We start from the raw sequence: 110042 nt of genomic DNA, 5'->3' as shown, positions 1-110042 counted from the left end.
CGAGGTAGCGGAAGAACGAGACGCCGAGCTTGGCGCAGGTCTTCATCAGGCCGAGCATGACGTCGCGGGCGGTGCGGCCGGCCTCGCTCTTCGTTCCGCCGGAGATCTTCCGCTTGATCACGCAAGCGCGGATGTCGTTCTCCGAGCCGTTGGTGTGGAGCGGGATCTCGGGCCGCTCCAGCACGCGCAGCAAGGCGGCCTTGTGCTGGTGCAGGCGGGCGAGCAGCCGGTCGTGTCAGTGGGCGTTGAATACTCCCTGATTGTGGGGACCGAAAATTCCCTGGTTGGTGCCCTGGCCTGAGTGCGCGGCGGGCACCCCGCGTCCCCGGGCTTATCCATCCTCCGCCATCATGCCCGCCGATGCGTATCGGCCGGGAGCGACGAGGATGGTCCTGCTGGGAGAACTCCTCATGATCCTCGACCTGCACCGCCAGGGTCTGTCGATCACCGCCATCGCCCGCCGGACCGGGCGCGATCCAAAGACCGTCCGCAAGTACATCGCGCGCGGCCTCGAACCGCCCGCCTACGGTCCACGCCAAGCCGGACGCCCGAGCAAGCTCGCCCCCTACCTCGTCTATCTGCGCGAGCGCGTCGCCGCCTTTCCTGATCTCAGCGCCGTGCGCCTGACCCGCGAGCTGCGGGAGCGCGGCTATACGGGGGACTACACCGCCGTAAAGCGGTTCGTGGCCGCGATCCGGCCGCCCGAGGCCCAGCCCTACGAGGTTCGCTTCGAGACGCCCGCCGGCCAGCAGGCGCAGGTCGACTTCGCCCGCTTCGAGGTCTCCTTCACGGACACACCGGGCGCGACCTGCATCGTCTGGCTGTTCTCGCTCGTGCTCGGCCATTCCCGGCATATCGAGGCACGCTTTGTCCTGCATCAGGACCTGCAGACCCTGCTGCGCTGTCACATCCAGGCGTTTGCCGCGATGGGCGGCGTGCCGATCGAGATCCTCTACGACCGCATGAAGACCGCGGTCACCGGCGAGGAAGCGGACGGCCACATCGTCTACAACCGATCCCTGCTGGCGCTGGCCAAACACTACGGCTTCCTGCCGCGTGCCTGCCGCCCCTACAGGGCCAAAACCAAGGGTAAGGTCGAGCGGCCGTTCTCCTACATCCGCCAGGACTTCTTCCTGGCCCGCTCATTCCGCAACCTTGACGACCTGAACCTCCAGCTCAAGGTCTGGCTCGACACCGTCGCCAACGTTCGCCTGCACGGCACCACGCAGCGGATCGTCTCGGAGGCCTTCGCCGCCGAGAAGCCCGAGTTGCAGCCGCTGCCGGCCGTGCCCTTCAATGCCCTGCTCAAGCTGGAACGGCGCGTCAGCCATGACGGCCTCGTCTCGATCGGCGGCAACTACTACAGCGTGCCGGACCGGACGCGGCGGGTCGTCGAGGTGCACCAGCTGCCCGACACGATCCGTATCCTCGACGGCGGCCGGCTCGTGGCGAGCCACCCGATCCTGGAGGGCCGGCGACAGTACCGCGTCGATCCCGACCATCGACAAGGCGCGGCCGCTCGGGCCATGCGGCACGGCCATCCCGACAGCCTGACGATCGGTTGCCGGGGCGATCACGTCGCCCGGCGCTCGCTGTCGGTCTACCAGGCCGTCGGCGAGCGGCTCGCCGCCGGGATCGAGGGCCGGTCATGACCCGCGCCGCCCCCTCCCATGCCACCACGACCCTGGACAGCATCAAGCGCAGCTTGGTCGGCCTGCGCATGCCGCGCGCCCTGGAAGTCCTCGACGCCGCGATCCGGCGCATCGAACAGGGTGAGATCGACGGCATCTCTGCCCTCGACGAGATCCTGACCGAAGAACTGACGTTGCGCGAGAACCGCCGGGTGAAGACCGCCCTGCTCGTGGCACGCCTGACCACGATCAAGACGCTGTCGGGCTTCGACTTCGCTTTCCAGCCCTCCCTCGACCGGGAGCGGATCATGGCGCTGGCGGAACTGACCTTCATCGATCGGGCCGAGGTCGTCCATCTCCTCGGCCCGCCCGGCACCGGCAAGAGCCATCTCGCCACGGCGCTTGCCGTCGAGGCGGTAAAGGCCGGGCGCAGCGTCGTGTTCTCGACGCTGGCTGATCTGATCGCTTCGCTGGCCAAAGCTGAGCGCGACGGCGCGTTGCGCGAGCGGATCCGCTACCTCAGTCGGGCCTCCCTCTTGGTGGTGGACGAGATCGGGTACCTTCCCGTCGTTCCGGGTGGGGGCAACCTGTTCTTCCAGCTCGTCAACGCGCGCTACGAGAAGGGCGCGATGATCCTGACCTCGAACCGCGGCTTTGCCGAATGGGGAGAGGTATTTGGCGATCCCGTGGTGGCCACGGCTCTGCTGGACCGCCTGCTTCATCACGCCGTCGTCGTTCAGATCGAAGGAGCGAGCTACCGGCTGCGCCAGCATGGCGAACTTGTGCCCGAGCACGTCCGCTCGAAGGCACTCATCACCCCACCGCCCCCTCCACGCCGCCGTGGCCGGCCACCAAAGAGCGCGACCCTCGATCACAGCGCCGGCTGATCACCGTCGACCACCAAACCCGCCGATCAGGGAATTTTCGATGCCCATAATTGCGGAGACTTCGGTGCCCGTTGACAGGTCGAGCATCACCATGCCGGTCGCGCGTGTGAAGATCCGCTCGAAGCGGGCACGCAGGGCGCGGGCTCGTCTGGGGCAAGGGGCGCGAGCCCAGGCCTTCAGGTCGGCATAGAACCACCAGATCAGGGTGCGGGTGAGCGCGATAGCTTTGCGCTGAGCCGCGGTCGTCGGGATCAGCGTGTGGACGAGGCGCTCGGCATGAACCCAGCATAGCGCGTGCAGGCCGACCCGGAACTGACCGGCCCCGTCGGAGACCACGACCGTGTCGGGCATCAGGCCGTGATGCCGGATCGCCCCCCACAGCGCGCCTTCGGTGGCGATCTGCACGGGGTTGGGCGTGACCGCGCGCGCATCGAAGCCGAGGGCGGTGAGATGCGCCTGCCAGGCCGGGGTATCGGCAAAGACCTTGACCGGGTGGGCGGCGAGCGCCGCCAGGAAGGGACCGGCGAGCGCGCGGGTGTGCATGTAGGCCAGCGCCGCGTCGTTGACGACGAAGTCGCCGTGGCCAGCCCGCAGCAGCGCGAGGACGTTCAGGCGGGACTTGGACGCGGTGGTGCGGAAGGCGGTGAAGCGTGCATCGCCGATCTGCGTGGTCACGCCGTCAGTCCGCGCATGCCGGGCGGCGGTGTCGTCGACGCTGATCCAGGCCGCGCTCGCGAGACCGGCGCGCAGCACCGCCTGCTCCTCGGCGACAAAGGGATCGAGCCGGCCGCTCAGGAGGCGAACCACCTGACGCTTGGAGATCATCAGGCCGAGCCCAGAGAGCATCGCCGTCAAGCGCTCGCTCGTGACCTGCCCCTGGACATGAGCCGCCAGGAGGAAGCGGCGCAGATGCGGCCCGAACCCGCCGACGATCCCGGGCGGCAGCGCGGCCACGACCCTCGCCCCCGACGGCGTGGACCAGCGCTCGCGCCGGTAGCGGATCACGACCGCCTCCAGCACGAGGTCGCGCACCACGACATCCTCAAAGCCCTTGAAGCGCGAGCCCGCCGGAACGGCAGCCTTGAGCACCACCTCGCGCGTGATCACGCGCCGCTCGTGCACGGGCCCACGCCGCCGCTGGCCCGGTTTGGCCTGCGCCCGCTCGCTTGCCTTCTCCATCCCGGACGGGGTTGGCCGCGTCGGCGGGCGCGGTGGCAAGCCCTTCAGCCGCGCGACCTCGTCGCGCAAAGCCCGGTTCTCGTCCGTCAAGGCGCGGACCTGACCGATCAGGGCGTCGACCAGCCCGCGAAGTTCGCTCAGCGAGAGGGCATCCAGGCCATCGGGATCCGGCAGCGCCATGCCGGGTGTTGAATCACGCCACGGCCAAACCGCAAAACGCCACCGCCCGGATATCTGCCCCGGTTACCCTAACATTACAGTTGCGTTTTGGGCGAGGTTCTGACTCTTTGCGTGGCCATGATTCGCGCATCATGGACGTCGGAGAGTTCGGTCGAGGCGACGCTGGAGTTGTGGGCCTCGTCGCTCCGGGAGGTGAAGGGGCGCATGCGGCCTCTGTTCACCCAGGACCGGGTCGCCGCCTCGGCCGGAGCGTTCCTGGATGGACTGCTCGGTGCAGAGCGGCGCAAGACGGGTTGGATGCGGGCGGAAGCCGCGGGCGATCCGGGGCCCTGGCGCCAGCAGGCGGTGCTTGGGCGCGGACGCTGGGACGCCGACGCTCTGCGCGACGTGGTGCGTGACTATGCTCTGGAGACGCTGGCCGACCCGGATGCGGTTCTGGTTCTCGACGAGACCGGCTTTCTGAAGCAGGGCAAGGCCTCGTGCGGCGTGCATCGCCAGTACACCGGCTTGGCCGGCAAGATCACGAACTGTCAGATCGGCGTATTCGCGGCCTATGTCTCACGGCACGGTCATGCCTTCATCGATCGGGCCTTGTACCTGCCCCAGACCTGGACCTCGGATCCAGCCCGGCTGGCCGCCGCCCACGTGCCGAAGGGGACGACCTTCGCAACCAAGCCGGGATTGGCTCTGGCGATGATCGAGCGGGCGATGGCCGCCGGCGTGCCGTTTTCCTGGGTGGCGGCCGACACCGTCTACGGGGTCGGCGACATCGAGATGGCACTGCGGCGGGCGGGCAAGGGTTACGTGCTCGGGGTTAAGAGCGATCACCCGTTCCACTCCTGGGCCGGCAAGCCGCTGGTGGCCGGCACCGCCGAGACGATCGCGGATGGCCTGGCTTCCTCGGCCTGGACGCGCCTGTCGGCGGGCGACGGGACGAAGGGCGCGCGGCTGTACGACTGGGCCTATTGTGAACTGGCCAACCTCGATGGGGCCGCCTACGACCAGACCGGCCTGTGGACGCGGGGGCTCCTGATCCGCCGCAGCCTGAGCGATGGCGAGCGGGCCTACTTCACGACCTGGTGCCCGGCCGGCACGCCGATCCAGACCCTGGTCAGCGTCGAGGGACGGCGTTGGAGCATCGAGGACGCGTTCGAGACGGCCAAGACCGAACTCGGGCTCGCTCACAATGAGACCCGTTCCTGGCACGGTTGGCACCGGCACGTCAGCTTGGTCATGATGGCCTTCGCCCTGCTGGCGGTGATCCGCCATCACGCCAACGCGCCGCCCCCAAAAAGCCGAGCCCGGCCGAGACGGCGCGCCCACTGATCCGCTGGTCGGTGCAGGAGATCCGTCGCATCGCGGTGCGGCTGGCGCAGCGGCGCATTCAGCCCGCTCACGTCATCGCATGGTCGCTCTGGCGACGGGCCCGTCAGGCGGCCGCCCGCCAGGCCCATCTCAAACAACGCGCGTCAGACGCCAAACGGCGGCGGCAGCGCCGGAAGCCAAGCCGGGCCAACCGTCAGCCAACACGCACAAAAACGCAACTGTAATGCTAAGCTACGTCATCGCTGACCATGACCCACCGGGCGTCAGCGCCTGAGAGACTACTGCGCTCCCGCCTGACTAGGACGAGGAGCGCCCCTATGCCAACCAATCCCCTCATCAACGATCTCTTCCCGCCGCAGGCCTGTCGCGTTTTGCATCTGGCAGCTGATGGCCGCGTGTTGATGGCTCTCCCCATAACGGCCGAGAGCGATCTCGAAGCGCTCACGATGACGGAAACCCTGAAGGGGGAATGTGCTGTCGAGCTATGGGACGGCCTTCGCTTCATCGAGCACTTCGCGCCTGCTCCACGAGCTTCAACCCTAGCCTGTCGAGGAGGCGCCGGATTGGAGGGCGCGGGTCATGTCGCTGTTGTGGATTGAGGCGCTCGTCGCCATGAACGAAGATATCATCGCCTGCGAACGGCGCTTGCACTGCCAGTGCATCTTGGCCGCTGAGTTGGCCGAACACGGCCATGTCACGGCTAAGAATGAGATGCTGCTCGCGTCCTATAGGATGAGCCTCGCCCTGGTCCGCACCCAACGGAACATTCTGTTGGCGAATGTCCCATCCGACGCATGAGTATCGCCAACACTCATTTCGAGGCAGCCGTGGAGAGCTTGAGCCGCCGCATCGCGGAGGCTGAGATGCGCTCGACGGCAGCGACTATTGCGCTCGCCGCCCTAAGCAGGACTGAGGCCGCAACCGTGGAGGTGCAGCAGCAGCTCTGGGCGCAGATGGACGCCTTGTGGGTCCTGCGTCGGCAGTTGTGGGACCTCCGGGCGTCGGAAGACGCGTGAGACCCCGTTTCATAACGCTCTCGCGAGCCGCCTGACGAGGATCATGGCCGCAGCGAGCACGAAGAAGGCGAGCGCTGAGGACGGGGTCGCTTCGTGGTCGCGCGCGAGCCAGCGGCAGCGGCTGATCCAACTGAATGTCCGCTCGATCACCCAACGCCTGGGCTGAACGGCAAAGCCCTTCTGCCCGGCTTCCGCCTCGACGATCTCGACCACGATGGCCGTGGCCATGCCGACGCGCTCACCTCTGTAGGCGCGGTCAGCAAAGCAGTGGGGTCAGGAAAGGGAATAGCCCGCGCGAAGCCCGCAAAAGGGCGATGCCGCCGTGGCTGTCGTGCAGGTCAGCGGATGAAACGCCAGCCACGAGTAGGCGGCCGTCTGTGTCGGTCAGCGCGTGGCGTTTGCGCCCGACGACCCGCCGGGCTGGATCGTAACCGCGCTCGCCTGCCACCCCCATGCCGCCCGAGCGCACCGCTTGCGCATCCATGACACAGCCGGTCGGGCTGGCCTCGCGTCCGACCCGCTCCCGATCGGCCATCGTGAGAGCGTGGGCGAGGCGCTCGAACACGCCTGCCTGCGACAGGCGCAAGAACCAGCGATGCACCGTGCTCCAGCTCAGGGCCTGGCTCGACACCGGCGCCAACGTTCGCCTGCACGGCACCCGCAGCTACCATCGCCTTTTGATGTGAGATGTCATTCGCCGGCGTGAACTTGACGGTTGTGTAGTTCGTGAAGCCGCGTGGGACTCGAGCAGTTAGGCTGAAGCAGCGTTGCGAGTAGAATTCAGAATACAGGAAGACAGCACCGTCCCGCGTCCGTGCAGAATCGCGTATAGGTTTTATCCATGCTGCTTTATTTGGTCTGACGAGAGATGCTCCACGTCCCCGCTCGCTGTTCGGCTTCGGCATCGCGCCTAGCCTGAGCCAGGGCGTCTTGCAAATGCGTGTAGCGAAAATCACGATATCGAAAATAATCGGCCGGCACTCGGATTATTCCAAGCCTTGTCATTTCGTGCTCTGCCTCCAAATCGAGCCTCTGACGTTGAACTTCGTTCGCTTCGGTCGTCATCTTGTAAAATTCCCTATTTGTGAGGCGTTCGTCATTCACGCAGGATCAACGTGTCGCTCGGCCTGTAGCTTCAAGCCGCAGTAGAAAGCCTGCTCTGCCGCCCCACCTAAGGCGTCGCAATGAGAAGCGCCCTGCCGCACTGTATGCGAACATGTGAGAGAGCGCAGGTCGTACCAAACAAGATGGTAGGCCTGGTCCGATGAAGGAAATAAGAGGCGCCGGGACCGGCTCAGCCAATGCCGTAGTCGTGCTTCCTCGACGCCAGATCATTGCCCGCAGCTGCGAGTGTAGCTTTCTCCCGCCCAAAGCGGTTTATCAGCATCTTCGCACGATCGCGGGAGATGTGGTGCTCAGCGATCAAGCCGTCGATGATGTTTTTGAGCTCTTCCGTCGCGCATGATTGTTTGCGAATTTCAAATAAGAGGATGTCCGCTCGCCCCATCTCGATGAGATCATGTTTGATTTGGATTGTAGACGGGAGGCGCTGTTTCCGTCCAAAGCGTGTGCGGCCAGCCATGGTCAAGCTCCTTGTTTGTCCTCGGAGAGAAAATTTCAACAAATTCAGCGCTGACCATCGCCGTGGCCGCGTGGTTATCGATCAAGATGCCGCGAGTGGCTTGGTTCCAAAATAAATTGGGAGCCTCTATTTTATAAATTTTACTCGATCTCGCGGAAGGAACTTCAGCATCCCCTTGAGCTGCCGTGAAAGTAGGTTTAAAAATTTCGCACGCTGCTGTCCCGATTCTGCTTTGCGGCCCTAGAACGGGTCGTCTGCCGTCGTCGTGAGGGACATCGAAGGGATTGTGTGCAAGTACTTCGATGCTCGGACGGAGGCTCGCGCGCTGCCGGCTGGGCTGAAAGGATCGAAGGTTATGCTGAAACGCGCTATGGCCCGGCGCAGTGCTTAATCCATGTCAGACCCTCGCCGCCTCGACGTCCTCGCCGAAAATGAAGCGATCATTCGCTTCGCCCCCTCCGACATGCTGACCTCCCTCGGCTTCGAGATGCTGGAGGCCGAGCACGCGAACGGCGCGCTCCAGCACCTGGAGGCGCACGCTGGGGTCGCGCTCCTCTGAACTGACATCAACATGCCCGGCGTAATGGACGGCTGCGACCTCGCGCATGCCGTCGTGGCGCGTTGGCCGGAGACCAAAGTTATTGTCTGCTCGGGCTGCACGCCCGACGAGGCGGCACTGTTGCCGGACACCGCACACTTCATCCCCAAGCCGTGTGCGGAGCGCGTGTTGCGCAAGGCGCTGCAAGCGCTGCAGCTGCACTAAGCGCGTTGTCGGCTGCGCGCCGACCAATCGTTGTGCGCCCTTGGCGGGCACGGAGTCGCCAAGACCGGATGGCGCACCGAGGAGGCCGGTGATGTCATCGGCGGCCCTGCTCGTGATTGTCTGAGCACTGACCAGTGCGCATCCAGTGACGGCCGCGCTGGACGGCATTGCACCGTCCGATGAGGCCAGACCTTAATGCTGGCTTTGAGGTCAGCGGGTCGGAATGATGTGGGTCGAGCTACTGGGGAGGGCCGAACGTTGGCGGCGCTGGTCGTTGGAGGACAGGGGGCGGATCATCCAAGGGTCATGTGTGGCCGGGGTGTCGGTGTGTTCGGTAGCGTGCCGACACGGGATCGCCCAAGGGCTGCTGTTCACCTGCCGACGCCAAGCTCGGGAAGGCCGGCTGGACAGAGATGGACTTGCTCCGCAAAAGTGGAGAGCTCTTTTCCTGAAGGAGGAGGGTTCCGATGGCAGACCGGAAGCAAACCTTTACCCCTGAGTTTCGTGCTGAGGCGGTGCGATTGGCGCAGACGAGCGGGCGGTCCCGCCGCGCGGTCGCCGCCGATCTCGGCGTCGGGCTCTCGACGCTGCGCAACTGGATCGACGGGCAGCGTGATCGCGAGATGGACGCGCCGCCAGCCGACCGTCAGGAGGACATGGCCGCCGAGCTCAAGCGCCTGCGCCGCGAGAACGAGGTACTCCGCCAGGAACGGGAGATCCTGAAGCGGGCCACGGCTTTTTTCGCCAAGGAGGGAAGTCGGTGAGGTTCCGCCTCATCGATGCGGCGAAGAAGGACTTCCCGGTCGCGCGCCTGTGCAAGGTTCTCGACGTCAGTCCGAGCGGCTACTTTGCCTGGAAGAACCGTCCGGCCTCGACGCGGCAGCGCGAAGACCCCGTGCTGCTCGCCCATGTCCGTTCAGCCTTCACGCTCTCGCACGAGACGTATGGCAGCCCCCGCATGACGCACGAACTACGCGAGCAGGGCCTGGCGGCAGGCCGGCGGCGCGTGGCCCGGCTGATGCGGGAGAACGGGCTCAAGGCCCGCCAGCCGCGCCGCTTCCGGCGCACGACGGACAGCGGCCACACCTTCCCGATCGCGCCCAACCACCTCGACCAGGACTTCACGGCGGCCGGGCCGGATCAGAAGTGGGGAAGCGACATCTCCTACATCTGGACGCGGGAGGGTTGGCTGTACCTGGCGGTGGTCCTCGACCTGTACTCCCGACGGGTCGTAGGCTGGGCGACGGGCGACCGGCTTCACAAGGAACTCGCGCTGACCGCACTCCGACGCGCGCTCGTCGTTCGGCAGCCAGGACCAGGTTTACTGCATCATTCCGACCGCGGCAGTCAGTATTGCTCGACTGAGTATCAGGCGGAACTACGAGGAAATGGTATCGTGATCTCGATGTCCGGCAAGGGGAATTGCTATGACAACGCGATGGTCGAGACGTTCTTCAAGACACTGAAGAGCGAGATGATCTGGCGCACCGCGTTCCAGACGCGAGCCGAGGCCATCGTCGCGCTGGCCCGTTACATCGATGGCTTCTACAATCCCCGACGCCGTCACTCGGCGCTCGGCTTCATCAGCCCCACCCAATTCGAGAGGGGCATCGCCCACCAAACAGCTCTCCACTAAACCGAAGCAAGTCCAAGATGAGCAAGTTCCGGTCATCGTGTGTCTGTTGCGATCACGCCCGAGCCGCAGTCGGTCCCGGCTCTGCGGCCTGATGATCCCGGCGCTTCAGCGCAGCCGCGTCGGTCTTGGCGCAAGATCGGCGTCATCAAGATCGATCTTGGCGGTGGTCGGCGACCTCCAGCGGTTGAGCGCCTGCAAGAGTAACACAGGCTGCAGATGTCCCTAAGCAATGGCTGATCATTAGCGGCCGAACTCCCGCCTAAGTGCGTCACTCAGCACGTCGAAGCGCGTGTTGGCGCGGGCGACGTAGATCCCGGTGAGCGCGAAGGCCAATACAATCACGAACACGCCCAGAAACAGCCCGAGCGAGGCGGTACCGCCGAGCTTTACCGCCAGAAGCTGCTTGTCGAAGGCGATCAGACCGATGAAACCGAAGTAGACCACCAGCATCACACCTGTGAGGATCCAGCCGAAGCGCGTGCGCTCAGCAATCAGCTGCTGGAACCGTGAGCTTCGGACGATCCGGCCGATCTGCAGATCGGCTCCTGCCGCGACCTCAAGGTTGATCCGCTCGGCCTGGCGAGAGAGATCTGAAACGGTCGCCATAGCGCATCCTCAGTACGAAACTGCACGGATGCAGGTACCCGGTTATGGACCTCTCCCGTCCTCCCTACAAGTCTCTGCTGAGCGTGCGTCTTTGCGCCTCGCGTTAGAAATTCGAAAATAAAGTGCGTCTGCCATGGTCCGCCTCACGCTTTGGCTCGTTGTCTAAGAAAGGATTCGTGTTGGGGAGCGGCTGCTGAAAACCTCAGGTGCTTACCACGCCAATTCTCGGATGCCCGGGCTGGCCGTCAGTCATCAATGCGAACACGCGAGAGCACGTCCCTTTTGCAATGTCCGACGGTCTCAGCCTCATCCCTGTCGCATGTCGATCCGCACTCTGTGCGACTGCTTCGGCGAGGAAAATTCCTAGCCGGTGGATCTGTGTGACAGCGGCAAAAGCGACATCGAGGTCGCGGCCAATAGAAAGTACGCCGGCGCCGACGTCTGTAACGGACTTTGCGAACTGGACGAAAAGGAGTTTTGCTGAGTTATTAATCCTTTCGGATCGAGGAATTAAAAATGTACTCTCTTTTCAAATTCTCTGCCGCAGCTGCCGTGATCGTAAGCACGCCAGCTCTCGCGCAAATTGTCGCGGTTCCTGCTGTTGGCGCGGACGACGGAATGTCGAACATGCCGAAAACCAGTGAGACAGTCCCAGACCGAGTTAGAACACTCGATCTGAATGCCCCGGGCGGTATGCGCGTACGCAGTGATCTGGCGGATAAACCGGGGCCACGCCATCCCACCTTTATGTTGAAGGAGCGTTTCTGAGACACGCCGGCAGCTCCGTGGAGCAAGGATCCTGGCACGAGCGCCACTATCGCGATCGAGCCAGTAGAGCTGTACGGCAGCATTTATCCGACGGTTTATCAATCCATGCAGGTATTTGACACGTCGCTGATTTTTATAGCCATCCTCGCTGGAGGTTGCTTGCTTCACTTCGCCACGCGTCTTAAGCAGCTGCGGACTGAGAAAAGCGCGCCGTCAACCGTAACGGCCGGCGCGCGCTTACTAATGACGCAGGAGATGCGCAGGTGAGGTTCTGCGCCCGGCGTGTGGCGGGCGGGTACGCTCATGCGATAACCCCGATCGTGTGTTCGCACGGTACCATCTGCGCTAATCCCGAGGTGGACGATCTTCGAGGCAGGAAAGCTGCAAATTCTCTGACGCTTCTCGGGTATGAGCGAAGTGATTTAACCTGTTCTGGCGGCGGAGTAGGGGTTTTATCGCGCCGCGCACCGCAACGAATTCTAACGCAAAGACTTTTCATCATGAGAGGTCGCGCCCGCCTCTACGAAGAGGAGCGCTGGTCCCATTTGGGGAGTGATGCCGATGCCTCGCCCCGGAGCACCAGATGTCCCGCCCTGGGTGCCCTCCCCGCTTCATGTCCGAGCCGAGTTCGGCTTTGTCGCAAGAACGCCCAGCAGCGACAATCCGATGCTTGACGGCCTATCCTGCTGGGCAGCACTCTTTATCGAGCCCTGGCTTGAGGGCATTGAAGGGGCCGAGCTAGGTTCGGCACATTGGTTGTGTGAGACAGCCAACGCCATGAGTGAGTGCTTACACGACTGGCTGGTGCCAACACCATCGCTCGACCATGCGATTGATGCGGCCCTGGATGCATCACGTGCTCTATCGGTCTCGTTATTGGTTGAAGGGAAGGTCAACGTTGAAGCTGCCAGGAAGCAAGCTTGTTCTACTATCATTAAGCTCATAGATATCCTTCGTACTGCAACCCCGCGAGAGGCAAAGTTCAGCGCCCATTCTGTGGGCTGAAGGCGAAGAGCAATGCCGCAAGGATACTTGTGCTGATATTTCGCGAAGCTTTGCGTTAAATATCGGAAGAGGACATTTCTGCATCCGCTCACTCGCGTCAGCAGTAACATTGGATCGCTGGTACGGCGCGCCCGTAGATTCGCACGGCGCGAACCTCGTTGCTCGACGGAAGGCGACCGATCTCAGCTTAGGTCCGGTCTTCTGCGCGTTCTGCGGATGTTCCTCCGGCAGTACGAGCGCAGCCCGAGGTACGGCGGGCTCATCCCTCAGTGGACACCCTCGTCCGTCAGCGTGTGCATTCCTTGGCGGCAATTTCCCTGAATGACGCAGATCGTCATGCCGCTCGGTCGCAGGGAGGGCGCGGAGAGCCACTCGACTCCGCGCCACGTCTCATAGCCCTGCCCGCCGTTGCGCGTTCTTGATGCCGAAAAGGTCAGCCGCATGCCTCGGCACGAGCTTCATTGCGACATCTCCCCTGCCCCCGTCGAGGACACGGCCGCGAGTCGGACGCCGATTCAAATCTCGGCGCGCCGGGTGTTACGCCCCGCTATCTGGGTCCGGCTGCTTCCATGGCCGAAAGAAGGGTGCTGGGGATTCCGCTCCGCTCGATGCTCGATCTGCCGCCCCGTTTGACTTCGCCAGCAGGGCTGTGATCCGATGCAGTTCTTCCTTCGCAAGTGGGATCGCATCTTCAAGGGATTGGCTGCGAACCCGCAACGCGATCTCACAATACGCGCCGAGGCTCTCCCACCAGAGGCCAAATCGGATTTTCGCGCCGACGTCTGGCGCCCGTATTTCGACCATCGCAGCGGAGAGCATGCTGATGATCGGCGTAGCTTCGTCGGACGTGTCTCAAGCCCCATCGGTCGGTTCGCGCCTCCAATGATGAGGTCACCGCGAATGACGTTGTCCACGGACGTTCCAGCCCTCGTCCGCCCTATCCGGATGCATCGAAAGGATGATCGGCGCAGCAGCGAAAACACCGTGTCGTTATTCTGCCCGTCGCCCTCCGTGGCCGACGGCAACTACACCAACCGTCTAAGACAATGCTGGTGCTTCCTCTGTCACCACGTGAAACCCAATGAGATTATTCGGCCCAAAAGTAAGCGTCAGCGGCACGTCAGCAGCATCGCGGCCATAGGCAATGAGAATCCGGCCGATGCGTGAGCTGTTGTTACGCGGATCGAAGGTGTGCCAGCGGCCCCCAAGATAAACTTCCATCCAAGCAGCGAAATCGCCGGGCGCATGTGGTAGAGGCAGGCCGATGTCGCTGATATATCCGTTGCAGTAGCGTGACGGGATGTTAAGACAGCGGCAGAACGCAATCGCCAGATGCGCGTAGTCACGGCAGACGCCCTGCTGCTCTTCGAAAACGTCGAAGGCAGTCCGCGTCGCGCGAGCATGTTCGTATCCGAAGGTGATCCGATCGTGAACGTAGTCGCAGATCGCCTGCACGCGCCTCCAGCCTGGCGGTACGTGCCCGAACAGATCCCAAGCGGTCGATGAGAGTCGGTCGGTCTCGCAATAACGGCTGCCAAGGAGGAAGAGCACGGTGTCCGACGGCAGTTTCTCGACTGCGATCTCTGGAGCGTCGGGCTCCTGGGTATCGCCGCTGCCGTGGTCCCGCACGATCGTATCGGTCTTCAGCGTGAACCGACCGGCTGGCGCAACCATACGGCTGCACCAATTCCCGAGGCTGTCACGGTAGCCATCCAGAGGAACCGAGGGGGCCGTGATCAGGTAGTCGGGACGCTCGAGATCGGAGAAGCGCGAGGCGTGGACGTTGAGCGTCGCGATGACAGGGGTGGGCTGCGGGAACTCGTAGGTCATCTCGCAGCCGACAAGAATGCGCATGGGCTCTGTCCTGAGGAACTTCATCGGGATCTGCATCGGTCCCCTCGACGCCGCATGCCTCAGGCCGCATCACGATGCGAGCCAGCGGCCTTGATCATGATGACAACGCGCGGATCGTGGGCCCGCCGGTGTGGTCACGGCACTCGCGGAGTGGTGCGTGACCTGTTCAACACATTCCGGCCAGCGTTACTCAGAAATGCTCTCCGACGAACCGACATATGGCTCGTCAGAAAGCACTCGGAGTACTTTCGGCAGGTCAGTAGTCCATGCCGCCCATCCCGCCCATGCCGCCGCCGGCGGGCATGGCGGGAGCCTCCTTGCGCGGAGCCTCAGAGATCATCGCCTCGGTGGTCACCAGCAGGCCGGCGACCGAAGCGGCTCCCTGAAGCGCCGCGCGGACGACCTTGGCCGGGTCGACGATGCCGGCCTGGAGCATGTCGACGTACTCTTCGGTCTGGGCGTTGAAGCCGTAGGTCTCCGAAGAGGTGTTGTCGGTGATCTTGCCGACCACGATCGAGCCTTCGACGCCTGAGTTCTGGGCGATCTGGCGCAGTGGAGCCTCAAGCGCCTTCAGCACGATCTTGATGCCGGCCTGGACGTCCGGATTGTCGTTCGAGAGACCCTGAACGGCCGCCATGGCGCGCAGCAGCGCGGTGCCGCCGCCCGGGACGATGCCTTCCTCGACCGCCGCGCGGGTGGCATGCAGGGCATCCTCCACGCGGTCCTTCTTCTCCTTCACCTCGACCTCGGTCGAACCGCCGACGCGGATCACCGCGACGCCGCCCGCGAGCTTGGCCAGACGCTCCTGCAGCTTCTCCCGGTCGTAGTCCGAGGTGGTCTCCTCGATCTGCGCCTTGATCTGCGCGATGCGGCCCTCGATGTCGGACTTCTCGCCGGCGCCGTCGATGATCGTGGTGTTCTCCTTCTCGATGCGCACGCGCTTGGCGCGGCCGAGCATGGGGAGCGTCACGTTCTCGAGCTTGATGCCCAGATCCTCGGCGATCATCTGGCCCTTGGTCAGGATCGCGATGTCCTCGAGCATCGCCTTGCGGCGGTCACCGAAGCCCGGCGCCTTGACGGCCGCGACCTTCAGGCCGCCGCGCAGCTTGTTGACCACGAGCGTGGCCAGCGCCTCACCCTCGATGTCCTCGGCGATGATCAGCAGCGGCTTGCCGGTCTGGACCACGGCCTCGAGCACCGGCAGCATGGCCTGGAGCGAGGAGAGCTTCTTCTCGTGGATGAGGATGTAGGGGTCCTCGAGCTCGGCGACCATCTTCTCCGCATTCGTGATGAAGTACGGGGAGAGGTAGCCGCGGTCGAACTGCATGCCCTCGACGACGTCGAGCTCGGTCTCGGCGGTCTTCGCCTCCTCGACCGTGATCACGCCCTCGTTGCCCACCTTCTGCATGGCGTGGGCGATCATCTCGCCGATCTCCTTGTCGCCGTTGGCGGAGATCGTGCCGACCTGGGCGATTTCGTCGGACGAGGAGACCTTGCGGGAGCGCTCGCCGATATCTCTCACGACCGCAGCCACCGCCAGATCGATGCCGCGCTTGAGGTCCATCGGGTTCATCCCGGCGGCGACATACTTCACGCCCTCGCGCACGATGGAGGCGGCCAGCACGGTCGCGGTGGTGGTGCCGTCACCGGCGGTGTCGCTCGATTTCGAGGCCACCTCGCGCACCATCTGGGCGCCCATGTTCTCGAACTTGTCGGCGAGCTCGATCTCCTTGGCGACCGTCACACCATCCTTGGTGATGCGCGGGGCGCCGAAGCTCTTCTCGATCACGACGTTGCGGCCCTTCGGGCCGAGCGTCACCTTCACCGCGTTGGCGAGCAGCTCGACACCGCGCAGCATCTTATCGCGGGCGTCGGCGGAGAAACGAACGTCTTTCGCTGCCATGGTTTGCCTCTTGTCTGGTTGGGTTCTGCCCCAAGGCCTCAGGCGGCCTCAAAGGGCGGGACGGGTGATCCGATCAGGCGGCGACGACGCCCATGATGTCGGATTCCTTCATGATCAGGAGATCCTGACCGTCGATCTTGACCTCGGTGCCGGACCACTTGCCAAACAGCACGCGGTCGCCGGCCTTGACGTCGAGCGGGTTGACGCGGCCCTGCTCGTCGCGGGCGCCGGGACCGACGGCGACGACTTCGCCCTCCTGCGGCTTCTCCTTGGCGGTGTCCGGGATGATGATGCCGCCCTTGGTCTTCTCCTCGCTCTCGATGCGACGGAGCACCACGCGGTCGTGCAGCGGACGGAATTTCATCGTGAGATCCTGATCGCTCCCAAGCGAGATCCAACCGAGGTGGTTGGCGCGATCGCGGGAGAGTAGCGGCGCAGCAAAGCATCGCGGCCCGATCTGTCCGACCTTAGCACTCGCCACGCGAAAGTGCTAATCCTACGACAGCCAAGGTCACGCTTTCACTGGCCGGTATACCTCGGAGAGGCTGGCGCGTCAGTTCGGACCCGGCGGCTTCACACCGCCTGCTCGAGTCCGCTGATCCAGTCATGGTGCGGAACATTCCCACGCAGCTACACGGCCCGCCAGCCGCGTCGGGTTACGGGTTCAAGCCATCGCCATTGGCGGCCTAGAAGCTACCGCTCTGCTGCGCCACGAAGTCGAACACGTCGGCAGTGAGCATGCTGGGCGTGTACGGCTTGGCCATGAAGCGCGCGCCTTCCGGCAGGTCGCCAGCTTTGGGCCAGCTCTGGCCGGACACGATCAGCAACCCGATCTCAGGCCATCGTGCCGAGACCGCCTTCGCCAGCTGATAGCCGTTCAGGTCGCCGCGACACATATCGACGTCGGTGATCATCACGCGCACGTCGGTGCGAGTCCCGAGTACGCCAAGCGCCTCGCCAGCGCTGCATGCTTCGAACACGGCCATGCCGGCATCGGCCAGCGTCTGGGCCATGTCCATCAGCTGCACTGCATCGTCGTCGACGATCAAGACACCGAGCTGGTGCGAGGCCAACGTAGCCCGTTGGTTGAGTGTAGCGACGGCCGTCATGATCCGGACGGCCTGCGAAGGTGACTTGAGAGGGTGGTAATTCGGGAGCCGACCATCCTCACCGCCTTGCGCAGCTGCGCGTCTGTCACGCCGAAGCGCTCGGACCAGGCGGCCCGCACGACGTGATCATAGATGTCGATATGGGTGGCGGCGCGGATTTGAACGGCTGTCGAACCGAACGTCATATGCGAATGCTTCGCGACTTCTCACGAAGACCGCGCCTCAGGTAATCTGTTGAATGGATGAACACCAACGTGGTACAACGAGCAAGGTTGCATTGCTCCCGGGCCGGATATCGCCGCCCCTTTGCGGACTGTTGGCGGCCCTCAATCACGGCTTTAATACCGGTGAGTGGCCGTCGTACGTCTCTACAGATCGGGGCCAGCGTCCGCATTACGCGATGCAAGATACAATGTGACGGGAAGCCACTCGCCGAAGCGCAGATGATGCCTGTCCCACAAGCGGAACAGGTGCGGGCCTCACCCGTTCATTTCTGTTGCATCGCACCATGATTTGTGACGCTCCTTGCTCCCGGTCTGCGCTGCTCCTTTCCGGAGATCCCGATCATGGCAAAGCGCACAAGCCTGCCCGCGCGTCCCTACCTCGCCGCTTCCCTCATCGTCGGCGCTTCCGCGGCCACTGCCCTCACGGTTCGCGCCCGTGCCCGCGCCGCTGAGGTCGCTGCCCCGCCGATCGGCCGCTTCGTCGAGGTCGACGGTGTGCGACTCCACTATGTCGAGTGCGGCCGGGGCGAGCCGCTCGTGCTGCTGCACGGCAACGGCATGATGATCCAGGACTTCCTGTCGAGCGGCTTCCTCGCGCTCGCGGCAAAGCACTACCGGGTGATCATGTCTGACCGCCCGGGCTACGGCTACAGCTACCGGCCGCGCACCACCATCTGGACGCCGGTAGCGCAGGCAGACCTGTTGCACGCAGCTCTCGCGCGGATCGGGGTCACCGCTACCTCGCGCTCGGCCACTCCTGGGGAGCGTCGGTGGCGATTGCGCTCGGCCTGAAATACCCCGAAGCCGTGCGCGGGCTGATCCTGGAAGGTGGCTACAACTATCAGTCCGTACGCGCCGACGCCGTGATGATGTCTGGACCGGTGGTGCCCCTGTTCGGCGACGTGCTGCGCTACACGCTGTCCCCGCTGATCGCTCGTCTGATGTGGCCTGCGATGGTGCGCAAGAAGTTCGCTCCCGCAGCTGTGGCAGAGTCGTTCTACAGCTTCCCGTCCGAGATGGCTGTGCGCCCCTTCCAGCTCCGGGCCAGCTCGGCTGAAGCGGTTCTGATGGTTCCGGACGCCTTTGCTGCCCAGGACCATTATGGTGAGCTCGCGATGCCGGTCGCAATCGTAGCCGGATCCGGCGACGAAGTCGTCGATATCGAAGATCAGGCGCGCCGTTTCCATCGCGAGAACCCGCGCAGCCGCCTGCACGTCGTGGAGGGCTGCGGGCACCTGGTTCACCATACCGCGCCGACCCGCGTCATGTCCGCAGTCGACGAAGTGGCCCAAGCAGCATGACAGCGCCAGGCCAGCCGCGGGCGATAGCGATGGGGCACCGAGGATTGTCCGGGTATACCGCGGGAAGTTTGGACGCGTCCGTGCTCGGCTTGCCGTAAGGCAATCTGCTCATCGACGTTTTGGAACGCTTCTTCGCTCGTACTAAAATCTTTCAAAATAAAATTTGCTGTTTATGGCTCCAATGGCGGTTTCGGTTCGTTGATTAGAAAGAGATTGCTCCGGGGGAAGGGCTACTGAAAACCGCAGGGGCTTGCCATGGCAATCGTCGGTTATCCCGGTTGGCCGCCGGTCATCGATGCGAACACGCGAGAGCACGTCCGTTTTGCAATGTCGGATGGGCGCAGGCTCATCCCCTGTCGCATATCGATCGATGCCCTGCGCGACTGCTTCGGCGATGAGAATTCCGAGCCAATCGATTTGTTCGAAAGTTGCCAGACCGCAATTGAGGACGCTGCCGGCAAAAAGCACGAAGCCGTCGGCACCATCGATGGGATTGTTGAGCTTAACGAGCGTGATTTTGATTGATTTCGTCCGAGTGCATAGGGAATGAGCTATGTCTAGTCCACGACTTACCGGCCTTGAGTTCAGCTGGTTCACCAAGTGCCAGATGCTGGCCTCGGACTACGAACAGCATTGGGGCATGCAGCTGGAGCCCGGAATCGTGAGGCTGGTGGCTTGCGTCGCCGCCGATGCGCGAACGAGCTTCACTGGGCCACAATCGCTGCGACGTGTCGCGGAACGGCTTGTTTTAGCTGCAGACGCGTTCACGTTGACAATGGTCGACCAATCTATAGGCCCGAATAGGCGGCTGGAGATAGACCGCTGTGTCGTAGCCTTACACACCATTGCAGAAAGGCTAGTCAGCGTCGCGGCTGTTGTAGAGACATGGAAGCATTCTTCAGGGCGTTCCCCGGAGGCGCATTCCGCTCAGCCAGCGTTCCCAATTGCGCTTTGATGACGAGCGCGGCCGCCGAGGCGACGGCCACCCATGGCAAAATTGAAGCACACATAGTGCGAGGGCTCTCCGCTATGAATCTGCGTGCGCCGCCCTACATACGTCCGATGATTATCTTCAAGCCGAACCCGCACAAGCTGCGCGTTGTGCCATCCTTGACCGAGCCTGGGCGGTTCGCTTGGTCGATCACGCGAGATGACGTGGTGGTGCGCCAGTCGGCTCGGTCATTTGGCTCTCATGGCGCCTCTGAGGCGGATGGCGACACGGCATTCCGCGAGGTCACGGTGCAGTGGCAGAACGCTCGTTAGGGGCTGCCTACGCAATCAGGCAGCGCGCCCGGACCGATATAGTCATAGGGCTCGCGCGTGGCCAGGAAGCAGGTTGATCGCCTGTGCCGTAGCCTGGGAGAGGCGGACTTCGGTGAGCGTGACCTCTGCCGCTTCCTTGACGGCATCCTTCACGATTTGAACTCCGCTTTCAGGATCATCGGCGATGACCGCATAGGACAGCGTGAGCAGGCGCTCCGGCGCATTCTCGTCCGGAAGGCTGACCGTCACGATAAAGGCGGTCTGATTGGGCTCTATCATCGACAGAGCCTACACCCAGCGCCGGCTGGAACGAAGGCGTATCTGGACCGGTCCGGCTGACGTTAGTCCCATCGTGTCGGCGGCGAGGTGTACACGGTAACTGGCATAGACCTTTTCAGGCAGCCCGGCCGGTGCCGGGAAAGGTTTGTCGGCTCTCAGCAGTCGGACGCTGGTGTATGCTGAGGACCAAATAAGAGCTCGTTATTGAGCTATGGAAATTTAATAGGGCCACTCGTCGTGTTGACACTACGCGGGACAAGATTGAGGCTAGCCTGCCCTCGGATAATGCTCCTTGGGAGCCCATTGGATCAATTCAGATCAGTGCTGAGGACGGGCCGCGTGTCGGCGCATCATCGAAGGAAATACTCGACGATATGGCCAAGATTAGGTGCTCGATCTGGCCGCGCGACGATTAGAGATTCTGATCGAGCCTAGGCGCCGGCGCCTCCCGCGATCCCGCTTGGCGGCGGCCCGTTCCATTCTGGTAACCGATCGGCCGTACCGAGGCCATCATCTCAGAGCTCCCGAGCGCGGCCGCCTCCGAGCGCGCTGGGTTCGACGCAAAGCCGCCTGAATTTTCGTTTGATCGCCACACTATACCAATCGATTCTATTGTAATCTAGATCGTCAGGCCCTGAATTTCTGCAGCCCGGCCTCATTTTGAGAGATGCCTCCGCGCGATCGAGCGCCTTGGGCTGTTTGGCGGAGGGTAGTATGTCTCGTGCTTTGATCACCGGCAAAGCGCAGCCTGTTTCAGCGGAAGATTTTAACGCGCGCGTCAAGGCGCTTTTGATTGGCCGAACTGATGTAGAGAAGGGCGCAACATTCCAGAGGCAGCCCGGATTTGGCACCAATCGGCCATCACAGAAGTAGGCAGGAGCGCCACCACCGATCGCATGAGCGGGAACCCGTGAGCCTCAGGTTTGAGGCGAGCCCCGCACGTCGCTGATGATCGGCGGTGGCCTGCTTATGGGGCCGAGACATAGAAGATCCAGTTCGAGCCTTTACCTGGCGGAATCAGTAACATCTGGACAGAAGGTCCTGATCTGGTAGTTGGCGACGAAGGGTTGGCATCTAAGTCAGAACTCGATTCGGTCGGTGTCGATCGCCTTGCTCACGGCCCCACGCGCCTTCGCCCGCTCCACCATCCATTCGCCGAGCTGCATGGCTTGGTCTGGAGTGAGGTTGACGTAGCGATCCGGTTGAAGGCTGTTCGCCCGGATCGCGATGCCGATGTGCCAAGCGCTCGCGGTGAGCGCGTCGAGGCGCAGATCGTCGGTGTCCGCGTGCCTATGCATCACTCATCCTCGCGCCAGCGGCGGCTTGTCCTACGCCCTCCGAGCTTGCGCCCGTCCAAAGGCCTGTGCCAGCGCCGCGATCACCACGCCCAAGTCGCGACCTTACCACTGAGCGGCCGCTCACCCTTAGCAGGGCGTTGAGAAAGTCCAGACAGGTGGAATTTGGATCTGAATCTAGTATAGCCATATGTAAACCGCACCTGCCAGCGGTATGTCGCCTCGATCTTCTGAGGCGCTTTTCGACTTTTTCAACAACCTGTTAGGCTCATGGCGGGTAGCACCGCAAACCGGTACCTTCCTCGCGGGCTCGCTGCCCATCATTGAGTCCGGCGCATTCACGTTTCAGATCGGCACCGCTGAAGGCATCACGCTGCCTGCTTCGGGCATATCGGTCTTGGCCGCCGCGTCAGTCCGGAATTTCGCCAAATCGCCGTTTCGTCGATCCAGCCGCCCAGTTCAAGGCAGCGGCGCTGCCCGGTGCCGCTCGTGACGCCAGAGCGCGACCGCCACCCGACGGGCCTCGTAGGTCCGTCGCAGCGATGTCCCGAGGCCACCTTGGCCTTCCGGTGAGTAGCCGTAGCGTAATACTGCGTCCGTGCCGAAGTTTCGATGCATCTCGGCCCGCCAGAGGTCATCGGCTGCCGCGAGGGCAGACTCCGTAAGGGCGAGGCGGGCACGGTCCGGTGCAGGCGAGAGCTGAGCGTTCATCTCACTCAACGCACCGGCCACACCGAAGGTCCGCCGAAATCGAGTTGCGGTCGAGTACGGCGGCGAGTCGACAATGTAGACGGAGCGACACCGGAACCGAATTTACCTGGCGGCAGCCCTGTGCCCGTCGCCGCAAGTGAAGCGTGCGGTATCATGTCCTACATGCCTCTTATGGACGTCGCTGACCTTGAGCTCTGCGCCCTTCTCAGTCGCGCGTCTGGTCCGTCTCTGCCGGTGACCATCGCGTGGTGAAAGGGCCGTTCCATCATACCAATCGCCCTGCTCGGTCTTGTGTGCGTGCCAAGCGCGCTGATTCTGGCGTTTCGGCTGAAGCGACAATTGCAGATCTAATGTCAAATTTACAGCGCTCACCTGAACTATAACGACCGCGATGATGTGTGGTCTCCGGTAGATCGTATGGATCCGCTCGGAGGAACAAATATGCCGATGAAAATGCTGACACTGGCCGCCGTGGTCACGCTCGCACTCTCAGGTGCCCCGATGGCTCGGACCGCCGGATGCGGCAGCGCCGAAGGCAACATGAACAACCCGGGCTCCGTGGAGAGGAATGCTGAGAAGGGCATGAGCACCGGATCCAGCTCAATGAGCGCGGGCACTGGGCCCGGCACCACAGGCGGCCGGCCCGTAAGCACGCCTGGTGCGCCCGCCGGTAATCGGACCGGCAACAGCGCGCCTGGCAGCGGCGCAGCGCCGAGCGGCAAGTAATCACCCCCTGCCCCGCGGCTCCGAAGTCCCGGGGCCACCGCCGAGGACGTGGATTACGCTGACAACCATAGTGCCGCAGGGGTGGACCTATTGAGGGCAGAGCCTGTTGCTTAATCGGATCCGCATCTGTGGATCAGCGAGGTCTCCAGGTGGCTGAACGGCGTTCCAATCAAAACGGGCAGCACGGTGGTCCAGGATTGCCGATGGTTTATGGTGTAATCGGCAGCACTGGGCTTATGTTGGCAGCTCTGACTATGCTGATGGCGGCGCAGATGTTGAATTCGCACCTCGCGATCGGTCATGCGGTGGACGCTTCAGCACTTCCCGATAGCGCAATGGGCGCACGCAAGATCTCGTCTTCTTTGCAGCCTGCGGTGCGCAGCACCAATACTTAGGATAATGCCACGGCTGATGTGTTGTCTGATCCGATCCAGCTTCGGGTCGACAATGGTCCGTTCAGCGTCAGCGTCGAAGGGCTCGTCCATGCTGCCGAGATGCAGCGCGTGAGATCCGTTAGGTCGATCGCAGCTCTGATCTCCGCTTCCTAGCACGATCAGAGACGGCCTCGCTGTACAGGACGTGCGTAAATTTGAGGATCTTTACTCCCTGTCGATGTTGCGAATTTGTTTTGAGGTCTCCTTGATCGTACGAGCTGCAGAATTTGCCTTGTCTCCTCCTCTGACTCATTCGAGAGATGGGATAGGTAGAGTAGCGCATTGCTAGCGCAGCACCCTTGCCTCCCTTGCCCTATCAATGACTTAGCCGTGCTCGCGTTCAGATCTCCGCCCAGGCATGCGTAGCCCCCGCATCGGCGGAGCCGAGCAGCGTTCGCGACGACTCGCGAAGGTAGCCGGACACGATCCTGGCCCCGAAGCCGAGGCTGCGCACCGCCTCAACGAGGAGCGTCGCCAGGCCCCGGTATGATCCCATCCCGCGGGTTATGGTCTCGCTCGGCGACTGCGTGCCCTCGTCTGCCCTGACTTGGTAGGCGACGGTACCGCCGATCCCAGCGTTCAGGTCCTTGAGGAGCGACAGGGTGTCGGTCCGGCGGGACGCCACGAACCCCTGCGCCAAAGCCCGCAGGCTCTGCTCTTCCTTCGGAAATTGCGGGGCCGTCAGGCCGCCGAGGTCCGTCCACTCGTCGTCGGTGTACTGGAACGGGAACGCAATGGCGGAAGCGGCGATGGCAAAGATGGGATAAGCCTCTGCCGAGAGTTCGACCGGAGATACACTCTCCACGTCGAGGCGATCGGTCGGGGCCGCGAATGTGGCCATCGACACTGTACCGCCCGCGGATTGTGAGACACCGATCTGAAGCCTATGCGGCCAAGGCCGCGGGTGGAAGCTGCGCGGTGCGAATGGCGGCTGGTGGTCGGAACCCGTGCCGCTCGATCAGCCACGTCTTATTGTAGAGGTCGCGAAACGCCAGCAGCGCGCGGCGCAGGTCCTCGACCGTGTCGAAGTGCTTCACCCACAGCAGGTTCTCCTTGAGCGTGCGGATGAAGCGCTCGGCGCAGCCATTTCCTTCCGGCGCTCGCACGAAGGCGGGCGAACTTGCGATACCCAGGAACGCCAGCTCCGCCTGGAAATCGTCCGACATGTACTGGCTGCCGTGATCGTGCCGGACACTCAGGCCGGAGGCGATCTCGGCCGTAAAGCCGCCGAAGCGCTGCCGCACACCCTGGCGGATCGGCTCCAGCGCCTCAAAGCGCGTGGCCCGGCGCGCCGCATGGAGGCCCACGCATTCGGCCGAGCAGTGGTCGACGGCCACGAACACCGCGACCTGCCCCTCAGCCGTCCAGGTGGTGGTCAGATCAGTGCCCCACATCGTGTCCACCCTCTCCGGGACGATGGTGCCGTCGTGGTTGCGCGGGCCGCGCGGTGTGCCGACGCGAGAGGGGGCGAGCAGATCATGGGCGCGCATCAGGCGCAGCACGCGGCGTTTGGAGGTGCGCACGCCCTTGTGGCGCAGCCGCGCCCAGACCTTGCGGTGACCCTCGCCGTGAAAGGGGCTGTCCGTGAGGGTGGCGCGGATCTGCGTGAGTAGCGCCGCATCCGGCATCGGCCCGACCGGGCCGGGACGGCGCGACGGCTCGGGCCGGGCGGGTGAGAGGTGCCGGTGGACGGTGGCGCGCGACACGCGCCAGATCCGGCACACCCGGGCCAGTCCGTAAGCTTTGCCGCTGGCAGGCGAGACGGCCCGGCTCATAGCCGCGACCTCCTGCGGGCCAAAGGGCCGGGGCCGCGCGCCTCCAGGGCAGCGATCTTGGCCTCCAGCAACTCGCGCTCGATCAGCATCTCGCCGAGCTTGGCCTTCAGTCGCCCGCTCTCCAGCGCGTCCGCATCAAGGGACCGGGTGGAGAGACTGGCCTCGCCCGCCGTCAGGAAGGCGTCGCGCCAGCCCGACAAGGTCGCGGCCGTCACGCCTAAGCTGCGCGAGACGCTCTCCAGGTCCTCGCCGCGCAGCAGCCGCAGCACCGCATCCCGCTTGCGCTGCCGGGACATGCGCCCGCCGCGACCAGGACCGACTGCGCCTGCATCTGCCTTCGTATCCGAGCTCATCGTCCTCACCCCTGTCGCGGAGACCGTCCGCTAACGGGGTGTCTCAAGCAACCGGGAGGCGGAGGAACACGGCGTTGCCGACGGCATCCTGGGCCCGGGTGACGGTGGCGTCGGGCGACAGAGTGACGTGACTCAACAGCAGGCGCAGGTCGCGACTCTCCCGCGGCGTCATCATCAGCCGGTGTGGTCCGACACTGACCGGCTGGCGATGGCGGTACGTCGTCTAGTGGCGAATACGCAGGCCGATGAAGGAAGCGCCGTTCGATCCGTCACGGCCGCGTGGGGCACGCGCGTCATCCCGACGCAGCCTAGCATGTATCCGACTACGTTTTGGCTCCGAGGATCGGACCATCAGCCGGGACCACAAATCTGTCGGGAGGCAACCTTCCTCTCTCAATTGCGCTTTGAACTGTGTGACTCATAACCCCCAGGGCGATGCGCCCCACGCCCTCGTCGTCGATGACGACGCTCTGATCCTGATGGAAGCGACCGGTATCCTGGAGGATGCGGGGTTCCGGGTGCTGGAGGCGATAAACGTCGTCCAGGCTCTGAGGATATTAAATCAGCATCACGACGCGATTGAACTGCTCTTCACCGACGTGCACATGCCGGGGAACGCTGATGGCTTCGACTTGGCGAGGCAGACAACGGAGCGATGGCCGCACATCGGGGTCGTGGTCGCCTCCGGCCAAGCCGAGCCTGGGCCCGGGGACCTGCCGGACGGAGCGACGTTCATTGGCAAACCGTTCAGCGCGGAGATCGTTCGGCATCATGTTCGCAAAACACTGCCTGATGCTAGGCACCCGAAGCAGTTGAGGACTTAGGACGCTAATCCTGGCATTTAGTATCTGATGCGAAAGGCTTTTGCGACCGAAAGCAGCCCCTGGAACCGTCCGCCTACGGGTTGCCTGATCGAGTGGGTTGATCGCCTGAAGTTGGCCATTAGCCACTGGTCCGCACTGGAAAAAATGGGACGGGAAAGCACAGACGTTGCCTTTAAAGCAGCCGCCTTGTCTTAGGAAATTTCTTTTGTTCTGTGAAGCCGGCCTAAAAGTATGCTGGCAACTTCCTGTTGCCGTTGCTGCTGCAGCTTCGTGAGGAATTTCGGTAATTAGTCAGGCCACCACCTTTATGTACGTTATCTCAGGCTCCGACACTCGCTTTCACGGAGCGTGAAGCGACCGCAATGGCAACGCCGAGATCCCTATTGCCGAGGTCAATGAGTTAACAGCGGAAAGCCTAAGGCGAGAAATAACTTGCCGCGGTCACCTCCTTCGTAGCGATGCCGCCTATCGAGAGGCTGAGTATCGGGATAAAGGCTGCATCATAACGATGGGAAAAACCTGATGAGAATGGACGGCGCCGAGGTCCTAAACAGGACGCTCACGGAAGACGAGGCCGCCATCCTCGAAGCCTGGAACATATCTCTCCGGGAAGGTACCTCCCTGCAGAGCGGTCGTATCCGCGAGGCCGAGCTCCAGACCCAGGCCAAGGCCGTATTCGGCCAGCTTCGGGACGGACTTTCGTCCGGTGGGGTCGATGCGGACGTGGAAAGCTATGCCCCCCTGCGCGAGAACCTCGCCGACATCTCGCGCTCGCGGGCGATCCAGGGGTTCACGCCGACCGACACTGCCAACTTCGTCTTTTCGCTCAAAGAGCCGATCTTCGAGGCGCTGCGGCGCAAGTCGGCCGCGGACACCTCGGCACTGGCCGCAGGCGTATGGGCGGCGGGGAAGGTTCTCGACAGGCTCGGGCTGCTCACGATGGAGGTGTTCCTGGCCAGCCGCGAGGAAGTCATCGGGCGCCAGGGGCAGGAGATCGCCGAACTCTCCACGCCAGTGGTCCGGCTCTGGGACGGCATCCTGGCGCTGCCGCTCATCGGCACCCTCGACAGCGCCCGGACCGGCGTCGTCATGGAGAACCTGCTCCAGGCCATCGTCGAGGAGGAGGCCGAGATCGCCATCATCGACATCACCGGCGTACCGACCGTCGACACCCTGGTGGCCCAGCATCTCCTCAAAACCGTGGCGGCGGCCCGCCTGATGGGCGCCGACTGTATCGTCTCCGGCATCCGGCCGCAGATCGCGCAGACCATGGTCCATCTCGGCGTCGAGCTGAACGTCGTCTCGAAGGCGACGCTGGCTGACGCCTTCGCGCTCGCCCTGAGGCGGACCGGCCGCAAAGTGGTGCGCCAGCAGGCGACGGTTACCGAGGAGCGCGGTTGAGGCCATGGACCGCATCCCGATCCTCAAGCTCGGCGGCATGCTGATTGTCACCATCCAGGTCGACATGCACGACCGCCTCGCGCTGGCCCTGGAGGAGGACCTGACAGCCATGATCGCGCGCACCGGCGCGCGCGGCGTGCTGATCGAGATCTCCGCGCTAGAAATCGTCGACTCTTTCATCGGGCGCATGTTGGTGAGCATCGCCGCCGTCTCGCGCGTGCTCGACGCCGAAACGGTCCTGGCTGGTATGCGGCCCGCGGTCGCCATCACGTTGGTCGAGCTCGGCCTGGAGCTCACCGGCATCAGGACGGCCCTTAACGTCGAGCGCGGCATGGCCTTGTTGAAGGCGCGTTTGGCCGAGGACGGCGAGGGTTATGGGAGCGACCGTGACGGTCTCGAAGACTGAGACCATCCCCGTCCGGTCCGGTGACGACGTCGTCCGCGTGAGGCAGCGCGTGCGCGCACTCGCCATCGAAATCGGCCTCGGGCTCGTCGATCAGACGAAGATCATCACCGCCGCGAGCGAGCTCGCGCGCAACACCCTCGATTATGGCGGGGGCGGTGAGGTCCGCGCGGAGATCGTCCAGGCCGGGACGCGCAAGGGCCTGCGCCTGAGCTTCAAGGACCAGGGCCCCGGCATCGCCGACATCGAGCAGGCGATGACTGATCACTACACCTCCGGCAAAGGCCTCGGCCTCGGCCTGGGCGGGGCCAAGCGCCTCTCGAACGAGTTCCACATCGAGTCGACGCCCGGCGTCGGCACGCGCGTCATGATCGCCCGGTGGAAATGAACATGGACCGGGTTACCGTCACGGAAGCGAGCCAAGTGGCCGAGGCCCGACGGCGAGCGGTGGCCGTCGCTCAGTCCATCGGGTTCGACGAGACCGCGGCCGGCCGCATTGCCCTCGTGGTGACCGAGCTCGCCACCAACGTCGTAAAGTACGGCGTGCCGGGCGAGGTCTTGGTCGGCACCTACGAGGACGGGACCGGCTCGGGCGTCGAGATCCTCGCGCTCGACAAGGGCGAAGGATTCTCAAATCTCGGCTTGGCCTTGAGGGACGGACACTCAACTGGCGGCAGCGCCGGCGAGGGCCTTGGCGCGGTGCGCCGTCTGTCTGACGCCTTCGACATCGTTTCCCGCCCCGGGCTTGGCACGGCGGTGTTGGCGCGCTTGTCAATCAATAGGAAGTCCGTGTCGGACGCCGTGCCCTGGTTCGGGGCGGTGGCGGTGCCCCTGAAGGGTGAGATCGCCAACGGCGACGCCTACGCCGTACGCGAGCGAGCCGACGGCTGGACCGCCGTAGTGTCGGATGGTCTCGGCCACGGACCGGAGGCCGCCAAGGCTTCCGAGGAGGCGCTGAGGCTGTTTCGAAGACACCAGGACAAGCCGCCCGCCGCGATTCTGTCCGCCATCCATGCAGGCCTGTCGCACACACGAGGCGGTGCGATCTCCGTAGCGCGGTATGAGCGGGACCGGGACATCCTCGCGTTTGCGGGCATCGGCAACGTGTTGGGCGCGGTCGTCTCCGGCACCTTGACCAAGCGAACGGTCAGCCTCGCCGGGACCGCGGGGCACTCGGCTCGGCGTATCCAGGAGTTCGAGTACCCGATGCGCCCGGACGATCTATTCGTGCTGTGCTCGGACGGGATCACCACGGCTTGGTCGCTCGACGCCCACCCCGGCCTCACGGCCGCCCATCCGACGCTCGTGGCAGGGGTGATCTATCGCGACTTCGCCAGGGCCCGGGACGATGCCACCGTGCTCGTCGTGCGGGAGCGGGCGCGATGAGGTGGCCGCTCCTCACCAGTTCCATCCAGCACGAGGACGACATCGTAAAGGTGCGGCAGCGCGTGCGCCGGCTGGCCGAGCGCCTGGGCTTCGAGATCCAGGACCAGACCCGCATCGCCACGGCAGTGTCCGAGATCGCGCGCAACGCCTACGGCTACGCCGGTGGCGGTCGCATCGAGTACGGCCTCGATCAGCTCGATCCGGACAAAGGCGAGCAGTTCCTGGTCATCAGGGTGAGCGACAAGGGACCAGGCATCGCCGAACTCGACGCCATCCTTGAAGGTCGCTTCCGCTCGACGACGGGCCTCGGCATTGGAATCACCGGCTCACGGCGGCTGATGGACCGCTTCGAGGTCGACACGATGGCCGGCAACGGCACTGTCGTGACGTTCGGGAAGCGGCTCCCATCCGCGGCGGAAAATTTCACGGGACCGAGGCTCGCGACCCTGGCCGAGGATGTCGCCCGGGCCAGGATTGAGGAACCGCTGGTCGCCTTGCGTGAGCAGAACCGGGAGCTTCTGCGCAGCCTCGCCGCGCTTGCCGAGCGCGAGGAGGAAACCCAGCGCCTGAACCAGGAACTCTCCGAGACGAACCGGGGCGTCGTTGCGCTCCACGCCGAGTTGGAGGCGCAAGCCGTGCTCCTGCGCGAGGCGGGCGTTCTCCTGGAAAGCCAAGTGGCGGCCCGCACTGCCGAGCTTGCGGAGGCAAACGCCCGGCTCCTGGCCGAGGCGGTCGAGCGCGAGCGGATGGAGCAGGACCTGCGGCAATCGCAGAAGCTCGAAGCGGTCGGGCAATTGACCGGCGGCGTTGCGCACGACTTCAACAACCTGCTGACCATCATCCGCTCGTCCGTCGACTTCCTCCGCCGCCCAGATCTGCCGGAGGATCGGCGCAAGCGGTACATGGACGCCGTCTCCGACACGGTCGACCGCGCCGCCAAGCTTACTGGACAGCTCCTGGCCTTCGCACGTCGCCAATCCCTGAAGCCCGAGGTATTCGAGGTCGGCGAACGCTTGCGCGGCGTGGCCGAGATGCTCGACACCATCACCGGCGCGCGCATCCAAGTCAGGGTCGAGATGCCGGACAGACCCGCCCTGGTGCGCGCCGACCTCAACCAGTTCGAGACGGCCCTGGTGAACATCGCCGTAAACGCCCGCGATGCCATGGACGGCAGCGGGACGCTGACGATGCGGGTAGTGGCCGGGCAGGTCATGCCAATGATCCGGGGGCATGCCGGCTCGTGTGGGCCGTTTGTGGCGGTCTCGCTCGCCGACACCGGCTCAGGCATCTCCGTGGAGGTGCTGGCGCGCATCTTCGAGCCGTTCTTCACGACCAAGGACGTCGGGAGCGGTACGGGTCTCGGGCTCTCTCAGGTGTTTGGGTTTGCCAAACAGTCCGGCGGTAACGTCGGCGTGACAAGCGAGAGCGAAAAGGGGACAATTTTCACTCTCTACCTGCCCGAAGTCTCGTCCGAGGCCGCCGAAGCCCCTGTCTCCGATCCCGACGCCGATCTGTCCCCGGCTGGGCTCGGTCAGCGCATCCTGCTCGTGGAAGATAACCTGGAGGTCGGAGGCTTCTGCACGCAGATCTTGGAGGATCTCGGATACGCGCCCGAGTGGGTCGTCAACGCGGAAGAGGCGCTCGAACGTCTCGGAACGGACGGGGCGGGCTTCAGAGCCGTATTCTCCGACGTCGTCATGCCAGGTATGGGCGGCATCGAGCTCGCCAAGGCGTTGCGTATCCGCATCCCGACCCTGCCGGTGATCCTGGCCTCAGGCTACAGCCATGTCCTCGCCCGCGAGGACAGCCACGGCTTCGAGTTGCTCCACAAGCCCTACTCGGCCGCGCAGGTCGGCCGAGTCTTACGCCGCGTTATCGGCGCCTCGGTCCCAACCGATGATTCTCAGTCACAGGTGATGCCCCACCCGGAATGAGCCGTGGTCAACTTCCCTCCGATGGTCCCAAATAGCTTGCGCGCAATCACGCGGCATCCGAATTCGCGACGCCTCGGCGGTTGAGGAAGCAACGGCTTCTCGAATGTGCTGGAGTGGCACTGTAGGGCGGCAATGGGCGCGAAGACGTAGGTCTGCTTTTCGACCGCAAAGATTAAGCACCTTGTCTTTTCCTTCCCCCGGCTTGTGGTGCGTGGAACAGCAGCTAGCGCAGTGCCAGCGCAGCAACCTTGCATCCCCTGCCCTATCAATGACTTAGCCGTGCTCGCGCTCAAATTACAACCGCGTTATAGTCGGTCGCGAACTGGATCGTCGGCCGCCGCCTCAGCATTCCTAAGTGTCTGTCCGGCGACATATTGAACGACGTGAGGGGTTTGTAATTCAAGGCTGCCTGTTTGGAGGTTGCCGATGTGGACGAGCGAGAACCGAGCCCGCTACGATCGAAGCGAGCTTCGTTATCCGAGCGATCTGACGGATTACGAGTGGGCGCTGATCAAGCCCCTGATCCCTCCAGCCAAGCGCGGCGGCGGCAAGCGCAGCGTCGACATGCGGGCGGTGGTGAACGGCCTACTGTACGTGGCTCCGCACCGGCTGCCAATGGCGGGCGATCCCGAAGGATCTGGCGGCGCGCTCGACGGTGCACGATTACTTTGACCTCTGGGACTATGACGGCACGCTGGAGCGGATCCATCACACGCTCTACGTCGCCTGCCGGGAGCGGGCGGGTCGGGAGGCCAGCCCGACGGCGGCCATCATCGACAGCCAGAGCGTGAAGGGCGCGGAAAAGGGGGGCGCTCGATCGACCCGCCCGGCTACGATGCGGGCAAGACGATCAGGGGCAAGAAGCGCCACATCTTGGTCGACACCCAGGGCCTGCTGATGCACGCGCTCGTCCATCCCGCCGACATTCAGGATCGGGACGGCGGCGTGCTGGTGATGGCCACGCTGTTTGGCCTCTACCCGTTCCTGCTCAAGCTCTTCGCCGACGGCGGCTATCAGGGACCGGCCTTCCAAGATGGTCTGCGCAAGGTCTGCCGCACCCTCACGGTCGAGATCGTCAGGCGCTCCGATCAGGCTAAAGGCTTCGCCGTGTTGCCCAAGCGTTGGATCGTCGAGCGAACGATCGGCTGGCTCAACCACTGCCGCCGTCTCGCAAGGGATTGGGAATGCAAAAGCCGGAAAGGACGAGCGTTCGTCCTCTTGGCCTCCATCCGCCTCATGACCCGAAAGCTCTGTCAGAAAACATCATGATGCCGGACAGACTCTAAGACCGGGTCGCCCGCCGCTGCCCGTCGAGCACGGCTTTCGCCACGTAGGGTTATTGCCTCTTGAGGACGATCCACCAACGTTGACGGCGGACACTCCGGAGTGAGCCGCAGCAGCGATTACAGGGTTGAGCCCTTCCGTGCCTTTTCCAGTTGTATAAGCTCTCTTAGAAGCGTTTGCGCGAGTGCTGTATGTTGCGACTTTTCTACTGGCGCGATCTTCTTGCCGTAACTTGTGGTAACTGTCATGAGATTTCGGTCAACCTTGAAGGTGCCCGAGTAGGTTCTACCGTCTAGCTTGACGTGAATTGAATGACTCGACATGCGGAAGCCCTCCCGACTGCGTGGCGAACATCTCAGCAGTACATTTATCTGTGATATCTTTTTTCGTGACTCACATTATCATAGAAAAACGGAGGTGGCGCGCCTGGGAGGGCTCGATGTTTCGCCTCGAGAACGGAGCACACAGCGCTCGAGATTTGGCCAGCGAGGCGATTAGATTGAATGTAGTAGCCTCATCGAGCTCTACGGCAACGATGCGTTCAGAGTGGCTTGCGAGAGAGCCCAGCGAGCACGTGCAAGAGGAGATCGAGCAGAAAAACTGATATGGACGCAGGTGGCTCTCTAAGTACGCCATAGGGCCTTCGGTAACGCTTCAAAGTTGCTCGATCAGGCTGAACCGGCACAACGCGCGAAGGTGCGCAAGCCTCGTCTTGCGACGCGTTCTAAGCCATGAGGCCCTGTATATCGCCGCCAGCGCCAAAAGTCGCCGGGTTCTCCGGCCAGCCCTGCTCGCTGACCAGCGGCACGAACGATACGGGCTCGAGACTCTCCCTCACGTAATTGGTCTCGCCCCGGCGCGTGATCTTCAGAAGCGTCTGGCCCCCCGCGCTCTCGTCGACGGGGATGACCAGCCGGCCACCACAGACCAGTTGCGTCATGAGCGCGGGGGGCACCGCGGGACTGCCAGCCGACACCAGAATGGCATCAAAGGGGGCGGCCTCGGGCCAACCGCGCGTGCCGTCACCCACGCGCAAGGTGATGTTGCCGTAACCCAGCTTTCTCCAACGATCCCGTGCCGCTTCCGCGAGCGAGCGGTGGCGCTCAACGGCGTAAACCTGTTCGGCAATTCGGCTCAGAAGCGCGGCGGCGTAGCCTGATCCTGCCCCGACCTCGAGTACCCGCTCGCCCGGCTTGATCTCGGCGGCTTCGATCATCCGAGCGACGATGTAAGGCTGCGAGATGGTCTGATCCTCGCCGATGGGCAGCGGCCGGTCCTCGTAGGCGAACTCCTCGGATCCAGGCTCGACGAATGCCTCGCGCGGGACGCTCCGCATGGCTTTCAGCACGGCCTTATCCCGCACGCCGCGACGAGCGATCTGCACGTCGACCATGCGGGTCCGGGCACGGGAGTAATCCGGCGGGACGGCCGGTTGGGGCTGCGAGTGGTCCTGCATAATCATCAACGCGCATCATTGGTCGACGGCTGCGCAGAAGAGCGGTCGACAACGACCACGTGCGCGACGACCTGCGCAACATGCCCGCCCGGCTGATCGAGCCGCATGGCCGGTTGCGGACCTAGCGCGACATGCCGTTCAGCCATGCCGAAAACGCCTCGGTCGCGTGGCTTCTCTGCCTGTGCTAAAGTCAATCTCAGCCCGCCCTCCTGTCGAGCTGACGGAGGGTGCCTTGATGCGGTTCGATCGCAAGACGGGCGGCAATTGGAGGCTGGACCCAAGCGAGCTTGCAGCCAAGCTCGGCATCACACTTCGGCTGTTGCAAGATGAGACGAGCCTTGGCCTCGTTCGCACGCAGGTTGAGACGGGGCATGGCCGGAACGAAGGTCGGGTTCGCGTTACGGTTCAATGCCGTGAGGCCGCATGGCGGGGCATCTTCGACGCACAGGGGCGCCTGATCAACGAATGCCGTCTTTCGTCAGATCAACCGCCAGATGGCGTGATCTGGTAGGCCCAATTTCTGAGGAGCGTGCTCATGACGGTGGAAGTCAGCCGCACAAAGCTCGCCCAGACCGCTCTCGACGCTTACATCTCTGCCGAGGGTGCAGACCGGCGCCTAGACGATGGTGTACCCTCCTGCGCAATCGTTGATCTCATCACCGATCTGCTCCTGCTGGCGCATCAGCGAAGCCACGATCCACTCTCCATCGTTCGTAAGGCCGAGGGGCACCTGCTGGCCGAGGTTGCAGCGCGAGAGTGAACTCAGCCCGTACCTGCCTCCAGTCCAGTGGACCAACAAGGCATGCACTTTAAGCAGGGCACGCACGACGACAAGGTTGCCGATCCGGAGCCGCTATATCCTGTCGCTCTTAAACGACATGGAGCGGAGCGGACTTACCGATACGGAGGCCTTCGCTGCGCTCGACGCCTACCGACCTGGACCGATTGAGGCAGCTCCTGAGCGGGACAAGGTGCCGGCCGCACCGCAACCCTAGGACACCAGTCTCTATCTTCCCCCCGCGGCGACCTGTGCGGGCGCGGTCGCGAGAACCTCAACAAGGGCAGCGTCGAGCATAGCTAACTCCTTGCGCGTTGGAAGCGGGAGGAGGAGGAACGATCCAACGGCGAGGTAGCGCAGTGCTAGCGCAGCGCCCCGGCATTCCCTGCCCTATCAATGACTTAGCCGTGCTCGCGTTCAGATCATAATCCTTGTGTCGGGGGTTCAAATCCCTCCCTCGCTACCAAATTTATGCAACCCCGCTAAGCACTTAGCGGGGTTTTTGTGTAACCGGGGCAGATATCCGGGCGGTGGCGTTTTGCGGTTTGGCCGTGGCGTGATTCAACACCCGGCATGGCGCTGCCGGATCCCGATGGCCTGGATGCCCTCTCGCTGAGCGAACTTCGCGGGCTGGTCGACGCCCTGATCGGTCAGGTCCGCGCCTTGACGGACGAGAACCGGGCTTTGCGCGACGAGGTCGCGCGGCTGAAGGGCTTGCCACCGCGCCCGCCGACGCGGCCAACCCCGTCCGGGATGGAGAAGGCAAGCGAGCGGGCGCAGGCCAAACCGGGCCAGCGGCGGCGTGGGCCCGTGCACGAGCGGCGCGTGATCACGCGCGAGGTGGTGCTCAAGGCTGCCGTTCCGGCGGGCTCGCGCTTCAAGGGCTTTGAGGATGTCGTGGTGCGCGACCTCGTGCTGGAGGCGGTCGTGATCCGCTACCGGCGCGAGCGCTGGTCCACGCCGTCGGGGGCGAGGGTCGTGGCCGCGCTGCCGCCCGGGATCGTCGGCGGGTTCGGGCCGCATCTGCGCCGCTTCCTCCTGGCGGCTCATGTCCAGGGGCAGGTCACGAGCGAGCGCTTGACGGCGATGCTCTCTGGGCTCGGCCTGATGATCTCCAAGCGTCAGGTGGTTCGCCTCCTGAGCGGCCGGCTCGATCCCTTTGTCGCCGAGGAGCAGGCGGTGCTGCGCGCCGGTCTCGCGAGCGCGGCCTGGATCAGCGTCGACGACACCGCCGCCCGGCATGCGCGGACTGACGGCGTGACCACGCAGATCGGCGATGCACGCTTCACCGCCTTCCGCACCACCGCGTCCAAGTCCCGCCTGAACGTCCTCGCGCTGCTGCGGGCTGGCCACGGCGACTTCGTCGTCAACGACGCGGCGCTGGCCTACATGCACACCCGCGCGCTCGCCGGTCCCTTCCTGGCGGCGCTCGCCGCCCACCCGGTCAAGGTCTTTGCCGATACCCCGGCCTGGCAGGCGCATCTCACCGCCCTCGGCTTCGATGCGCGCGCGGTCACGCCCAACCCCGTGCAGATCGCCACCGAAGGCGCGCTGTGGGGGGCGATCCGGCATCACGGCCTGATGCCCGACACGGTCGTGGTCTCCGACGGGGCCGGTCAGTTCCGGGTCGGCCTGCACGCGCTATGCTGGGTTCATGCCGAGCGCCTCGTCCACACGCTGATCCCGACGACCGCGGCTCAGCGCAAAGCTATCGCGCTCACCCGCACCCTGATCTGGTGGTTCTATGCCGACCTGAAGGCCTGGGCTCGCGCCCCTTGCCCCAGACGAGCCCGCGCCCTGCGTGCCCGCTTCGAGCGGATCTTCACACGCGCGACCGGCATGGTGATGCTCGACCGGCTGCTCGCCCGCCTGCACCAGCACAAGGCCGCCTTGCTGCGCGTGCTGGAGCGGCCCGAGATCCCGCTCCACACCAACGGCTCGGAGAACGACATCCGCGCTTGCGTGATCAAGCGGAAGATCTCCGGCGGAACGAAGAGCGAGGCCGGCCGCACCGCCCGCGACGTCATGCTCGGCCTGATGAAGACCTGCGCCAAGCTCGGCGTCTCGTTCTTCCGCTACCTCGGCGACCGCCTCGGGATCCCGGACGGTGACCCGATCCCGCACCTACCGGACCTCGTCAGAAACGCCGCAACAGGCTGACCGCCCGAGAATCTGCCCCGGCTACACCGTTCGCGAACCCTACTCATCGGCTTCTGATCTGACGGCAGCCCCTGCTTGCGATCCTGGCCAGCAAGGCCGCCAACCAGCCTGACATGGCCGTGCGCTTCGCCCAGTTTTCTAGATCTAAGACGGAAGCTTAGCGTATTGTGCAGTAGTGCTGTAATTGCTGGCACAATGAATCGGCGGCCGTCGGTCCCCGGGGGGCAAAAGCGCTGAACAACCGAACGATATCTGCGCAGTGAGCCGGCAGCTAGTTCTGCCTCCGCACCGTACAAGCGCCGGAGAATCCGAAGCCTTCGCGCAGCCATATCATCGCCGCGAAGCCCTGGAGCGTGCACCTGGCCGTGGCGAACGAGCGGAGCCCGCCACCTCGCGGCATCAGCCGCTTCACGCGGAAGTGGTCGCTCTCGCTTCCCTGCTGCACCTGCTTGGTCACGCGGTGGGTCGGCGTGCGCGACAGCAGGCCCATCTTCCTGCCTCGGCGGTCGCTGACAGGTACAGGCAGCACCATCGATGCGGATGCGGTCGGGCGCGAGCGGAAGCTCCTCCTGCGACATCTCGCGGAAGAACCGCTTGGTGGCCGCCTTGACAAATAGGTCTTCGAGGGGGAGTTCGAGCCAGCCCGGTAAGGAGCGGGTGTTGAAGCAACGTAAAGCTGAAGCACCTGAATGAGGTAGCTGTTCAGGTCAGCTGGCGAGCCTTCGCGGAGAGCGAGTGCAAAGACGCATCGGAAACGTACACGCCGAAGGAAAAATCGTGCCGTAATTACAGGCGCTTAGCGGAGGCGCCCTCCATCGTCCGTCCGCGTTTGTGCACTAGATCAACGAGGCCGGCGGTCGGTTGGCTTGCCGCCACGCAGTCGGCGTCACGCCCGTCCAGCGTCGGAAGGCATGCGTGAAGGCGGCCGGCTCGGAGAAGTTCAGGGCGGTCGAGATCTGCGTCAGGCTCAAGGCCGTATCGGCCAGGAGCTGCTTGGCCACCCGGAACCGGGCTTCGGTGGCAAGCTGTCTGAACGTCGTGCCCTCGGCTTTGAGGCGCCGGCTCAAGGTGCGGCGAGTCACTCGGCACTGGCGCGCCACGCGCTCGGCCTTGCAGCGCTGTCGGGTCACCATGATGCGGAGCTGGTGGCGGAGATCATCCGCCAGAGAGGAAGGCTCCTTGGCCTCAAGCTGACGAATGCGATCTTCTACGTGCTGGCGCACAGCTGGATCCGCGCCCACGATGCGTTCCTCCAGAAGTTGCGCCTCGACGACCAGAGCGGCCCCTTCCTGATCGAACCGGACGGGTGCTCTGAAGAAGCCACGGTATGGAGCTGTGTCGCGCGGTGCTGAGCGTGGCAGCAGCACCTCCAGCGGCGCCCAATCGGGCGAGCACAGCGCCCGAATCAGATTGGCCGCCTCGGCAAGCCCCCATTCCGATTGCTGGGGAGCCCCCTCGACCTCAGGCTCGTGCAGGACGTAACTGAGGACGGCAATATCGTGGTGGACGTGGAGGACGATCTCCGCGCCCCGGTTCCGCACGCACAGATGGGCCTCAAGCGCCCGTAAGGCGTCGCCCAACGTGTTGGAGTTGCGCAGCAGCAAGCCGAGCGGCCCGAGCGAGGTCAGCGTCGTGTGTTGCCCGATCAGCAGTCCGAGATGAGGGCAGCGCGTGTGGTCGGCCGCGAGAGCCATCAGGCGGCTGAGTGCGGTGAACGGGACGAGCCGGCTGCTATCGTCGAAGAGCCGGGGATCGAGACCCGCTTCGGCAGCGAGGGCGTCGAGATCGGCCCCGAGTTCGACGGAGACAGTATCGAGATGGATGAAGCCGACGGGAGGCACTGCCTCAGCCGCATTGGAACCCTTGTCTGCGACAGCTCCGCTCGGCCTGCTATCGATGTCCGGCCTAGCATATGCAAGCATAGCGGCACCCCTCTGCCGCCAGTTGATCGGTGCAATGGTAGGTTGCTTGATCGAATGGGACAAATCAACTGTATGTACGCGATCTGACGATAATGGGCTGCGGCGGTAGTATCCCGTGCTCAGTGCTTCGCGTCTGGCCGGCTGCCGTCGACGCTGGCGAAGTCTGCGCCTACCGCAGCTGGCGCCTTTCCGTTGAAGATGGTCTTGATGACTTGGGCTACGCTGGCACCCACCTCCGGCGGTTGGATCGACCGAGCCCGCCGAATGGCCTCTGCCATCACGGCCTTGCGGTCCGCGAGGCCAGCACGCTCCAGCGTGTGCATCAGGAGGGCGTTCATCACCAATCCCGCGATGGCTTGATGTGCCGTCGTCGTCAGTGCCTTTTCGAGCTGCGCTGTATTCTCCGCCTGCATCAGAGCCAGTTCGGTAAGCTGTTCGTTGGTGAAGGGGGCGTCGATGTCGCTCATGCTGCGTACGCCACGGGACATTTGAGTCCCGCGTCCCCGAGGTGCCGACTGACAGCGGATCAGCGATCAGCCGGCTTGGTTGATGAACCCCTCACACTACTGCTGTTCCACGTGCCTGGCTTGATCGGCCGTACCCCTTGACCTGACCGGTAGTTTGGACCGGGCCGATTGAGAGGCTACTACAGGGTGGTCACCACGGGTAGTCGGAAGGCCAAATCCGGGAACATGACGGGCGCGGGCGGCCGATAGCCCAAGGACTAATGCGGCCGGGCTCGGTTGTAGGTGGTTAGCCAAAGAGCAATTACGGTCTGGGCTTCCTTGAGCGAGTAGGAGATCTCCTGCCTCAGGCACTCGTCACGATAGCTCTGCTCGGAGATCTCCGCTTCCTTGCAGGCTAGCGCCAAGCTCTTGCCCTGCGTCGTCTACAGCTTGATCTGGCGCAGCTTGGAAACAACCTGCTCCGCGCTCGTCTTCTGACCCCGCTTCATCCTCGGTTCCTCTGGTCCTAGCTGATCCTCTCAATCAGCCCGTCCGAAGCCAGCCGGTCAGGTCAAGTCGGAATCTGGCACCTCAACCTCAGGGCATCGGCTGCACAATACGATCGCGCGGTGGCCTTATTTATCTATTCGGACAAGTTTTCGCCGCAGAATGGTTGTCCGATAGCGAAGCCATGACTGCGGTTCCTGTCTTCGAAATCCGGATCACGACGAAGGAGACTGGCAGCATCTTTCGTGCGCCGTCTGAGCGCGAGATCGCCACGAAGGCGGAAACCCTGATCCGCAGGGTCCATGCGCGTGGCGAGCTGATTGGCTTCAGCATCGCAGGGCCAAGCGCTGCCGGTATCGGCCGGCTTAAGGCTTACCTGGACGATGTCATGATCGAGGTTGGGCGACTGGGCATTTAAGCTCGTCCGCCCGTTGATGCGGCTCGGGGTTTGCGACGAGTTCAGCCAGGGCGTGCGAGACTGGATTCAACGGACATCTTTCCCCGCCGGCGTCAGTCGCCACGAGGCTGTCGCCGACTTAATTGCGCAGGCTTTCCTGCACGAGACCGATCACGCTCTCTTCCACAGTAGTAGGCGTAGCAGGCAGGCCTGTTAAGGCGAGAGCATTGAGGATTATGGGCCGGCCTTGACGAGAAGGCGGCAAGCTCGGCCCGCATATGTGCCCGACAGTGAGCGTCACCGGGTTCGCACTCGCGACAGGCTCGTAGGCAGCGAACCCGGTGTTCATGCAGTGGCGTTAGTAGCCGCAGGTGCAGCCACCGTACCCTTGCGCGGGGTAGCTGTAGCCGTAGGCGGCCGGGGCGTAGCCGCCATAATAGGAATCGCCGTAGCCGTAGCCGCCGTAATAGTTGCTGGCCGCAGCCCCGACCGCCGTGCCGACCGCGAGGCCGGCTAGACCCGCACCGACGCCGTAGCCGTACCCGCGGTACCCGTAGCCCCGGTAGCCGTAACCACGACCACCGTAGAAACCGCCGCGGTAGCCGTAACCGCGGCCACCGTAGAAGCCGCCGCGGTAGCCACCAGCCACGCCACGATATCCACCAACGCCGCCGCGCCAGCCGCCAGCGCCGAAGCCACCACCCCGGAATCCGCCGCCACCAAAGCCGGCGCCGCGGAAACCACCACCTCCGAAGCCGCCACCGCCGCCTCGGAAGCCGCCGCCACCGAAGCGAGCGTCCGCGGCCGCGCTGGTGAAGATCAGGGCGGCACAGGCTGTGCAAGCCATCAGCAGAGTTTTCATGCGGTTGTCTCCCTGCCTCAAGTAGGTAAGCCGAGGCGAACTATCGCCGGCGGGGGAAGGCATGCCTCCCCCTTCATCGCTCGGACGTTATGTTCAGGCTAGGGATCTCACTTGATCGGTCGGGACAGTCGGACGGGTTACAGCACGTCGGCAAGGTGTCTTGACCATGCCCTTCTGTCATCGTGGAGCGGCTCGGTCCGGCCCCGATCCAGGCGGGCGCAGTCAATGATACTTAAGCGCAGGTCTGCCCGCATTTGGGACATGCCTAATCGCTTCCCGCGCGGTGGTTCTTCGTCGGGTTTGCTGGATCACGCTGCGACTAGGAAACGGCGGCGCAGGAGGTCGAGTTTGGCCCAGCCGTATATTCTATCGGCCACCGTGCTGAGGCTTCGGCACGTCGGGCAGAGGATGTGACCGTTCCGTGCTTCGGCCACGGCAGTGAGGGCGGCGGGGCCGTCCCGCACGACACGAACGAGGCGACAGGCGACAGCCGGGCACAGGGCAGAGCAAAGTCATGCCCCGTTCTGTGAGGCCGAGCCGACCACGCCAAGACCCCTGCCGTCACGCTCTTCGTTCCACGAAGCTCGGCGATGAACCACCGCGCGGAGGCCGATCAGCTTCGAGCTCCACGTGGCATGACGCACCATCTATTTGGCCGAGAATAGCAAGACGGCTCTCGTGTACCGCCCGCGGATTGTGAGACACCGATCTGAAGCCTATGCGGCCAAGGCCGCGGGTGGAAGCTGCGCGGTGCGAATGGCGGCTGGTGGTCGGAACCCGTGCCGCTCGATCAGCCACGTCTTATTGTAGAGGTCGCGAAACGCCAGCAGCGCGCGGCGCAGGTCCTCGACCGTGTCGAAGTGCTTCACCCACAGCAGGTTCTCCTTGAGCGTGCGGATGAAGCGCTCGGCGCAGCCATTTCCTTCCGGCGCTCGCACGAAGGCGGGCGAACTTGCGATACCCAGGAACGCCAGCTCCGCCTGGAAATCGTCCGACATGTACTGGCTGCCGTGATCGTGCCGGACACTCAGGCCGGAGGCGATCTCGGCCGTAAAGCCGCCGAAGCGCTGCCGCACACCCTGGCGGATCGGCTCCAGCGCCTCAAAGCGCGTGGCCCGGCGCGCCGCATGGAGGCCCACGCATTCGGCCGAGCAGTGGTCGACGGCCACGAACACCGCGACCTGCCCCTCAGCCGTCCAGGTGGTGGTCAGATCAGTGCCCCACATCGTGTCCACCCTCTCCGGGACGATGGTGCCGTCGTGGTTGCGCGGGCCGCGCGGTGTGCCGACGCGAGAGGGGGCGAGCAGATCATGGGCGCGCATCAGGCGCAGCACGCGGCGTTTGGAGGTGCGCACGCCCTTGTGGCGCAGCCGCGCCCAGACCTTGCGGTGACCCTCGCCGTGAAAGGGGCTGTCCGTGAGGGTGGCGCGGATCTGCGTGAGTAGCGCCGCATCCGGCATCGGCCCGACCGGGCCGGGACGGCGCGACGGCTCGGGCCGGGCGGGTGAGAGGTGCCGGTGGACGGTGGCGCGCGACACGCGCCAGATCCGGCACACCCGGGCCAGTCCGTAAGCTTTGCCGCTGGCAGGCGAGACGGCCCGGCTCATAGCCGCGACCTCCTGCGGGCCAAAGGGCCGGGGCCGCGCGCCTCCAGGGCAGCGATCTTGGCCTCCAGCAACTCGCGCTCGATCAGCATCTCGCCGAGCTTGGCCTTCAGTCGCCCGCTCTCCAGCGCGTCCGCATCAAGGGACCGGGTGGAGAGACTGGCCTCGCCCGCCGTCAGGAAGGCGTCGCGCCAGCCCGACAAGGTCGCGGCCGTCACGCCTAAGCTGCGCGAGACGCTCTCCAGGTCCTCGCCGCGCAGCAGCCGCAGCACCGCATCCCGCTTGCGCTGCCGGGACATGCGCCCGCCGCGACCAGGACCGACTGCGCCTGCATCTGCCTTCGTATCCGAGCTCATCGTCCTCACCCCTGTCGCGGAGACCGTCCGCTAACGGGGTGTCTCAAGCAACCGGGAGGCGGAGGACTCGGCTGTTCCAGTACGCACGTAGGCGTGCCGACCACCGCAGAAGCTTGCCGTGAGCAGCGGTAAGCATCGCTAAAATCACTTCAGCCAACTCCGATCAGCGCATGCCTTGAGCTCGGCCGGTCGCCGCGTCGATAGAGGATTTTCCGCGGAGTGGATACCGATTTTCCGCGGGAGAATGCGCGACAACAGCGGAACTTAATCCCTCCAAAAAGGAGGGATGTTAGAGCGCGGAAGCGCTCTTTTGCTCCCACGGCTGGGTCTTAGCGCATAGGAATTGGAATCAACTTGCTCGTTGAACTCGCTCGTGGAATAATTATGATTGTCGACGTCAGTTTCATGGCAGTCCAGGCGGTGACAATGTCCGCTTCCGAGGAAGCTCACCTGGTTTTCGCCAATCAACAGCTCGCCGCCGTCCTGCTGCCAGCCCAGGAAGGCTTGTACCTACGGGTGGGCTTCGGGCTTTGCGACCGTGAAGGTCTCATTTTCGACACTCTGGACAGCGCCGCAGATTGGGTCCGCGAGTGTTTCCGTGCAGGCCTGCCAGCCACGCTTCCTTGCCACACGTAAGCGCACGAAACCCGCCACGTTCGTTTCTCGGGGGGGACGCTAAAGGCGTACGGTTCGAAGGGCCGCAATGGGGCCGCGCTTCGGGAGAAGGCTGGCGCATTGTCGAGACCGTCACTTGAGGCCGAAGACCTGCACGAGGAGCTCCTTCACGGTCTGAAGAGCGCTGGCTCGGGCCGTAGCATCCGACCCAATATGCGGTCCGCGCTCCACACATGGATCTCCGTAAGTGAAGGCCGCGCCAGTGGCGGTGTTGATCAGACGCCCGCCCGCCTCTTCGCTGATCGCGCAGTTCCTAACCGTCTGACCACCCTCAACCGTTGTGGGGGTTTCAGGACCGATAGGGTTGTCGAAGACGTGTTGTGCATTCGCATAGATCGTGATCGTCGCGTCGCGGCCGGCCGCCTTCAGGCGTTCGACATAGGCCGCGCAGGAAGCGGGTGGATCATAGTCGTCGCTGCCGCCAGCGAGGATGCGGATCGGACGCTCCATTACGTCGGTGTCGGAGATGAACGCGATGGAGCAGTCGGGATAGACCGGCAGGTAGGCGGCCGGAACGATGCTGGACTTGTTCCACTGGGCGTCGAAACGCTTCAGGCTTGCGTACAGTGCAGCTTGCCCGCCGCGAGAGAATCCCATGATCGCCACACGCTGCGGATCGACCCGCGGGTGCTTCGCCAAGACGTCGAGCGCCCGGTAGATGTCGAGGATCAGGTTGGTCCGGGCCAGCAGGGCTTGGTTGGCGTTGACGTTCGTGAGCCCCCGGCCGGTGAGGCCATCTATGGTAAACGTGGAGATGCCGAGGGCGTTTAGCTCGCGCTGCCAGAACTCCACATTGGCGCTGATGCCGCCTGAGCCGTGCATGAGGATGACCACCGGCAGACGGTCTTTGCCTCCACGAGCGATACGTAGGCTGCCAGCAATCGGCACGGGTTCGGCCTTATCGGCGCGGCCTTTCAGGAACTGCTCATCGGTGAGAGTGAGGGTCAGGAAGGGGTGTAGTTCGACACGAGCTGCGTAATGGACGCTGTCGCTATCCTGTGTCTCGGCCGCAGCCGGCGCGATGAGTGCCCACCCGGTAAGCGCCAGCGTAAGCCTCAGCCGCCTCATTGCCACCTCCCTACATCGACCAGCAGCATGCCGGATGATATCCGGTGCCGACTGCAGCCTACATCTATGCCGTTCCGGTACAGCCCGGGTTTCCGCTTGTAACAAGTCCGAACGGACATGCGGGTCCTGGAACGCCTCCAAGCATGGCTCGAGGACCGGCCATGCCGACCTGACCGTTGTTTGCTCGGGCCGAGTGAGAGACCGCCGCATGGCCGCTGCCATCAGTAGCCGAAAGGTTGGATCCGGGAACGTGACGGGCGCGGGTGGCCGGCAGCGAAGCGACGAGTGTGACCTCATGCGATTGCAGGTGTTCTGCCACAGACCGATCACAGTTGAGCGCTCGCGGCAAGCTTACGCGATGAAGTGCGAGTTGTCGGTTGACCAGCAGACTGGGCGGCGCGAAGCAGGGATGCGAACTGTGGGAGCTCAGCGTGCCGCTGGAGAGCTACGAGGCGTCCGCCGCGGCAATCGACTTTGAGACCGAAGCGCATGTCCGCTTCGGCATGCGGGACGACGGCCTGCTCGTCCCGTGCCGGGTGTCCTTCGACGCGCTGCGCGGCCTATTCGCTATCGAGGGCATGCCGTTCGATCCGTTGGACCTCTTCCTCGGCTCACGCTCGGCGATCGAGGAGGCCGCGAGCGACAAGTACGAGCGCGAGGGCGCGCTGGACGGGATGCTCGACCTAGAGGAGGTCGACTTCGTCTAGTGGCTCGGTCATCTCCTGGCATGCGCTCCAGACCCGGATGTAGCCAAGCACCCCTCCGCGCCCTAGGACCTGGAGACGCCTCACGAGAGATCGCTCATGTCCTCCCCCGACACAAACGAACCCGGCTCGGCGCCGCACGACGACTTGGAGTTGGTCAACGCTCTGATCGCGCGCAAGGAGCGCGGCGAGCCGGTCGACGCGGACATCCTGGCGCTCTTGAACGACATGGAGCGGGTCGGGCTTACCGATACGGAGGCCTACGCTGCGCTCGACGCCTACCGACCTGGACCGATTGAGGCGGCTCCTGAGCGGGACGAGGTGCCGGCCGGACCGCAATCCTAGGACTTCAATCTCTATCGCGCCCCTCGGCGACCCATGCGGGCGCGGTCGCGAAGACCTCTACAAGCACAGCTCGGGCATGACTAACCCCCGCGGGTTCAGCGATGAAGGAGCAAGGGCGTCTCAACTGCGGGGTAGCGCAGTGCTAGCGCAGCGCCCTGGCGACCCCTGCTCTATCAATGACTTAGTCGTGCTCACGCTCAGATTACAACCGCGTCATAGCCGGTCGCGAACTGGATCGTCGGCCGCCGCATCAGCATTCCTAAGACAATATCGCATGCAGCTGCCCGTCAGGCTCGCCTTTCACCTACGGGCCCTCACCGCGTAGGCTTATTTCCGCCGGAGGGCGATCGACGACCGCAGACGGGGGACACTCTGGAGTGAGCCGCAGCAGGGATTACAGGGACGAGCCCTTCCGCGCCTTCTCCAGTTTTATAAGATCTTCCAAAATTCTCTGCGCAAATCGTGCGTGTTGAGACTTGTCTACCGGCGCGGACTTCTTCCCATAAGTCGTCGTGGCGGTCATGGGGTTTGGTCAACCTTGAAGGTGCCTGAGTAGATCCTACCGTCTAGCTTGACGTGAATCGAGTGACCCGACATGCGGAAGCCCTCCTGACTCCGTGGCGAACATCTCAGCAGTACATCTATCTGCGATGCCTTTTTTCGCGAGTCACGTTATCATGGAAAAACGGCGGTGACGTCCTGAGAGGGCTCGATGCTTCACTTCAAGAAAGGCCAGCACAGCACTCGAGAGTTGGTCAGCGAGGTAATTAGATTGGATGTAGTAAGCCTCATTGAGCTCTACGGTCACGACGCGTTCAGAGTGGCTTGCGAGAGAGCTCAGCAAGCACGGGTAAGAGGAGATCGAGCGGAAAAGCTGATATGGACTCAGGTGGCTCTCAAAGTACGCCACAGGACCTTCGAGGACGCTCCGAAGTTGCTCATTCAGGCTGAGCCGGCACAACGGGCGAAGGTGCGCAAGCCCGGTCCTGCGAAGCGTTCTAAGCCATGAGGCCCTTCAGATTGCTACCAACGCTAACAGCCGGCGGCTCTGACTGCAGAAACGATGATAGAAAGCCAGAGGCGCGGCTCCTGAAGCTCGCTCAGCCACGGCCTACCGTCGGTTCCCCGTGCGCTCGGTTTGCTGCCCGCCTGAAACGGGCTGGCCGCTGCAGCCGCTACCTTTTCGGGAAGCAGGTGGTTGAGCCGGTGTTCGGGCATATGAAGCAGGCCAGAGGCTTCCGACAGTTCCTGACGCGTGGTCTTGATCAAGTCCGGGGCGAGTGGGCGATGATCTGCACGGCCCAACCTCCTGAAGCTGGCTCAGACTGCGCGCTGAGGCTTCTCAGCACGCTTGGTCGGCGCGCACCCATTCAAGTCGCGCGATAAAACCGTTACTCGGACAGGCTTCTAGCCGTGTTCGGCTTCGCACCAAGAGCGAACCAGTATCGGTCGGGCTGCCGTGCAGGGGCAGGCTGCATTCGGGCCGTGGTCAAAGCCGCGCCTCCACCTCCTCGACGACACGCTCGGCCGTGATGCCGAAATGAGACCACAGGTCGGTCTCAGCGCCTGACGCACCGAAGGTGCTCATACCGACGAAGCCGCCGTTGACGCCAAGATAGCGGTCCCACCCTAGGCGCACCGCTGCCTCGACACCCACGCGAACGGTGCCGCTTCCGAGGACAGACTCGCGGTAGCTTTCGTCCTGGCTCTCGAAAAGTTCCCAGCTCGGCATCGAAATGACAGCCGTTGGCACTCCGGATGCCTGCAGGATGTCTCGCGCCCGAATGGCGATGGAAACCTCGGATCCCGTGGCAAGGATTGTCGCACGCCTGGGGCCCTCAGCCTCTGCGAGGACGTACGCGCCACGTCTCGACAAATTCTCAGAGTGGACACTCGACCTTGCTGCCTGCAATGGCTGGCGAGAGAAGATAAGCGACGATGGCCCAGTGCGGTTGGATAAGGCTATCTCCCAGCATTCTGCGGCCTCCACAGCGTCGGCCGGCCGTAGCACGAGCATGTTGGGTATTGCCCGCAACGAAGCGAGGTACTCCACGGGCTGGTGGGTCGGACCGTTCCGGCCAATGCCGATCGAGTCCTGCGTGAAGATGAACGGGACCGGAAGGCGCATCATCGCCGCAAGGCGCAGGACTGGCCGTAGGTAATCCGAAAACACGAGATAGGTGACGCCGACCGGAACCACGCCCCCATGCGCGGCCATCCCGTTCATCATCGCGCCCATCGCATGCTCGCGGATGCCGTAATGCACGTAGCGCCCGCCGTGGTCGGTCGCCGTGAACGCTCGTAGGGCGCGCTTGTGCTGCGTCGCCCCTTCCAGATCCGGCGCGCCGGATATCAGTTCGGGGATTGCCTCAGCCAACCTGTCCACGGCTTCGGCCGAAAGCTTGAAGCCGTGCTCCGCCGACGGCTGACGTGATGCCTCATCACGCAATTGGTGCAGGGGTACTTGCCAGCCTTCCGGAAGGCGCCCAGCCTGCAGACGATCGAGCAAGCCCTTCCTACCGGCGTCGAGTCTGGCTACGCGCTCCATCCAGGCATCGTATTCAGGCAGACTGCGGCGGCCCGCGTTCCGCCAGGCCGCGAGGACATCTGCGGGCACCTCGAATCGAGCGTGCGGCCAGTCTGCGGCATCCCGTGCACGGTCGGCCAAGTCGCTATCGATCCGGCCGCTGTGAGCGGCTCGTGTTCCTTCGACGCCTGGCAGACCCCGGCCAATGACAGTCGTGCAACGGATCAGGGACGGACGGGGGTCTGCCTTGACCGCTGAGATTGCCGCGGAGACTGCCTCCACGTCATGGCCGTTGACTTCTTGAACATGCCAGCCGCTGAGCCGGAAGCGCGCGGGCATGTCGTCGCTCAGCGCGAGTTCAATCGCGCCGTCGTCCGTCATCCGGTTATCATCCCAGAGGAAAGTCAGCTTCCCGAGGCGAAGGTGGCCTGCCAGCGAGATGACCTCCTGACCGACGCCCTCCTGCAAGCAACCGTCCCCAACGAACGCGTACGTGCGGTGATCGACGATATCTGGACCTAGCCACGCATTTAGGTAGGCCTCGGCCAACGCCATGCCCGCCGCGTTGGCGATGCCTTGGCCAAGGGGACCAGTCGTCGTCTCAATTCCGCAAGTGGGGTCGAACTCCGGATGCCCTTCACACCGTGAACCTAGCTCTCGAAAGCTTCGGATCTCGTCGAGAGTGATCTTTGCGTAACCAGTCAAGTAAAGAAGTGAGTAAAGGAGCATCGAACCGTGACCGTTCGATACAACGACACGGTCACGATCGAACCACGTCGGATCCTGCGGATTGAATTTCAAGTGTTTTGTGAACAGCGCAGTGGCCGTCTCGGCGGATCCTAAAGGTGTTCCAGGGTGCCCCTCGCCCACGCGCTCAATGGCATCAATGGAAAGGAAGCGGATCGCATTCGCCATAGCACAAGAGGTAGACGGGAGCGACATGGTCTCTTCTCCTATTAAAATCGCCGAACGTACACCCCAACGAAGAGCGGATGACGACGTCGAGCATTGACATTATCCTGGAGTAATGGATCGCCGGTCAGGTCCTGATAAGTTAGTTTTTACAGAGATCAAAGCCAGTTGTCGGTTAACGCCCGTCGGGCATCGGAACCAAATTGGCGCCGCCACATAACGAAGAGAACTGCGATCGTCGTCGCCATCAACACATACGGCCCGATGAACCAACCGAGATAAGCTAAGGCAAAAAAGAACGCCTGCAGACCGCGATTGAAGTGGCGACCGGCCTCGACATTTACGATGGCAACTCGATGTACCGCACGCTTGATCTCTTCCGGGTTGTCACTTCGATCGGGCACCGCTCCCATAAGAATGGATACATAGTAAAATAGCCTGAATGACCAGGCGAATTTGAAGAAGGCATAAATGAATATAAGCGCCATCCCAAGTACTTTTGTAATCCAGACTTTTCGATCGAATGACTGATTAAATATCAATCCTGAAAACATAGTGAGCATATCGTCTGCGGTGTTTGAAAATGAAAGGACGCCGCCCAGGGCGATTAGTGAGGTCGATGCGAAGAAAGCGGTACCATTCTGCAGCGTGGCGTTGATCAGAATGTCGACTACGCGGTTTTCACGGACGCCAAGCTGATTTGACCAGAGATGCCGGTGCGAATTCATCATCCGATTGAGGCTGACGCGCCCATCCCCAACGCGTTCTAGGCTGGCACTGTAGGCGCCCCATGCAAGAAGGAAGATCAGGATGGCCAGAATATCCGAATAAGAGAAGCTGCTCACGAGACAGTATGAGGTTGGAGTGAGAGATCACAATCAACAAACATAGAAAACAACCATTTCCGTCGTGATGCAGTCATTCTCCGTACTTAAGTGAGTAAGTTCAGAGGAAGCCGATCGAGAACCAAGGGACGAGGATGATGACGAGAAGGCCGATCAGCAGGGCCACGATGTAGCCGACGATCGGCCGCATCCCGGCATCGGGATGGATCCGGCTGATGGCGCAGGCGGCGTAGTAGCCGACGCCAAAGGGCGGGGCGAACAGGCCGATCCCCATGGCGAGGATCACCACCATCGAGTAGTGGACCTCGTGCACGCCGACCGCCCGGGCGATCGGGAACAGCAGCGGCCCGAACAGCACGATCGCCGGGATCCCTTCCAGCACCGAGCCCAGCACGATGAAGGCGGCCGCCGAGACGAACAGGAAGCCGAGCGCGCCACCCGGCAGGCTCTTCATCACCTCCGCCAGCGTCTGCGAGAAGCCCGACTGGGTCAGCGCCCAGGCCATGCCGGTGGCCGCGCCGATGATCAGCAGGATCGCCCCCGACAAGGCAGCGGTCGTCACCAGCATCGGGTAGAGCCGCCGCCAGTCGAACTGGCGGTAAATCAGCAGGCCCGCCAGCGCCGCGTAGACGATGCCGATGGTCGAGACCTCGGTGGCCGTGGCGATGCCCTCGACCACGGCGAAGCGGATCACGAAGGGCAGCGCCAGCGCCGGGATGGCAATGACGAAGGTCCTGCCGATGACTCGACCGGACGGGCGGGCGACGTGGCTCAGGTCCTCCCGGCGGTAGCGCCACCAGACCAGGGCGCAGAGGGTGGCGGCGAGCACGAGGCCGGGCAGCAGGCCGCCGGTGAACAGCGCGGTGATCGACACGCCGGTGACCGAGCCGATGGTGATCAGCACGATCGAGGGCGGGATCGTCTCGGTCTGCGCGCCGGTGGTGGCCAGCAGCGCCACCAGATCCCCTTCCTTGGCGCCGCGCGCCTTCATCTCGGGGAACAGCACCGGCGCGACCGCGGCCATGTCGGCGGCCTTCGATCCGGAGATGCCGGAGACGAGGTACATCGCGCCCACCAGCACATAGTGCAGGCCGCCACGCACGTGGCCGAGCAGGCTCGCCAGGAACCCGACCATGGCGCGGGCCATGCCGGTCATCTCGATCAGAAGGCCGAGGAACACGAAGAGCGGCACGGCGAGCAGGATCAGGTGGCTCATGCCCTCGTCCATGCGCCCGACGACCACCATCGCGGGCGCGTTGGTGGTCAGCGTGACATAGGCGAAGGTCGACAAGCCGAACGCGAAGGCGATCGGCACCCCGGAGAAGACCAGCGCGCCGACGCCGAGGACGAAGAACAGCAGCAGGTTGAGGTTGCCGAGGGTCGCCAGCCAGGGCTGGAGCGCCGCGAGCCCGGCGGCGACGCCGGCGCCCAGCACGAGCGCCCCCGCGGTGAGGCGCCAGTCGGCGGTCTCCAGAAGGCGGATCACCGCCACGATCAGCATGAGGCCGAGGCCGATCGGCAGGGCGGCGGCGCGCCAGGCGTTGTTGAGGTCGAGGGCAGGAGTTTGCACCCAGATTTCCTCGCTCGCAAACTCGTAAGCCGGGTGTAGAACGAGGGCGACGAAGATCAGGCCGGCTACGAGGGCGACGGTCTCCAGGAAAGCGCGGGTGCGAGGGCCGCTCATGGCCACGAACGCGGTCATGCGCATGTGTTCGGAGCGGCGGAAGGCGACCACGGCGCCGAGCATGGCGAGCCAGAGGAACAGGATCGAGGCGAGCTCATCCGACCAGACGAGCGGTTCGTGAAAGGCGTAGCGGCTAACCACACCGGAGAGCAGCACGCCGATCTCGGCCAGCACGAGCAGCGCCGCCGGAATTTCCACGAGGTAGCCGATCGCAGCGTCGAGCTGCTTCAGCCAAGTGCCGGCCCGCAGCGGTGGCCCATGCAGGCCGGTGTCGGGGGCGGCTTCTGCGGCAGCGATATCGATATGCATGACACCGCCCCCTCACGCGAGCTTGCCGGCGACGGCTTCGAGATGACCCCAACCGACCTCGCCGAGTTTGGCTTTCCAGTCCTTGTAGAAGCTCGTCTTGCCAAGCGCTGAGCGGAACGGATCGCGGTCGACGTCGATGAACTTGATGCCCTTCTCGGTCAGGGTCTGACGCAGCGAGTCGCTGAGCTTGGCCACATCGGCGCGTTGGTCGGTGGCCGAGCGGTCCAGCTCCTTGGAGACTGTCTGGCGGATGTCGTCCGGCAGCTTCTGCCACGCCCGCTTGTTACCCAGGATCCAGTAGCCGTCCCAGACATGGCCAGTCATGCTGCACGACTTCTGCACCTCGTAAAGGCGCGTGGTGGCGATGATCGGCAACGGGTTCTCCTCGCCCTCCACGACCTTGGTCTGCAGCGACGAGTACAGCTCGTTAAAGTTGATCGGCGACACGCCGGCGTCGAACGCTTTGAACAGCGACGTGAGCAACGGCGCTGGGGGCACCCGAATCTTGAAGCCTTTCAAGTCCTCCGGCGCCTTGATCTCGCGTGTCGAGGAAGTGATCTGGCGAAATCCGTTGTCCCAAATCTTAGAGACAGGCAGGATCGGTGTCTTTGCGATTTCCGACCGGACATGCTCGCCCAATGCGCCGTCCATAGCCTTCCACACGGCGTCATAGTCCTTGAAAGCGAAACCGGTGTTTGGCAGCGCCGCCGCCGGGACGAAGGTCGACAGAATCGAGGTTGAGAGATTGAAGAACTCGACGCTGCCGTTGCGCACTTGGCCGAGCAGGTCGGTGTCGGATCCGAGCTGGTTGGCCGGGAACAGTTTGATCTCCATACGGCCGCCTGTAGCCTCACGGATTCGATCAATAGCCTCCTGGGCCCTCATATTGACCGGGTGGGTCGGGTCCTGGCCGGTGGCGAGCTTATAGGTAAACTCCGCGGCCTCGCCCCGGCGGGTGAGGATACCGAAGAGCGGGATCGCGGCGGCGCCGGCCAGAATATTGCGGCGGCTCAGACATGTGTCGCGCATGATGTTCCTCCCTTGAGGTACGAAAAGCCGATACCGGTTTTTGCGGATTGTCGGCGTTGGTCGTGCTAGGACCGAAGGGGGATGACCGCTCCATCCGCGCCATTATCTTGCAGCGGCCGCGGCCGCCGATCTTCACGCGCCATTGAGTAGGCGGTAGGTGCGCACAACCTGACTGTCGTCGGCCGCACCGTCACCCCGACCAGTGGTCGAGAGAAAGAGTTGGTGTGCAAGCGCGGCGAGCGGCAGCGCCGCCCCGGCATCGCGGCCGGCCTCCAGCACGATCCCGAGATCCTTAACGAAGATATCGACCGCGCTCGTCACGCGCGGGCTCTCCTCAAGCATTCGTGGTCCGCGGTCGCGCAGCATCCAGCTCGACGCCGAGGAGCCCGACAGGATCTCCAAGACGACGTGTAGGTCGACGCCGACCCGGCCCGCCAGCGCCAGTGCCTCTGCGGCGGCGGCGATATGTATGCCGCACAGTAGCTGATTCACCGCCTTCACCGTCGCCCCCTGACCGGGCTCGCGACCGACGTGAAAAATCCGGTCGCCCAACGCCGCGAGCACTGGGCGCACCGCCTCAAACATCTCGGTCGGGGCAGCGACCATAATCGACAGCTTGGCGGCCTCGGCGCCCACCACGCCGCCTGAGACCGGCGCGTCGACGAAGCGTCGCCCAGCCGCAAGAACCCGGGCGGCGATCGCCTTCACCGCCTCGGGCGGACAGGTTGCCATCAGGATCACGTGCGCCTCCGGGACGAGACGCTCGAGCGCACCCTGAGCGAAGAGCACGTCCTCGGCCTGGGCGGCGTTCACCACCATCAGGATGATGGCATCGGCCCCGTCCGCGGCCGCTGCGAGTTCCTCGGCCGGCGCTCCGCCTGCGGCGCCGAGCGCCGCACGGCTCTCAGGGCGGATGTCATAGCCGCGCACCGCAAAGCCGGCGGCGACCAGGTGGCGGGCCATCGGCATACCCATCGAACCGAGCCCGACGAAGGCAATCGTCCTTGGCGCGCCCATCACAGCCACCCTCGGATGCTGCGGGCCATGGCCTGCGTGGAGATGCCGTAGCGGTCGTGAAGCGTCGGCAGAGCTCCGGCGTCGAGGAATTCGTCGGGCAAGCCGACCTGCCGGAAGCCGCGCCCGGGCAGAGTGCCGTTGCGCATCAGCAGCCCTGCCACGGCCTCGCCGAGCCCACCGACCACCGAGTGGTTCTCGGCCACCACGACGAGCCGGCCGCCGCGGCCGACCTCGCGCAGGATGGTCTCTTCGTCCAGCGGCTTGATGGTCGGCACGTGCAGCACCGCCACGTCCGCCCGGTCGTTCTCCAGCTCCTGCGCGACTTCCAGCGCCCGCATGGTCATCAGCCCGGAGGAGATGATCAGGACGTCGCGCCCGTCGCGGATCGTCTTGGCCTTGCCCCACTCGAACCGGTAGCCGTACTCGTCCAGCACGAGGGGAACGTTGCCGCGCAGCAGCCGCAGATAGACCGGTCCCTGATGCGCGACCATCGCCGGCACCATCTGCTCGATCTCGTGCGCATCGCAGGCGTCGAGGATTGTCATGTTCGGCAGACCGCGGAAGATTGCTACGTCCTCCGTTGCCTGATGGCTCGGGCCGTATCCGGTGGTCAGTCCCGGCAGGGCGCAGGCGATCTTGACGTTGAGGTTCTCCTCGGCGATCGCAAGGCAGATGAAGTCATAGGCGCGACGCGCCGCAAACACTGCGTAGGTCGTGGCGACCGGTACGAAGCCCTCACGGGCCATGCCTGCGGCCGCGCTCATCAGGAGTTGCTCGGCCATACCCATCTGGTAGAACCGCTCGGGGTAGGCCTGCGCGAAGATATGCAGGTCGGTGTACTTGGCCAGATCCGCCGAGAGGCCGACGATGTCGGGACGGGTCTGGGCGAGTTCGACCAAGGCGTGACCGAACGGGGCTGGCTTTGTCCTTTGGCCGGGCGCGGCCAGCGATGCGATCATCGCTGAGGTCTTCGCACCGCTACCAACCCGCGGTGCAGGTTTCTCGTACTTCGAACGCCTCATTTTACCCTCCCCTCGTCCAGGATTTTCAGCGCTTGCGTCCACTCGGTCGGCTCGACGCGCAGGAAGTGGTTGCGCTCGCGCTCCTCCAGGAACGGCACACCCTTGGCCATCTTCGTGTCACAGATGATGACGCGAGGCTCCGGTCCGGCATGGTTTCGTGCCGTGTCGAAGGCCTCGACCAGCGCGTCGATGTCGTTGCCGTCGACCCGCTGCACGAACCAGTTGAACGCTTCGAACTTGGGCGCCAGCGGCTCGAAATTGAGTACACCCAGCGAGGCGCCATCCGCCTGCATGCCGTTCACGTCGACGATGCCGATGAGGTTATCGAGCTTGAACGAGCCCGCCGACATCGCGGCCTCCCAGGTCGAGCCCTCGTCGAGCTCGCCATCCGAGAACAGGTTGTAGACAAAGTTCTTCGAACCCTTGCGCTTGAGTCCAAGCGCCATGCCGACCGCAATGCCCAAACCGTGGCCCAGAGACCCGCCGGTGATCTCCATGCCGGGCGTGTAGGCCGCCATCGCTGACATCGGCAGGCGGCTGTCGTCGCCGCCGTAGCTCGTCAACTCGTCCTCAGGGATAATTCCGGCTTCGATCAGTGCGGCGTAGAGGGCGATGGCGTAGTGGCCGATCGAGAGGCAGAAGCGGTCGCGGCCTTCCCATTCCGGATCCTCCGGACGATAGGTCATGGCGTGAAAGTAGGACACTGCGAGCACATCGCTGATGCCGAGCGCCTGGGCGATGTAGCCCTGGCCTTGGACTTCGCCCATCAGCAAGGCATGGCGGCGGATGTGGTAGGCCCGCTCCGCGAGCGAGACATTGGTGCCCTGGTGCGGGCGCTCGGTTGACATGGTGTCTCCTTCTCAGTGGATGAGCATGCCGCCGTTCACATCGACCACCGCTCCGGTGATGTACGCGGACAGGTCGCATGCGAGGAACAGGCAGGCGTTGGCGACATCGTCCGCCACCCCGAGGCGCCCGAGCGGGATACCCTTGGCGATCTCGGCCTTGAGCTCGGGCGTGAGCTTACCGCCGGTGATGTCGGTCTGGATCAGGCCCGGCGTGACGGAATTCACCCGGATGTTGTCGGGGCCGAGCTCGCGCGCCATTGCCTTCTGAAGGCCGAGCACGCCGGCTTTTGCTGCGGAGTAGTGCGGACCGCCGAAGATACCCCCGCCGCGCTGGGCAGAAACCGACGACATACAGACGATTGAGCCGGAGCTCTGCTTGCGCATGGCAGGGATCACCGCCTGGCTCATGTAGAGCGTGCCGCGCAGGTTCACGTCGGTGACCGCGTCGTAGTTCTCCGGCCCGATCTCCATGATCCTGAGCGGCTGGGTGATGCCGGCATTGTTGACGAGCACGTCGATGCGCCCGAGGCGTTCGAGGATCGTATCAGCGGCTTTCTGACAGGGGGCCTTGTCGGTGACGTTGCATGCGAGGCCGAGATGACCTGCACCGAGATCGGCCGCGGCGGTTTCGGCTTGACCGGCGTCGAGATCGAGGATGACGATACGGGCGCCGTGCTCGGCGAATAGCCGCGCCGTCGCTTTGCCGATGCCGCGGGCGGAGGCCGCCCCGGTGATCACGCAGACCTTGTTATCGAGAAGCATGGATAAACCCTCCCTGCAGGCTGGACGGTGCAGTTTTTTGCAATGGGAGGTGAGAATCGGGGCTGGCACAAAGCCGGCTCGCGCTGTTGAGCTGCGGCGCGCGAGCGGCGCCGGCATCCCTTGGTCGTTTCCTCACGTCCTATCGTTGGCAGAATAGTGCCAAGGGACAGGGAGGCGAACAAACGCTAATTTTGCATCAAAACATGACTGAGAGTCACCTGTCCCCTATGCGAAATCCAAGCTCGGCGCTATCGACAGTTCTTCAGCAATCCAACGCGCAAATATTTTCAGCGGCAAACACCGCCGGGCCGACGGTGGATAGACGAGATGATGGCCGACATAGCGGACGTCTTCTGAACGACCGGCGAGAGGCGCGACTAGACGGCCGGTGGAAAGTTCTCGTTCTGCGAGCAGAGTCGATTCCAGTGCGACGCCGAGACCGTCAGCGGCACCTGCAAGGGCTAGAAAGCTGCGATCGAAACGGAGAGATGGCGTGGCTGGCGCAGTGAGGCCGTTTTGATCGAACCAGTGATGCCAGCGTACTAGCTTTGTATCGCTTTGAATCAGCGGCTGCTTAAACAGATCGGCGGGTTCAGAGATCTGTCTGGCGCGATCAGGATCGCATAGTGGTGTTACTGTCTCTAAACCGAGTGGCATTCGCAGTAGACCCTCGCCACGGGGCTGTCCGTAGACAATGTCAGCATCAAATTCGTCGTTGGTGAAGCGCGCGTAGTCCATGCCGGCGGCCAGCCGCACCTCCATGCCGGGCCGCTCACGCAGGAACCGAGCGAGCCTGGGGGTGAGCCACTGCGCGGCAAAACTCGGCGCGCAGTGCAGCCGCAGCACCTGGGAGCCGCGGGTCGAGATCATATCGAATCCACGGTTCAGCTCAGCGAAAGCCCGACTGACGTGATCGAACAACACCTCGCCAGCTACTGTCGGCGCGATACCTTGCCCAGCGCGCTCGAAGAGGGGTACGCCAAGTGATTCCTCCAACCTGTTCATGGCGTGGCTGACCGCACTGGCCGAGAGGTTCAGCTCACCGGCGGCCTCTTTGAACGATCGACGACGGGCTGCTGCCTCAAAAATCCGGATTGCAGACAGGGGAAGGGATGCAGGCATTATCACCTTTCAGTCCTGGCGTGCATTCTTTGCGCCTAGTCACCCTTACCAGAGCGGACTCCGGCGTCGACGTTTGTTGCGCCATGCAGGGGTGGCCCGAGGCTTTCGAGGCAACGCCGCAGGTAATTTTAGGGCCGGTGAGCACTCAGTCCAACCAAGACCGGCAATGGAGCATAGAACACCGGTGAAGCTGACGCGGTCCTTGCGAAGCGGGTGGCCACCGCGCCCCGCTTCTTCAGCCGCATCCAGGCGCGCCCGAGCATCGAGGTCTCCGCGGAGAACGTCGGCGCGCTCACCGACACGGTCCCCGAGCTGTTCTCGGGCGCCCCCGGCCTGGAGGGACCGACGAAGCACAAGGGTGACCTCCACGCCTTCACGGCGCAGGACCGCTCCGGCCGCTACCTGCATTATGGCATCCGCGAGCACGCGATGGCTTTGATGATGAACGGCATCGCGGCCCATCGTGGGCTGGTGCCGGTGGGCGCCATCGACCCGTCTTTTCCGACTACATCGGCCGTCGCTGCGCATTGCGGCGCTGATGAACCTGCCGTTCATCACCGTCTACAGTCACGATTCGACCGACGTCGGCCCCAACGGCCCTACATATCAGCGGGTGGAGTACCACGCCGCACTGCGGGCGGTCCCCAATATACTGGTGCTTCGCCCAGTCGACGTAGTGAGACGGCCGAATGCTGGAGATGGCTCTCGCCAACCGGAGCAGCCCGATCTCCCTGATCTGCTCGTGGCAGGCTCTGCCGGCCCTCAGGCTCCGGGCAGTGGCGGGGATTGCTGCGCGCGCGATGTTTACTTGCTGGCGGAGGCCGAGGGGGTGCGGCGGGTGACGCTGATCGGGACCGGATCGGAGGTGGCGCTGGCGCTCGCCGCCTGCAACTGGTTTCGGGTGAAGGGAGACCCCCTGCGGTGACCTCCATGCCGTCCTGAGAAGCCTACGCCGCGCAGGACGCGGAGTATCGCCGCAGCGTCATCCGGCAGTGCACCATTCGCGTCACGGTCGAGGCCGCGTTGCGCTGCGGCTGGGACCGCTGGATCGGCGAGGCCGGTTGGTTCGTCGGCTTGACCGGCTTCTGGACCTCCGACGCACCGGAGGACCTTCTCCGCCAGTTCGACATCACCGCCAAGGCGGTGGTTTAGGTTACACGGACGCGCGTGCGCTAAGGCGCGTCGGGCCGTTCAGATCATGCCAGCGCTGCCGGTGCGCACGATCCGCTCGCGCTGCTCGGCATAGCGGCCTGCGGCGGCGCGGCGTACCGCGACGCTGAGGCGTCCCACGATCTGCGCGAGAAGCGGCGCGGGGCTCTCCGAACGGAAGCCGACGAGGTTCGCGAGGGTGGTCATCGTGACGATCCCGATTATGCCCGGACGGAGCGCCCGGCTTGCTGCGGCGCAATATGTGCACTCTTGCGCGGGCGGGTGAGAGGCACCGTGTGCAGCCTGTCATGCAGCGAAAACATGCGATGGGTGTAAAACGTCAACTGAATCGTAATCGGATGCCGGCCTTCGGCTGTGGCGAAGAGTGCACCCTAGTTAGCGGAGCCGCGTAAGAATTCCAGCCGTTCGCGCATTGATGTACGCGCTCATCCATTGCTTTAAGCTCTATGTGGAAAGTTTCCGTGCGCCTGAAAACAGGGTCTACACCGCAGGCGAGGCGCAGAAGTATGATTTCGACGCTAACCCGATATTTAATGTCGCGAATTGTGCTCACAGTTCGTTGTCAGATGATTTAAGACAATTTGGGACGCTCGGGGACGGAGGCTCTGGTCCACCTGGGGTCAGAGTGCGATGGGCGGATCACGCAAGGTGTTCGTGGCGTGCTATCGTCGGTACGCGGCTGCGAACACGACGCGCCTGCTGGCGCGACCCGCTGCTTGCGCCTGCACAGGGGCGAGTCGGCCGCGCGTGATCTCACCGCGGGCCGGCTGCAGATATGGGGCATGCTACCCGGCATGTGTCGAGGTGGCCCCAGGCCACCCTAGAACTGCGGCCGCTTCATCAACGCAGCCAAAGTGCTGCCCATGCTTCGGATGGGCGCCAGAAGCACTCAATGGCGCTGTGCCCGCCGAACCGAGGAAGTCACGCAGCCTGGTTCAGCTCACCCGCATGAGCCGTGAACGGCTGCACCAGCACGCGTCGACCACTGAGACTGTGCGCGCTGACGTGCCACTTCGACCAGTCCTCACCGCCGTCCAGGCTGCGCATGACATTCTGCGCCACCTGCTCAGCCCGGTGTGAAAGGCGTTCCGGCGTGCGGATGTCGTCACCGACAGCGTCGAACACGCACTCCAGTCCGTCGGTGCAGTGGAAGCGGTAGCGGGCCATCTGCGCTTGTTCCTCCTCGCCGGCAGCCTCGGAGAACGCCTCAGTTCGCGTTCCATTCTTGTCCGGGCCGGGCAGTGGAAAAGAGCAAGGCGTTGCACGGCTGCTCAGACACTTACACCCAGCTTTGACCCGGCGCGTCTGTTGGGAATGGGCTAGTCACAGCGACGCGGCCATGTCCTCCGACACGACGAGAGTTGCGCTGTCCGTCGGGGGAGCGCCGGCAGTCGAGCCGAATTCTGTCCCGAGGTTGAGAATAAGGAGCTTTGTCGTGGAAATCGACGATCTGTATGGCGCCCCGTTCACACACGCCGCACGGCTAACACGGTAGAGGCTCGCGAAACCGGCTATTCCGGTTGGGCGGACCGCGCAGATTGAGCCGCAGTATTCCCTGTATAAGTTTCGGTGTTGCCATAGGGTCATCGCCATCGCCCGGATAGGCACTTCAACTCTGTCCCCAAGCGAGGGAGGAATTGCTCATGCACCGGCGTGCCGCCGTTATCCTGTTGGCCGCGATTGCACTATCCGCCTGCCAGTCCGATATGCCGGCCGTTCAGCAGGTCATGCTCTCGCCAGAGGACATCGGCCGCCTCAGAGGTGACCGTGACGCAGGGCGCATCTCATACGCCGAATGGGCGGTACGCACCGGCGCAGCCGCGCGCGCGGGCATGCAGTTGAGCCCGGCAGAGGAGGAGGCAATTCAGCACCGTCTGGAGCTTGCCCACCGCGTGGACGCGGGCTTGCTGACGCCGGAGCAGTTCGAGGCTGAGAGTGCCCTGGCCCTTCAGCGCGTTAAGGCCAGCAAGACGAACGGTTGAGCGACCGTATGCTTTTCCAGTGATGATCTTACATTGGGCCGTCTGCACCTCGATCTGTCGCAGCATCGGCATTACCTGCTCCGCGCGCGACTTTTGTCCTCGCTTCATCCCCACCTCTGGTCCCGGCTGATCCTCTCAACCAGCCCGGTCCAAAGCCGGCCGGTCAGGTCACAGCACCGCTAGGGACAGGGCTGGGCGCAGGCTTTGGAACCGGCGGGTCTCTGGGTGTGGGCTTAGGCTTGATCGGCGGCGGCTCGCCGGGCGTCGGCAGATCAGGACCACCCGAATCAAAGGTTTCAGGCTTGACCATCATACAATCACTTCCGCTGCGCAGGAGACGGCTGGCATTCACGCCGTCGAGCTGCCGCTGATCATCGTATTCTTCCAGCGCTCGCCGGACAGCCGTGCGGCTGTCGTGGTCGCGAACGCGTAGGGCGAGTGTGCCAAGCACTGCCCGTCCGGCGAATGGATGATCCAGTCGTAGCAGCCGGCACTCGTGGTGCTTGGAACGACGGCGACGCTGCAGCCTCGATCCGGTGCCGGGCGCATCGGGACCTCCTGCTGCCTGCTGCTACCGGCGGACGCCCGGATGGGTCGGTGCGCCGGGGAGCCGATCAGGGACGATTTCCGGCGTCGGCGGCTCGTCTATGTCGGGATCCGGGCCCGGCACGCGCGGCCCCGTCGGACCTGTATCGGGATCGTCCTCCGGCTCGTCTCCTGGTAGCGGCGGGTATGGCGGTGGTGTTCGGCCCGGGTTGGACGGGTTCGGGATACCGGGGTCAGCTGCAAGCCACATCAAACGGGCATTACTCGGTGCGTGTATGATTGCCTGTCGCCGCGTGCTGTCCCGTCCCGCACGGTGCGGTGGCGAGGCGCGGCGTCGCAAGGGTTCACTTCGGTCGAACCGAAGTGTCCCCTCCTGGCGTGCCTGGTGGCTTGATGACCCGCGTGCTTTCCGGGTTCGGCTCCGGCGGTTTTGCGCCGATCCCGGGGTCCGGGTCCCCCCTCGGCCGCAGGACACCTTCGCTGGTCTCAAGCTTGTCGCTGAGATTTTGGCCATTGCCACTGTCCGTAAGTGTGCCACTGCCGCTCTGCCCTCGAGGTGGGGTGGCTGGTTCCTGCGCCCAGGCCGGAGCGCCCGCTAAGCCAGCGAGGAGGAGGGCTGGCGCAATCTGCCTCCGCGCCGGCATTTAGGCTGGCCTCCCGCCTTGTTTGCCGCCGAAAGCTGCGCGCTCAGTTCCCGCCTTGCTCATGCCCTCGCTGAGCCGATCCTGCTTCTCGGGATGGGGGGCGGCAGACTTTGTCCGATCCGTGGTCTCAGTCAGCTTCGGTGCTTGACCGCTTCCGGCCTCATCCATGCCTTGGCTGACCCCGTCGCTTCCGTGCTGGCGTGCCATTCGACCCTCCACGTGTGATGGGCGGCATCAGCTTGCGATGCCAAGACCTGACGGCGCCAGCCTCACGGCCGCAGCTCCGCCGGTTCCGAGATGCGGCCCCATGCTGGCTGGAGCTCGTCTGGCGGGTGTGCGAGCGGGTGCTGGCAGCCAAAGTGCCTACAGCTCGTCCCGCTCGGACGTGAGTGCCTCGACCGGCAGAATGGGGAGAGGCGCACGTACTCCGCCGCAAAGCCCAGTGTCGGTCAGTGCCCCTTCAGCGCTGAGGTGAACGCGTCTGAGGCCCTCAAGCCCTCTCGCGGCGCGTCCTCACACGCTCGGTGTGCGTGATAGCTCCGCTCCAGTGCCATGACCCTCCCGCGTGCCAAGAAGGTGCGGAGCTGGGCGGAATGCAGCTCTGCCTCGTGCCGAGCACCGCCCTTTTGTGTCGCGGGTGGGTGGCTCTCGAGATGCTCTACAGTCCCGATCGTGCGGTCGAGTGCGCGCCTTGCGTTCTCCAGGTCGGAGTGCATGGCCTCTCTCCTGAAATAATAGGGCACATGAACGCTCCTCAGGCCGGATTGGCTCCGGAATGTCCGACAACCCTGATGGAGCCGGCATGCTCCTCACGCATGTACCCGCCTGTCGGTGTCGGCCAGCGCAAGGCGGCGGACCCCGACGGCCTGAGCCGTGCAGCAGAAGGCCAGCCCTGATCGCTCAGAGCTGGCTTCAAGCTTCAGGCAGCCCTCAGTACCCGTAGTCGCGATAGCCGTAGGGCCGGCCGTAACCGCGGCCGTAGCTGCTCAAGCGGTATCCGTCGTCATAGCCGCGGCGATAGCCTCGTGCAGGTAGATGCCGGGCTGCGCCTCGTAGAGGAAGAGGATGAGGTCGGCATGAGCCTCGATCCGGTACGAGCGCTGATCGCCGCCCATGGGCTTGGGTGCGACGTGGCCCGCCTGAGCGAACTGTCCACACCAGCAGCTCGCACGAGCCAAGCTCACCCCAAAACGCTCGGCCGCTTGATGTCGCGACGCGCCGGCCTCGACGGCACGGACCACGCGCTGGCGCAGATCGACGGACAGGGCTGAGGACATCGGCGCTCTCCTTCGCCGACCAACCCCTCATCACCACGTTCGTTTCAGCCCGCTTGGATGACGCTCTAGCGCAGCGCTTCGGCATCCCTGCTCTATCAGATTGTAAGACGCGCCGTCGCAACCGAGTGGCAGCTTCGGGCCTGCCGCTTCAGCTCGCGGCTGCGCGCGGTGAGGAAGCGGGCCGAAGGTGACTAGGCCAAGCTCATGAGCTTAAGTATTCCAGCGTGTGCCGCATAGGTTTTCAAGGTTTATTTCGCGGTCTGCCAAGACATTGGCGCAAATTTGGTATAGAATGTACCTGCCTTCGCGCGAAAGGGCGCGAGTTCGATGCGGCGGCGCGTCAATGGGCGCGCAGGATTGGGCTCTCACTGGAATTGGAGAGCTGGCTGCCTCGCTCTGCCGGGTTGCGTGGGTGACGTCGCAGGGGTGACGGTAAACCGCGGACATGACCGAGACGAGGACTACGGCGCGGTGGATGCTCGCCGCATCGAGAGTCATAGGAGACGCGCGATGCCGATCACCGTAGGTGTTCAAGGGCTCGAAGGCGTGCCGGACATGGCAGTTCTCGTCGGCATGCTTGGCCTCATCGCGTGCTTCGTTGGCTTAGTCTCGATCCTTTGGAGCGTGAATCATCCCTCAAGATAGGAGGCCCGTGATGCCGATCGCGTTAAGCGTCCGAGAGCTCGTAGGCGTGTCCGACTGGATCGTGTTCGTCCTTATGCTCGTGCTAATCGGGCTCGATCAGGTTCGCCGCGGGCACGGCCACAGTCATGTGGCGCGTCACCCAACCCTCAACTCCGATTGAGGCGCCCGACGGAGTGGTGTCAACGGGAACGGAGGTCTGGTTCTCAGTCGTTCTATGTGGCGGGGAAAGAGCGGGAGCCTTCGTGATGCTCGCGGTCTCGGACTGCGGTGAATGCCGTCCCGATCCGTCGAGTGATGTTTGATGCAATAGATCCAGTGGTCAAAATCTAACACTTAGGTCTGCTCATTGGCACGCTAAGCTGTCGATCATGCTGGCCGGAGGGCAGATGCAAGTGTCAGGTTCGTAACACTAGGTTAAGGATCTCATTTTTTTCTCGGAGAGGCTATGTCTTCGGTTGGCTTCGTTGCAAGATTTGTAGCTCGGTCGGAGCGGTGAATTTGATCGAATTGAGCGGAGAGGAGCATGCTGTCGAAACGCTCGAAAACTCTGTGCCGCAGGGATACAGACACTGCCTCCGCGAGATGAATGGATCCCACAACGGCGCGCCGATTAAAACCGAACGCGCCCGCTCTGGCTGCCTCGACAAAATCGAGTCTTTTCAGATGTCGGCGTCATATTTCGATGCGGCCGCGGCGCGAGCGAACTGCCGAGATTGGGGATACAGAGAGCGCACCTGAGACCGTGGATGGTAACCGGCTGAGGAACGGCGTGGGGTAACAGCCGAACGGCAGGAGCCGAAACAAGAGATTTGATGGGTGCCGCAAAGCGTCAACAAGCAAGTGTACGGCCGCGAGCGCTCCGCAGCGCCGGGCAGGAAACTTCGAGACAGGAGGGCTATATAGTAGTATAAACTGGAAATCGCGCTTGAAAGCTTGACGGCAGTCGCGAGCTCCGTCCTGATCAAGAGCCTGTCGCGATTTGAGCCGTCCATATGGAGGGCCGTGCGATGGAAGCACTTCATACTGGGTCTCCAGATCAAGCGGCCGCACGCCAACATCTGCGCTCGCTCAGTGTCCAAGATCTCAGGCATGTCCTGGTGAAAGGAGTCGAGGATTTCGTCGCGATGCCGACGCACGCTCTGTTCCTCGTCGCCATCTACCCCGTCGCAGGAATCATCATCGCGACGGTGACATTCGAGAACGACCTTATCCCAATCCTTTTTCCGCTGGTGTCGGGCTTCGCCCTGCTCGGTCCGTTCGCGGCAATCGGGCTTTACGAGATGAGCCGCCAGCGGGAACAGGGCTTCGACCTGGCCTGGGTCCGCGCCTACGCGCCTCTCACCGGCCGATCTGCTCGGGCGATTGGGGTGGTCGGCGCCGTCCTGATGCTGCTCTTCGTCAGTTGGCTGATCGCCGCGATGGGACTGTATTGGGCCCTCTACGGCAATGCGCGCCAGGATTCGATCCTCAATTTCTTGCAAGAGGTGCTCACGACGCCGAGAGGCTGGGCGCTCATCGTGGTCGGGAACCTCGTGGGGGCCGCCTTCTCGCTGATCGCGCTGGCAGTCAGTGTCGTGTCCTTCCCGCTCATCATCGACCGCGGCACCGGTGCCGCAGAGGCGATCGATACCTCCGTCACCCTCGTCCGGGAAAACCCACGGACGATGGCCGTCTGGGGCCTCATCGTCGCGGGTCTGCTGGCTCTAGGAATGCTGCCGCTCTTCGTCGGGCTCGCGCTGGTTTTGCCGGTCCTTGGTCACGCGACGTGGCACCTCTATCGGCGGGCCGTCCTGCCCTAAGGACAGGACGCACCGGCCGGGCCGGGCGATGCCGCCCCGGTCATCAGGGCGGGCATAGGAGCTGGTCATGCCGTTCATTCTCGTGCTGATCGCCCTCGGTTCGATCGCCTTCCATCTCCTCAGCCCGTGGTGGTGGACTCCGATCGCGTCCAACTGGGGCTACATCGACACTACTCTTGTCATCACGTTCTGGATCACGGGCGCGGTCTTCACGGCCCTCGTGTTGTTCGTGGCCTATTGCCTCCTCCGATTCCGGCACCGACCCGGACAGCGGGCGGCCTACGAGCCAGAGAACCGGCGGCTCGAAGGCTGGCTGACGGCCGTCACGGCTCTCGGCGTTGCGGCGATGCTGGCTCCGGGGCTTGCCGTCTGGGCACAATTCGTGCGGGTCCCGACCATGGCTTCGGAGGTCGACGTCGTCGCCCAGCAATGGCGCTGGAGCTACCGCCTGCCCGGTGTCGACGGACGCCTCGGCGCGGCTGGGATCCAATTTGTCGGCGACGAGAACCCGCTCGGTCTCGACCCGAATGATCCGTCCGGTCGGGACGACATCATCATCGATGGGGGTGATTTGCACTTGCCGCTCGGACGGCCCGTGAAGCTGCTGCTGCGCTCGTTCGATGTCGTGCACGATTTTTACGTACCGGAATTCCGAGCCAAGATGGACATCATCCCCGGGATGGTGACCTACGTCTGGTTCACGCCAACTCGGACGGGCGAATTCGACGCGATCTGCAATGAGATCTGCGGCGTCAACCACTATGCTATGCGCGGGCGGGTCGTGGTGGATGACGAGCCCGCCTACCACGCCTGGCTCGATCAGCAAAAGACCTTCTCGACTTTCGCCTCCCGCCCGACGAAAGGCCCGCGTGATGCCAGCCTTCGCCAGCGAATGGCCGAGGAACGCTGAGGAGACGTGTCATGGCCGATACGCCCGTCGGGATCGCCGGTCCCTTTCCGGTCTCGGAACCGGACGAGGTCGAGCTGTACCACCCGCACAGCTGGCTCACGCGTTACGTCTTCAGCCAGGACGCCAAGATCATCGCTGTCCAGTACGCCGGTACGGCCTTGGGAATCGGCTTCGTCGCCCTCGTGCTATCCTGGCTGATTCGGCTCCAGCTCGGATTCCCCGGCCTCCTCCCGTTCATCGGTCCGGCTGAATACTACCAGTTCATCACCATGCATGGGATGATCATGGTGGTTTACTTGCTGACGGCCGTGTTTCTCGGTGGATTTGGTAACTACCTCATCCCGCTTATGCTCGGCGCACGGGACATGGTCTTCCCCTACGTGAATATGCTCAGCTATTGGGTGTACTTGCTTGCTGTGCTGGTGCTCGTGGCGAGCTTCTTCGCGCCAGGCGGGCCGACCGGAGCCGGCTGGACCCTCTACCCGCCGCAGGCCATCCTCTCGGGCACGCCGGGGCAGCAGTGGGGCATCGTGCTGATGCTCGTCTCGCTCATTCTGTTCATCATCGGCTTTACGATGGGCGGTGTGAACTATGTCGTGACGGTGCTGCAAGCGCGCGCACCCGGCATGACGCTGATGCGGATGCCACTTACCGTCTGGGGTATCTTTACTGCGACGGTGCTGGCGCTGCTGGCCTTCCCGGCCCTGCTCGTCGGCGCCGTGATGATGCTCCTCGACCGCCTCCTCGGCACAAGTTTCTTTATGCCCGCCATCATCGAAGCCGGGCAGCGCCTGAACTACGGGGGTGGGACGCCGATCTTATTTCAGCACCTGTTCTGGTTCTTCGGCCACCCTGAAGTCTATATTGTTGCGCTCCCTGCATTCGGTATTGTTTCCGACCTTATCAGCACTCATGCTCGTAAGAATATTTTCGGATACAGGATGATGGTCTGGGCGATCATCGCCATCGGTGCGCTCAGTTTCGTAGTCTGGGCGCACCACATGTACGTCAGTGGCATGAATCCGTATTTCGGGTTCTTCTTCGCGACCACGACGCTGATCATTGCTGTGCCGACGGCCATCAAGGTCTACAATTGGGTCTTAACGCTTTGGCGGGGCGACATCCACCTCACCGTCCCGATGCTGTTCGCTATTGCCTTCATTGTGACCTTTCTGAACGGCGGCCTCACGGGTCTGTTTCTCGGCAACGTCGTGGTCGACGTCCCGCTGTCAGACACCATGTTCGTGGTCGCCCATTTCCACATGGTGATGGGGGTCGCACCGATCCTCGTGATCTTCGGTGGGATCTACCACTGGTATCCTAAGGTGACCGGGCGGATGCTTGATGAACGACTTGGCCGGCTGCATTTCTGGGTCACATTTCTAGGGGCCTACGCGATCTTCTTCCCGATGCACTACCTTGGACTGCTTGGGGTACCACGGCGGTATTACGACATCGTTGGGCTCGGCTTCGTCCCCAGTTCGGTCGCTTCGCTCAACGCCTTCATCAGCGTCACGGCCCTCGTGGTCGGGGCCGCGCAGTTCGTGTTCCTGAGCAACCTGATCCGCAGCCTGACGCACGGCGCGCCCGCCGGCGGCAATCCTTGGCGCGCCACCACGCTGGAGTGGCAGACGCCTCAGACGCCGCCCGCGCACGGCAATTGGGGTGCGAGGCTGCCTGTCGTGTACCGCTGGCCTTACGATTACAGCGTACCCGGCGCCGAGCAGGATTTCGTGCCACAGAACCAGCCCGGCCTGGTCACGGCAGAGGCAGCGCCATGACGCTCGTCCTCGTCTACCTCGCAGCACTCGGCACCGTGGCTGCGCGCTGGCTCGCACGCCAGCAGCTGGCCGCCAAGTCCTGGGTGAGCGCGGGCCCGCCACTCGCACCAGCCCTTGGCGGGCCTGCGGACTCTGCTCGGCTAGGTCTCAAGATCTTCCTGGCCGCCGTAGGCTTGCTATTCTCACTGCTTATCGCGGCATACGACATGCGAGTGCCCGTAGGAGGAGCGCGGGTCCTCACAGACCCGCGCCTTCTCTGGCTCACAACGGCAGCCCTGGTGGTCGCGAGCGTCGCACTCCACCGGGCCGGAGGTGCTGTCCGAAATGGAGATCCGGCTGAGGCCCGCGCGGCCCTCCGCGTCGCCATGGCGGGAGGCCTCATGTTTCTCGCCGGGCAGGCTCTCGCGTGGCGACTGCTCTGGCAGGCGGGAGCTGTTCGCACCTCGGACGCTGCCGGATCCTTCTTCTGCCTGATCACGGCGCTGCACGGCCTGCACCTTGCGGGCGGCCTTGCCGCTCTTGCGAGGACCCTGCGGCGTGCGGCGGGAGCGCCGCCGCCCGTGGACCTTCGCGAAAGTATCGACCTCTGCACACTGTACTGGGACGCGCTCCTGGCGATCTGGCTCGTCGTCTTCGGCTTCCTGTTCAGGACGCCGTGGTCGGGCTTGGTCGACATCATCTGCCGTCCCGCCTGACCGTTACGAGGGCTCCATGACCGAGACCGTCCTGCGCTCTCTGCCTGATACGGAGATCCGGCCAACCCAGTGGCGGCGCCTCTCAAGCGACTGGGCAGCTGATCGGGAGGCCTTCGCGGGAGCATCTTGGCGCAAGGCCATGATGTGGATCTTCCTCCTCAGCGACACCTTCGTCTTTGCCTGCTTCCTGATCAGCTACATGACGGTCCGGATGTCGACGACAGTGCCCTGGCCGAACCCGAGCGAGGTCTTCTCGCTCGAGATCGGAGAGACCAAGCTGCCTCTACTCCTGATCGCCATCATGACCTTCGTGCTTATTTCCAGCAGCGGCACGATGGCGATGGCGGTGGCGTGCGGCTATCGGCGCGCGCGTCGGATGACGGCGCTGCTGTTGGGCGTCACCGCCCTCCTCGGTGCCACCTTCGTGGGCATGCAAGCTTTTGAGTGGACGAAGCTGATCCGCGAGGGAGTCCGTCCTTGGACGAATCCGTGGGGCGCGCACCAATTTGGCTCGACCTTCTTCATGATCACTGGGTTCCACGGCACCCACGTGACCATTGGCGTCATCATCCTGTTGATCGTCGCCCGCAAAGTGTGGCGGGGCGATTTCGACACGGGCCGGCGCGGCTTCTTCACAAGCCGGCGCGGGCGCTACGAGAACGTTGAGATCACCGGTCTCTACTGGCACTTCGTCGATCTTGTCTGGGTCTTCATTTTCGCTCTGTTCTATCTCTGGTAGGAGGACAGGATGCGTACAGCCGCAGGCGCGCACAAGGGCGAGGGACACTCAATCGGGCTCTACCTTCTCGTCTGGGGCTGGCTATTCGTGCTGAGTGCCTGCTCCTACCTTGTCGATTATTTCCACTTGGATGGCATCCTGCGCTGGTCGTTGATCCTCCTGTTCATGATCGTCAAGGCGGGGCTCATCGTGGGCGTATTCATGCACCTCGCCTGGGAGCGTTTGGCCCTCATATACACGATCCTTGTGCCGCCCACGGCGATCCTGATCTTCATCGCGATCATGACATCCGAAGCGAGCTACACGCTGCTCACCCGGGTCGCGTATTTTGGGCACTAAGCTTGTCTAGGTTATTGCGCTCTGGCAGCGCAGGTTGGTGCTTAAGTTTGAGCGGCAAAGCTTTCCCGCTACCATCACATCTCCGTTGGACAACAGGTGCGGCGCACCGGCAGGCTGAGCTTGTCGGGACCACCAGGGCGCTCGCCTCCTCGTCGGCCTAGCCGGGTGCCCCGAAGAACTGCTGAAAGGCGGCAACACACAGTGCGTTATCGCTCATTTGCAAGAAAGGCTCAGCCAAAACACGAGTGCAGCTACTGCTTCCTCGCCCCTGCCGGGGTTCCCGTTGGACGCCTGCCAGGAACGTTCCGCAGCGGCGGTTGAGGTCACTGCTTCAGCTGCTATGCCTCGATCTCAATAACATTCCGAGCAGATCGCACGGGTCATCTGGATCGGCGAGGAGGTCGAGATTTCCGTAGAACGGAAACGCCTACAGTTTGAGTCGCGAATAGCGCAAAGCGACGGAGTCGAAGATCGTGACCTGCTGCGGGTCGCTCAGGTTGATGGTGGCGGGGCCCTCCCCCTGGCGATGGGCTACGCCGAGCACCTTCTGGCCCAAGACATCAAACCGAGGACAACCTCCCGCCGCTACACCGAGGGCTCACCCGTGGGATAGGAGACCTGGGCCGAGGGCAGCTACCTGTCCGTGCGCATCACCAACTGACACCCGCGGGACTGGCTGCAGTTGGCGATGAGCTACGTGGCGACTACGGCGGGCATCACGGGCGAGGACGTGCGTGATCTGATGGTGGCGGCCGTCGAGCGTCGCTTCGGGCTGGTCGACCAGGTGCTGAGCCCGATCGAGTGGCTGACCGACAATGGCAGCTGCTATCTGGCTCGCGACACGCGCCGCTTCGCCCGCGATCTCGGTCTGATACCGAAAACGACGCCGCTGGAGAGCCCGCAGAGTAACGGCATGGCCTATGCGTTCGTGCGGACTTGAAGCGCGACTACGTGCGGGTCTCGGTCCTGCCGGGCGCCGAGAGCGTGCTGCGCCAGCTTCCCGTTTGGCCGGGGCACCACAACGACCTTCACCCTCATCGCACGCTGGGCTACCGCTCGCCGCGCGAGTTCATCGCCCGAGCAACCCAGGTGACCCTGTCCGGTCTTTAGGGGCAACAACAGGCAGCACTTTCATGCTGCACGCTCGTCCATGCTCCTGTAGAGTGTGGCCCATCTGATCTGAGTGGGTACTCCCACTCATACGGAAATTATGCGCTATGTAGAGCAACGAGCCGTTACAGGCTTGATTGATTGCCACGAGGCGCGCTGCGGGCTGACAGCGTGCATGTTTCTCCTGGGAGGGACATCCATGACTGTCGCCCATATTCTGGCCGAGAAGGGCTCCTTCGTCGTGACCGTGCAGCCCGAGCGAACCCTCGATGATGCAATCCACCTGCTCGCTGACAGGAGCATCGGCGCTTTGGTGGTCTGCGACACAGAGGGGCACGTCGCCGGCATCCTATCGGAGCGCGACATCATACACGCGTTGGCACGCCAAGGTGCAGCCGCCCTCGATGCTCCTATCTCGAGCCACATGTCCGCTAACGTGGCCACCTGCCACCGCGAGACCACCAACGGGGAGATCATGCGGCTGATGACGGATGGACGTTTTCGCCACATGCCAGTGTGCGAGAATGGTAAGCTTGTTGGCCTCGTCTCGATCGGAGATGTGGTCAAGTGTCGCCTTCCCACCTTGGAGGCCGAGCAGCGGGACATGCGCGACTACATCACCAAGGCCTGATGACCTGTGTCAACGGGCACCGAAGTCTCCGCAATTATGGGCATCGAAAATTCCCTGATCGGCGGGTTTGGTGGTCGACGGTGATCAGCCGGCGCTGTGATCGAGGGTCGCGCTCTTTGGTGGCCGGCCACGGCGGCGTGGAGGGGGCGGTGGGGTGATGAGTGCCTTCGAGCGGACGTGCTCGGGCACAAGTTCGCCATGCTGGCGCAGCCGGTAGCTCGCTCCTTCGATCTGAACGACGACGGCGTGATGAAGCAGGCGGTCCAGCAGAGCCGTGGCCACCACGGGATCGCCAAATACCTCTCCCCATTCGGCAAAGCCGCGGTTCGAGGTCAGGATCATCGCGCCCTTCTCGTAGCGCGCGTTGACGAGCTGGAAGAACAGGTTGCCCCCACCCGGAACGACGGGAAGGTACCCGATCTCGTCCACCACCAAGAGGGAGGCCCGACTGAGGTAGCGGATCCGCTCGCGCAACGCGCCGTCGCGCTCAGCTTTGGCCAGCGAAGCGATCAGATCAGCCAGCGTCGAGAACACGACGCTGCGCCCGGCCTTTACCGCCTCGACGGCAAGCGCCGTGGCGAGATGGCTCTTGCCGGTGCCGGGCGGGCCGAGGAGATGGACGACCTCGGCCCGATCGATGAAGGTCAGTTCCGCCAGCGCCATGATCCGCTCCCGGTCGAGGGAGGGCTGGAAAGCGAAGTCGAAGCCCGACAGCGTCTTGATCGTGGTCAGGCGTGCCACGAGCAGGGCGGTCTTCACCCGGCGGTTCTCGCGCAACGTCAGTTCTTCGGTCAGGATCTCGTCGAGGGCAGAGATGCCGTCGATCTCACCCTGTTCGATGCGCCGGATCGCGGCGTCGAGGACTTCCAGGGCGCGCGGCATGCGCAGGCCGACCAAGCTGCGCTTGATGCTGTCCAGGGTCGTGGTGGCATGGGAGGGGGCGGCGCGGGTCATGACCGGCCCTCGATCCCGGCGGCGAGCCGCTCGCCGACGGCCTGGTAGACCGACAGCGAGCGCCGGGCGACGTGATCGCCCCGGCAACCGATCGTCAGGCTGTCGGGATGGCCGTGCCGCATGGCCCGAGCGGCCGCGCCTTGTCGATGGTCGGGATCGACGCGGTACTGTCGCCGGCCCTCCAGGATCGGGTGGCTCGCCACGAGCCGGCCGCCGTCGAGGATACGGATCGTGTCGGGCAGCTGGTGCACCTCGACGACCCGCCGCGTCCGGTCCGGCACGCTGTAGTAGTTGCCGCCGATCGAGACGAGGCCGTCATGGCTGACGCGCCGTTCCAGCTTGAGCAGGGCATTGAAGGGCACGGCCGGCAGCGGCTGCAACTCGGGCTTCTCGGCGGCGAAGGCCTCCGAGACGATCCGCTGCGTGGTGCCGTGCAGGCGAACGTTGGCGACGGTGTCGAGCCAGACCTTGAGCTGGAGGTTCAGGTCGTCAAGGTTGCGGAATGAGCGGGCCAGGAAGAAGTCCTGGCGGATGTAGGAGAACGGCCGCTCGACCTTACCCTTGGTTTTGGCCCTGTAGGGGCGGCAGGCACGCGGCAGGAAGCCGTAGTGTTTGGCCAGCGCCAGCAGGGATCGGTTGTAGACGATGTGGCCGTCCGCTTCCTCGCCGGTGACCGCGGTCTTCATGCGGTCGTAGAGGATCTCGATCGGCACGCCGCCCATCGCGGCAAACGCCTGGATGTGACAGCGCAGCAGGGTCTGCAGGTCCTGATGCAGGACAAAGCGTGCCTCGATATGCCGGGAATGGCCGAGCACGAGCGAGAACAGCCAGACGATGCAGGTCGCGCCCGGTGTGTCCGTGAAGGAGACCTCGAAGCGGGCGAAGTCGACCTGCGCCTGCTGGCCGGCGGGCGTCTCGAAGCGAACCTCGTAGGGCTGGGCCTCGGGCGGCCGGATCGCGGCCACGAACCGCTTTACGGCGGTGTAGTCCCCCGTATAGCCGCGCTCCCGCAGCTCGCGGGTCAGGCGCACGGCGCTGAGATCAGGAAAGGCGGCGACGCGCTCGCGCAGATAGACGAGGTAGGGGGCGAGCTTGCTCGGGCGTCCGGCTTGGCGTGGACCGTAGGCGGGCGGTTCGAGGCCGCGCGCGATGTACTTGCGGACGGTCTTTGGATCGCGCCCGGTCCGGCGGGCGATGGCGGTGATCGACAGACCCTGGCGGTGCAGGTCGAGGATCATGAGGAGTTCTCCCAGCAGGACCATCCTCGTCGCTCCCGGCCGATACGCATCGGCGGGCATGATGGCGGAGGATGGATAAGCCCGGGGACGCGGGGTGCCCGCCGCGCACTCAGGCCAGGGCACCAACCAGGGAATTTTCGGTCCCCACAATCAGGGAGTATTCAACGCCCACTGACAGACCTGACCGGCTGGCTTTGGACCGGGCTGATTGAGAGGATCAGGCCGACCAGAGGAGTTGGCGAGGAGGCCCGAATTGAGATCGGCGATTTGAGCGCCTGTCATGGTTGTCACAAATGCGTACGGCCGCGTTGGACCTCCGTCCTCACTCCTGAGAGGCTTCGACGCCGTACCAGGCCTGTCCGTCACCACCCTCGAATATGACGGTGGGCGAGGCCCGCTGATCCAGCATCTCGGCCCCTGGTGGCACCCTCTGCTCACGCAGACGTTTGGCTGGCCATCCTCGACTGGAGCGAGGCCGTGCAGCGAATACCACCGTCGGGTGCGGCGTGAGGCCGGGCTGTATTGTGGCCGCAGGGCGGGGAGGCCGACCGTCACCGTCTCGATCGCCAAAACGGTCGGTGGTAATCTCGGCACCCTGCTCGCTTCGTGCGAGCTGTTGGGCGTCTGACACCACGTCTATGGCTGGCTCAAAGCCGTGGACAACCGGCTACAAGGACCCGAGACCAGCTCGTCGGCTGGAGTGCGAGCATGAACGAGGCGCACGAGATCAAATTCCGCATCCTTGCTGCAATGACAGCGATTGAACGCGAGATCGGCCACCAGCTCGGCCTAGAGCCGTCTCGCTCGCTGACCATCGCCCAGGACAACGCGATGCAGGCGAGCGCCGAGGCCGCCGTTGAAGCGTGGCAAGAGGCCAAGCGCACCCAGCCAGACCTTGAGCCGCGCTCGGACCTTGAGCGGCGGTGCGCCGAGTTCCTCGCGCTCCGCGATATCGAGACCTCGAGCCTATCGTACTAGACGGCTCGCGCTTCGATGCGTCGGACTTCCGTCGCGCTGCACGCCCCGCCCTGCCGTTATCTGACGCCGGCCAAGCGGACCGCGATCCGCGAGAACGTGCTCGCCTTCTGCGACCAGTTCGGCGCCGAGGCGCACCGGCTCGGCTGGACGACCACGAGGCGGTGAGCACGAGTCTGATGCGCACTAGGGCATGAGCCAATCTACCAGCAGAAGGTAGCCGGCAGAGATCGCCAAGGCGGCGAGGAAGGGAAGCAACCCGAACGCGATCGGCTCATCACTCGATGGCATGCTCACGCCGGTCAGGGCACCACAGTTCCGGCAGATCCGGGCCGTGGTTTCGATCGGGGCGCCGCATGTCCTGCACTTCGGCATGGCTCGAACCTGTCGGCCTGAGTACCGATGATCAGAGCATTAGAGCCGGTCTCAGAGGCTCATTCGCGGAGTGTCGTACAGCCCCACTGGCGCTATCGAGGAGGCCGATCCTGCGTGGGCGAGAAAGGAGACGCAGTCGCTCTCGCGGCGGAATGCGATCCGGATCCTGTCGGCATCGCACCAGCTCCAGACCCAATCCTCGCCGCAGACTTCGTACGCCCAAGCTCCTGCGAGACAATCGCTCGGATCCCCGGTCGGGCAGGGAGCAGCTACGGCATGCCGGTATTCCGAGAAGGGATCGAACATGGCCGAACTCCAGCAAAGGTCGAGCTTTGCTATATTTGTGCTATTTTATACAAAAGTTTCCGCAAAGTCATCAGCAGGCGATGCGCGTGACCGCGGCTACGGTCGCCTTTACGGTTACCGCGACTACGGCTACTGAGGGCCGCTCAACACAAAGCCAGCCCTGAGCGACCGGGGCTGGCTTTTTGCTGTCTTGCGATGATCTCCTGCGCCACGGTCGCGCGCTGGCCGATACTGGACGGGTGGGCGAGAGCGCCTTCTTCGCGTTGGCGGCGAACTACGGGCAGGTGTGAGGAAGCTCAATGACAGCGAACGTAGTGCATTGCAGTATTCGCGCTTGCGACCGTCTCGGACAGCTTGCCGCCCGGCTTGATGGCATACGCCACCACGATCGATGGGTCGACGTCTGAGCTGGCCTCAGCTGACTGCGAGTTGATCGCTCTGATGACCGTCCCAGTCGATGTGCCGTTCACGCGGTTGGACGAGATGTGCAACCAGTACCGGTTGGCAGGCACGTTTGCTGGCGAGCGCCGAAGCAGGTCACAAATCTGCGGCGTCTCGGCCCACATGCCGCGAAGCGCGGTCGGGAAGCTTTCTTCGCTCGCGAATGCCCCTCCCGCCATAATGATGAAGGCCATGGCGGCGAGAGCGTAGCGCATCCCGAGAGGATAGCTGCCGGGCGCATGTGTCGTGGCCGCGAAGGTGCATGGCCGGCCCGCGGCGTGAACGACCGGGTTGAACTCGCCGAAACCCTCCGGCGTCCTCATCGCCTCTGCTCCTGGGCCGCCGCCCGCCTCATCCTCACGTCTCCGTCTCGGCGTCAACCTCTCACCTGCAGGGCCAGCACGCGAGTAGTCCACCGTCTCCTCGGCATTGCGCGGCATCAGCGCGAAGATCTCCTTCGCGCCGAGGCGTCATGCTGGATTTCTGCTTTGAGGCGATGACGGTCTCGCGACTGATGAAGTAGCTCGGGCAGTCGGCGCCGCCGCCCGGAAGCCCACTCGAACGAGTTGAGAGGACGCACGTCGCCAACGGTCTCCACTTGCCCAGTCTCGGCTGTGGCGCGCACGCTCACACCGTGCATGGCTCGCCCTCCCTGCGCTGCACGCGCCCGTCTTGTGCGAGTGCGGGACAGGGAAATGCTCGAGCTTTGGCTGGAGTTGCTTGCCTGCTTGATCCATTGGCGCTCGATCGACGACCCAGTTGATCAAGATCAACGTCGTGCTGCGCAGGGGCGCTCAGGCTACGCAAGTTCAGTTGGATCGGGGAAGGCGCCTCATACTCCCCGGTGCATACTCCTCACGATGCGCTTTGGGCCGATCCACGTAAGCTGCCACGCCCGTGAAGTCCCGTGGCGGGCTGAACTCACCGCCTCGCATCGCCTGCAGTAACAGGCCTTGAGCCGCGCTTGCGGTGTCCAGCCCCCCGCCACGCCGCCCCTCACGCGACTGCCCGACCAAGACTTCACGGGCGGGGTACGGGGGAACTGTCCCGCACATGCCTGTCGCCGCGTGCCCGCCCACCGCAGCATCCTCTGGGGTCGCGAACACCTCTGGCGCGGTCGGGGGAGGCATTGCTGTAGAAGTTGCGAGCCCAGCCGTCGCCGTCCTCGCCCGCCTGCAGCAATCTCATGAACGCCAGCTCACTCGGCGGCTGCTGCCATCACCTTCCTCGGCTTGCGGGCCTTGGTTGGTTCCGCAGCGGGCTCAGCAACCTTTACGGCCGCTGGTCTTCGGCAGCTCAGCGACGGTCTCGACCGTGTTAGCGGCCTTGAGCGGATTTCCGGCGCTGCTGACCGAGCCCAGCACTCTTAGCCAACGCGGAGCACTGAGCCGAGTAGCTGGGAGCCGTCGTCGGGTAATCCCGCGGCAGGCCGAAGCGCGCCCGGTACCCCTCAATCGTCATGGCATGCCCGCTCAGGTGGCGCTTGAGCGTCTTGTATGGCCTGCCGTTCATGAAGCTGATCAGCGCGTCCGGTGTGATTGACTTCCGGATCTGCGCGGGCGTGAGTTTCTCGACCGCCGGAGCTCCGGAGGCGCCACTCTGGCCGAGCCCGGACAGTGCGGAGTAGACGCTGGAAATCAAAGCCGGCAACTCGGCGCTCGGAGTGTACCTGAACAAGCAGCCTTCCGAGCCAGCTTCACGTCCAGCTCTGGTGTCTGCAAAGGCGCCTGCGCTGGATAGGGCCATCGTCTCTAGATTTCTGATCCAAGCTCGGCAAGTGCAGCGTCGAGCATGGCTAGCTCCTCGCGGGTTCAGCGATGAAGGAGGAAGGGTATCCCGACTGCGAAGTAGCGCAGTGCTAGCGCAGCGCACCGGCAGCCCCTGCCATATCAATGACTTAGCCGTGCTCGCGCGTAACCGGGGCAGATATCCGGGCGGTGGCGTTTTGCGGTTTGGCCGTGGCGTGATTCAACACCCGGCATGGCGCTGCCGGATCCCGATGGCCTGGATGCCCTCTCGCTGAGCGAACTTCGCGGGCTGGTCGACGCCCTGATCGGTCAGGTCCGCGCCTTGACGGACGAGAACCGGGCTTTGCGCGACGAGGTCGCGCGGCTGAAGGGCTTGCCACCGCGCCCGCCGACGCGGCCAACCCCGTCCGGGATGGAGAAGGCAAGCGAGCGGGCGCAGGCCAAACCGGGCCAGCGGCGGCGTGGGCCCGTGCACGAGCGGCGCGTGATCACGCGCGAGGTGGTGCTCAAGGCTGCCGTTCCGGCGGGCTCGCGCTTCAAGGGCTTTGAGGATGTCGTGGTGCGCGACCTCGTGCTGGAGGCGGTCGTGATCCGCTACCGGCGCGAGCGCTGGTCCACGCCGTCGGGGGCGAGGGTCGTGGCCGCGCTGCCGCCCGGGATCGTCGGCGGGTTCGGGCCGCATCTGCGCCGCTTCCTCCTGGCGGCTCATGTCCAGGGGCAGGTCACGAGCGAGCGCTTGACGGCGATGCTCTCTGGGCTCGGCCTGATGATCTCCAAGCGTCAGGTGGTTCGCCTCCTGAGCGGCCGGCTCGATCCCTTTGTCGCCGAGGAGCAGGCGGTGCTGCGCGCCGGTCTCGCGAGCGCGGCCTGGATCAGCGTCGACGACACCGCCGCCCGGCATGCGCGGACTGACGGCGTGACCACGCAGATCGGCGATGCACGCTTCACCGCCTTCCGCACCACCGCGTCCAAGTCCCGCCTGAACGTCCTCGCGCTGCTGCGGGCTGGCCACGGCGACTTCGTCGTCAACGACGCGGCGCTGGCCTACATGCACACCCGCGCGCTCGCCGGTCCCTTCCTGGCGGCGCTCGCCGCCCACCCGGTCAAGGTCTTTGCCGATACCCCGGCCTGGCAGGCGCATCTCACCGCCCTCGGCTTCGATGCGCGCGCGGTCACGCCCAACCCCGTGCAGATCGCCACCGAAGGCGCGCTGTGGGGGGCGATCCGGCATCACGGCCTGATGCCCGACACGGTCGTGGTCTCCGACGGGGCCGGTCAGTTCCGGGTCGGCCTGCACGCGCTATGCTGGGTTCATGCCGAGCGCCTCGTCCACACGCTGATCCCGACGACCGCGGCTCAGCGCAAAGCTATCGCGCTCACCCGCACCCTGATCTGGTGGTTCTATGCCGACCTGAAGGCCTGGGCTCGCGCCCCTTGCCCCAGACGAGCCCGCGCCCTGCGTGCCCGCTTCGAGCGGATCTTCACACGCGCGACCGGCATGGTGATGCTCGACCGGCTGCTCGCCCGCCTGCACCAGCACAAGGCCGCCTTGCTGCGCGTGCTGGAGCGGCCCGAGATCCCGCTCCACACCAACGGCTCGGAGAACGACATCCGCGCTTGCGTGATCAAGCGGAAGATCTCCGGCGGAACGAAGAGCGAGGCCGGCCGCACCGCCCGCGACGTCATGCTCGGCCTGATGAAGACCTGCGCCAAGCTCGGCGTCTCGTTCTTCCGCTACCTCGGCGACCGCCTCGGGATCCCGGACGGTGACCCGATCCCGCACCTACCGGACCTCGTCAGAAACGCCGCAACAGGCTGACCGCCCGAGAATCTGCCCCGGCTACTGCTCGCGCTCAGATCATAATCCTTGTGTCGGGGGTTCAAATCCCTCCCTCGCTACCAATAAAATCAACGGTTTGGACCCAAAATTCGATGCGAGCTCCGGGCAGATCGGCTCCTGGGTCGCAGAGTTGATCGAAGCCGTCTGGGCGAACCGCTCCTTTGTGCAGCCCTGCAATTCCGTTCCTTCGTTATCTTCGCGGGATAGGGCCGGCAGCGCGCCGCGAGGGTGCCTCATCCTGCCCAGGCTGAAGCATCGGAGCCCGAGGTCGCCAAGCTTCGCTGTTAGTCCATCACCGCCGGACGTTTTCCGAGAGCCATCGGCGCCTTACGACGGCAAAGGGGTTCTGGGGCGCTGACTGCATGTTCCGCTTGCGTGCCGGGTTCGGGTAAGTTTTAGGACCCTTCAACGGATCACAAGCGGCTTTCTGGTGTGGCCGGGTGAGCTTCATCAAGCGGAGGCGACCAGCTTCGAGGCAAGCTCGTGTTCGTCTTCCAAATAGGTCTCTGTCGTTGCTAGAGCGCTTTCGGTTTAATCTAGTTCGTATCGTGCGGCGGCGAAGAAATTGGCGCACTCGTTGGGTGTAACAGTGTCGACGAGGCGTCCGATGGCAGACCACAGTCCCTCGACGGTTCGCTCGGCAGCTTTGCGCAGCAGTGCCTTCAGCTTCGAGAACGCCGTCTCGATAGGGTTGAAGTCGGGGCTGTAGGGCGGGAGGAACAACAGCCGTGCGCCGGCCGCCTCTATGGTGGCTTGCACGGCCGGACCCTTGTGACTGCCGAGGTTGTCCATGACGACAATGTCACCGGGAACAAGCTCGGGCACGAGCACGCGCTCGACGTAAGTCTGGAAGGCGTCGCGGTTGATCGGCCCATCGAGCACGAAGGGCGCGGCGATCCCGGACAGGCGCAAGCCCGCCACCAGCGTCGTCGTCTTCCAATGGCCATGCGGCACGGGCGAGCGCAGCCGCTCGGCGCGGGGAGACCGTCCGCGCCGGCGGGCCATGTTGGTCGAGGTCCAGGTCTCGTCGAGGAATACGAGGCACGCAGGATCGCGATCAAGCTGGCCCGCGAACCAGGCCTCGCGCGCAGCTTTCACGTCCGGGCGAATTTGCTCTGCGGCGCGAGCTGTCTTTTTTGAGGTGAGGTCGCGCGCGTCGAGGAAGCTTCACAGGGTGCCGAGCCCGACAGTCAGATCGTGCTCGTCCCGAAGCCGGGCGCGCATCTCCTCCAAGGTGATGTCGTCTTTCTTGTCGATCAGGCCGCGCAGCAACGCCTCGTGCGGATCGAGCTTCGAGCGGCGCGCCCGTCCTTGCGGACGGGCGGCCACCGTCCCGGTCGTCGTGAGCGCGGCCATCCAGCGGATCGAGGTGGCGATACCGACCTTAAACCACGCGGCCGCCTGCCGGCGCGAGGTCGTTGCCGCGGCTTCCACCACCCGCTCGCGCAGATCCTGGCTGTAGGGTCGTCCCATCCGCCGCTCCTTCCCCAGAGCGATCAGTGAATCAGCCCGTCGCCTCTCCGTGAACCCCACCTCTTCGACTCAGCGCAAACCGAAAACGCTCTAAGGGCTTGAAGGACATCGCCCTGCGCACCTTCCGCGATGTCGGGGAGAACCGGATTATGCGGGTGTCGGCCGGCATCACCTTCTTCGCGCTGTTCGCAATCTGCCCAGCTGTGGCTGCTTTGGTGTCCGTCTACGGCCTCGTGGCAGATGCCGCGACGATCAACGACCAACTCGCCAGCTGCTGCCCTTCCAGGGCCTGCAAGCCTATCCCGACACAGCCGCAAGCCCACACAGGTGACAGCCACCTAACCCAGCCACGGCACCATACCGTCGGGCCACGTTGCGTATCGGCCCACGCTGGTGAGATCGGACGCTCCCCCGCCGCGTGATCGGATCGAGGCGGGGCCGAGCGGCCGGTCCGCGGCAAAGGGATACAAGCATGCCGATCGGGAGAGAGCGGGTTCTGTCGAACGAGGCCCTCGAACGAGCCTGCGGGGCGGTAAAGCCGAAGTCCAGAAGGGGTAGCCCGGCGGCATTCACCTATGCCGCGCAGCGTCCGCTTACCTGCAGCTTGAGCTCCGAAGCGGACAGGCTATCGCCGGCCAGATCCGGTCGGCCGCTTCGCGCCCGTCCAAGCTTCGCCAAACCGTGCTGACATTTTCAAACCGGACATCTCGCAAGAGGCGAGCGCTGCCGCGCGGGACTCGGCGCCGCGCCAGAGGAGATCGCCGCAGCGGGCAGGGATTATCGGCCAGAAGTCATGTCCGTGAATCAGGGTGCGTCCGCGCGCTACGAACGCCATCGTTGATTAATCCCGTCACCAAGGAGGCGGGCCTGAAATTTTTTCCCTGTGGTTTTCTCAACGGTCAAATTCGTTCAATGTGTATTAATCGTCTGGGATCCGACGAAATCGCGGCTTGACGGCTCGACCTGAGTCGGGAGATCTGCCTCTCAGAGTGCCACGGTGAAGGGCACACCGCGCGAGCGGAATCTTGGAGAGGAAACGATGGTCTTCGCAGGTCGCGCTGCAGCCGCGGTGCTGTTATTGACGATGGTGTCGGCCCCGGCGCGGGCCGCGGACCCGATCAAGATCGGGCTGAGCGGCCCCTATACGGGGGGCTCGTCTTCGATGGGTGTCTCGATGCGGGACGGCGCCAAGCTCGCCGCGGCCGAGATCAACAAGGCCGGCGGCGTCCTCGGCCGACCAATCCAGCTGATCGAGCGCGACGACGAGGCCAAGAACGAGGTCGGCGCGCAGGTCGCGCAGGAACTCATCAACAAGGAGAAGGTGGTCGCCACCGTCGGGTTCATCAACACCGGCGTCGCGCTGGCCGCCCAGCGCTTCTACCAGGAAGCCGAGATCCCGGTGTTCAACAACGTCGCCACCGGTACGATCATCACCAACCAGTTCAAGGAGCCGGATTACGACGCGAACTACGTCTTCCGGAACTCCGCCTACGACGTGCTCCAGGCCGGCCTGATGGTCGACGAGGCGCTCGCGCAGGGCCACAAGAAGATCGCGATCCTCGCCGACTCGACCAATTACGGCCAGCTCGGCCGCGAGGACATCGAGAAGTACCTCGCGACCAAGAACGTGAAGCCCGTCGCTGTCGAGAAATTTAACATTAAGGACGTCGACATGACGGCCCAGCTGCTGAAGGCGCAGCAGGCCGGCGCCGAGGTGATCCTGGCCTACGGCATCGGGCCGGAGCTGGCCCAGATCGCCAACGGCATGGCCAAGCTCGGCTGGAAGGTGCCGATGATCACGAGCTGGCCGTCCTCGATGCAGAGCTTCATCGACATCGCCGGCACGAACGGCAACGGCGTGATCATGCCCCAGACCTTCATCGAGGATCAGACCCTGCCGAAGCGCAAGGCGTTCCTCGAGAACTACTACAAGACCTACGGCGTCACGAAGATCCCGACGCCCGTCGCCGGCGCCCAGGGCTACGACTCGATCTACCTGCTCGCCGCGGCGATCAAGCAGGCCGGCGGCACCGATGGCGCGAAGATCCGCGCCGCGCTGGAGAACCTGAACGAGAAGGTCGAGGGCGTCGTCACCACCTACGACAAGCCCTTCACCGCCAAGGACCACAACGCGATCTCGCGCAACATGGTCGTGTTCGGGAAGGTGCAGGACGGCAAGATCGTCTACGCCAAGGACGAGGACGCCAAGAACGCCGGCGTCGTCCGCGTCAAGGAGAAGACCTCCAACTGAGGTCCCGAGGCCGCGCCCGCCAGGGGCGCGGCCGCCCCATCAGGCTCCGGCGGCGTCCTCGAGGCTGCCCGTAACCCGGCCCAGCGGTCATGCGGCGGCAGCCCGCGCGACCGGGCGCCCCTCCGGTGACAGTGCATCATGGCCATCCTGCTCCAGCTCATCGCCTCGGGCGTCGCGGTCGGCATGATCTACGCCGCTATCGCCTTCGGCTATCAGCTCACCTTCGCGACCTCGAAGACGCTCAATTTCGGACAGGGCGAGGCGCTGGCGCTCGGGGCCCTGTTCGGCCTGACCCTGGTGCCGTTCATCGGCTACTGGCTGATGATCCCGCTGGTCCTGGTCTTCGGCTTCGCCCTCGGGGCCGTGGTCGAGCGCCTCGGCGTGCGCCCGGCCGTGAAGATCAAGTCCGAGTACGGGTGGATCATGGCGACCATCGCGCTGGGCATCATCTTCAAGAACGTCGCCGAGAACGTCTGGGGTCGCGACGACCTGAAATTCCCCTCCCCGCTTCCCGAGACCGCCCTGCAGGTCGGCGGCGTGCGCATCCTGCCGATGGAACTGCTGATCGTCGCGGGCGCGCTGCTGATGATGCTCGCGGTGGAGATCTTCAATCGCAAGTCGATCTGGGGAAAGGCGGTCGTCGCCACCTCCAACGACATCGACGCCGCCGGGCTGATGGGCATCAACACCCAGAAGGTGATCACCCTCTCCTACTCGATCAGCGCCATGACGGCGGCCTTCGCGGGCGTGCTGGTGGCGCCCGTCACCCTGACCGGCGCCACGATGGGCTCCGTTCTGGCCCTGAAGGCCTTCGCGGTGGCGATCATCGGCGGCCTCGAATCCGGCCTCGGCGTCATCGTCGGTGGCCTGATCCTCGGCGTCGCGGAGACGCTGACCGGCTTCTACATCTCGACCGGCTACAAGGATGTGCCGGGCCTGATCCTGCTCCTCGTCGTCCTCTCCATCCGCCCGGTCGGCCTGTTCGGCAAGGCCGTCATCAAGAAGGTCTGACCGTGACCGCCCGCGCAACCCTCACGGCAGCCTGAGCCATGGCGCAGACCCTCGCCCCCGCCGACGCGCCGGTCCCGGCCGCCGCTCCGAGCCTGTCGCGCCACATCGGCGTCCTCGGCGCAGTGCTGCTGGTCTTCGGCCTCGCCGTGTTCCCGCACGTGGTCACGAGCTCGTACTACATCCACCTGATGGTGGTGATCGCCATCTACGCGATCCTGATCCTCGGGCTCGACATCGTGGTCGGCTATACCGGTCAGGTGAGCCTCGGCCATGCCGGCCTGTTCGGCGTCGGCGCCTACTCGGCGGCGGTGCTGTTCCTCCACTTCAAGCTCGGGATCTGGTGGGGGATTCTGGCCGGGATCGGCGTGACCTCGGCTTTCGGCGTGCTGCTGGCCGTGCCGGCCCTGCGGGTGACCGGCCCCTACCTCGCCATGGTGACGCTGGCCTTCGGCACGATCGTGCAGATCTTCATCAACGAGCTGACGCCGCTGACCAACGGCCCCCTCGGCATCACCCTGCCGCCGGCCCGCGTGCTCGACTTCTCGCTCCTCGGCCTTCAGGCTCCCTGGGGCGCGGCCGGGCGCAAGCTCGAGTTCTACTATCTCGTCTGCCTCGCGCTGCTGGCCACCATCCTGGTCGTCAATCGGGTGGTGCGCTCGCCCTATGGCCGCGCCTTCGAGGCGCTGCGCGATTCGCCGATCGCCTGCGACTGCATGGGCGTCAGCGTCTACCGCTACAAGGTCTACGCCTTCGTGATCTCGGCGGCGCTGGCCGGCCTCGCCGGCGCGCTGTTCGCGTGGTCGGAGCGCTACGTGGCGCCGAACTCGTACGGATTCGAGCTCACCGTGCTGTTCCTCCTCGCCGTGACGATGGGCGGCCGCAAGTCGCGGGCGGGGCCGATCATCGGCTCGGCGATCATCGTGATGATGCCGAACGTGCTCGCCGATATCGGGCTGGTGCGGATCATGGCGGGGATCATCGCCGGCGCGGCGCTGGTCGTGGGCGTGCTCGCCTTCCTGCGCCGCCGGGAGAACCGGTTCGCCCTGCTGGTACCGGTCGGGCTCTGTCTTGCCTTCTTCCCGGCGACGCTCGCGCTCGAATCCGTCACCGACTTCCGGCTGACCGTGTTCGGACTGATGATCCTGTTCGTGGTCTACTACCTGCCGGACGGCATCGTCGGCTTCCTCCGCGAGGCGATCCCCGCCCTGCGCCCGTCCCACACCGCCGAGGGCAAGAGCCTCCACGCCGAGGGCGCGGCGCTGAGCGCCCAGAGCGGCGACCGGGGCGCCGACCCGCTCCTCTCCGTCGACAAGGCCCTGATGCAGTTCGGCGGCCTCAAGGCGCTGGCCGGCGTCGACCTGACGGTGCGGCCGGGCACGATCCACGGGCTGATCGGGCCGAACGGCTCCGGCAAGAGCACGATGATGAACGTGCTCACCGGCATCTACCGGCCGACCGGCGGCAGCGTGACCCTGGCGCGCGGCCAGGGCACGAAGCGCCTCGACGGGCGCACCCCGTCGGAGATCGCCGCCGCCGGCGTCGCCCGCACCTTCCAGAACGTGCAGCTCTTCCGCGAGATGACCGCGCTGGAGAACGTACTGGTCGGGCTTCACCACAGCTTCCGCGGCACCCTGTTCGACGCGATCCTCGGCACGCCGCGGCGGCGCCGGGAGGAGCGCGAGCAGCGCGCCCGCGCCATGGCGATCCTCGACTTCGTGGGCCTCGGCGCCCTGGCGCAGGTGGAGGCCCGCAACCTGCCCTACGGCAAGCAGCGCCTCCTGGAGATCGGGCGGGCGCTCGCCCTCGACCCGGTCCTGCTCCTCCTCGACGAGCCTGCCGCGGGCCTGACCGCCCCCGACATCGCCGAGCTGACGACGATCATCCGCAAGATCCGGGACGCCGGGATCACCGTCATCCTGATCGAGCACCACATGGACGTGGTCATGGGCCTCTGCGACCGCGTCAGCGTCCTCGATTTCGGCCATAAGATCGCCGAGGGCAGCGCCCGCGAGGTCCAGGCCGATCCGAAGGTCGTCGAGGCCTATCTCGGCAGTCCTGTCGCCGACGAGGAGATGACCCATGCTTGAGGTCACGGGTCTGTCGGCCGGCTACGGCCAGGTCGAGGTCCTGCACGGCCTCGACTTCCAGGTCCCGAAGGGTCAGGTCGTGGCCCTGATCGGCTCCAACGGGGCCGGCAAGACCACCACGATGCGCGCCCTGTCGGGCATGATCCGGCCGCGGGCCGGCTCGATCCGCCTGAACGGGCGCGAGATCGGCGGCCTCGACAGCCACGACGTCGCCCGGTTCGGCCTCGCGCACTCGCCGGAGGGCCGGCGCGTCTTCCCGACGCTCTCGGTCGAGGACAACCTGACGCTCGGCGCCTTCCCGCGCCTGACCGGCTCGCGCCCGAAGGGCGACGTCGCGGCCGACCGCGAGCGGGCCTTCGAGATGTTCCCGCGGCTGAAGGAGCGGCGGGCCCAGCTCGCCGGCACGCTCTCGGGCGGCGAGCAGCAGATGCTCGCCATGGGCCGGGCCCTGATGCTGCGGCCCGAGATCCTCCTGCTGGACGAGCCCTCGATGGGCCTCGCCCCGAAGCTGGTGGAGGAGGTCTTCCGGATCATCCGCCTGCTCAAGGCCGAGCAGGTGACGATGCTGCTCGTCGAGCAGTTCGCCATGGCGGCGCTCGGCGTCGCCGACCACGCCTACGTGCTGGAGAACGGCCGGATCCGCTTCCAGGGCCCCGCGCAACAGATGCGCAACGATCCGGCCGTGCGGGCGGCGTATCTCGGTGGCGGCCATTGACGTCCTCGCCAGCTCGGTCGGGCTAGATGACGTGATCACGGGCTGACTATCTCGGCAGGTGGCGATGCAGTTATCCTGAGACGTGGACCGCCGTAAGCGCGTGCTTCGAACGTGATCGCGGGGGGAGCCTGTCAGCGGGACGCGATCCGCTGTGGGGGCGACGAACCAATCTACCAGCGCAGCGATTTGGTTGAGCCATTCCTTCGCGCGGCTGCGGGCTGAACCGGAGACATCACTGGCTCAAGTCGAGCGGCAGAGAGCTCCACCAACCCCGTTTCACGCTTCCTGCATGGCGGCGTTGGCACACCTACAATTGCCATGTCAGACCTGCACGTGCATCCTTCCGGATGGATTAAATCTGTGGCTGGGACTTCCATTGGTGTATCGCTCATCAGCCGGAAGTCATTCCCGATCGACTATTCGAGTTGGCGCACCGCTGATCCGCCATTATAGCTGGATGAGTTTGCCGCACCAGTCATCGTGCCACTGGATGAGGACAGCGACGGGCGTCATCAGTTCCATACACCGTGTGCCCCGGGCGACGGCGAGTGCATCCGCCAAGCGAGTGGGTCATCGGGCAACACACGGGGCAACGGTGAAGGATCGAACGATTGACACCGCCGACCTCCCACGCGCGCAGACACCCTCATCCTCGAAGAACTGGCGCGCGGCGCGGATAGATTTTTGTAGGCGAGAGTCAGGACATATATTTATTTCGATGAGGTTACCGAAACAATGTAATCCACGATGAGCGGCTTCAATCTGTCGCGTTCATTAGGATGATTCGTCATAAAATTCTCAATCCACGCGCGCCGCTCGTCAATTGTCGCCAAGGGCACTCGACGGAGATGCCTTTCACTTGAATGGCATCCGCCGCATCCTTGCTGATAAGCTTCTCGCGGAGTTTGGGCGAGAGTGGGCTGGATCCACTGTAACAACATTGCAGTGGCAACATGGAGCACGCAAGAAGCCTTCCAGATCGGCAGTCGAGACAAATAACTAGATCGGTAATCAGGCGGTATCATGTAATGATGCATTCTATATTCGCTTGTGCTCAGTCTATGCCCGCATGATGGTGTATCGCATTGATTTGCATCAAAGTAGACTCTGAACTCAGCAATATTGATCTATCAAATATAACATAGATACCCGGGTGGGTGTCCAGAGATGCTATTGGCAAATTTACGGGCGGAAAGATGTGTGCGATCGCGCGCTCAGCGCGTGCGCTGTGAGCGGCCGCTTTGGGGCGATGCGCGCGAGATCGGCGAAGACGCAATAGCGACGCTTGTCATGCAGGAGGGACACGGTCTTCCTGAAGAAGCCCGTATAATCGTGGCCGCTCCTGCCCTGTTCGACCGGAGCCGAGCGGTGAACGTCCGGGCCAGCCGAAGGTGCATGCGCAGGTGTCCTGATGTGGCCGCGACGATGAGGGAGTGGTCGGCCCCTTACGGGTGAGGCGGACCGGTGACCCTCCTGCCTATGCGGAAGGAACGCCAAGCCTGCCCTGACGTCGATTAATCCGTGGATCGACCGAGCCTGGCCAGGACAACAAGGGGGCCGGCCACATCGGACGACCGGTAACGACGCATCTCCCGGCTCAAGTCGACAGGGGCAGGCGCGAGCGCGATGCGACGTCTCGGGCCACGGCCAGGGCAACTTCGCGGGCCGCGCGTCGCGTAGGCCGCCAGGGCCGCGTACGGTTCTTGAATCGGGCGACCACCCACGAGGCGACCGGCTCTCCGCTCCAAGCCTCCGGGTCGACCCCGATCCCGGCCACCCACTCCAGCGCTTGCGAGCGCGTCCATGTCAGCCGGAACGGGCCCCGCTCCCGCTCGGAGAGAAGGCCATCCCCGGGGATGATCGTAACCGTTCGAAGAAAGCCCAGCAGGGCGACGCCGAGAAGGGGAAGGCCGGCCGCGAGCGCCCCGGCCGACACGAGCCACGGCAGAAGTGTCACGGTATCGAAGGCGGTGATGCCAGGGCGCACGAGGAATTCCCAAGGTGCAAGGAGCGGGACAAGCCCGGCGACGCCCAGGATCGCACGCGCCCCACCGCCGAATGCCTCCTCGAACCTTACGACCTCCTGCGCCGGGTTCGATGGACCTGCCATTCTGCGTCAGCCCTCCGAAAACCACGCGCGTATAGGTCACACCCAGTTCAGATGGACCACCCTCCCGGACGGGTTGCGTAAGCGCCGAGGCGCGTTTCCGTATCCTTGATCCAGCGCAAAGCTTGGCACTTCGCTGCGTCGCACAAGACGGTGTCCGGTACGGTCACTACCTGCCCGACTGTCAAGGAAAACAAAGATATGCGTACCTCACTTGCCCTCCTCGCCGCCGCCCTGCTCGGCTGCTCCGCCCTGCCCGCGCTGGCCACGCCGTGCGCGCTGCAGGTTGGCGCCCTGCAGCGTCGCCTCGACAGCGTTGGCGCCGTGCGCGTGGCCGGCCTGGAACCCGGCCACACCCTCACCACCGGCTCGGTCAGGGCCCTGCCCCGTCCCTTAGCCGAGCCGCCCAGCGACCCGCAGCTGAAGCCTACCCGCGAGAACATCGCGGCCGCCCGCCTGCTGATCCGCGAGGCGCTGGAGGAGGACCAAGAGGGCAACCAGCGCACCTGCGAGAACATCCTCACCGACGCCAAGCGCCTCATCGGCGCCCTCCCGTAGGACGGCTGCCGCGCCGGCCACGACGGACGGACGGCGCGGGGCAATTCCATGACTTGGATCAAGGCTCAGGTCACGCCCCAGTGGGATGCTGGAACGGGTTTCCGGCTCCCGGGCATGGCTCGCCGCCGGGGCCGGGTGGCCGATCCGGTTCCGCTCCGCTGCCGCGAGGGGTCTCCCACCATGTGCGACGTCACGCCCATTCACGTCCCGGGCGCTGTCCATCCGCCCGTCGCGGCCGAAACCTACAGGGCCTTCCTGGTGGCTCGGGGTGGCCGCATCGTCGACATGGTCCCCCTGCCGGCCGGCTCCGAAGCCGAGGCGCGCCTCCAGGCCCTTGAGCTGATCGGCGAGGAGGATGTGGTCGAGCTCTGGGCCGGCCTCCACGCCGTGGCGCGGTTCGAGCGCGACGGCACGCCGCGTCGCGCATGACCTTGCCGACGATGCGAGCAGTTGCCGGATCCCCTTGCCGAGCGGGCGGGGTCAGTCTCGTCCCCGCGAGCTGCGGACGTGCCTTCGACGGTCATGAGATCGGAGGACAAGCGCCGAGCACGGTTGAACGTCCTGCAGTTCATCCTGTCCGCCCTACATTACCCCGATCGTGATCCGCAGATCGTCCTTGGACCCGATCCATCGATCGTCGGCGCGATGCAGGCTCAAGGCTTCTGCCGCGGGCACTTCGGAGTTCGAAATACTGCTGGATGCCGCTGAAAGGCGGAGAGCAGCGCGAACCGGGGCCGCCCGACTCGGCGGCCCTCCGGCATCCAGCCTCAGACCGCGACCTGCGTCGCCTTGCCGTGCCTGTCGATCAGGTGAACGAGTTCCGCCCCGTGCGAACGGGCGACGGCAGGCATCGCCTCGGGGCGCATGAAGCTGAACGCCGTCGACAATGCGTCAGCTGCGGTTGCGGTACGTGCGAGCACGCTCACGCTCTGATACCGCGCCGCGCAGCCGCCGGTGGCCGGATCAAACAGGTGATTGAAGCGGCCGTCTGGATCGAAGCGGAAACCATAGGACCCTGATGTCGCCAGAGCGCGGTCGGTGAGCGGGAGCACCGCGGCCGTCTGGCCGGGACGCTGCGGATCCTCGATCCCGGCCTGCCACGGATCTCCGTCGGGACGAGTGCCAAGCACGCGCGTCTCGCCCATGTCGACAAGGCTCCTGTCCACGCCCGCGCTGCGCAACAGGTCGACGACCTTATCGGTCACGAAGCCCTGCGCGATGCCGTTGAAAGTGATCGCCGTGCCACGACGCAAGGCCACCCGGCCCGGGCCAAACAGCAGCTTGTCGTGGCCAATCCTCTGCAGGACCTCCCGGCGGGCAGCTTCCGCCGGGCCGGCGGGGTCGGCGTCCGGCTTCGAAAAATGCGCGCGATAGAGCACCCAGAGCGGCTGAACCGTTACGTCGAAGGCGCCTCCGGTCGCCTGCGACACGCTCTCGGCCGCCCGCAGCAACTCGACGAATTCGGGTGGTGGCGCCTCGACGAAGCCGGAGCGGTTCAATGCAACCAGCATCGAAGTCTCGTCGTAGAGGCTGAACATGGCTTCCAGCCGGCGCACCTCCTGGACCACGCGCCCGATCAGCCTTTCCGCCGCAGTTCGGTCCTCGTGATGGATCTGCAGTTTGCAGATCGCACCCAGCGCTTGGCCCTGCCAAGTCGCGAGCGCCGCCTCGGCCTTCGGCGCGGCGCCCAGCGGCAGCACTGCCAGACCGGCGGAAGCGGCGCTGATGCTCAGGAAGCGGCGGCGGGTCACGCGGGTCATGGCATGCCTCATTGAGCGTCGTGCGCAGCCTCGCCGAGAGCGCCGGTACGGTCAGCGGCAGCGCCGGGAGGGGCGCCGCCGGCGGCGAGGACGTCCGACGGCGGCACCTCGGCAAAGTTCAGCACCCGCCCCCCCTTCTCGGCGGCGAAACTGTGCGCCCCCTGCCTGTCGGAGAAGGGCACGATTTCCTCAACTCCCATGCCGCCCCGCGCCGAGCTGCCGACGACAAACCAGGCGGAGCGCGCCTCGACCCAATCGTCGGCGCTCGGCTTCGCCCATGACGCGGCCTTACCCATATCCGACACGTAGATGGCCAGGATGTCCTTCGGCTCATCCGGCAGCATCGTGAAGGCCAGGGCGTCGCGCGCCGAGGAGAACCAGACCGGCTCGATCCGGCTCTTCAGCAAGATCTGTCCTTTGGGACCGGGATGCTCCAGCACGTTCATGCCGCAATAATGGCCCATCGCGTCGGCCGTCAGAGCGAAAGGCTTCGGTGCCTCGGTCCGGTTCTGCGGATGGCATCCGACGGTCAGGAGCGCGGCCGCAGCCGCATAGATCAGGCCAAGCCGCCTCATAATTCCCTCCGGGAGAAGGACAGCGCCGCCGCAGAGAGCGGAAGCGCTGTCCACAGGCACAGGCCCAGAATGAGAACCGATGGGCTCAGGGCGGCGCTCGCCGTCAGGCCAGCCATTCCGGAGAACGAGCTGACAGTTCCGAGCCCCGCCAAGTTCACGAGTCGGTAGATGTCGGTCGGGTTGAGCAACAGCAAAACGTTGAGGAGACCCGCCGAAATCACCCGGCCCTGATCGACCACCAGGAGCCCGAGCAGCGCCATGTCGTAGATGAGGACGAGCGTGAGCCAGATCCCAATGGCGATCCCGGCTGCCGTGCCGCGGCTGCCCGATAGGGCGCTGACGAGATAGCCTAGCGCCACGAAGACGGCACCGAGCGCGATCGACGAGCCGATCAGAGCGGCGAAGGCGAACCAGCTTGCGGCCTGGATCTCGGCGCCGGTGAGCAGCAGGGCCACCGCGGCGGCGCCGTAGCCGAGCAGCGTGGCGAAAGCCAGGATCGAGAGGTGGCCTAAGAACTTGCCGAGCACCACCTGGGCGCGTCCGACCGGATAGCTGAGCAGCAGCAGCATCGTGCCGCGTTCCATCTCGCCAACGATCGCGTCATGCGCGAGCAAGAGCGCGATCAGCGGCAGCAGGAAGATGGTCAGGCTGGACAGGCTGACGACCACCACGTCGAGTGCGCGCACGCCGACGCTGCCGGTGGGAGCGCTGCCGAGAAACGTCAGCGCTAGGGACAGCCCGACCATCAGGAGTGTGGTCGCGAGCACCCAGCGGTTGCGCAGGGCTTCCTGCACCTCCTTGCGCGCCATGATCAGCATCGCCCTCATGCCGCAGGCTCCCGATTGCGCAGGAAATGGGCGTAGAGATCGTCGAGCGTCGGCGCGAGCACGTCGATGTCCTCGGGCGGAGACCCGCCGCAAAGCAGCGCCTGCAGAACCACGATCTTACGCTCGGCCGGCACCTCGAACTCCAGCATTCCGGAGGCGAGGCGGCGCGGGGCCGGCAGGCCCTCCGGCAGCACCGGGTCCGCTGCCACTCGCGGCCGGATTCGGATGCGCACGGGCAAGCGCGCCAGGCGGCGCAGTTCGTCAAGCGAGCCGCTCGCCACCACGCAGCCGCGATCCATGATGATGACCCGGTCGGCGCGGTCTTCCAGCTCGCTCAGCGCGTGAGAGGAGAGCAGCACCGTCGCGCCGCGGCCGGCGAACTCGCGCACGATGTCGTAGAAGGCAAGCCGAAGGGCCGGGTCGAGGCCGGTCGTCGGCTCGTCAAGGAGCAGCACCTCGGGCTCGCCGATCAGGGCCTGGGCTAGACCCAGGCGCTGCCGCATGCCCTTGGAATAGGTGCCGACGCGGCGCTGGGCCGCCTCACCGAGCCCGACCCGGTCGAGGAGGGCCAAACTGGCCGCCACCCGCTCACGCTTCAGCCGCGCATAGAAGGCCAAGGTCTCGCGCCCGGTCAGTGCCGCGTTGAACGACACGTTCTCGGGCAGATAGCCAAGCCGCCGTCGCGCCGCGAACTGTCCGGCGGCGGGGTTCTCGCCGAGCACCTTGACGCTTCCGGCGCTGGCGCGGATCAGGCCCAGCATGAGCTTCATAAGAGTCGTCTTGCCGGCGCCGTTATGGCCGACGAGCGCCACCGCTCCCGGGGGCAGCGCGAAGCTCACGTCGCGCACCGCCTCGGCGGCGCCGTAGCGCTTCGTCACGCCCATCATTTCAACCGCTGCGGTCATCGCGCCGGTCCCAATCGAGTCGGTTTCGCGGGCGCCGAGATCAAAGGCTTGGTGTCGACGACACCGCCTGGCAGCAGTGCCGGAAACTGTGATTGCGCCCAGCGGATCACCTGGACCGCCGGGGAATTGACCAGAACCTTGGCGGCGGGCGCCGTCCAGAGCACCTTGTCGACGATGTCGTTCGGCCGGTACGCCGTGTCGGCGAGCCCGTCTCCGTCGAGGTCGAAACCCGGATTGTCGCTCCAGTAATTGCCACGCCCCCCGGCTGACCAGTCGAGATAGCGCGTCCCGACATATTTCACCTGGTTGCGATTGGCCACGAAGGCGTTGCCCGACACCTGGTTACCTTCCGAGCCCGCCGTGAAGTGAATGCCGATCTCGCAGCCCTCGAACCAGTTGTCGCGGAACCGGTTCTGGTTGGCGTTGTAGATGAAGACGCATTTCTCCGGGCCGATCCGCGTGCCGCCAACCGCTTCGGCGGCGGGCTCCGCCGCCGGAAGACCATGCTCGGGCGCGGAGCGCTGGCCGCGGCTCGTCCAACGCTCGGCCGGCTGCGGCCCACCCAGCACCATGTTGCCGGTTACCTCGGATCCGTTGGCATAGTTGAAGAGGAAGCCGTCGTCGCGATCGTGGTCGGAGACGTTGTCTCGTACCGTCAGTCGGTTTGAGAACATGATCGCATAGCCGACTGCATTGCCGGTCGAGACATTGTCGGTGATCTGGCTGTCATTGGTGTACATATAGTGCACGGCGAACCGCAGATCGTGAAAATTGTTGCGGGAGAACACGTTGCGCTTGCTGCTGATGGTGAAGATGCCGTCGCGGCCGAAGCTGATCTCGTTGTCGACGACCTGCGCCCCGGGCGCGTTCCAGACCGACACCCCGTTGCCCGCCTCGGCGATCCGTCCGGCCTGAATGCCGATAATCGTGTTGTGGCGCACGAGGGCATCCTCGGCGCCGTGCACGTAGACGCCGAAGAGATTGCCGACGATGCGGTTGCGCTCCACACGCGTCCCCTTCGCCTCCTTGGCGAGAAAGATCCCGGAATCCATCCGCTCCAGGTCTGTCCCGGAGCCGCGAACCTCCAGCCCGCTGAGGCCGACACCGGGCGACGTCACGGTAATGACGCTCCCGCTGCCGTCGCCTTCCACCACTGCGCCGGGCTCGCCCTCGATGGCCAGCCGTTTTCCGATCACGATCGGGCCCGCGTAACGGCCGCTCTTCAAGACGAGCGTGTCGCCCTCGTGAGCCGCATCGACAGCCTGCTGCGGCGAGCCGGCCGCAGGCGAAACCGCCCGCCGCTCCGCCCGAGCCGGCAGAGTCGTGCCGGCGGCAACCACCGCCGCCAGCATCCACCGGCCCTTGTGCAGCACCTGGCTCATGACGTCAGACGTTCTTGGGCTCCACGAACATCCGTCCTTTCATCTCCATGTGCATCGCATGGCAGAACCAGGAGCAGTAATACCAGTAAACGCCGGGTCGATCCGCTGTGAAAGTGACCGAGGCGGTCGCCTGCGGCGCGACTTCCATCTGAATGCCGTAGTTCACGATGGAGAAGCCGTGCGTCAGGTCCTCGACCGCGTCGATATTGGTGACGTGGACCGTCACCTCGTCGCCCTGTTTGACCGCGAAGGAGTCGAGGCCGAAGGCCGGCGCCGTCGACGTCATGTAGACGCGCACCTTGTTGCCGTCGCGGACGACCTTGTTGTCCTCCTCCAGCTTGATCCCGTCCGCCTGGGCCTGCTGCACCTGATCGGCGAAGAAGGCGTCGGCTCGGTCCCAGATCGAGACCGGATTGATCTTGGAGCGGTGTACGATGGTGGCGTCATGCGGCTCGGCGAAGCTCGGGCCGTCGTGCACGACCACCATCTTGTCTCCCGAGATGTCGATCAACTGGTCGTTCTCGGGCTTCAGCGGGCCGACGTTGAGAAAGCGGTCCTTGGAAAACTTGTTCAGCGAAATCAGCCACTTGCCATCAGCTTCCTTGGTCTGGCCCATGGAGGTGTGGTTGTGGCCCGGCTGATACTGGACGTCGAGCTTCTGGATAATCGGATCGACTTTGGCGCCCTTATAGGCCTGCTTGGCCTTCTCGATGTTCCACTTCACCACCTGGCTGTCGATGAACAGTGTCGTATAGGCGTTGCCACTGCCGTCATAGGCCGTGTGCAGCGGGCCGAGACCCAGTTCCGGCTCGGCGACGACGACGTCGCGCGGCTTGATCTTGTCGTCGAACAGATCGTCGAAGAGGCGGACATCCATCACCGTCACGGTCGGCGACAGCTTGCCGTTGGCGACGACGTGGATGCCATCCGGCGCCGTATTCATGCCATGCGGGCTGTTCGAGACCGGCACGTAACGGGTGAAGGGTGAGCCCTTGCGACCGTCCACCATCGGGACGCCGCCGACCATCTTGGCCTCGCCCTTGCGCACCGCTTCATCGATGCGCTTGAGATTGAAGATGACGGCCCAATCCTGCTCCTTGGCGGTCATCTCCGCCAGCGTGACGCCTTCCTCCGAGTTGTAGCAGGTCGCGAAGGCATACTTACCCTGATAGTCGGCATCGACGTTGTCGAGGTTTCCGTCCACCATCACCTGCCAGGCGACCTGCATCGTGTTGCCGTCCACCGCCGTGAAGATGGCGTGATATTGCTTGTTGTTGTCCAGCACCTTGCCATCGTTCGGGACCGGCACACGGTCCTCGCCGTTGCAGAAGACATAGCCGGTGCGTGGATACTTCTGTACACGCAGACCGTGCACGGTGTGCTGGTTGGGCAGCTCTATGATCTTGTCGCAGCGCATGACGTCGAGGCGGATACGGGCCACACGGGTGTTGGCCTTGTCGTTCACGAAGCAATAGCGCCCGTCATAAGTGCCGTCGGTGAAGGAGAGGTGCGGATGGTGCAGGTCCCCGTTGTGGTAGACGCCGCCGCGGGTCTTCAGGAACTCCTTGGTCTCGGGCAGCAGACCTTCGGTCAGCACCTTGCGGCTCTGGTCCGTCAACCCCCAGCCGGTGGCGCTGTCGCGGTTGAACACCGGCACGCGTATCAGTTCGCGCATCGAAGGCAGGCCGATGATGCGCAGCTCGCCGCTCTGGCCGCTGGAAAAGAAGACGTAATATTCGTCCAACTCGCCGGGCTTCACCTCGGTCTTGTTCGGCCCGCCCGCGACGGCCGGACGCGCGGCGGGCCGGGTCTGCGCCTCGGCCGACGCGACGAGCCCGCGCGTGGCGGCAGCCCCACCGAGAGTTCCCGCAGTGCCGGCCGCCGCCACGGCAGCCGTGGTGCCGAGCAGCTGCCTGCGGCTCAGCTTTGCATGATCGGACGTGTCGGACATGCGACGTTCTCCTACGTCAGGTCGGGTTGGCGACAGGTTGGGCCGGTTCGGCGACAGGCTTGCCGTTCACGGTCATGACGGGCTTCGCACCGCTACCGCGCCGCGGCGGAGGCGAGCTGAGCGCTTCGAATTTCTCGCGCTTCAGCCGCACCTGGATCATGTGCGGGCACCGGCGATCGTCGTGGTACAGTTCCTGGCAGTGCATGCAGTAGATGCACTCGTTGACGTTGATGTGCCCCTCGGGATGGATCGCCTCGACCGGGCATTCCTTGGCGCAGCGTTGGCAGGGCGAGCCGCATTCCCGCCAGCGCTTGAGCCATTCGAATGTCCGGATCCGCCCCGGGATGGCGAGTGCGGCGCCGAGCGGGCACAGGTAGCGGCAGAAGAAGCGCTCGACGAAGAGCCCCGCCGCCAGGAGCGCTACCGCGTAGAGCGTGAACGGCCAATCGCGCAGGAATTTCAGGATGATCGCTGTCTTGAACGGCTCCACCTCGGCGAGCGTCTCAGCCATGGCGACCGAGTAGAGCGACATCCCGAACAGGCCGAGGAAGATGACATACTTGATGGGCCAGAGGCGCTCGTGCAGCCCCCACGGAATCTTGAGCTGCGGCACCTTCAGCCATTGGGCCAGGTTGTTGGTGAGCTCCTGCAGCGCGCCGAACGGGCAGAGCCAGCCGCAGAAGGGTCCTCGCCCCCAGAACAGCAGGCCCGCCGCGACGGCTGCCCACAGGATGAAGATCAGCGGCGCCGCCAGGAAGAAATCCCAATGGAAGCCCGTCACCAGCGCGTTGGTGAAGGTGAGGACGTTCACCACCGAGAGCTGGGCATTGGCGTACCAGCCCAACCACACCAGCGTGAACAGCAGGAAGGCGCGGCGCACCCAGACGTAGATGCGCGGGCGCTTCACCAGCGCATCCTGGAAGAAGAAGATGCCGGTGAGCGCGACAAGCGCCGCCGCCGTGACGGCGATTGAGACGCTCCTTAAGCGCCAGATGCGCATCCAGAGCGGCTCGTCCGCCGCCGCGGCATTCGCCTCCGCTGCCGCCGGGCTCGGCGCAGCACCCTGTCGTGCGTCGACGGCGGGCGCTTTGGCGGAAGCGGGCTGATCGGCAACGGTGATGGCCCGCTGCTCCCGCCGGATGTAGCTCTCCGGCAGCGTGTAGCCGAGGTCGAAGGTGAGAAAGGCCTTTTCGCGCGCACCCACGGCCCGCTGCACAAGGAGCCGCAATTGCCATGGCTCGGTCGGGTCGAAGGCAAAGTCGGGCGGGATGGTGAACAGGCCGATCTCCGGCATGTCGGGCGCGCCGCCGCCGAGGTCGCCCAAGCGCGTGTGGTTGCGGTCGCGGAAGCGGACGCCGCTGCCGTCCTGCAGAAGCTCGATGCGATCGAAGATGCCGCCGCGGACATAGGCCGCGCCCTTGAACGAGTACGTTCCCTCGCCGGCCACGATTATGGCCTGCTGCCCCGGCTTGAGCTGCGAGCGCAGGCGGGCGTACCCCGCGTCGCCGAGCAGGGTGCGGCCGATCGTCGGGACCGACACCAGGGCGACGTAGAGATCGATGAACGTGTCGTCGGGGGCGCCGGGCTCCGGATGCGCAGCCGCCCCTGCATTCCCGGACTTGGCGAAGGCTTCGTTGATCTCGGCGACCGACAGGCGCAGGCGTCGGATCGAGCCGTCGCCGAGCAGGGTTTGCCAGTCCTTGACTTCGCTCTTGTCCACATTGACGGTCTTGGCGACCGTCGCCGCCACGGCAGCGCCCGCCGCCCCGCCGAGGCGACCACTCTTGATCAACTTGACGGCCGAGCGCACGACGCTGTCGCCGATGACGAGCACCGTCACCGTCGCGCCGCTCACGATGTCGACCTGAGGCAGGGGCTCCATGCCGCTGGCAACCGGACGCATATCCTTGCCGATCAGCGCGTTGACTGCCGTCACGATGCGCTTCTCGGGGATGCCGATCAGAACGATCGGCTCCTTGTGGGCGACCAGCTTCAGGCCCCTGAGCACGCCCTGCGGATCGATGGCGACGAGCATATGAATGGGCTTGCCGGAATAGCCCGTCGCGTTGGTGAAGTCGGTGTTGAGGTAGACGTAGCCCTTGAGCGTGCTGCCGGCATAGACGGGTACAATGGGCGGATCGCCCTGAGGGGAGCCGAAGCGGTCCGCCTCGGCGAAGAATTCGCTCGGCTGAGTCTTGGCGAGGTAGTCCGCAAGCGGCACGGGACCGGCGGCGTTGGCCGCACTCGCCGCGCTGAACAGAGACAGCAAGGCGGCCACGACAAGCGCCGCGGAGATACCCAGCAGGCGGCGGAACGGCCCCCTGGAAGCATCTATAGGCATTATCGCCGTCTCTGCTTGGATCCGAACTTTCGCAGAGACCAACCCCGTCGCGACATGGAAACGGCTCCTCCTGGAAAACGTAGCCTTGTCGGATGACCGCGCGGGCTGCAGGTCCGGAAGACCACCTCAGCCCCCGTCCGTCTTTGAGCGAGATCAAATCCCGCATTACAACCTAGGCTTGTCAGCTCGACCGCGGCTCGATTTCGATCCAGAATCGTTGGAAAATGGAGTCGAACCGCCGATGCCAGTCCTCAAGACGGAGCCTGCCGGCACGATCGAGAACCTCAAGGATTTCTTCGCGCTGGCCCACACGATGGAAGCCGAGGCGGCGCGCAGCTATGCAGAATTCGCAGAGTTGATGCGGCGGCAGGATCGTCCCGGTCTCGCCGAAACCTTCGAGCGGATCGCCGGTGAGGAACGCGGGCACGCAGCGAACGTCGCGCACTGGTCGCAAGCGACTGCCAGCCGGAACCCCGAGCCGGAGCGGCTGCGCTGGTCGCCTCCGCCAACCTTCGAGCGCGACGACGCCTCAGAACTTACCGGATCACAGCTCCTCACGCCCTATCGCGTGCTATCGATCGCTGTCCGCAACGAGGAGCGCGCCTTCGCCTTCTGGACCTATGTCGCCGCTCAGACGCGCAACGAGGCTGTGCGCCGGGCCGCTGAATCGATGGCGCGCGAGGAGCTCGAGCACGTTGCAACCTTCCGACGGGAGCGGCGCCGGGCCTTTCAAACCATGCGAGAGCGCGAGACGGCGTTTGCCACAAAGACCAATGCTGCCGAACTCGAAGCGGCGCTGGGCGCACAGTTGCGTCAAGGCGGGTTGGATGCACCGGCCGAGGTGGTCGCCGAGCTCGCTCGCGAAACCGATGCGCTCGGAGCCTTAGCTTCGCCCCTGCAAATCAGGGTGGCGCCCCCGCAATTTCAGTCGGCCGAGTCCTTGGCTGAGGCGCTGGCCGAGGCCTACCTGCACGGAGCCGAGACAAGCGCCGACGAAGACCGGCTAGCACGTCTCCAGGAACTCGGGGAGCGTGCGATACTGAGATTGGCGAAGATCAAGGATGCCGGCCGCCCGCTCGGGTGAACATACCTGCCGGTGAGAGTAGCGGTGCGCATGCAGGGACGCGATCAGACTAGAGAATACTGCCAACGTTTGGCGACGTGCCTCGTTATATCCTAGTCTCGCGCCAATTTTTGATTTGGTTCGGTTGCACTGTCGGGATCGTCATGCTTTAATTCATAGAGATTGGTCCCGACGCTTGCGGCGGAGCTGGGCTTGTGGCTTCGCGGACTTAGCTCTCCCGACCGCTAACAGCTCAATCTCGCCTTAAGTCAGTCTACGTTGCCCCTACAAGCGGTGTTCACCGGATAGCTGTTCCGGCAGCAGCGCGCCACAGTTTGGTTTTCGCTCGGGACAGGCGGATTAGCCGCCCGTGGCTCGTGGCGGCCCCGGACCGCAGCGTTCCACTAGGTTTAAGCGTTGAAACGGTACAGCTAGAACTTGGCCGTCCCATTCGCATCTGATCGTCCTATTGAACCGATCTGAACCGCAGTTCGGCCAATCCTGTTTTATGGTATCATTCTGTTCTGATAACAGGAGCTTTAAGCGGAGCGGCAGACCGTGTGCTCAGCAGCCATCAGCTTAACGTCTCCCTCCGAAGCCAACTGAACCGTTCGACTCTGCGGGGCGTTAGCGGATCTACGATACACGACAAAAATGAGCAGCACGGAGGAAACCCATGCGTAAGTGCATCCTCGGCGCGGCTGCCTCAGCCGCTCTCTTTGCTGTGCCGGGCACGGTCTATGCGCAAGGCATCTATGTTGGCCCTGGCGGCGTAGGCTTCGATGATGGCCGTCCCAGGCGTGGGTACTACGAAGAGCGACGTGGAGGCGGGTATCGCGAGATGTGCCGTGAGTTGCGCCAAGCTTGCATTCACAAAGAGGAGCTTGGCGAGGAGGGCAGAGGCAATTGCCAGCGGTATCGTCGGCGGTGCCGTTAAGCTGCGCTGCGCCGCGATTTGGTCGGGAGCGGCTCAAAATAGGACATGCCGTGTACATCCAACCTCAAAGGTATGATTGGCATTGTGGCGTCGAGTGTACCCGGCCGGCCGGTCGGTTGTAACCTGTTCAGAAACGAAACCACCTTTTTCGTAACGCACACGAGGTCCCGAGGCCCACTTCTTGGAGAGCTCAAATGAGCAAGGCTCTTGTCACTGCTGCTTGCCTTCTTACCCTGCCCCTCCCGGTGCTGGCTCAAAGCTCGTCGCGCGATGATGACAGGGACAGGTCATATGCCCGCAGCGACAGCAGAAAGGATGACGCACGCTATCATCCAGACGAGGATGGAGACTGGGATTACCGACGCGGCTATGCGGACCACCACGCGAGGAGCGGTTCTTCGTTCCGAATACAGATCGGCGATGCAAAGATCCATGTCAGATGCGGCTCGCGCGAGACGCTGAAGGATTGTGTGGATGCCGCCACCACGCTGCTCGACAAAGTACGGGCGCTGCCCGCGACCGGAAGCGCGGGCATGGGGTCAGGAAACGCACCGTCGAAGCCGTAGTCGGCGGAACATGGCGCGGAAGAGGTGGAGTTCTGTGGCCGCTTCCTAATTGCTGAATGTACCTTGCCCGACGCTATGGGGACTGTCAGAAATTCCGCGTAGGGGCGGCGTGTTGAACATCAGGCCGCCATAGCCTGGGTGGAGCGCTCGCCGAAGATGACGGCGAACTGCGCCTTGGCCTCCGCGACAGGCTCTGCCGGAAGTTCGCCGCGGTGTTGCGGCAACGCTCCGAGGGCGCGCTCGCGGGAACCGTCCATCCGAACTCGTCCCTGATGAAGACGAATTCCCAGTTTGCCGCACTCCGCAAGGGCGCCCTCGACCTAAGCCTCTTCCCATTCGCCTATGCCGGCGGCCAGATGTCGAGGCAGAGGATTTCGAGGGCGCCATCGCCGAGATGGTCGAGAACATCTGCGCGAGCGACATATTGGCAGCCCGGTCGCACAAGCGTCAGATCCAGCGGCTGATGCAGGATGCCGCCCCCGTGACGCGCGCCGAGAGGATGGAGGTGTACGGCTTCGCAGAGAACGGGGAGTACAGGCGTGGCGTCGAGGCGTTCCTGGCCAAAGCAGGCCGCCAGACCCGCTGAGCCGCCTAAGGATCATCTGCCCGCACGCGAGTTTCAGCGGGCAATCCAGCCGATCATGCGCGTCTCTACGGACGAATCGTGTGAAGCGAACGCATCGGGAAGTTGCGGACTTCTGCAGGAATGCGCGTGCCGGCATTCATCAGCCCGTCCGGGTCGAGGGCCAAGCGCAGGGTGCACATCGGGTCGAGTTCAACCGGATCCTTGAAGCACTCCATCTCGGCGAGGAATAGGGCTCCGGTGATCTCAAGTTCTACGAGCGAAACCTGATACGCGAAGCCTTGTAGAATCAGGGACTATCATCGAGGTCATGCGCATGCTCGATCTCTCCCGCCGTACCCTGACCGAGACAAGGCAGCACTATGCGCTGAGCCGTGCCGATTTCACCGAATAGGAGGCACGCGGAAGGGAAGTTGGAAACGCAGTTGTTCGTGTCCGCTTCCGGGAGTGTCGAGTTCACGTTAAGCGGCAGCGATGGGCGCAAAGCCGAAGGACCGGTCCTGCGTGCGATGGCGCTCCGGCGTGACGTAGTCTGGCCGAAAGCGGCTGGTCCGCTTCAGGAGCACTGGTCGACCGAAGCGGACAGCTTCCCCGCAGATAGCTCGGCCGGAAAGCCGCTGCTGATCGGGTGGCCGACCAGTGAGCCCATCAGGGCGTTCCCCAACCGACGCCATGAGACCCGCACCACGCGCATGGCAGATAACGGGTCCAGAACGCTGCGGCTCGCTTGTCGGTGAAATCCTGACAAATTGGCCAGCGACGAGGGATATTCCTGACAGAATGGTGGAAAACACTAGCTCCACACGTGGTCATGAGGATGCGATGGTTTGTTGATCAAATCATGTGCTTAGTGAGACTACGTATGTGCAAAGACAGGCTCGCCACAGGGCATCCAAAAAGCACATGCTCAGTGCCTTCAAATGAAATTGTTCGCGAACACGTTAGGTCTATCCTAAAGCGTCTGCCCAGCATTGGAAATGTTTCTAAACGCACAGCTTCTATCGGTTCGACAAACCCGACAACCGGGCGATAAACCTTCTCTGGGGCCTGCCTCCTGCGGACAGACTTAGGTCTGGATGAAGTGCGCGAGCCAAACGCAAAGGATTGAGAACGGTTAAAGAGGTAGGTCTTCACAAGCTTGTCTGTGAAGGCCGAATCCCAGCGCCAGAGTCAAAGAATAGTCCTTTGCAGGTCCGCGAGATGATCAGCACGCTCCCTTATGTGAAAGGGAGTGCCAACGACGCGCTACTCCGCTGTATCAAGAGATGCTATGCTGGTACACAGGCGGGGCTTCGAGTCCATCGACACCGAGGTTGCGGCGACCGTGCAGGCGGCGGCCGAAGCCCTTAGGGGCGAGGGCCGCCACGTGGAGCAGCTTCGCATCCCGGCGCTGGAGCGCGACGTCGCCGTCGACGTGTTCGGCAAGCTCACCGTCATGGAGATGAAGCCGGCGTTCCGGGAGGCGACCGCAGGCCGTCGCGAGCACGAGATCCACAAGATATCCAGAACCCTGCTGTCGCTGCCAGACACAGCTGAGGAGGACCACGTCGCGGCCGAACAGGCGGCGGAGCGGCTCCGGGACGGCTATGCCGCCTATTTCCGGGATTATCACGTCCTCCTGACCACGGTGCTGCCTGTCCCGGCGCAAAAGCACGGCATCCAGGAACTCGTCTTCAACGGCGAGACGGTCGACCTGACCTACCTCCAGGGCGCGACCCTGCCCCTCTACGCGATAGGCCTGCCGGGCTTGTCGACGCGGTTCGGGACGAGCCGTGAGGGTCTGCCGATCAACGTGCAGTTGGTGGGTAGCTGGCAGGCCGAGACGATGCTCCTGCACGCCGCCGCTGCTGGAGAGCGTGAGCCCGGTCTGCGGCCTGCATCCGAGCCTCTGACAGGAGAGAATTAGCCGGGGAGCGCGCTACGGTCCCTGAACCCCGAGCGAGCATCGTCACATGCCACGCTCTGCGCCAGGGTTCTCGTCAAACGGCTTCGGTGGCTCCTCTCCAGGCAGCGTGCATCTCCCATGATCAGGGGGTATGCCGGTTGCGAGTATCTAAGCCCGCCAATGATTTGCAAGTCGGTTGAAGGACGCGGGCACAAGCCGCGCAGAGCAGCAGGCCGGTGAACGGCAGGAGAAGCGACCAGGCAGAAACCACAGGACGCGCCTTCGTTGTTCGGATCGCTCCGGCAGGTCGGCATGGGTGTTCCGTCCGTCGACCCTGATGCGGCCGCAACGGCTCTTCACCCGACGCGTTGCACGATGCATGGAGAGCGCCGAGGAGGTCGCGGTGAGTCATCGGATATGGCGCACGACCGTCCTGGCCCTCCTCGCCGGAACGCGCTTGCTGACTGGCGGCCACGTGTTCGCGCAAGAGGCGGACTGCCGGGACGGAAAGGTGCAGGTCCGGCCAGACGATACGCTCAGCCTGATCGCCAGCCGTTGCGACGTGTCGGAGGGCGCGCTCCTGGCCGCCAATCCGTCCATCGACGGCTCCGCCGACCTGCAGGTCGGCGCCACGTTGAGCCTGCAACCGGCGGCTAGTCAGAGCCAGCGCTTGGGGGAACGCCTCAACCACTTCGCTCGCGAGGCCAACGATGCCCTGGGCCGTGTCGCCGGGCAGGTTGGGTCCTCCGCCCAGGACCTGCTCGATAAGAACCCTGACCTTAAGAGCCGCGTGGAGCGACTGGGCCAGCGGATCGGCCTGATTGACGGCGGGAGCGCACCAAGCCTGACCATAGCGCCGGATCGAGGGCCGGTCGGCTCAACGGTGACCTTGATGGCGACGGGGCTGCCAAAGGGCCGGCCATTCAAGATCGGAGTTGGCGCACCCAACAAAGCCTTCCGGGTCCTGCAGGACACCCGCAGCTCCGACCAGGGCACGCTAGACACCACGGTGCAGGTGCCGGAGCGCGACAGCAGCACCCGCGTGGTGTTCACCCTGCGCGGCGGAGACACGGTCAAGCTGACCAGCAAACCCTTCCAGATCGTGCCCTGAGCCCGAGGACGGAAACCGAGGCCAGCCGGCTTCCAGACCGCCATGACGACTACCGGGCCTTGGAAGCGCGATCAGGTCGATGGCTGCTGGCAACTCAAGCTGAACTTTGCGCGTGTGCGTGTAGGGGTTGCCCTGACAAAACGCCGGGTTCGCACGGACTCGATGCGTGGATACAATAACGTACGATGTCAGCCTGCATTCAGTACCAGGCGAGCTGACGCTTCCGATCCAATAATTACACGAAGGGACAAGACCAAATTTCAGCAACTATCCACCGACATACGGCAAGCGGAAACCTAAATGATGGTTGGATATGGCAGGTTGTATTCTTCACGGTGAGCCGTCATGATGCTTTCCAACGTCATGGTCAGCCTCGATGGTAGCGGCAGCACACCCGGGAGGGTGCGGCTGGCCTGCAATCTTGCGAAACGTTTCGATGCGAACCTGATCGGTGTGGCGGCGCAGGATCCCCTGCCAATCTCGATCTACGGGAAAGGATCGTACTTGGATCATCATATTATCGGGTTGGCCGCCGCCAATGCACGCGAAGAACTCAACAAACAAGAAGCGGTCTTCCGTGAAATGACCAACGGCTATAACAAAGCTCAACTGCGCCTGTACGACAGGGATCCTCTCGAATGCGTGATCTCGGAATGCGCACGGTGCGATCTGTTGGTCGCGCGAGGGCCTGATGATCGGAGCTCGACTGAAATCATCGAAGCGCTAAGTCCGTCCGAAATCATCCTACGTGCGGGACGCCCCGTGCTCGTCACGCCATCGCAAACCGACGACCTGCCTCTGAAGTGTGCTGTCATTGCGTGGAAGGATACGCGTGAGGCTCGGCGTGCCGTCGCGGACGCCTTGCCGCTCCTGCAGAGAGCGAAACGTGTTCTTCTCGTGACTGTCGCATCAACGGAAACGGAGACGAACGCCGAGGCGATAGAGTCGTATCTGAAGAGCCATGACGTTCAGTGTGAAAGAGTCGAGTTGCCGGAGACGACACATGCCGCCGAATCGGTGACTGAGCTCGCCCGCAATGAGGCGGCAGATCTCGTAGTGGCTGGAGCCTATGGGCACTCGAAGATGCGTGAGCTCGTATTCGGCAGCCTGACCTACGAATTTCTGACCTCGCTTCGCACGTCATGCTTGTACAGCCATTAGCCGCCGTTCGCATCGTCTAGAGTGATGGCGCCAGTTTTAAGCAATATCCGCTTGCATGACTGTCATAGCGAACAGATGCATACCAAGAATGACATGCCCGAGTTTGCCGAGGAGGGCACGGCAAACGGTTCCCGGCAACGCGAACCGAAAGAGGACGACAAGTCCTAAGCCCTTAAAATGTCTGGGAGAGGAAACGCGGCGGCCGCCCGCCCATGTGGGGCGGGCGGCTACGAAACCCACTTGGCAGACATGGTCCAGTAATGACCATTCCAAGAGTGTTGCTTGCGGTGGCCGTCATAGCAATGCTTTGCTTGACAGCTGCAATTTTGAGGAACGCTCCCGTGCGAACCTACGAAGCGCTAACTTTGCAGCAGATGAACCAGTAGTCCTTGGTAATCTGAGGCGAATATGAGCGCCAGTCACTTCGTCGACCCCCTGATCCGAATCCAGCCGCTGACCTATTCCCGGTCGCCCATATTCCATCCCCGAGCACCGGAAGGAGCCCCTTCAACATGAGGCTTTCGCTCGTCCTCACCGTCACGATCCCGGCACTCCTCCTCGTCCAGCCCGGCACCGCCAGGCCGCTCGGAAACTCGGTCGAGGCGCTAGCCGCCGGCGCCCTTCCGACGAGCTACGCCCAGTACCGCCGCTTCGGTCATCGCCACCGTCACTATGGCCGGCACTACGGCTACCGGCGCGGCTACGGCTACCGAAGGGGCCCTGGTGTCGGCGCGGCCGTTGGCGCGGGCATCGGAGGTTTGGCCGCCGGGGCGCTCATCGGCGGCGCCATCGTCAACTCGCAGGCGCAAGCCGCCCGAGGTGGGGCGGACGCCGAGGCGGTCGCCGCCTGCGCACGTCGGTTCCGCTCCTACGATGCGACAAGCGGCACTTATCTGGGCAACGACGGCGCACGTCATCCCTGTCCCTGACCTCCTGTCCAACCCCGGCGCCTCTCGTTTCCAGCGGCAAGATGCGGCCGGTCTCCCCTGAGGATACGAGCACCCGAAGGATACTCATGCGTCTGCCTACTCTTGTGCCGCTGGTCGGCCTGCTCGCGCTCACCGCCTGCAAGGATGAGAAGGCGGAGGCGTCACGGGCCAGCCCACCGGCTCCCAGCGCCACGCCGGCCAATCCGGCTCCCCCAGCCTCGTCGCCGCCCGTCGCGCGCCCGGCCGAGAAACCCGCAGGGCTGTGAACCGCGGCACCACCTGATACGAAGGGCGCCTCCGGCAGCCACGTGCCGCAGGGGCGGCGTCAAAGTCGACGGAGGTCAGCCGGCTGCCTCCAGCACGCTGGCGACGGGGTTGGCGGCCATCAGTAGGCAGAACGCGCCGAATATCGCTGTCCCGATAATGCCCAAGACGAGGTCGGACGTGCGCGGCGCGCCCGGGCTCTGACCACCGAACGCGAGTTGCTGAAGCCGGCGGGTTCGGATCTGCGAATACGTCAAGGTCAGCCTCCGTCTGCGCGGCTGGAATGATTGCTAAAGATGACTTGGCCGCCGCTACGCCGCACCCTCGTCCGGCGGCCTAGGCGGGTCAGGACGCGAGGGTGATCAGGGCGCCCAACACGCCGAGCAGGCCTACGGCCGTCGAGGCAACGACGCCGAGCACCCAGCCGGCCCGGTATGTGCCGTTGTCGTTTGCGGGTCTGGGACGCTCGCTCGGCCAGCGACGCCACCTGCGGCAGCCGGAGGGCGCCTCCTCGTAGTCGCCTGACGGCGTGGCGTCAGGCTGATGGCGGCACGACATGGCCGGAGCATCGCCCATCTGCGCCGATCCCAACTAGGCCACCCGAGACTTGGTGTTCGGTCAGGTCGGGCGCGCTGAGACCGCCACCGTACCGCGCCCAGTCCTCGATGCAGCGTACCCGGGCCGATGGGGAAGGCTGCCGTTCGAATATCGCCGATAACCGCGCGCCTGGGCGATTTTCCCGCCGACCGCGCCATGCACGGGCGAGCCGTGCCGTCCGGGCCAATGCTGTCCTCATGCCGCTCCTTGCTGATTCGACCGCTGCAGAGAAGGCCCGCACGGTCGCGTCGGGGTGCGTACCGGCGGTCCGCATGCGGACGCCGTCATCGACCCTCACCCTTGCGGAGACCCCGGGCATTGCCCCGGGTGCTCTGCGGAGGTTTTGGCGATCCTGCTTAACCATTCGTGAAACGGCCATCGCCGCGCCAAGCCCGCCACGAGGGCGCGCCTGTGCGGTGTCAGGGTTGCCCCGACAGGGGTGCGGTCTTCTCCGACTGCTGCA

General features: G+C 64.3%; 104 protein-coding genes, 1 tRNA gene and 12 pseudogenes (1 of these 117 running past the window's edge). 64 read left to right on the top strand and 53 right to left on the bottom strand.

The window, feature by feature from the left end; genetic code table 11:
• Positions 1-232 (bottom strand): annotated as a pseudogene (locus ACYCO6_RS08760) (IS66 family transposase); its annotated part reaches 77 nt to the left of the window's first position; the annotation flags it as partial.
• A 154-nt stretch (positions 233-386) separates the two neighbouring features.
• Here ACYCO6_RS08760 and istA (ACYCO6_RS08755) point away from each other — a divergent pair.
• Positions 387-1652: an IS21 family transposase gene (istA, locus tag ACYCO6_RS08755; RefSeq protein WP_459761958.1), complete on the top strand. Its 1266-nt coding sequence runs from the start codon at positions 387-389 to the stop codon at positions 1650-1652.
• Complete coding sequence (gene istB / locus ACYCO6_RS08750; protein ID WP_459761956.1) at positions 1649-2518, top strand: IS21-like element helper ATPase IstB; 870 nt, start codon at positions 1649-1651, stop codon at positions 2516-2518. Before istA (ACYCO6_RS08755) ends, istB (ACYCO6_RS08750) begins: the two co-directional genes overlap by 4 nt.
• On the opposite strand, the gene ACYCO6_RS08745 is transcribed toward istB (ACYCO6_RS08750), so the two are convergent.
• Positions 2519-3877 (bottom strand): IS66 family transposase, encoded by a 1359-nt coding sequence (locus ACYCO6_RS08745; RefSeq protein ID WP_459771124.1) that lies wholly within the window; start codon positions 3875-3877, stop codon positions 2519-2521.
• A gap of 117 nt (positions 3878-3994) precedes the next feature.
• Here ACYCO6_RS08745 and ACYCO6_RS08740 point away from each other — a divergent pair, with 117 nt between their 5' ends.
• The 4 genes from ACYCO6_RS08740 (at position 3995) to ACYCO6_RS08725 (ending at position 6219) form a co-directional block, all read left to right on the top strand.
• Entirely contained in the window at positions 3995-5203 is a 1209-nt protein-coding gene (locus ACYCO6_RS08740; protein WP_459773483.1) for an IS701 family transposase, read from the top strand.
• A 317-nt stretch (positions 5204-5520) separates the two neighbouring features.
• On the top strand, positions 5521-5802 hold the full coding sequence (locus ACYCO6_RS08735; protein WP_459771122.1) for a hypothetical protein: 282 nt from the start codon (positions 5521-5523) through the stop codon (positions 5800-5802).
• A complete protein-coding gene (locus ACYCO6_RS08730) occupies positions 5783-6001 on the top strand; it encodes a hypothetical protein (protein ID WP_459771120.1) in 219 nt (72 codons plus the stop codon). Before ACYCO6_RS08735 ends, ACYCO6_RS08730 begins: the two co-directional genes overlap by 20 nt.
• Positions 5998-6219: a hypothetical protein gene (locus ACYCO6_RS08725; protein WP_459771118.1), complete on the top strand. Its 222-nt coding sequence runs from the start codon at positions 5998-6000 to the stop codon at positions 6217-6219. Before ACYCO6_RS08730 ends, ACYCO6_RS08725 begins: the two co-directional genes overlap by 4 nt.
• 9 nt (positions 6220-6228) lie before the next feature.
• Here ACYCO6_RS08725 and ACYCO6_RS08720 read toward each other — a convergent pair.
• Positions 6229-6829: pseudogene (locus ACYCO6_RS08720) on the bottom strand (IS5 family transposase); the annotation flags it as partial.
• A gap of 684 nt (positions 6830-7513) precedes the next feature.
• Positions 7514-7801, bottom strand: a complete 288-nt coding sequence (locus ACYCO6_RS08715) for a hypothetical protein (protein ID WP_459771116.1) — start codon at positions 7799-7801, stop codon at positions 7514-7516.
• 394 nt (positions 7802-8195) lie between these two features.
• Here ACYCO6_RS08715 and ACYCO6_RS08710 point away from each other — a divergent pair, with 394 nt between their 5' ends.
• From ACYCO6_RS08710 to ACYCO6_RS08695, 4 genes are all read left to right on the top strand, one after another.
• Positions 8196-8360, top strand: a complete 165-nt coding sequence (locus ACYCO6_RS08710; RefSeq protein WP_459771113.1) for a hypothetical protein — start codon at positions 8196-8198, stop codon at positions 8358-8360.
• 12 nt (positions 8361-8372) lie between these two features.
• The gene (locus ACYCO6_RS08705) at positions 8373-8564 is read left to right on the top strand and encodes a hypothetical protein (RefSeq protein WP_459771111.1); all 192 of its coding nucleotides are present in this window, start codon (positions 8373-8375) and stop codon (positions 8562-8564) included.
• A gap of 223 nt (positions 8565-8787) precedes the next feature.
• Entirely contained in the window at positions 8788-9063 is a 276-nt protein-coding gene (locus tag ACYCO6_RS08700) for a transposase (RefSeq protein WP_459771109.1), read from the top strand.
• Positions 9032-10200 (top strand): IS3 family transposase gene (locus tag ACYCO6_RS08695; protein WP_459771107.1). Its coding sequence is split into 2 segments (ribosomal slippage): positions 9032-9299 and positions 9299-10200, totalling 1170 coding nucleotides; the frame shifts between segments, so codons are not numbered across the junction. The genes ACYCO6_RS08700 and ACYCO6_RS08695 overlap by 32 nt, the downstream gene beginning before the upstream one ends.
• A 240-nt stretch (positions 10201-10440) precedes the next feature.
• Here the strand turns inward: ACYCO6_RS08695 and ACYCO6_RS08690 are convergent.
• The gene (locus tag ACYCO6_RS08690) at positions 10441-10806 is read right to left on the bottom strand and encodes a DUF485 domain-containing protein (protein WP_459771105.1); all 366 of its coding nucleotides are present in this window, start codon (positions 10804-10806) and stop codon (positions 10441-10443) included.
• Positions 10807-12240: 1434 nt separating this feature from the next.
• Between ACYCO6_RS08690 and ACYCO6_RS08685 the strand changes: the two genes are divergently transcribed.
• Positions 12241-12579 carry a hypothetical protein gene (locus ACYCO6_RS08685; RefSeq protein ID WP_459771103.1) on the top strand — a complete coding sequence of 113 codons (339 nt, stop codon included), beginning with the start codon at positions 12241-12243 and terminating at the stop codon, positions 12577-12579.
• Between the two features lie 1038 nt (positions 12580-13617).
• On the opposite strand, the gene ACYCO6_RS08680 is transcribed toward ACYCO6_RS08685, so the two are convergent.
• From ACYCO6_RS08680 to ACYCO6_RS08660, 5 genes are all read right to left on the bottom strand, one after another.
• Positions 13618-14433: a transglutaminase-like domain-containing protein gene (locus tag ACYCO6_RS08680; RefSeq protein WP_459773482.1), complete on the bottom strand. Its 816-nt coding sequence runs from the start codon at positions 14431-14433 to the stop codon at positions 13618-13620.
• Between the two features lie 256 nt (positions 14434-14689).
• The gene (gene groL, locus ACYCO6_RS08675; RefSeq protein ID WP_459771101.1) at positions 14690-16336 is read right to left on the bottom strand and encodes a chaperonin GroEL; all 1647 of its coding nucleotides are present in this window, start codon (positions 16334-16336) and stop codon (positions 14690-14692) included.
• Positions 16337-16409: 73 nt separating this feature from the next.
• A complete protein-coding gene (groES, locus tag ACYCO6_RS08670; RefSeq protein WP_459771099.1) occupies positions 16410-16700 on the bottom strand; it encodes a co-chaperone GroES in 291 nt (96 codons plus the stop codon).
• A 322-nt stretch (positions 16701-17022) separates the two neighbouring features.
• Positions 17023-17385, bottom strand: coding sequence for a response regulator (locus tag ACYCO6_RS08665; protein WP_459771096.1), 363 nt, complete (start codon positions 17383-17385; stop codon positions 17023-17025).
• A 56-nt stretch (positions 17386-17441) separates the two neighbouring features.
• The gene (locus tag ACYCO6_RS08660; RefSeq protein WP_459771094.1) at positions 17442-17630 is read right to left on the bottom strand and encodes a DUF3606 domain-containing protein; all 189 of its coding nucleotides are present in this window, start codon (positions 17628-17630) and stop codon (positions 17442-17444) included.
• Positions 17631-18011: 381 nt separating this feature from the next.
• Here ACYCO6_RS08660 and ACYCO6_RS08655 point away from each other — a divergent pair, with 381 nt between their 5' ends.
• From ACYCO6_RS08655 to ACYCO6_RS08645, 3 genes are all read left to right on the top strand, one after another.
• The gene (locus tag ACYCO6_RS08655) at positions 18012-18461 is read left to right on the top strand and encodes an alpha/beta fold hydrolase (RefSeq protein ID WP_459771092.1); all 450 of its coding nucleotides are present in this window, start codon (positions 18012-18014) and stop codon (positions 18459-18461) included.
• The gene (locus ACYCO6_RS08650) at positions 18440-18970 is read left to right on the top strand and encodes an alpha/beta fold hydrolase (protein WP_459771090.1); all 531 of its coding nucleotides are present in this window, start codon (positions 18440-18442) and stop codon (positions 18968-18970) included. Before ACYCO6_RS08655 ends, ACYCO6_RS08650 begins: the two co-directional genes overlap by 22 nt.
• A 255-nt stretch (positions 18971-19225) precedes the next feature.
• On the top strand, positions 19226-19495 hold the full coding sequence (locus tag ACYCO6_RS08645) for a DUF1488 family protein (RefSeq protein WP_459771088.1): 270 nt from the start codon (positions 19226-19228) through the stop codon (positions 19493-19495).
• 780 nt (positions 19496-20275) lie between these two features.
• On the opposite strand, the gene ACYCO6_RS08640 is transcribed toward ACYCO6_RS08645, so the two are convergent.
• Both ACYCO6_RS08640 and ACYCO6_RS08635 read right to left on the bottom strand, forming a co-directional pair.
• On the bottom strand, positions 20276-20512 hold the full coding sequence (locus ACYCO6_RS08640) for a hypothetical protein (protein ID WP_459771086.1): 237 nt from the start codon (positions 20510-20512) through the stop codon (positions 20276-20278).
• Positions 20513-21591: 1079 nt separating this feature from the next.
• Complete coding sequence (locus ACYCO6_RS08635; protein ID WP_459771084.1) at positions 21592-21810, bottom strand: hypothetical protein; 219 nt, start codon at positions 21808-21810, stop codon at positions 21592-21594.
• Between the two features lie 1583 nt (positions 21811-23393).
• Here ACYCO6_RS08635 and ACYCO6_RS08630 point away from each other — a divergent pair.
• The gene (locus ACYCO6_RS08630; protein ID WP_459771082.1) at positions 23394-23639 is read left to right on the top strand and encodes a hypothetical protein; all 246 of its coding nucleotides are present in this window, start codon (positions 23394-23396) and stop codon (positions 23637-23639) included.
• 379 nt (positions 23640-24018) lie between these two features.
• On the opposite strand, the gene ACYCO6_RS08625 is transcribed toward ACYCO6_RS08630, so the two are convergent.
• From ACYCO6_RS08625 to ACYCO6_RS08615, 3 genes and pseudogenes are all read right to left on the bottom strand, one after another.
• On the bottom strand, positions 24019-24519 hold the full coding sequence (locus ACYCO6_RS08625; protein WP_459771080.1) for a transglutaminase-like domain-containing protein: 501 nt from the start codon (positions 24517-24519) through the stop codon (positions 24019-24021).
• A gap of 43 nt (positions 24520-24562) precedes the next feature.
• A protein-coding gene (locus ACYCO6_RS08620) for an IS3 family transposase (protein ID WP_459761871.1) occupies positions 24563-25806 on the bottom strand; the annotation gives its coding sequence in 2 pieces (ribosomal slippage) (positions 24563-25482 and positions 25482-25806; 1245 coding nt in all).
• Between the two features lie 43 nt (positions 25807-25849).
• A pseudogene (locus tag ACYCO6_RS08615) lies at positions 25850-26017 on the bottom strand (transglutaminase N-terminal domain-containing protein); the annotation flags it as partial.
• 202 nt (positions 26018-26219) lie between these two features.
• Between ACYCO6_RS08615 and ACYCO6_RS08610 the strand changes: the two are divergent.
• From ACYCO6_RS08610 to ACYCO6_RS08580, 7 genes and pseudogenes are all read left to right on the top strand, one after another.
• Positions 26220-26630 carry a response regulator gene (locus ACYCO6_RS08610; protein ID WP_459771077.1) on the top strand — a complete coding sequence of 137 codons (411 nt, stop codon included), beginning with the start codon at positions 26220-26222 and terminating at the stop codon, positions 26628-26630.
• Positions 26631-27152: 522 nt separating this feature from the next.
• Entirely contained in the window at positions 27153-28031 is an 879-nt protein-coding gene (locus ACYCO6_RS08605; protein ID WP_459771075.1) for an STAS domain-containing protein, read from the top strand.
• A 4-nt stretch (positions 28032-28035) separates the two neighbouring features.
• A complete protein-coding gene (locus ACYCO6_RS08600; RefSeq protein ID WP_459771073.1) occupies positions 28036-28437 on the top strand; it encodes an STAS domain-containing protein in 402 nt (133 codons plus the stop codon).
• Positions 28418-28822 carry an anti-sigma regulatory factor gene (locus ACYCO6_RS08595; protein WP_459771071.1) on the top strand — a complete coding sequence of 135 codons (405 nt, stop codon included), beginning with the start codon at positions 28418-28420 and terminating at the stop codon, positions 28820-28822. The genes ACYCO6_RS08600 and ACYCO6_RS08595 overlap by 20 nt, the downstream gene beginning before the upstream one ends.
• Before the next feature lie 2 nt (positions 28823-28824).
• On the top strand, positions 28825-29820 hold the full coding sequence (locus ACYCO6_RS08590) for an ATP-binding SpoIIE family protein phosphatase (RefSeq protein WP_459771069.1): 996 nt from the start codon (positions 28825-28827) through the stop codon (positions 29818-29820).
• Positions 29817-31754 carry an ATP-binding protein gene (locus ACYCO6_RS08585; protein ID WP_459771067.1) on the top strand — a complete coding sequence of 646 codons (1938 nt, stop codon included), beginning with the start codon at positions 29817-29819 and terminating at the stop codon, positions 31752-31754. The genes ACYCO6_RS08590 and ACYCO6_RS08585 overlap by 4 nt, the downstream gene beginning before the upstream one ends.
• A 426-nt stretch (positions 31755-32180) precedes the next feature.
• Positions 32181-33023, top strand: a pseudogene (locus tag ACYCO6_RS08580) (IS5 family transposase).
• A 790-nt stretch (positions 33024-33813) separates the two neighbouring features.
• Here the strand turns inward: ACYCO6_RS08580 and ACYCO6_RS08575 are convergent.
• Positions 33814-34494: pseudogene (locus tag ACYCO6_RS08575) on the bottom strand (protein-L-isoaspartate(D-aspartate) O-methyltransferase); the annotation flags it as partial.
• 235 nt (positions 34495-34729) lie between these two features.
• Here ACYCO6_RS08575 and ACYCO6_RS08570 point away from each other — a divergent pair.
• The 4 genes from ACYCO6_RS08570 (at position 34730) to ACYCO6_RS08555 (ending at position 37432) form a co-directional block, all read left to right on the top strand.
• Positions 34730-35005, top strand: coding sequence for a DUF6522 family protein (locus tag ACYCO6_RS08570; RefSeq protein WP_459771065.1), 276 nt, complete (start codon positions 34730-34732; stop codon positions 35003-35005).
• 24 nt (positions 35006-35029) lie between these two features.
• Positions 35030-35254 (top strand): hypothetical protein, encoded by a 225-nt coding sequence (locus ACYCO6_RS08565; RefSeq protein WP_459771064.1) that lies wholly within the window; start codon positions 35030-35032, stop codon positions 35252-35254.
• A gap of 363 nt (positions 35255-35617) precedes the next feature.
• A tRNA-OTHER gene (locus ACYCO6_RS08560) sits at positions 35618-35738 on the top strand.
• Between the two features lie 107 nt (positions 35739-35845).
• Positions 35846-37432, top strand: coding sequence for an IS66 family transposase (locus tag ACYCO6_RS08555; protein ID WP_459761926.1), 1587 nt, complete (start codon positions 35846-35848; stop codon positions 37430-37432).
• 271 nt (positions 37433-37703) lie between these two features.
• Here the strand turns inward: ACYCO6_RS08555 and ACYCO6_RS08550 are convergent.
• The 4 genes and pseudogenes from ACYCO6_RS08550 to ACYCO6_RS08535 all read right to left on the bottom strand — a co-directional run.
• Positions 37704-38034 (bottom strand): annotated as a pseudogene (locus ACYCO6_RS08550) (DDE-type integrase/transposase/recombinase); the annotation flags it as partial.
• A 234-nt stretch (positions 38035-38268) separates the two neighbouring features.
• Positions 38269-39273: an AraC family transcriptional regulator gene (locus tag ACYCO6_RS08545; RefSeq protein WP_459771062.1), complete on the bottom strand. Its 1005-nt coding sequence runs from the start codon at positions 39271-39273 to the stop codon at positions 38269-38271.
• 200 nt (positions 39274-39473) lie between these two features.
• Positions 39474-39821 carry a hypothetical protein gene (locus tag ACYCO6_RS08540; RefSeq protein ID WP_459771060.1) on the bottom strand — a complete coding sequence of 116 codons (348 nt, stop codon included), beginning with the start codon at positions 39819-39821 and terminating at the stop codon, positions 39474-39476.
• Between the two features lie 257 nt (positions 39822-40078).
• Positions 40079-40309: pseudogene (locus ACYCO6_RS08535) on the bottom strand (integrase core domain-containing protein).
• 182 nt (positions 40310-40491) lie between these two features.
• On the opposite strand from ACYCO6_RS08535, the gene ACYCO6_RS08530 reads away from it, so the two are divergent.
• Positions 40492-40725: a hypothetical protein gene (locus ACYCO6_RS08530; RefSeq protein ID WP_459771058.1), complete on the top strand. Its 234-nt coding sequence runs from the start codon at positions 40492-40494 to the stop codon at positions 40723-40725.
• A 337-nt stretch (positions 40726-41062) separates the two neighbouring features.
• Here the strand turns inward: ACYCO6_RS08530 and ACYCO6_RS08525 are convergent, their stop codons facing one another.
• Together ACYCO6_RS08525 and ACYCO6_RS08520 are read right to left on the bottom strand one after the other, a co-directional pair.
• Entirely contained in the window at positions 41063-41566 is a 504-nt protein-coding gene (locus ACYCO6_RS08525; protein WP_459771057.1) for a hypothetical protein, read from the bottom strand.
• A 716-nt stretch (positions 41567-42282) separates the two neighbouring features.
• A protein-coding gene (locus ACYCO6_RS08520) for an IS3 family transposase (RefSeq protein WP_459761871.1) occupies positions 42283-43526 on the bottom strand; the annotation gives its coding sequence in 2 pieces (ribosomal slippage) (positions 42283-43202 and positions 43202-43526; 1245 coding nt in all).
• Positions 43527-43910: 384 nt separating this feature from the next.
• On the opposite strand from ACYCO6_RS08520, the gene ACYCO6_RS08515 reads away from it, so the two are divergent.
• Positions 43911-44162: a hypothetical protein gene (locus tag ACYCO6_RS08515; protein ID WP_459771056.1), complete on the top strand. Its 252-nt coding sequence runs from the start codon at positions 43911-43913 to the stop codon at positions 44160-44162.
• A 111-nt stretch (positions 44163-44273) separates the two neighbouring features.
• Here the strand turns inward: ACYCO6_RS08515 and ACYCO6_RS08510 are convergent, their stop codons facing one another.
• A complete protein-coding gene (locus tag ACYCO6_RS08510) occupies positions 44274-45269 on the bottom strand; it encodes a dienelactone hydrolase family protein (protein ID WP_459771054.1) in 996 nt (331 codons plus the stop codon).
• 377 nt (positions 45270-45646) lie between these two features.
• Between ACYCO6_RS08510 and ACYCO6_RS08505 the strand changes: the two genes are divergently transcribed.
• The 3 genes and pseudogenes from ACYCO6_RS08505 to ACYCO6_RS08495 all read left to right on the top strand — a co-directional run.
• The gene (locus tag ACYCO6_RS08505) at positions 45647-45976 is read left to right on the top strand and encodes a DUF1488 family protein (RefSeq protein WP_459771053.1); all 330 of its coding nucleotides are present in this window, start codon (positions 45647-45649) and stop codon (positions 45974-45976) included.
• A 96-nt stretch (positions 45977-46072) separates the two neighbouring features.
• Complete coding sequence (locus ACYCO6_RS08500) at positions 46073-46318, top strand: hypothetical protein (protein ID WP_459771051.1); 246 nt, start codon at positions 46073-46075, stop codon at positions 46316-46318.
• Between the two features lie 1140 nt (positions 46319-47458).
• Positions 47459-47654, top strand: a pseudogene (locus ACYCO6_RS08495) (transposase); the annotation flags it as partial.
• 153 nt (positions 47655-47807) lie between these two features.
• Here the strand turns inward: ACYCO6_RS08495 and ACYCO6_RS08490 are convergent.
• The 9 genes from ACYCO6_RS08490 to ACYCO6_RS08450 form a co-directional block, all read right to left on the bottom strand.
• A complete protein-coding gene (locus ACYCO6_RS08490; protein WP_459771049.1) occupies positions 47808-49787 on the bottom strand; it encodes a transketolase family protein in 1980 nt (659 codons plus the stop codon).
• A gap of 128 nt (positions 49788-49915) precedes the next feature.
• Positions 49916-50602 (bottom strand): DUF599 domain-containing protein, encoded by a 687-nt coding sequence (locus ACYCO6_RS08485; protein ID WP_459771047.1) that lies wholly within the window; start codon positions 50600-50602, stop codon positions 49916-49918.
• Between the two features lie 100 nt (positions 50603-50702).
• Entirely contained in the window at positions 50703-52595 is a 1893-nt protein-coding gene (locus tag ACYCO6_RS08480; RefSeq protein WP_459771045.1) for a TRAP transporter large permease, read from the bottom strand.
• Positions 52596-52607: 12 nt separating this feature from the next.
• Positions 52608-53624 (bottom strand): TRAP transporter substrate-binding protein, encoded by a 1017-nt coding sequence (locus ACYCO6_RS08475; protein ID WP_459771043.1) that lies wholly within the window; start codon positions 53622-53624, stop codon positions 52608-52610.
• Between the two features lie 132 nt (positions 53625-53756).
• Positions 53757-54641, bottom strand: coding sequence for an NAD(P)-dependent oxidoreductase (locus ACYCO6_RS08470; RefSeq protein WP_459771040.1), 885 nt, complete (start codon positions 54639-54641; stop codon positions 53757-53759).
• The gene (locus tag ACYCO6_RS08465; RefSeq protein WP_459771038.1) at positions 54641-55663 is read right to left on the bottom strand and encodes a transketolase family protein; all 1023 of its coding nucleotides are present in this window, start codon (positions 55661-55663) and stop codon (positions 54641-54643) included. The genes ACYCO6_RS08470 and ACYCO6_RS08465 overlap by 1 nt, the downstream gene beginning before the upstream one ends.
• On the bottom strand, positions 55660-56511 hold the full coding sequence (locus ACYCO6_RS08460; RefSeq protein ID WP_459771036.1) for a transketolase: 852 nt from the start codon (positions 56509-56511) through the stop codon (positions 55660-55662). Before ACYCO6_RS08460 ends, ACYCO6_RS08465 begins: the two co-directional genes overlap by 4 nt.
• A 12-nt stretch (positions 56512-56523) precedes the next feature.
• A complete protein-coding gene (locus ACYCO6_RS08455; protein WP_459773480.1) occupies positions 56524-57273 on the bottom strand; it encodes an SDR family NAD(P)-dependent oxidoreductase in 750 nt (249 codons plus the stop codon).
• Between the two features lie 225 nt (positions 57274-57498).
• Positions 57499-58395: a LysR substrate-binding domain-containing protein gene (locus ACYCO6_RS08450; RefSeq protein ID WP_459771034.1), complete on the bottom strand. Its 897-nt coding sequence runs from the start codon at positions 58393-58395 to the stop codon at positions 57499-57501.
• A gap of 213 nt (positions 58396-58608) precedes the next feature.
• Here ACYCO6_RS08450 and ACYCO6_RS08445 point away from each other — a divergent pair.
• The 3 genes and pseudogenes from ACYCO6_RS08445 to ACYCO6_RS08435 form a co-directional block, all read left to right on the top strand.
• A pseudogene (locus tag ACYCO6_RS08445) lies at positions 58609-58872 on the top strand (hypothetical protein); the annotation flags it as partial.
• A gap of 61 nt (positions 58873-58933) precedes the next feature.
• Complete coding sequence (locus ACYCO6_RS08440) at positions 58934-59320, top strand: hypothetical protein (RefSeq protein WP_459771031.1); 387 nt, start codon at positions 58934-58936, stop codon at positions 59318-59320.
• A gap of 32 nt (positions 59321-59352) precedes the next feature.
• Positions 59353-59547, top strand: a pseudogene (locus ACYCO6_RS08435) (transketolase-like TK C-terminal-containing protein); the annotation flags it as partial.
• 39 nt (positions 59548-59586) lie between these two features.
• Here ACYCO6_RS08435 and ACYCO6_RS08430 read toward each other — a convergent pair.
• Positions 59587-59751, bottom strand: a complete 165-nt coding sequence (locus ACYCO6_RS08430; protein WP_459771029.1) for a hypothetical protein — start codon at positions 59749-59751, stop codon at positions 59587-59589.
• A gap of 735 nt (positions 59752-60486) precedes the next feature.
• Positions 60487-60732, bottom strand: a complete 246-nt coding sequence (locus ACYCO6_RS08425) for a DUF6894 family protein (protein WP_459771027.1) — start codon at positions 60730-60732, stop codon at positions 60487-60489.
• 476 nt (positions 60733-61208) lie between these two features.
• Between ACYCO6_RS08425 and ACYCO6_RS08420 the strand changes: the two genes are divergently transcribed.
• Positions 61209-61547, top strand: coding sequence for a hypothetical protein (locus tag ACYCO6_RS08420; RefSeq protein ID WP_459771025.1), 339 nt, complete (start codon positions 61209-61211; stop codon positions 61545-61547).
• Positions 61548-61895: 348 nt separating this feature from the next.
• On the opposite strand, the gene ACYCO6_RS08415 is transcribed toward ACYCO6_RS08420, so the two are convergent.
• Both ACYCO6_RS08415 and ACYCO6_RS08410 read right to left on the bottom strand, forming a co-directional pair.
• A complete protein-coding gene (locus ACYCO6_RS08415; RefSeq protein WP_459771023.1) occupies positions 61896-62096 on the bottom strand; it encodes a hypothetical protein in 201 nt (66 codons plus the stop codon).
• Between the two features lie 1663 nt (positions 62097-63759).
• Positions 63760-64014: pseudogene (locus tag ACYCO6_RS08410) on the bottom strand (helix-turn-helix domain-containing protein); the annotation flags it as partial.
• Positions 64015-64524: 510 nt separating this feature from the next.
• On the opposite strand from ACYCO6_RS08410, the gene ACYCO6_RS08405 reads away from it, so the two are divergent.
• The 10 genes from ACYCO6_RS08405 to ACYCO6_RS08360 all read left to right on the top strand — a co-directional run bounded on the left by ACYCO6_RS08405 (position 64525) and on the right by ACYCO6_RS08360 (position 72663).
• The gene (locus ACYCO6_RS08405; RefSeq protein ID WP_459771021.1) at positions 64525-64659 is read left to right on the top strand and encodes a hypothetical protein; all 135 of its coding nucleotides are present in this window, start codon (positions 64525-64527) and stop codon (positions 64657-64659) included.
• 992 nt (positions 64660-65651) lie between these two features.
• Positions 65652-66458: a DUF2189 domain-containing protein gene (locus tag ACYCO6_RS08400; RefSeq protein ID WP_459771019.1), complete on the top strand. Its 807-nt coding sequence runs from the start codon at positions 65652-65654 to the stop codon at positions 66456-66458.
• Between the two features lie 67 nt (positions 66459-66525).
• Positions 66526-67368, top strand: coding sequence for a cytochrome c oxidase subunit II (locus tag ACYCO6_RS08395; protein ID WP_459771016.1), 843 nt, complete (start codon positions 66526-66528; stop codon positions 67366-67368).
• Positions 67369-67379: 11 nt separating this feature from the next.
• Entirely contained in the window at positions 67380-69149 is a 1770-nt protein-coding gene (locus ACYCO6_RS08390) for a cbb3-type cytochrome c oxidase subunit I (RefSeq protein WP_459771014.1), read from the top strand.
• Positions 69146-69844, top strand: a complete 699-nt coding sequence (locus tag ACYCO6_RS08385; protein WP_459771012.1) for a cytochrome c oxidase subunit 3 — start codon at positions 69146-69148, stop codon at positions 69842-69844. The genes ACYCO6_RS08390 and ACYCO6_RS08385 overlap by 4 nt, the downstream gene beginning before the upstream one ends.
• 16 nt (positions 69845-69860) lie before the next feature.
• On the top strand, positions 69861-70583 hold the full coding sequence (locus ACYCO6_RS08380) for a heme-copper oxidase subunit III family protein (protein ID WP_459771010.1): 723 nt from the start codon (positions 69861-69863) through the stop codon (positions 70581-70583).
• 9 nt (positions 70584-70592) lie between these two features.
• Positions 70593-70922, top strand: a complete 330-nt coding sequence (locus ACYCO6_RS08375) for a cytochrome C oxidase subunit IV family protein (protein WP_459771008.1) — start codon at positions 70593-70595, stop codon at positions 70920-70922.
• Positions 70923-71610: 688 nt separating this feature from the next.
• Positions 71611-71862 (top strand): DDE-type integrase/transposase/recombinase, encoded by a 252-nt coding sequence (locus ACYCO6_RS08370; RefSeq protein ID WP_459773479.1) that lies wholly within the window; start codon positions 71611-71613, stop codon positions 71860-71862.
• Positions 71859-72032 (top strand): hypothetical protein, encoded by a 174-nt coding sequence (locus ACYCO6_RS08365; protein WP_459771005.1) that lies wholly within the window; start codon positions 71859-71861, stop codon positions 72030-72032. The genes ACYCO6_RS08370 and ACYCO6_RS08365 overlap by 4 nt, the downstream gene beginning before the upstream one ends.
• Before the next feature lie 199 nt (positions 72033-72231).
• Positions 72232-72663: a CBS domain-containing protein gene (locus ACYCO6_RS08360; RefSeq protein WP_459771003.1), complete on the top strand. Its 432-nt coding sequence runs from the start codon at positions 72232-72234 to the stop codon at positions 72661-72663.
• Positions 72664-72747: 84 nt separating this feature from the next.
• On the opposite strand, the gene istB (ACYCO6_RS08355) is transcribed toward ACYCO6_RS08360, so the two are convergent.
• Positions 72748-73617, bottom strand: coding sequence for an IS21-like element helper ATPase IstB (istB, locus tag ACYCO6_RS08355; RefSeq protein WP_459761956.1), 870 nt, complete (start codon positions 73615-73617; stop codon positions 72748-72750).
• Complete coding sequence (istA, locus tag ACYCO6_RS08350) at positions 73614-74879, bottom strand: IS21 family transposase (RefSeq protein ID WP_459761958.1); 1266 nt, start codon at positions 74877-74879, stop codon at positions 73614-73616. Before istA (ACYCO6_RS08350) ends, istB (ACYCO6_RS08355) begins: the two co-directional genes overlap by 4 nt.
• Positions 74880-75563: 684 nt before the next feature.
• Between istA (ACYCO6_RS08350) and ACYCO6_RS08345 the strand changes: the two genes are divergently transcribed.
• On the top strand, positions 75564-75833 hold the full coding sequence (locus ACYCO6_RS08345; RefSeq protein ID WP_459771001.1) for a hypothetical protein: 270 nt from the start codon (positions 75564-75566) through the stop codon (positions 75831-75833).
• Between the two features lie 15 nt (positions 75834-75848).
• Positions 75849-75998, top strand: a complete 150-nt coding sequence (locus ACYCO6_RS08340; RefSeq protein WP_459770999.1) for a hypothetical protein — start codon at positions 75849-75851, stop codon at positions 75996-75998.
• Positions 75999-76016: 18 nt separating this feature from the next.
• Here ACYCO6_RS08340 and ACYCO6_RS08335 read toward each other — a convergent pair whose 3' ends face one another.
• On the bottom strand, positions 76017-76205 hold the full coding sequence (locus ACYCO6_RS08335) for a zinc-ribbon domain-containing protein (RefSeq protein WP_459770996.1): 189 nt from the start codon (positions 76203-76205) through the stop codon (positions 76017-76019).
• 304 nt (positions 76206-76509) lie between these two features.
• Between ACYCO6_RS08335 and ACYCO6_RS08330 the strand changes: the two genes are divergently transcribed.
• Positions 76510-76647, top strand: a complete 138-nt coding sequence (locus ACYCO6_RS08330) for a hypothetical protein (protein WP_459770994.1) — start codon at positions 76510-76512, stop codon at positions 76645-76647.
• A 160-nt stretch (positions 76648-76807) separates the two neighbouring features.
• On the opposite strand, the gene ACYCO6_RS08325 is transcribed toward ACYCO6_RS08330, so the two are convergent.
• Together ACYCO6_RS08325 and ACYCO6_RS08320 are read right to left on the bottom strand one after the other, a co-directional pair.
• Entirely contained in the window at positions 76808-77275 is a 468-nt protein-coding gene (locus ACYCO6_RS08325; RefSeq protein ID WP_459770993.1) for a hypothetical protein, read from the bottom strand.
• 994 nt (positions 77276-78269) lie between these two features.
• A complete protein-coding gene (locus ACYCO6_RS08320; protein WP_459770992.1) occupies positions 78270-78602 on the bottom strand; it encodes a Ros/MucR family transcriptional regulator in 333 nt (110 codons plus the stop codon).
• Positions 78603-78932: 330 nt separating this feature from the next.
• On the opposite strand from ACYCO6_RS08320, the gene ACYCO6_RS08315 reads away from it, so the two are divergent.
• On the top strand, positions 78933-80519 hold the full coding sequence (locus tag ACYCO6_RS08315) for an IS66 family transposase (RefSeq protein ID WP_459761926.1): 1587 nt from the start codon (positions 78933-78935) through the stop codon (positions 80517-80519).
• A 552-nt stretch (positions 80520-81071) separates the two neighbouring features.
• Here ACYCO6_RS08315 and ACYCO6_RS08310 read toward each other — a convergent pair.
• Positions 81072-82013: pseudogene (locus ACYCO6_RS08310) on the bottom strand (IS630 family transposase).
• Positions 82014-83052: 1039 nt separating this feature from the next.
• Here ACYCO6_RS08310 and ACYCO6_RS08305 point away from each other — a divergent pair.
• The 4 genes from ACYCO6_RS08305 (at position 83053) to ACYCO6_RS08290 (ending at position 88077) form a co-directional block, all read left to right on the top strand.
• Positions 83053-84264, top strand: a complete 1212-nt coding sequence (locus ACYCO6_RS08305) for an ABC transporter substrate-binding protein (RefSeq protein ID WP_459770990.1) — start codon at positions 83053-83055, stop codon at positions 84262-84264.
• Positions 84265-84402: 138 nt separating this feature from the next.
• Positions 84403-85275, top strand: coding sequence for a branched-chain amino acid ABC transporter permease (locus ACYCO6_RS08300; protein ID WP_091777836.1), 873 nt, complete (start codon positions 84403-84405; stop codon positions 85273-85275).
• Positions 85276-85313: 38 nt separating this feature from the next.
• Positions 85314-87362, top strand: coding sequence for a branched-chain amino acid ABC transporter ATP-binding protein/permease (locus ACYCO6_RS08295; protein ID WP_459770987.1), 2049 nt, complete (start codon positions 85314-85316; stop codon positions 87360-87362).
• Positions 87355-88077, top strand: coding sequence for an ABC transporter ATP-binding protein (locus ACYCO6_RS08290; RefSeq protein ID WP_459770985.1), 723 nt, complete (start codon positions 87355-87357; stop codon positions 88075-88077). Before ACYCO6_RS08295 ends, ACYCO6_RS08290 begins: the two co-directional genes overlap by 8 nt.
• Before the next feature lie 1597 nt (positions 88078-89674).
• Here ACYCO6_RS08290 and ACYCO6_RS08285 read toward each other — a convergent pair.
• Positions 89675-90187, bottom strand: a complete 513-nt coding sequence (locus ACYCO6_RS08285; RefSeq protein ID WP_459770981.1) for a hypothetical protein — start codon at positions 90185-90187, stop codon at positions 89675-89677.
• 198 nt (positions 90188-90385) lie between these two features.
• Between ACYCO6_RS08285 and ACYCO6_RS08280 the strand changes: the two genes are divergently transcribed.
• Together ACYCO6_RS08280 and ACYCO6_RS08275 are read left to right on the top strand one after the other, a co-directional pair.
• Positions 90386-90742 carry a hypothetical protein gene (locus ACYCO6_RS08280; RefSeq protein WP_459770979.1) on the top strand — a complete coding sequence of 119 codons (357 nt, stop codon included), beginning with the start codon at positions 90386-90388 and terminating at the stop codon, positions 90740-90742.
• Positions 90743-90790: 48 nt separating this feature from the next.
• Positions 90791-91171 carry a hypothetical protein gene (locus ACYCO6_RS08275; RefSeq protein ID WP_459770977.1) on the top strand — a complete coding sequence of 127 codons (381 nt, stop codon included), beginning with the start codon at positions 90791-90793 and terminating at the stop codon, positions 91169-91171.
• A gap of 338 nt (positions 91172-91509) precedes the next feature.
• Here ACYCO6_RS08275 and ACYCO6_RS08270 read toward each other — a convergent pair whose 3' ends face one another.
• The 7 genes from ACYCO6_RS08270 to ACYCO6_RS08240 are packed head-to-tail and all read right to left on the bottom strand — an operon-like array spanning position 91510 to position 100483.
• Entirely contained in the window at positions 91510-92502 is a 993-nt protein-coding gene (locus tag ACYCO6_RS08270) for an FAD:protein FMN transferase (protein WP_459770975.1), read from the bottom strand.
• A gap of 8 nt (positions 92503-92510) precedes the next feature.
• On the bottom strand, positions 92511-93077 hold the full coding sequence (locus tag ACYCO6_RS08265; RefSeq protein WP_459770974.1) for a nitrous oxide reductase accessory protein NosL: 567 nt from the start codon (positions 93075-93077) through the stop codon (positions 92511-92513).
• The gene (locus ACYCO6_RS08260) at positions 93074-93904 is read right to left on the bottom strand and encodes an ABC transporter permease subunit (RefSeq protein ID WP_459770972.1); all 831 of its coding nucleotides are present in this window, start codon (positions 93902-93904) and stop codon (positions 93074-93076) included. Before ACYCO6_RS08260 ends, ACYCO6_RS08265 begins: the two co-directional genes overlap by 4 nt.
• A complete protein-coding gene (locus ACYCO6_RS08255; protein WP_459770970.1) occupies positions 93901-94809 on the bottom strand; it encodes an ABC transporter ATP-binding protein in 909 nt (302 codons plus the stop codon). Before ACYCO6_RS08255 ends, ACYCO6_RS08260 begins: the two co-directional genes overlap by 4 nt.
• Entirely contained in the window at positions 94806-96161 is a 1356-nt protein-coding gene (locus tag ACYCO6_RS08250; protein ID WP_459770968.1) for a nitrous oxide reductase family maturation protein NosD, read from the bottom strand. Before ACYCO6_RS08250 ends, ACYCO6_RS08255 begins: the two co-directional genes overlap by 4 nt.
• Before the next feature lie 34 nt (positions 96162-96195).
• Positions 96196-98142, bottom strand: a complete 1947-nt coding sequence (nosZ, locus tag ACYCO6_RS08245; RefSeq protein ID WP_459770965.1) for a TAT-dependent nitrous-oxide reductase — start codon at positions 98140-98142, stop codon at positions 96196-96198.
• A gap of 16 nt (positions 98143-98158) precedes the next feature.
• Positions 98159-100483, bottom strand: coding sequence for a 4Fe-4S binding protein (locus tag ACYCO6_RS08240; protein WP_459770963.1), 2325 nt, complete (start codon positions 100481-100483; stop codon positions 98159-98161).
• 178 nt (positions 100484-100661) lie between these two features.
• Here ACYCO6_RS08240 and ACYCO6_RS08235 point away from each other — a divergent pair, with 178 nt between their 5' ends.
• A complete protein-coding gene (locus ACYCO6_RS08235; protein ID WP_459770961.1) occupies positions 100662-101567 on the top strand; it encodes a ferritin-like domain-containing protein in 906 nt (301 codons plus the stop codon).
• Positions 101568-102677: 1110 nt separating this feature from the next.
• Entirely contained in the window at positions 102678-103049 is a 372-nt protein-coding gene (locus ACYCO6_RS08230) for a hypothetical protein (protein WP_459770958.1), read from the top strand.
• Between the two features lie 119 nt (positions 103050-103168).
• Here ACYCO6_RS08230 and ACYCO6_RS08225 read toward each other — a convergent pair whose 3' ends face one another.
• Complete coding sequence (locus ACYCO6_RS08225) at positions 103169-103306, bottom strand: hypothetical protein (protein ID WP_459773906.1); 138 nt, start codon at positions 103304-103306, stop codon at positions 103169-103171.
• Here ACYCO6_RS08225 and ACYCO6_RS08220 point away from each other — a divergent pair.
• From ACYCO6_RS08220 to ACYCO6_RS08190, 7 genes are all read left to right on the top strand, one after another.
• The gene (locus ACYCO6_RS08220) at positions 103262-103513 is read left to right on the top strand and encodes a hypothetical protein (RefSeq protein ID WP_459770957.1); all 252 of its coding nucleotides are present in this window, start codon (positions 103262-103264) and stop codon (positions 103511-103513) included. The two genes, ACYCO6_RS08225 and ACYCO6_RS08220, sit on opposite strands and share 45 nt — an antisense overlap.
• Positions 103444-103635, top strand: coding sequence for a hypothetical protein (locus tag ACYCO6_RS08215; RefSeq protein ID WP_459773905.1), 192 nt, complete (start codon positions 103444-103446; stop codon positions 103633-103635). The genes ACYCO6_RS08220 and ACYCO6_RS08215 overlap by 70 nt, the downstream gene beginning before the upstream one ends.
• A 1267-nt stretch (positions 103636-104902) precedes the next feature.
• Positions 104903-105538 carry an amidase family protein gene (locus ACYCO6_RS08210; RefSeq protein WP_459770956.1) on the top strand — a complete coding sequence of 212 codons (636 nt, stop codon included), beginning with the start codon at positions 104903-104905 and terminating at the stop codon, positions 105536-105538.
• Between the two features lie 358 nt (positions 105539-105896).
• Positions 105897-106628 (top strand): LysM peptidoglycan-binding domain-containing protein, encoded by a 732-nt coding sequence (locus ACYCO6_RS08205; protein WP_459770955.1) that lies wholly within the window; start codon positions 105897-105899, stop codon positions 106626-106628.
• Between the two features lie 345 nt (positions 106629-106973).
• The gene (locus ACYCO6_RS08200) at positions 106974-107789 is read left to right on the top strand and encodes a hypothetical protein (RefSeq protein ID WP_459770954.1); all 816 of its coding nucleotides are present in this window, start codon (positions 106974-106976) and stop codon (positions 107787-107789) included.
• Positions 107790-108301: 512 nt separating this feature from the next.
• The gene (locus ACYCO6_RS08195; RefSeq protein ID WP_459770953.1) at positions 108302-108718 is read left to right on the top strand and encodes a BA14K family protein; all 417 of its coding nucleotides are present in this window, start codon (positions 108302-108304) and stop codon (positions 108716-108718) included.
• A gap of 86 nt (positions 108719-108804) precedes the next feature.
• Complete coding sequence (locus ACYCO6_RS08190; RefSeq protein WP_459770952.1) at positions 108805-108984, top strand: hypothetical protein; 180 nt, start codon at positions 108805-108807, stop codon at positions 108982-108984.
• Positions 108985-109059: 75 nt separating this feature from the next.
• Here ACYCO6_RS08190 and ACYCO6_RS08185 read toward each other — a convergent pair whose 3' ends face one another.
• Both ACYCO6_RS08185 and ACYCO6_RS08180 read right to left on the bottom strand, forming a co-directional pair.
• Positions 109060-109239 (bottom strand): hypothetical protein, encoded by a 180-nt coding sequence (locus ACYCO6_RS08185; RefSeq protein WP_459770950.1) that lies wholly within the window; start codon positions 109237-109239, stop codon positions 109060-109062.
• 88 nt (positions 109240-109327) lie between these two features.
• Positions 109328-109558, bottom strand: coding sequence for a hypothetical protein (locus ACYCO6_RS08180; RefSeq protein WP_459770949.1), 231 nt, complete (start codon positions 109556-109558; stop codon positions 109328-109330).
• Positions 109559-110042: the final 484 nt, after the last annotated feature.

Source organism: Methylobacterium sp. CM6257 (genome assembly GCF_054611515.1).
This window is presented reverse-complemented; position numbering and strand designations above follow the sequence as displayed.

Excerpts from the sequence above, each read along its gene's own strand:
- ACYCO6_RS08240 (WP_459770963.1), bottom strand. The coding sequence starts at position 100,483 with ATGCCTATAGATGCTTCCAGGGGGCCGTTCCGCCGCCTGCTGGGTATC.
- ACYCO6_RS08270 (WP_459770975.1), bottom strand. The coding sequence starts at position 92,502 with ATGACCCGCGTGACCCGCCGCCGCTTCCTGAGCATCAGCGCCGCTTCC.
- ACYCO6_RS08370 (WP_459773479.1), top strand. The coding sequence starts at position 71,611 with ATGAGCTACGTGGCGACTACGGCGGGCATCACGGGCGAGGACGTGCGT.
- ACYCO6_RS08700 (WP_459771109.1), top strand. The coding sequence starts at position 8,788 with ATGATGTGGGTCGAGCTACTGGGGAGGGCCGAACGTTGGCGGCGCTGG.
- ACYCO6_RS08635 (WP_459771084.1), bottom strand. The coding sequence starts at position 21,810 with ATGCATAGGCACGCGGACACCGACGATCTGCGCCTCGACGCGCTCACC.
- ACYCO6_RS08360 (WP_459771003.1), top strand. The coding sequence starts at position 72,232 with ATGACTGTCGCCCATATTCTGGCCGAGAAGGGCTCCTTCGTCGTGACC.
- ACYCO6_RS08260 (WP_459770972.1), bottom strand. The coding sequence starts at position 93,904 with ATGAGGGCGATGCTGATCATGGCGCGCAAGGAGGTGCAGGAAGCCCTG.
- ACYCO6_RS08475 (WP_459771043.1), bottom strand. The coding sequence starts at position 53,624 with ATGCGCGACACATGTCTGAGCCGCCGCAATATTCTGGCCGGCGCCGCC.
- ACYCO6_RS08215 (WP_459773905.1), top strand. The coding sequence starts at position 103,444 with ATGGTCGAGAACATCTGCGCGAGCGACATATTGGCAGCCCGGTCGCAC.
- nosZ (WP_459770965.1), bottom strand. The coding sequence starts at position 98,142 with ATGTCCGACACGTCCGATCATGCAAAGCTGAGCCGCAGGCAGCTGCTC.
- ACYCO6_RS08690 (WP_459771105.1), bottom strand. The coding sequence starts at position 10,806 with ATGGCGACCGTTTCAGATCTCTCTCGCCAGGCCGAGCGGATCAACCTT.
- ACYCO6_RS08280 (WP_459770979.1), top strand. The coding sequence starts at position 90,386 with ATGCGTACCTCACTTGCCCTCCTCGCCGCCGCCCTGCTCGGCTGCTCC.
- ACYCO6_RS08740 (WP_459773483.1), top strand. The coding sequence starts at position 3,995 with ATGATTCGCGCATCATGGACGTCGGAGAGTTCGGTCGAGGCGACGCTG.
- ACYCO6_RS08640 (WP_459771086.1), bottom strand. The coding sequence starts at position 20,512 with ATGATAGAGCCCAATCAGACCGCCTTTATCGTGACGGTCAGCCTTCCG.
- groES (WP_459771099.1), bottom strand. The coding sequence starts at position 16,700 with ATGAAATTCCGTCCGCTGCACGACCGCGTGGTGCTCCGTCGCATCGAG.
- ACYCO6_RS08340 (WP_459770999.1), top strand. The coding sequence starts at position 75,849 with ATGCGTCGGACTTCCGTCGCGCTGCACGCCCCGCCCTGCCGTTATCTG.
- ACYCO6_RS08685 (WP_459771103.1), top strand. The coding sequence starts at position 12,241 with ATGCTTGACGGCCTATCCTGCTGGGCAGCACTCTTTATCGAGCCCTGG.
- istB (WP_459761956.1), bottom strand. The coding sequence starts at position 73,617 with ATGACCCGCGCCGCCCCCTCCCATGCCACCACGACCCTGGACAGCATC.
- ACYCO6_RS08490 (WP_459771049.1), bottom strand. The coding sequence starts at position 49,787 with ATGTCGCTCCCGTCTACCTCTTGTGCTATGGCGAATGCGATCCGCTTC.
- ACYCO6_RS08745 (WP_459771124.1), bottom strand. The coding sequence starts at position 3,877 with ATGGCGCTGCCGGATCCCGATGGCCTGGATGCCCTCTCGCTGAGCGAA.
- ACYCO6_RS08405 (WP_459771021.1), top strand. The coding sequence starts at position 64,525 with ATGCCGATCACCGTAGGTGTTCAAGGGCTCGAAGGCGTGCCGGACATG.
- ACYCO6_RS08400 (WP_459771019.1), top strand. The coding sequence starts at position 65,652 with ATGGAGGGCCGTGCGATGGAAGCACTTCATACTGGGTCTCCAGATCAA.
- ACYCO6_RS08375 (WP_459771008.1), top strand. The coding sequence starts at position 70,593 with ATGCGTACAGCCGCAGGCGCGCACAAGGGCGAGGGACACTCAATCGGG.
- ACYCO6_RS08335 (WP_459770996.1), bottom strand. The coding sequence starts at position 76,205 with ATGCCGAAGTGCAGGACATGCGGCGCCCCGATCGAAACCACGGCCCGG.
- ACYCO6_RS08570 (WP_459771065.1), top strand. The coding sequence starts at position 34,730 with ATGCGGTTCGATCGCAAGACGGGCGGCAATTGGAGGCTGGACCCAAGC.
- ACYCO6_RS08440 (WP_459771031.1), top strand. The coding sequence starts at position 58,934 with ATGAACCTGCCGTTCATCACCGTCTACAGTCACGATTCGACCGACGTC.
- ACYCO6_RS08645 (WP_459771088.1), top strand. The coding sequence starts at position 19,226 with ATGGCAATCGTCGGTTATCCCGGTTGGCCGCCGGTCATCGATGCGAAC.
- ACYCO6_RS08380 (WP_459771010.1), top strand. The coding sequence starts at position 69,861 with ATGACCGAGACCGTCCTGCGCTCTCTGCCTGATACGGAGATCCGGCCA.
- ACYCO6_RS08315 (WP_459761926.1), top strand. The coding sequence starts at position 78,933 with ATGGCGCTGCCGGATCCCGATGGCCTGGATGCCCTCTCGCTGAGCGAA.
- ACYCO6_RS08725 (WP_459771118.1), top strand. The coding sequence starts at position 5,998 with ATGAGTATCGCCAACACTCATTTCGAGGCAGCCGTGGAGAGCTTGAGC.
- ACYCO6_RS08195 (WP_459770953.1), top strand. The coding sequence starts at position 108,302 with ATGAGGCTTTCGCTCGTCCTCACCGTCACGATCCCGGCACTCCTCCTC.
- ACYCO6_RS08265 (WP_459770974.1), bottom strand. The coding sequence starts at position 93,077 with ATGAGGCGGCTTGGCCTGATCTATGCGGCTGCGGCCGCGCTCCTGACC.
- ACYCO6_RS08275 (WP_459770977.1), top strand. The coding sequence starts at position 90,791 with ATGACTTGGATCAAGGCTCAGGTCACGCCCCAGTGGGATGCTGGAACG.
- istA (WP_459761958.1), bottom strand. The coding sequence starts at position 74,879 with ATGGTCCTGCTGGGAGAACTCCTCATGATCCTCGACCTGCACCGCCAG.
- ACYCO6_RS08190 (WP_459770952.1), top strand. The coding sequence starts at position 108,805 with ATGCGTCTGCCTACTCTTGTGCCGCTGGTCGGCCTGCTCGCGCTCACC.
- ACYCO6_RS08730 (WP_459771120.1), top strand. The coding sequence starts at position 5,783 with ATGTCGCTGTTGTGGATTGAGGCGCTCGTCGCCATGAACGAAGATATC.
- ACYCO6_RS08225 (WP_459773906.1), bottom strand. The coding sequence starts at position 103,306 with ATGGACGGTTCCCGCGAGCGCGCCCTCGGAGCGTTGCCGCAACACCGC.
- ACYCO6_RS08385 (WP_459771012.1), top strand. The coding sequence starts at position 69,146 with ATGACGCTCGTCCTCGTCTACCTCGCAGCACTCGGCACCGTGGCTGCG.
- ACYCO6_RS08655 (WP_459771092.1), top strand. The coding sequence starts at position 18,012 with ATGGCAAAGCGCACAAGCCTGCCCGCGCGTCCCTACCTCGCCGCTTCC.
- ACYCO6_RS08585 (WP_459771067.1), top strand. The coding sequence starts at position 29,817 with ATGAGGTGGCCGCTCCTCACCAGTTCCATCCAGCACGAGGACGACATC.
- ACYCO6_RS08180 (WP_459770949.1), bottom strand. The coding sequence starts at position 109,558 with ATGGGCGATGCTCCGGCCATGTCGTGCCGCCATCAGCCTGACGCCACG.
- ACYCO6_RS08480 (WP_459771045.1), bottom strand. The coding sequence starts at position 52,595 with ATGCATATCGATATCGCTGCCGCAGAAGCCGCCCCCGACACCGGCCTG.
- ACYCO6_RS08735 (WP_459771122.1), top strand. The coding sequence starts at position 5,521 with ATGCCAACCAATCCCCTCATCAACGATCTCTTCCCGCCGCAGGCCTGT.
- ACYCO6_RS08680 (WP_459773482.1), bottom strand. The coding sequence starts at position 14,433 with ATGCGCATTCTTGTCGGCTGCGAGATGACCTACGAGTTCCCGCAGCCC.
- ACYCO6_RS08300 (WP_091777836.1), top strand. The coding sequence starts at position 84,403 with ATGGCCATCCTGCTCCAGCTCATCGCCTCGGGCGTCGCGGTCGGCATG.
- ACYCO6_RS08290 (WP_459770985.1), top strand. The coding sequence starts at position 87,355 with ATGCTTGAGGTCACGGGTCTGTCGGCCGGCTACGGCCAGGTCGAGGTC.
- ACYCO6_RS08415 (WP_459771023.1), bottom strand. The coding sequence starts at position 62,096 with ATGCGCCCGGCACCGGATCGAGGCTGCAGCGTCGCCGTCGTTCCAAGC.
- ACYCO6_RS08525 (WP_459771057.1), bottom strand. The coding sequence starts at position 41,566 with ATGAAAACTCTGCTGATGGCTTGCACAGCCTGTGCCGCCCTGATCTTC.
- ACYCO6_RS08600 (WP_459771073.1), top strand. The coding sequence starts at position 28,036 with ATGGACCGCATCCCGATCCTCAAGCTCGGCGGCATGCTGATTGTCACC.
- ACYCO6_RS08565 (WP_459771064.1), top strand. The coding sequence starts at position 35,030 with ATGACGGTGGAAGTCAGCCGCACAAAGCTCGCCCAGACCGCTCTCGAC.
- ACYCO6_RS08205 (WP_459770955.1), top strand. The coding sequence starts at position 105,897 with ATGGAGAGCGCCGAGGAGGTCGCGGTGAGTCATCGGATATGGCGCACG.
- ACYCO6_RS08530 (WP_459771058.1), top strand. The coding sequence starts at position 40,492 with ATGACTGCGGTTCCTGTCTTCGAAATCCGGATCACGACGAAGGAGACT.
- ACYCO6_RS08330 (WP_459770994.1), top strand. The coding sequence starts at position 76,510 with ATGGCCGAACTCCAGCAAAGGTCGAGCTTTGCTATATTTGTGCTATTT.
- ACYCO6_RS08430 (WP_459771029.1), bottom strand. The coding sequence starts at position 59,751 with ATGACCACCCTCGCGAACCTCGTCGGCTTCCGTTCGGAGAGCCCCGCG.
- ACYCO6_RS08540 (WP_459771060.1), bottom strand. The coding sequence starts at position 39,821 with ATGAGCGACATCGACGCCCCCTTCACCAACGAACAGCTTACCGAACTG.
- ACYCO6_RS08500 (WP_459771051.1), top strand. The coding sequence starts at position 46,073 with ATGTCCTCCCCCGACACAAACGAACCCGGCTCGGCGCCGCACGACGAC.
- ACYCO6_RS08470 (WP_459771040.1), bottom strand. The coding sequence starts at position 54,641 with ATGGGCGCGCCAAGGACGATTGCCTTCGTCGGGCTCGGTTCGATGGGT.
- ACYCO6_RS08210 (WP_459770956.1), top strand. The coding sequence starts at position 104,903 with ATGCTGGTACACAGGCGGGGCTTCGAGTCCATCGACACCGAGGTTGCG.
- istB (WP_459761956.1), top strand. The coding sequence starts at position 1,649 with ATGACCCGCGCCGCCCCCTCCCATGCCACCACGACCCTGGACAGCATC.
- ACYCO6_RS08605 (WP_459771075.1), top strand. The coding sequence starts at position 27,153 with ATGAGAATGGACGGCGCCGAGGTCCTAAACAGGACGCTCACGGAAGAC.
- ACYCO6_RS08200 (WP_459770954.1), top strand. The coding sequence starts at position 106,974 with ATGATGCTTTCCAACGTCATGGTCAGCCTCGATGGTAGCGGCAGCACA.
- ACYCO6_RS08230 (WP_459770958.1), top strand. The coding sequence starts at position 102,678 with ATGAGCAAGGCTCTTGTCACTGCTGCTTGCCTTCTTACCCTGCCCCTC.
- ACYCO6_RS08465 (WP_459771038.1), bottom strand. The coding sequence starts at position 55,663 with ATGAGGCGTTCGAAGTACGAGAAACCTGCACCGCGGGTTGGTAGCGGT.
- istA (WP_459761958.1), top strand. The coding sequence starts at position 387 with ATGGTCCTGCTGGGAGAACTCCTCATGATCCTCGACCTGCACCGCCAG.
- ACYCO6_RS08325 (WP_459770993.1), bottom strand. The coding sequence starts at position 77,275 with ATGAGGACGCCGGAGGGTTTCGGCGAGTTCAACCCGGTCGTTCACGCC.
- ACYCO6_RS08420 (WP_459771025.1), top strand. The coding sequence starts at position 61,209 with ATGCACCGGCGTGCCGCCGTTATCCTGTTGGCCGCGATTGCACTATCC.
- ACYCO6_RS08460 (WP_459771036.1), bottom strand. The coding sequence starts at position 56,511 with ATGTCAACCGAGCGCCCGCACCAGGGCACCAATGTCTCGCTCGCGGAG.
- ACYCO6_RS08515 (WP_459771056.1), top strand. The coding sequence starts at position 43,911 with ATGATTGTCGACGTCAGTTTCATGGCAGTCCAGGCGGTGACAATGTCC.
- ACYCO6_RS08345 (WP_459771001.1), top strand. The coding sequence starts at position 75,564 with ATGAACGAGGCGCACGAGATCAAATTCCGCATCCTTGCTGCAATGACA.
- ACYCO6_RS08250 (WP_459770968.1), bottom strand. The coding sequence starts at position 96,161 with ATGCTGGCGGCGGTGGTTGCCGCCGGCACGACTCTGCCGGCTCGGGCG.
- ACYCO6_RS08590 (WP_459771069.1), top strand. The coding sequence starts at position 28,825 with ATGGACCGGGTTACCGTCACGGAAGCGAGCCAAGTGGCCGAGGCCCGA.
- ACYCO6_RS08285 (WP_459770981.1), bottom strand. The coding sequence starts at position 90,187 with ATGGCAGGTCCATCGAACCCGGCGCAGGAGGTCGTAAGGTTCGAGGAG.
- ACYCO6_RS08710 (WP_459771113.1), top strand. The coding sequence starts at position 8,196 with ATGTCAGACCCTCGCCGCCTCGACGTCCTCGCCGAAAATGAAGCGATC.
- ACYCO6_RS08510 (WP_459771054.1), bottom strand. The coding sequence starts at position 45,269 with ATGAGGCGGCTGAGGCTTACGCTGGCGCTTACCGGGTGGGCACTCATC.
- ACYCO6_RS08705 (WP_459771111.1), top strand. The coding sequence starts at position 8,373 with ATGCCCGGCGTAATGGACGGCTGCGACCTCGCGCATGCCGTCGTGGCG.
- ACYCO6_RS08715 (WP_459771116.1), bottom strand. The coding sequence starts at position 7,801 with ATGGCTGGCCGCACACGCTTTGGACGGAAACAGCGCCTCCCGTCTACA.
- ACYCO6_RS08625 (WP_459771080.1), bottom strand. The coding sequence starts at position 24,519 with ATGGCCACATTCGCGGCCCCGACCGATCGCCTCGACGTGGAGAGTGTA.
- ACYCO6_RS08305 (WP_459770990.1), top strand. The coding sequence starts at position 83,053 with ATGGTCTTCGCAGGTCGCGCTGCAGCCGCGGTGCTGTTATTGACGATG.
- ACYCO6_RS08255 (WP_459770970.1), bottom strand. The coding sequence starts at position 94,809 with ATGACCGCAGCGGTTGAAATGATGGGCGTGACGAAGCGCTACGGCGCC.
- ACYCO6_RS08425 (WP_459771027.1), bottom strand. The coding sequence starts at position 60,732 with ATGGCCCGCTACCGCTTCCACTGCACCGACGGACTGGAGTGCGTGTTC.
- ACYCO6_RS08395 (WP_459771016.1), top strand. The coding sequence starts at position 66,526 with ATGCCGTTCATTCTCGTGCTGATCGCCCTCGGTTCGATCGCCTTCCAT.
- ACYCO6_RS08450 (WP_459771034.1), bottom strand. The coding sequence starts at position 58,395 with ATGCCTGCATCCCTTCCCCTGTCTGCAATCCGGATTTTTGAGGCAGCA.
- ACYCO6_RS08455 (WP_459773480.1), bottom strand. The coding sequence starts at position 57,273 with ATGCTTCTCGATAACAAGGTCTGCGTGATCACCGGGGCGGCCTCCGCC.
- groL (WP_459771101.1), bottom strand. The coding sequence starts at position 16,336 with ATGGCAGCGAAAGACGTTCGTTTCTCCGCCGACGCCCGCGATAAGATG.
- ACYCO6_RS08555 (WP_459761926.1), top strand. The coding sequence starts at position 35,846 with ATGGCGCTGCCGGATCCCGATGGCCTGGATGCCCTCTCGCTGAGCGAA.
- ACYCO6_RS08295 (WP_459770987.1), top strand. The coding sequence starts at position 85,314 with ATGGCGCAGACCCTCGCCCCCGCCGACGCGCCGGTCCCGGCCGCCGCT.
- ACYCO6_RS08660 (WP_459771094.1), bottom strand. The coding sequence starts at position 17,630 with ATGACGTTCGGTTCGACAGCCGTTCAAATCCGCGCCGCCACCCATATC.
- ACYCO6_RS08390 (WP_459771014.1), top strand. The coding sequence starts at position 67,380 with ATGGCCGATACGCCCGTCGGGATCGCCGGTCCCTTTCCGGTCTCGGAA.